General features: G+C 53.4%; 121 protein-coding genes, 2 riboswitches and 2 other annotated features (1 of these 125 running past the window's edge). Of the genes, 57 read left to right on the forward strand and 64 right to left on the reverse strand.

The window, feature by feature from the left end; all coding sequences use genetic code 11:
* Positions 1-34: 34 nt before the first annotated feature.
* Complete coding sequence (locus RT52_RS08515; protein WP_034816681.1) at positions 35-337, reverse strand: hypothetical protein; 303 nt, start codon at positions 335-337, stop codon at positions 35-37.
* 114 nt (positions 338-451) lie between these two features.
* On the opposite strand from RT52_RS08515, the gene RT52_RS08520 reads away from it, so the two are divergent.
* Positions 452-925, forward strand: coding sequence for a YwpF family protein (locus RT52_RS08520; RefSeq protein WP_034809058.1), 474 nt, complete (start codon positions 452-454; stop codon positions 923-925).
* A 75-nt stretch (positions 926-1000) separates the two neighbouring features.
* Here the strand turns inward: RT52_RS08520 and RT52_RS08525 are convergent, their stop codons facing one another.
* From RT52_RS08525 to RT52_RS08535, 3 genes are all read right to left on the reverse strand, one after another.
* Complete coding sequence (locus RT52_RS08525; protein ID WP_034809057.1) at positions 1001-1477, reverse strand: DUF456 domain-containing protein; 477 nt, start codon at positions 1475-1477, stop codon at positions 1001-1003.
* Positions 1478-1487: 10 nt separating this feature from the next.
* Positions 1488-2087, reverse strand: coding sequence for a histidine phosphatase family protein (locus RT52_RS08530; RefSeq protein WP_034816683.1), 600 nt, complete (start codon positions 2085-2087; stop codon positions 1488-1490).
* A gap of 67 nt (positions 2088-2154) precedes the next feature.
* Positions 2155-3090 (reverse strand): alpha/beta hydrolase, encoded by a 936-nt coding sequence (locus RT52_RS08535; protein WP_034816685.1) that lies wholly within the window; start codon positions 3088-3090, stop codon positions 2155-2157.
* Between the two features lie 171 nt (positions 3091-3261).
* Between RT52_RS08535 and RT52_RS08540 the strand changes: the two genes are divergently transcribed.
* Positions 3262-4308: a metal ABC transporter solute-binding protein, Zn/Mn family gene (locus tag RT52_RS08540; RefSeq protein ID WP_034816687.1), complete on the forward strand. Its 1047-nt coding sequence runs from the start codon at positions 3262-3264 to the stop codon at positions 4306-4308.
* A 40-nt stretch (positions 4309-4348) separates the two neighbouring features.
* On the opposite strand, the gene RT52_RS08545 is transcribed toward RT52_RS08540, so the two are convergent.
* The 5 genes from RT52_RS08545 to RT52_RS08565 all read right to left on the reverse strand — a co-directional run bounded on the left by RT52_RS08545 (position 4349) and on the right by RT52_RS08565 (position 9783).
* Positions 4349-4795, reverse strand: coding sequence for a hypothetical protein (locus tag RT52_RS08545; protein ID WP_034816690.1), 447 nt, complete (start codon positions 4793-4795; stop codon positions 4349-4351).
* Positions 4796-4841: 46 nt separating this feature from the next.
* Positions 4842-5297 (reverse strand): DUF1877 family protein, encoded by a 456-nt coding sequence (locus RT52_RS08550; protein WP_034816692.1) that lies wholly within the window; start codon positions 5295-5297, stop codon positions 4842-4844.
* Positions 5298-5381: 84 nt separating this feature from the next.
* Positions 5382-6827, reverse strand: coding sequence for an alanine/glycine:cation symporter family protein (locus RT52_RS08555; RefSeq protein WP_034816694.1), 1446 nt, complete (start codon positions 6825-6827; stop codon positions 5382-5384).
* Between the two features lie 182 nt (positions 6828-7009).
* Positions 7010-9481 carry a CoA-disulfide reductase gene (locus RT52_RS08560; RefSeq protein ID WP_034816695.1) on the reverse strand — a complete coding sequence of 824 codons (2472 nt, stop codon included), beginning with the start codon at positions 9479-9481 and terminating at the stop codon, positions 7010-7012.
* Positions 9478-9783, reverse strand: a complete 306-nt coding sequence (locus RT52_RS08565) for a rhodanese-like domain-containing protein (protein ID WP_034807533.1) — start codon at positions 9781-9783, stop codon at positions 9478-9480. The genes RT52_RS08560 and RT52_RS08565 overlap by 4 nt, the downstream gene beginning before the upstream one ends.
* A 284-nt stretch (positions 9784-10067) precedes the next feature.
* On the opposite strand from RT52_RS08565, the gene RT52_RS08570 reads away from it, so the two are divergent.
* The 3 genes from RT52_RS08570 (at position 10068) to RT52_RS08580 (ending at position 11868) form a co-directional block, all read left to right on the forward strand.
* Positions 10068-10334, forward strand: coding sequence for a metal-sensitive transcriptional regulator (locus tag RT52_RS08570; protein ID WP_021068154.1), 267 nt, complete (start codon positions 10068-10070; stop codon positions 10332-10334).
* A 66-nt stretch (positions 10335-10400) separates the two neighbouring features.
* The gene (locus RT52_RS08575) at positions 10401-10832 is read left to right on the forward strand and encodes a type III secretion system chaperone family protein (RefSeq protein WP_034807535.1); all 432 of its coding nucleotides are present in this window, start codon (positions 10401-10403) and stop codon (positions 10830-10832) included.
* Between the two features lie 88 nt (positions 10833-10920).
* On the forward strand, positions 10921-11868 hold the full coding sequence (locus RT52_RS08580; protein ID WP_034816698.1) for a DUF4003 family protein: 948 nt from the start codon (positions 10921-10923) through the stop codon (positions 11866-11868).
* Between the two features lie 20 nt (positions 11869-11888).
* Here RT52_RS08580 and RT52_RS08585 read toward each other — a convergent pair whose 3' ends face one another.
* Complete coding sequence (locus tag RT52_RS08585; RefSeq protein WP_034816701.1) at positions 11889-12611, reverse strand: YwiC-like family protein; 723 nt, start codon at positions 12609-12611, stop codon at positions 11889-11891.
* A gap of 300 nt (positions 12612-12911) precedes the next feature.
* Between RT52_RS08585 and RT52_RS16375 the strand changes: the two genes are divergently transcribed.
* A complete protein-coding gene (locus RT52_RS16375) occupies positions 12912-13178 on the forward strand; it encodes a hypothetical protein (protein WP_156028800.1) in 267 nt (88 codons plus the stop codon).
* Positions 13179-13197: 19 nt separating this feature from the next.
* Here the strand turns inward: RT52_RS16375 and RT52_RS08595 are convergent, their stop codons facing one another.
* From RT52_RS08595 to RT52_RS08605, 3 genes are all read right to left on the reverse strand, one after another.
* Positions 13198-13839: a YitT family protein gene (locus RT52_RS08595; RefSeq protein ID WP_034816706.1), complete on the reverse strand. Its 642-nt coding sequence runs from the start codon at positions 13837-13839 to the stop codon at positions 13198-13200.
* Between the two features lie 252 nt (positions 13840-14091).
* The gene (locus tag RT52_RS08600) at positions 14092-16215 is read right to left on the reverse strand and encodes an MMPL family transporter (protein WP_034816708.1); all 2124 of its coding nucleotides are present in this window, start codon (positions 16213-16215) and stop codon (positions 14092-14094) included.
* A gap of 103 nt (positions 16216-16318) precedes the next feature.
* On the reverse strand, positions 16319-17110 hold the full coding sequence (locus tag RT52_RS08605) for a hypothetical protein (RefSeq protein ID WP_034816711.1): 792 nt from the start codon (positions 17108-17110) through the stop codon (positions 16319-16321).
* A 139-nt stretch (positions 17111-17249) separates the two neighbouring features.
* On the opposite strand from RT52_RS08605, the gene RT52_RS16200 reads away from it, so the two are divergent.
* Positions 17250-17414, forward strand: coding sequence for a YycC family protein (locus tag RT52_RS16200; protein WP_081825796.1), 165 nt, complete (start codon positions 17250-17252; stop codon positions 17412-17414).
* An 18-nt stretch (positions 17415-17432) separates the two neighbouring features.
* Here the strand turns inward: RT52_RS16200 and pulA are convergent, their stop codons facing one another.
* The gene (gene pulA / locus RT52_RS08610; RefSeq protein WP_034816713.1) at positions 17433-19427 is read right to left on the reverse strand and encodes a type I pullulanase; all 1995 of its coding nucleotides are present in this window, start codon (positions 19425-19427) and stop codon (positions 17433-17435) included.
* Between the two features lie 69 nt (positions 19428-19496).
* Here pulA and RT52_RS08615 point away from each other — a divergent pair, with 69 nt between their 5' ends.
* A complete protein-coding gene (locus RT52_RS08615) occupies positions 19497-19988 on the forward strand; it encodes a YajQ family cyclic di-GMP-binding protein (RefSeq protein WP_034804297.1) in 492 nt (163 codons plus the stop codon).
* Complete coding sequence (locus RT52_RS08620) at positions 19985-20563, forward strand: metallophosphoesterase family protein (protein WP_034816716.1); 579 nt, start codon at positions 19985-19987, stop codon at positions 20561-20563. Before RT52_RS08615 ends, RT52_RS08620 begins: the two co-directional genes overlap by 4 nt.
* A 38-nt stretch (positions 20564-20601) precedes the next feature.
* Here the strand turns inward: RT52_RS08620 and argS are convergent, their stop codons facing one another.
* A complete protein-coding gene (argS, locus tag RT52_RS08625; RefSeq protein ID WP_034816719.1) occupies positions 20602-22284 on the reverse strand; it encodes an arginine--tRNA ligase in 1683 nt (560 codons plus the stop codon).
* Between the two features lie 56 nt (positions 22285-22340).
* Positions 22341-22554: a binding site (T-box leader), on the reverse strand.
* A gap of 149 nt (positions 22555-22703) precedes the next feature.
* On the opposite strand from argS, the gene RT52_RS08630 reads away from it, so the two are divergent.
* Both RT52_RS08630 and RT52_RS08635 read left to right on the forward strand, forming a co-directional pair.
* Complete coding sequence (locus RT52_RS08630) at positions 22704-24383, forward strand: GGDEF domain-containing protein (protein ID WP_034816722.1); 1680 nt, start codon at positions 22704-22706, stop codon at positions 24381-24383.
* Between the two features lie 96 nt (positions 24384-24479).
* Positions 24480-24574: riboswitch (SAM riboswitch) on the forward strand.
* 72 nt (positions 24575-24646) lie between these two features.
* Positions 24647-25933, forward strand: a complete 1287-nt coding sequence (locus tag RT52_RS08635; RefSeq protein ID WP_260577603.1) for a Na+/H+ antiporter NhaC family protein — start codon at positions 24647-24649, stop codon at positions 25931-25933.
* Between the two features lie 28 nt (positions 25934-25961).
* Here the strand turns inward: RT52_RS08635 and RT52_RS08640 are convergent, their stop codons facing one another.
* Positions 25962-26603 carry a TVP38/TMEM64 family protein gene (locus RT52_RS08640; RefSeq protein ID WP_034816727.1) on the reverse strand — a complete coding sequence of 214 codons (642 nt, stop codon included), beginning with the start codon at positions 26601-26603 and terminating at the stop codon, positions 25962-25964.
* Between the two features lie 224 nt (positions 26604-26827).
* On the opposite strand from RT52_RS08640, the gene trhO reads away from it, so the two are divergent.
* The 4 genes from trhO to ald all read left to right on the forward strand — a co-directional run bounded on the left by trhO (position 26828) and on the right by ald (position 30888).
* Entirely contained in the window at positions 26828-27769 is a 942-nt protein-coding gene (gene trhO / locus RT52_RS08645) for an oxygen-dependent tRNA uridine(34) hydroxylase TrhO (protein ID WP_034816729.1), read from the forward strand.
* A gap of 118 nt (positions 27770-27887) precedes the next feature.
* Positions 27888-28313 carry a divergent PAP2 family protein gene (locus tag RT52_RS08650; protein WP_029333791.1) on the forward strand — a complete coding sequence of 142 codons (426 nt, stop codon included), beginning with the start codon at positions 27888-27890 and terminating at the stop codon, positions 28311-28313.
* A gap of 89 nt (positions 28314-28402) precedes the next feature.
* Entirely contained in the window at positions 28403-29617 is a 1215-nt protein-coding gene (locus tag RT52_RS08655) for a PucR family transcriptional regulator (RefSeq protein ID WP_034816731.1), read from the forward strand.
* Positions 29618-29757: 140 nt separating this feature from the next.
* The gene (ald, locus tag RT52_RS08660) at positions 29758-30888 is read left to right on the forward strand and encodes an alanine dehydrogenase (protein WP_034816734.1); all 1131 of its coding nucleotides are present in this window, start codon (positions 29758-29760) and stop codon (positions 30886-30888) included.
* Between the two features lie 40 nt (positions 30889-30928).
* Here ald and murB read toward each other — a convergent pair whose 3' ends face one another.
* Together murB and RT52_RS08670 are read right to left on the reverse strand one after the other, a co-directional pair.
* Positions 30929-31849, reverse strand: coding sequence for a UDP-N-acetylmuramate dehydrogenase (gene murB, locus RT52_RS08665; RefSeq protein WP_034816737.1), 921 nt, complete (start codon positions 31847-31849; stop codon positions 30929-30931).
* 152 nt (positions 31850-32001) lie between these two features.
* Positions 32002-32652 carry a diacylglycerol/polyprenol kinase family protein gene (locus tag RT52_RS08670; RefSeq protein ID WP_034816739.1) on the reverse strand — a complete coding sequence of 217 codons (651 nt, stop codon included), beginning with the start codon at positions 32650-32652 and terminating at the stop codon, positions 32002-32004.
* Between the two features lie 148 nt (positions 32653-32800).
* On the opposite strand from RT52_RS08670, the gene RT52_RS08675 reads away from it, so the two are divergent.
* Entirely contained in the window at positions 32801-33424 is a 624-nt protein-coding gene (locus tag RT52_RS08675) for a DUF1836 domain-containing protein (protein ID WP_034816742.1), read from the forward strand.
* Positions 33425-33484: 60 nt separating this feature from the next.
* On the opposite strand, the gene RT52_RS08680 is transcribed toward RT52_RS08675, so the two are convergent.
* Positions 33485-33964: an LURP-one-related family protein gene (locus tag RT52_RS08680; RefSeq protein ID WP_034816745.1), complete on the reverse strand. Its 480-nt coding sequence runs from the start codon at positions 33962-33964 to the stop codon at positions 33485-33487.
* A gap of 217 nt (positions 33965-34181) precedes the next feature.
* Positions 34182-34682: a restriction endonuclease gene (locus RT52_RS08685; protein ID WP_245175507.1), complete on the reverse strand. Its 501-nt coding sequence runs from the start codon at positions 34680-34682 to the stop codon at positions 34182-34184.
* Positions 34683-34803: 121 nt separating this feature from the next.
* On the opposite strand from RT52_RS08685, the gene RT52_RS08690 reads away from it, so the two are divergent.
* Complete coding sequence (locus tag RT52_RS08690) at positions 34804-36978, forward strand: PAS domain-containing sensor histidine kinase (RefSeq protein WP_034816747.1); 2175 nt, start codon at positions 34804-34806, stop codon at positions 36976-36978.
* A complete protein-coding gene (locus tag RT52_RS08695) occupies positions 36975-38045 on the forward strand; it encodes an SDR family oxidoreductase (protein ID WP_034816750.1) in 1071 nt (356 codons plus the stop codon). The genes RT52_RS08690 and RT52_RS08695 overlap by 4 nt, the downstream gene beginning before the upstream one ends.
* 12 nt (positions 38046-38057) lie before the next feature.
* Here the strand turns inward: RT52_RS08695 and RT52_RS08700 are convergent, their stop codons facing one another.
* Positions 38058-39437 carry a TrkH family potassium uptake protein gene (locus RT52_RS08700; protein WP_051690315.1) on the reverse strand — a complete coding sequence of 460 codons (1380 nt, stop codon included), beginning with the start codon at positions 39435-39437 and terminating at the stop codon, positions 38058-38060.
* A 136-nt stretch (positions 39438-39573) separates the two neighbouring features.
* On the opposite strand from RT52_RS08700, the gene RT52_RS08705 reads away from it, so the two are divergent.
* The 3 genes from RT52_RS08705 (at position 39574) to RT52_RS08715 (ending at position 41447) form a co-directional block, all read left to right on the forward strand.
* Positions 39574-39825 carry a hypothetical protein gene (locus tag RT52_RS08705; protein WP_245175510.1) on the forward strand — a complete coding sequence of 84 codons (252 nt, stop codon included), beginning with the start codon at positions 39574-39576 and terminating at the stop codon, positions 39823-39825.
* Between the two features lie 82 nt (positions 39826-39907).
* Complete coding sequence (gene motA, locus RT52_RS08710) at positions 39908-40690, forward strand: flagellar motor stator protein MotA (RefSeq protein WP_034807231.1); 783 nt, start codon at positions 39908-39910, stop codon at positions 40688-40690.
* Positions 40668-41447: a flagellar motor protein MotB gene (locus tag RT52_RS08715; protein WP_034816756.1), complete on the forward strand. Its 780-nt coding sequence runs from the start codon at positions 40668-40670 to the stop codon at positions 41445-41447. The genes motA and RT52_RS08715 overlap by 23 nt, the downstream gene beginning before the upstream one ends.
* 24 nt (positions 41448-41471) lie before the next feature.
* Here RT52_RS08715 and RT52_RS08720 read toward each other — a convergent pair whose 3' ends face one another.
* The 4 genes from RT52_RS08720 to RT52_RS08735 all read right to left on the reverse strand — a co-directional run bounded on the left by RT52_RS08720 (position 41472) and on the right by RT52_RS08735 (position 45391).
* On the reverse strand, positions 41472-42896 hold the full coding sequence (locus RT52_RS08720; protein ID WP_034816759.1) for a dihydrolipoyl dehydrogenase family protein: 1425 nt from the start codon (positions 42894-42896) through the stop codon (positions 41472-41474).
* Entirely contained in the window at positions 42893-43258 is a 366-nt protein-coding gene (locus tag RT52_RS08725) for a DUF1499 domain-containing protein (protein WP_034816761.1), read from the reverse strand. The genes RT52_RS08720 and RT52_RS08725 overlap by 4 nt, the downstream gene beginning before the upstream one ends.
* 64 nt (positions 43259-43322) lie before the next feature.
* A complete protein-coding gene (locus RT52_RS08730) occupies positions 43323-44702 on the reverse strand; it encodes a sensor histidine kinase (RefSeq protein ID WP_034816763.1) in 1380 nt (459 codons plus the stop codon).
* Positions 44699-45391 carry a response regulator transcription factor gene (locus RT52_RS08735; RefSeq protein ID WP_034808752.1) on the reverse strand — a complete coding sequence of 231 codons (693 nt, stop codon included), beginning with the start codon at positions 45389-45391 and terminating at the stop codon, positions 44699-44701. Before RT52_RS08735 ends, RT52_RS08730 begins: the two co-directional genes overlap by 4 nt.
* Positions 45392-45515: 124 nt before the next feature.
* Here RT52_RS08735 and RT52_RS08740 point away from each other — a divergent pair, with 124 nt between their 5' ends.
* Together RT52_RS08740 and RT52_RS08745 are read left to right on the forward strand one after the other, a co-directional pair.
* The gene (locus RT52_RS08740) at positions 45516-46337 is read left to right on the forward strand and encodes a Cof-type HAD-IIB family hydrolase (protein WP_034816765.1); all 822 of its coding nucleotides are present in this window, start codon (positions 45516-45518) and stop codon (positions 46335-46337) included.
* Positions 46338-46372: 35 nt separating this feature from the next.
* A complete protein-coding gene (locus RT52_RS08745; protein ID WP_034816767.1) occupies positions 46373-47365 on the forward strand; it encodes an alpha/beta hydrolase in 993 nt (330 codons plus the stop codon).
* 67 nt (positions 47366-47432) lie between these two features.
* Here RT52_RS08745 and RT52_RS08750 read toward each other — a convergent pair whose 3' ends face one another.
* The 4 genes from RT52_RS08750 to RT52_RS08765 all read right to left on the reverse strand — a co-directional run bounded on the left by RT52_RS08750 (position 47433) and on the right by RT52_RS08765 (position 51323).
* Entirely contained in the window at positions 47433-48998 is a 1566-nt protein-coding gene (locus RT52_RS08750) for an aromatic amino acid hydroxylase (RefSeq protein WP_051690316.1), read from the reverse strand.
* 53 nt (positions 48999-49051) lie between these two features.
* Positions 49052-49249, reverse strand: a binding site (T-box leader).
* 121 nt (positions 49250-49370) lie between these two features.
* A complete protein-coding gene (locus RT52_RS08755) occupies positions 49371-50048 on the reverse strand; it encodes a uracil-DNA glycosylase (RefSeq protein ID WP_034816769.1) in 678 nt (225 codons plus the stop codon).
* Between the two features lie 82 nt (positions 50049-50130).
* Positions 50131-50766 (reverse strand): FMN-dependent NADH-azoreductase, encoded by a 636-nt coding sequence (locus RT52_RS08760; RefSeq protein ID WP_034816771.1) that lies wholly within the window; start codon positions 50764-50766, stop codon positions 50131-50133.
* Positions 50767-50891: 125 nt separating this feature from the next.
* Entirely contained in the window at positions 50892-51323 is a 432-nt protein-coding gene (locus tag RT52_RS08765) for a MarR family winged helix-turn-helix transcriptional regulator (protein ID WP_034816773.1), read from the reverse strand.
* A 159-nt stretch (positions 51324-51482) separates the two neighbouring features.
* Between RT52_RS08765 and RT52_RS08770 the strand changes: the two genes are divergently transcribed.
* The 3 genes from RT52_RS08770 to RT52_RS08780 all read left to right on the forward strand — a co-directional run bounded on the left by RT52_RS08770 (position 51483) and on the right by RT52_RS08780 (position 53419).
* Entirely contained in the window at positions 51483-51857 is a 375-nt protein-coding gene (locus RT52_RS08770) for a hypothetical protein (protein WP_034808627.1), read from the forward strand.
* A 90-nt stretch (positions 51858-51947) separates the two neighbouring features.
* Complete coding sequence (locus RT52_RS08775; protein WP_034808629.1) at positions 51948-52835, forward strand: diacylglycerol/lipid kinase family protein; 888 nt, start codon at positions 51948-51950, stop codon at positions 52833-52835.
* Between the two features lie 59 nt (positions 52836-52894).
* Positions 52895-53419, forward strand: coding sequence for a GNAT family N-acetyltransferase (locus RT52_RS08780; RefSeq protein WP_034816774.1), 525 nt, complete (start codon positions 52895-52897; stop codon positions 53417-53419).
* A gap of 33 nt (positions 53420-53452) precedes the next feature.
* Here RT52_RS08780 and cbpA read toward each other — a convergent pair whose 3' ends face one another.
* The gene (gene cbpA / locus RT52_RS08785) at positions 53453-54088 is read right to left on the reverse strand and encodes a cyclic di-AMP binding protein CbpA (RefSeq protein ID WP_034805156.1); all 636 of its coding nucleotides are present in this window, start codon (positions 54086-54088) and stop codon (positions 53453-53455) included.
* Positions 54089-54275: 187 nt separating this feature from the next.
* Here cbpA and pdxK point away from each other — a divergent pair, with 187 nt between their 5' ends.
* From pdxK to bshB2, 3 genes are read left to right on the forward strand one after another with little or no spacing between them, the layout of a single operon-like run.
* The gene (gene pdxK / locus RT52_RS08790) at positions 54276-55100 is read left to right on the forward strand and encodes a pyridoxine/pyridoxal/pyridoxamine kinase (protein ID WP_034816775.1); all 825 of its coding nucleotides are present in this window, start codon (positions 54276-54278) and stop codon (positions 55098-55100) included.
* Positions 55101-55155: 55 nt separating this feature from the next.
* Positions 55156-55527, forward strand: coding sequence for a YojF family protein (locus RT52_RS08795; protein WP_034816776.1), 372 nt, complete (start codon positions 55156-55158; stop codon positions 55525-55527).
* Complete coding sequence (gene bshB2 / locus RT52_RS08800; RefSeq protein WP_034816777.1) at positions 55524-56177, forward strand: bacillithiol biosynthesis deacetylase BshB2; 654 nt, start codon at positions 55524-55526, stop codon at positions 56175-56177. The genes RT52_RS08795 and bshB2 overlap by 4 nt, the downstream gene beginning before the upstream one ends.
* Positions 56178-56341: 164 nt before the next feature.
* Here bshB2 and RT52_RS08805 read toward each other — a convergent pair whose 3' ends face one another.
* The 5 genes from RT52_RS08805 to nhaC form a co-directional block, all read right to left on the reverse strand.
* A complete protein-coding gene (locus RT52_RS08805) occupies positions 56342-57172 on the reverse strand; it encodes an undecaprenyl-diphosphate phosphatase (protein ID WP_034816778.1) in 831 nt (276 codons plus the stop codon).
* Positions 57173-57308: 136 nt separating this feature from the next.
* Positions 57309-58421: an MFS transporter gene (locus RT52_RS16015; RefSeq protein WP_051690317.1), complete on the reverse strand. Its 1113-nt coding sequence runs from the start codon at positions 58419-58421 to the stop codon at positions 57309-57311.
* 133 nt (positions 58422-58554) lie between these two features.
* Positions 58555-59067: a type 1 glutamine amidotransferase domain-containing protein gene (locus RT52_RS08815; RefSeq protein WP_034816779.1), complete on the reverse strand. Its 513-nt coding sequence runs from the start codon at positions 59065-59067 to the stop codon at positions 58555-58557.
* A 70-nt stretch (positions 59068-59137) separates the two neighbouring features.
* Positions 59138-59728 (reverse strand): DNA-3-methyladenine glycosylase, encoded by a 591-nt coding sequence (locus tag RT52_RS08820; RefSeq protein ID WP_034816780.1) that lies wholly within the window; start codon positions 59726-59728, stop codon positions 59138-59140.
* Between the two features lie 258 nt (positions 59729-59986).
* Entirely contained in the window at positions 59987-61363 is a 1377-nt protein-coding gene (gene nhaC, locus RT52_RS08825) for a Na+/H+ antiporter NhaC (protein WP_034816781.1), read from the reverse strand.
* Between the two features lie 211 nt (positions 61364-61574).
* On the opposite strand from nhaC, the gene queC reads away from it, so the two are divergent.
* The 4 genes from queC to queF are packed head-to-tail and all read left to right on the forward strand — an operon-like array spanning position 61575 to position 63866.
* On the forward strand, positions 61575-62219 hold the full coding sequence (queC, locus tag RT52_RS08830; RefSeq protein ID WP_034805173.1) for a 7-cyano-7-deazaguanine synthase QueC: 645 nt from the start codon (positions 61575-61577) through the stop codon (positions 62217-62219).
* Positions 62216-62671 carry a 6-carboxytetrahydropterin synthase QueD gene (gene queD / locus RT52_RS08835; RefSeq protein ID WP_029333810.1) on the forward strand — a complete coding sequence of 152 codons (456 nt, stop codon included), beginning with the start codon at positions 62216-62218 and terminating at the stop codon, positions 62669-62671. The genes queC and queD overlap by 4 nt, the downstream gene beginning before the upstream one ends.
* Positions 62671-63366 carry a 7-carboxy-7-deazaguanine synthase QueE gene (queE, locus tag RT52_RS08840; RefSeq protein ID WP_200871097.1) on the forward strand — a complete coding sequence of 232 codons (696 nt, stop codon included), beginning with the start codon at positions 62671-62673 and terminating at the stop codon, positions 63364-63366. Before queD ends, queE begins: the two co-directional genes overlap by 1 nt.
* A gap of 11 nt (positions 63367-63377) precedes the next feature.
* The gene (gene queF / locus RT52_RS08845; protein ID WP_029333812.1) at positions 63378-63866 is read left to right on the forward strand and encodes a preQ(1) synthase; all 489 of its coding nucleotides are present in this window, start codon (positions 63378-63380) and stop codon (positions 63864-63866) included.
* Between the two features lie 26 nt (positions 63867-63892).
* Here the strand turns inward: queF and RT52_RS08850 are convergent, their stop codons facing one another.
* The gene (locus tag RT52_RS08850) at positions 63893-64549 is read right to left on the reverse strand and encodes a TVP38/TMEM64 family protein (protein ID WP_051690318.1); all 657 of its coding nucleotides are present in this window, start codon (positions 64547-64549) and stop codon (positions 63893-63895) included.
* 116 nt (positions 64550-64665) lie between these two features.
* Here RT52_RS08850 and RT52_RS08855 point away from each other — a divergent pair, with 116 nt between their 5' ends.
* Positions 64666-65175, forward strand: coding sequence for a hypothetical protein (locus tag RT52_RS08855; protein WP_034816783.1), 510 nt, complete (start codon positions 64666-64668; stop codon positions 65173-65175).
* 188 nt (positions 65176-65363) lie between these two features.
* Here RT52_RS08855 and RT52_RS08860 read toward each other — a convergent pair whose 3' ends face one another.
* From RT52_RS08860 to RT52_RS08870, 3 genes are all read right to left on the reverse strand, one after another.
* Positions 65364-65861 carry a hypothetical protein gene (locus RT52_RS08860; RefSeq protein WP_034816784.1) on the reverse strand — a complete coding sequence of 166 codons (498 nt, stop codon included), beginning with the start codon at positions 65859-65861 and terminating at the stop codon, positions 65364-65366.
* 89 nt (positions 65862-65950) lie between these two features.
* A complete protein-coding gene (locus tag RT52_RS08865; protein WP_051690319.1) occupies positions 65951-66409 on the reverse strand; it encodes a GNAT family N-acetyltransferase in 459 nt (152 codons plus the stop codon).
* A 56-nt stretch (positions 66410-66465) separates the two neighbouring features.
* Entirely contained in the window at positions 66466-67230 is a 765-nt protein-coding gene (locus RT52_RS08870; RefSeq protein WP_034816786.1) for a TrmH family RNA methyltransferase, read from the reverse strand.
* Positions 67231-67450: 220 nt separating this feature from the next.
* Between RT52_RS08870 and RT52_RS08875 the strand changes: the two genes are divergently transcribed.
* The 3 genes from RT52_RS08875 to RT52_RS08885 all read left to right on the forward strand — a co-directional run bounded on the left by RT52_RS08875 (position 67451) and on the right by RT52_RS08885 (position 71219).
* Positions 67451-69079, forward strand: coding sequence for a PTS transporter subunit IIBC (locus RT52_RS08875; protein ID WP_034805186.1), 1629 nt, complete (start codon positions 67451-67453; stop codon positions 69077-69079).
* 52 nt (positions 69080-69131) lie between these two features.
* Entirely contained in the window at positions 69132-69923 is a 792-nt protein-coding gene (locus tag RT52_RS08880) for an endonuclease/exonuclease/phosphatase family protein (RefSeq protein ID WP_034805189.1), read from the forward strand.
* A 114-nt stretch (positions 69924-70037) separates the two neighbouring features.
* Positions 70038-71219 carry an MFS transporter gene (locus RT52_RS08885; protein ID WP_034805191.1) on the forward strand — a complete coding sequence of 394 codons (1182 nt, stop codon included), beginning with the start codon at positions 70038-70040 and terminating at the stop codon, positions 71217-71219.
* A gap of 30 nt (positions 71220-71249) precedes the next feature.
* Here the strand turns inward: RT52_RS08885 and RT52_RS08890 are convergent, their stop codons facing one another.
* Positions 71250-71954 (reverse strand): alpha/beta hydrolase, encoded by a 705-nt coding sequence (locus RT52_RS08890; protein ID WP_034816788.1) that lies wholly within the window; start codon positions 71952-71954, stop codon positions 71250-71252.
* Positions 71955-72030: 76 nt separating this feature from the next.
* On the opposite strand from RT52_RS08890, the gene RT52_RS08895 reads away from it, so the two are divergent.
* The gene (locus tag RT52_RS08895; protein ID WP_034816790.1) at positions 72031-73296 is read left to right on the forward strand and encodes a purine/pyrimidine permease; all 1266 of its coding nucleotides are present in this window, start codon (positions 72031-72033) and stop codon (positions 73294-73296) included.
* 22 nt (positions 73297-73318) lie between these two features.
* Here RT52_RS08895 and RT52_RS08900 read toward each other — a convergent pair whose 3' ends face one another.
* From RT52_RS08900 to RT52_RS08915, 4 genes are read right to left on the reverse strand one after another with little or no spacing between them, the layout of a single operon-like run.
* Positions 73319-73711: an RDD family protein gene (locus tag RT52_RS08900; RefSeq protein WP_034805198.1), complete on the reverse strand. Its 393-nt coding sequence runs from the start codon at positions 73709-73711 to the stop codon at positions 73319-73321.
* A complete protein-coding gene (locus tag RT52_RS08905; RefSeq protein ID WP_034816792.1) occupies positions 73708-74355 on the reverse strand; it encodes an NAD(P)H-binding protein in 648 nt (215 codons plus the stop codon). The genes RT52_RS08900 and RT52_RS08905 overlap by 4 nt, the downstream gene beginning before the upstream one ends.
* Before the next feature lie 34 nt (positions 74356-74389).
* The gene (locus RT52_RS08910) at positions 74390-75694 is read right to left on the reverse strand and encodes a nucleobase:cation symporter-2 family protein (RefSeq protein WP_034816793.1); all 1305 of its coding nucleotides are present in this window, start codon (positions 75692-75694) and stop codon (positions 74390-74392) included.
* Complete coding sequence (locus RT52_RS08915) at positions 75691-76272, reverse strand: xanthine phosphoribosyltransferase (protein WP_034816795.1); 582 nt, start codon at positions 76270-76272, stop codon at positions 75691-75693. Before RT52_RS08915 ends, RT52_RS08910 begins: the two co-directional genes overlap by 4 nt.
* A 78-nt stretch (positions 76273-76350) precedes the next feature.
* A riboswitch (purine riboswitch) is annotated at positions 76351-76452 on the reverse strand.
* Positions 76453-76580: 128 nt separating this feature from the next.
* On the opposite strand from RT52_RS08915, the gene RT52_RS08920 reads away from it, so the two are divergent.
* Genes RT52_RS08920 through RT52_RS08930 form a run of 3 tightly spaced genes read left to right on the forward strand, consistent with a single transcriptional unit; the run spans position 76581 to position 79947 of the window.
* On the forward strand, positions 76581-77189 hold the full coding sequence (locus RT52_RS08920; RefSeq protein WP_034816796.1) for an NAD(P)-dependent oxidoreductase: 609 nt from the start codon (positions 76581-76583) through the stop codon (positions 77187-77189).
* Between the two features lie 60 nt (positions 77190-77249).
* Positions 77250-78803, forward strand: a complete 1554-nt coding sequence (locus tag RT52_RS08925; protein WP_034805204.1) for an ABC-F family ATP-binding cassette domain-containing protein — start codon at positions 77250-77252, stop codon at positions 78801-78803.
* A 19-nt stretch (positions 78804-78822) separates the two neighbouring features.
* On the forward strand, positions 78823-79947 hold the full coding sequence (locus tag RT52_RS08930) for a DUF418 domain-containing protein (protein ID WP_034816797.1): 1125 nt from the start codon (positions 78823-78825) through the stop codon (positions 79945-79947).
* A 46-nt stretch (positions 79948-79993) separates the two neighbouring features.
* On the opposite strand, the gene RT52_RS08935 is transcribed toward RT52_RS08930, so the two are convergent.
* The 6 genes from RT52_RS08935 to RT52_RS08955 form a co-directional block, all read right to left on the reverse strand.
* Complete coding sequence (locus RT52_RS08935; RefSeq protein WP_034816798.1) at positions 79994-80485, reverse strand: hypothetical protein; 492 nt, start codon at positions 80483-80485, stop codon at positions 79994-79996.
* A gap of 119 nt (positions 80486-80604) precedes the next feature.
* Positions 80605-81534, reverse strand: coding sequence for a manganese-dependent inorganic pyrophosphatase (locus tag RT52_RS08940; RefSeq protein ID WP_034816799.1), 930 nt, complete (start codon positions 81532-81534; stop codon positions 80605-80607).
* A 93-nt stretch (positions 81535-81627) separates the two neighbouring features.
* On the reverse strand, positions 81628-81762 hold the full coding sequence (locus RT52_RS17125) for a hypothetical protein (RefSeq protein WP_255344253.1): 135 nt from the start codon (positions 81760-81762) through the stop codon (positions 81628-81630).
* 95 nt (positions 81763-81857) lie between these two features.
* Positions 81858-82139 carry a HesB/YadR/YfhF family protein gene (locus RT52_RS08945; RefSeq protein WP_029333828.1) on the reverse strand — a complete coding sequence of 94 codons (282 nt, stop codon included), beginning with the start codon at positions 82137-82139 and terminating at the stop codon, positions 81858-81860.
* A gap of 67 nt (positions 82140-82206) precedes the next feature.
* Positions 82207-83166 carry a LacI family DNA-binding transcriptional regulator gene (locus RT52_RS08950; RefSeq protein ID WP_034816800.1) on the reverse strand — a complete coding sequence of 320 codons (960 nt, stop codon included), beginning with the start codon at positions 83164-83166 and terminating at the stop codon, positions 82207-82209.
* A gap of 11 nt (positions 83167-83177) precedes the next feature.
* Entirely contained in the window at positions 83178-83411 is a 234-nt protein-coding gene (locus tag RT52_RS08955) for a hypothetical protein (RefSeq protein ID WP_034816801.1), read from the reverse strand.
* 238 nt (positions 83412-83649) lie between these two features.
* On the opposite strand from RT52_RS08955, the gene RT52_RS08960 reads away from it, so the two are divergent.
* The 4 genes from RT52_RS08960 (at position 83650) to RT52_RS08975 (ending at position 88009) form a co-directional block, all read left to right on the forward strand.
* The gene (locus RT52_RS08960) at positions 83650-84939 is read left to right on the forward strand and encodes an NCS2 family permease (RefSeq protein ID WP_034805220.1); all 1290 of its coding nucleotides are present in this window, start codon (positions 83650-83652) and stop codon (positions 84937-84939) included.
* Positions 84940-85173: 234 nt separating this feature from the next.
* Complete coding sequence (locus RT52_RS08965; RefSeq protein WP_034816803.1) at positions 85174-85911, forward strand: (Fe-S)-binding protein; 738 nt, start codon at positions 85174-85176, stop codon at positions 85909-85911.
* A gap of 2 nt (positions 85912-85913) precedes the next feature.
* The gene (locus RT52_RS08970) at positions 85914-87317 is read left to right on the forward strand and encodes a LutB/LldF family L-lactate oxidation iron-sulfur protein (protein WP_156028802.1); all 1404 of its coding nucleotides are present in this window, start codon (positions 85914-85916) and stop codon (positions 87315-87317) included.
* Complete coding sequence (locus RT52_RS08975) at positions 87314-88009, forward strand: LutC/YkgG family protein (RefSeq protein ID WP_034816808.1); 696 nt, start codon at positions 87314-87316, stop codon at positions 88007-88009. Before RT52_RS08970 ends, RT52_RS08975 begins: the two co-directional genes overlap by 4 nt.
* 42 nt (positions 88010-88051) lie before the next feature.
* On the opposite strand, the gene RT52_RS08980 is transcribed toward RT52_RS08975, so the two are convergent.
* Both RT52_RS08980 and RT52_RS08985 read right to left on the reverse strand, forming a co-directional pair.
* Positions 88052-89086, reverse strand: coding sequence for a DUF4097 family beta strand repeat-containing protein (locus RT52_RS08980; RefSeq protein ID WP_034805232.1), 1035 nt, complete (start codon positions 89084-89086; stop codon positions 88052-88054).
* Positions 89083-89403 (reverse strand): PadR family transcriptional regulator, encoded by a 321-nt coding sequence (locus RT52_RS08985; RefSeq protein ID WP_034805234.1) that lies wholly within the window; start codon positions 89401-89403, stop codon positions 89083-89085. Before RT52_RS08985 ends, RT52_RS08980 begins: the two co-directional genes overlap by 4 nt.
* 190 nt (positions 89404-89593) lie before the next feature.
* Between RT52_RS08985 and RT52_RS08990 the strand changes: the two genes are divergently transcribed.
* A complete protein-coding gene (locus tag RT52_RS08990; protein ID WP_034816810.1) occupies positions 89594-91546 on the forward strand; it encodes an ATP-binding protein in 1953 nt (650 codons plus the stop codon).
* A 39-nt stretch (positions 91547-91585) separates the two neighbouring features.
* On the opposite strand, the gene RT52_RS08995 is transcribed toward RT52_RS08990, so the two are convergent.
* On the reverse strand, positions 91586-92383 hold the full coding sequence (locus RT52_RS08995) for a glucose 1-dehydrogenase (RefSeq protein WP_034816812.1): 798 nt from the start codon (positions 92381-92383) through the stop codon (positions 91586-91588).
* Between the two features lie 189 nt (positions 92384-92572).
* Here RT52_RS08995 and RT52_RS09000 point away from each other — a divergent pair, with 189 nt between their 5' ends.
* Both RT52_RS09000 and RT52_RS09005 read left to right on the forward strand, forming a co-directional pair.
* Positions 92573-93895 (forward strand): hemolysin family protein, encoded by a 1323-nt coding sequence (locus RT52_RS09000; protein WP_034816814.1) that lies wholly within the window; start codon positions 92573-92575, stop codon positions 93893-93895.
* 192 nt (positions 93896-94087) lie between these two features.
* A complete protein-coding gene (locus RT52_RS09005) occupies positions 94088-95080 on the forward strand; it encodes a 5'-3' exonuclease (RefSeq protein ID WP_034805239.1) in 993 nt (330 codons plus the stop codon).
* Between the two features lie 12 nt (positions 95081-95092).
* Here RT52_RS09005 and RT52_RS09010 read toward each other — a convergent pair whose 3' ends face one another.
* Positions 95093-95893, reverse strand: a complete 801-nt coding sequence (locus RT52_RS09010; protein ID WP_034816815.1) for a VOC family protein — start codon at positions 95891-95893, stop codon at positions 95093-95095.
* A 104-nt stretch (positions 95894-95997) separates the two neighbouring features.
* On the opposite strand from RT52_RS09010, the gene RT52_RS09015 reads away from it, so the two are divergent.
* Together RT52_RS09015 and RT52_RS09020 are read left to right on the forward strand one after the other, a co-directional pair.
* Positions 95998-96324, forward strand: a complete 327-nt coding sequence (locus tag RT52_RS09015) for a winged helix-turn-helix transcriptional regulator (RefSeq protein WP_034805242.1) — start codon at positions 95998-96000, stop codon at positions 96322-96324.
* Between the two features lie 64 nt (positions 96325-96388).
* Positions 96389-97396: a S66 family peptidase gene (locus tag RT52_RS09020; RefSeq protein WP_034816817.1), complete on the forward strand. Its 1008-nt coding sequence runs from the start codon at positions 96389-96391 to the stop codon at positions 97394-97396.
* A 4-nt stretch (positions 97397-97400) separates the two neighbouring features.
* Here RT52_RS09020 and RT52_RS09025 read toward each other — a convergent pair whose 3' ends face one another.
* Positions 97401-98213 carry a hypothetical protein gene (locus tag RT52_RS09025; protein WP_162174542.1) on the reverse strand — a complete coding sequence of 271 codons (813 nt, stop codon included), beginning with the start codon at positions 98211-98213 and terminating at the stop codon, positions 97401-97403.
* 17 nt (positions 98214-98230) lie between these two features.
* On the opposite strand from RT52_RS09025, the gene RT52_RS09030 reads away from it, so the two are divergent.
* Positions 98231-98476 carry a hypothetical protein gene (locus tag RT52_RS09030; protein WP_051690322.1) on the forward strand — a complete coding sequence of 82 codons (246 nt, stop codon included), beginning with the start codon at positions 98231-98233 and terminating at the stop codon, positions 98474-98476.
* Positions 98477-98498: 22 nt separating this feature from the next.
* Here RT52_RS09030 and RT52_RS09035 read toward each other — a convergent pair whose 3' ends face one another.
* From RT52_RS09035 to RT52_RS09050, 4 genes are all read right to left on the reverse strand, one after another.
* The gene (locus RT52_RS09035; RefSeq protein ID WP_034816822.1) at positions 98499-98795 is read right to left on the reverse strand and encodes a DUF3817 domain-containing protein; all 297 of its coding nucleotides are present in this window, start codon (positions 98793-98795) and stop codon (positions 98499-98501) included.
* A gap of 82 nt (positions 98796-98877) precedes the next feature.
* Positions 98878-99381 carry a DoxX family membrane protein gene (locus RT52_RS09040; protein WP_034816823.1) on the reverse strand — a complete coding sequence of 168 codons (504 nt, stop codon included), beginning with the start codon at positions 99379-99381 and terminating at the stop codon, positions 98878-98880.
* Positions 99382-99567: 186 nt separating this feature from the next.
* Positions 99568-99981: a pyridoxamine 5'-phosphate oxidase family protein gene (locus RT52_RS09045; RefSeq protein ID WP_034805259.1), complete on the reverse strand. Its 414-nt coding sequence runs from the start codon at positions 99979-99981 to the stop codon at positions 99568-99570.
* A gap of 120 nt (positions 99982-100101) precedes the next feature.
* Positions 100102-100302, reverse strand: coding sequence for a cold-shock protein (locus RT52_RS09050; RefSeq protein WP_016507985.1), 201 nt, complete (start codon positions 100300-100302; stop codon positions 100102-100104).
* Between the two features lie 267 nt (positions 100303-100569).
* On the opposite strand from RT52_RS09050, the gene RT52_RS09055 reads away from it, so the two are divergent.
* Positions 100570-102165, forward strand: coding sequence for a glycoside hydrolase family 55 protein (locus RT52_RS09055; protein WP_034816825.1), 1596 nt, complete (start codon positions 100570-100572; stop codon positions 102163-102165).
* On the opposite strand, the gene RT52_RS09060 is transcribed toward RT52_RS09055, so the two are convergent.
* Positions 102129-102635, reverse strand: coding sequence for a flavodoxin domain-containing protein (locus tag RT52_RS09060; protein ID WP_034816827.1), 507 nt, complete (start codon positions 102633-102635; stop codon positions 102129-102131). The genes RT52_RS09055 and RT52_RS09060 overlap by 37 nt on opposite strands.
* 101 nt (positions 102636-102736) lie before the next feature.
* Positions 102737-104386, reverse strand: coding sequence for a glycoside hydrolase family 13 protein (locus RT52_RS09065; protein ID WP_034816829.1), 1650 nt, complete (start codon positions 104384-104386; stop codon positions 102737-102739).
* A 113-nt stretch (positions 104387-104499) separates the two neighbouring features.
* Between RT52_RS09065 and RT52_RS09070 the strand changes: the two genes are divergently transcribed.
* The 3 genes from RT52_RS09070 (at position 104500) to RT52_RS09080 (ending at position 107624) form a co-directional block, all read left to right on the forward strand.
* Positions 104500-105279 (forward strand): AraC family transcriptional regulator, encoded by a 780-nt coding sequence (locus RT52_RS09070; protein WP_034816831.1) that lies wholly within the window; start codon positions 104500-104502, stop codon positions 105277-105279.
* Between the two features lie 83 nt (positions 105280-105362).
* Positions 105363-106703 carry a globin family protein gene (locus RT52_RS09075; protein WP_034816833.1) on the forward strand — a complete coding sequence of 447 codons (1341 nt, stop codon included), beginning with the start codon at positions 105363-105365 and terminating at the stop codon, positions 106701-106703.
* An 18-nt stretch (positions 106704-106721) separates the two neighbouring features.
* Positions 106722-107624, forward strand: a complete 903-nt coding sequence (locus RT52_RS09080) for a class F sortase (RefSeq protein ID WP_034816834.1) — start codon at positions 106722-106724, stop codon at positions 107622-107624.
* A 46-nt stretch (positions 107625-107670) separates the two neighbouring features.
* Here RT52_RS09080 and RT52_RS09085 read toward each other — a convergent pair whose 3' ends face one another.
* The 3 genes from RT52_RS09085 to RT52_RS09095 form a co-directional block, all read right to left on the reverse strand.
* Complete coding sequence (locus tag RT52_RS09085; RefSeq protein WP_034805278.1) at positions 107671-108378, reverse strand: ABC transporter ATP-binding protein; 708 nt, start codon at positions 108376-108378, stop codon at positions 107671-107673.
* The gene (locus tag RT52_RS09090; protein ID WP_034816836.1) at positions 108378-110015 is read right to left on the reverse strand and encodes an ABC transporter permease; all 1638 of its coding nucleotides are present in this window, start codon (positions 110013-110015) and stop codon (positions 108378-108380) included. Before RT52_RS09090 ends, RT52_RS09085 begins: the two co-directional genes overlap by 1 nt.
* A 134-nt stretch (positions 110016-110149) precedes the next feature.
* Positions 110150-111220: a Fe(3+) ABC transporter substrate-binding protein gene (locus RT52_RS09095; RefSeq protein ID WP_034816838.1), complete on the reverse strand. Its 1071-nt coding sequence runs from the start codon at positions 111218-111220 to the stop codon at positions 110150-110152.
* A gap of 227 nt (positions 111221-111447) precedes the next feature.
* Here RT52_RS09095 and RT52_RS09100 point away from each other — a divergent pair, with 227 nt between their 5' ends.
* On the forward strand, positions 111448-112011 hold the full coding sequence (locus tag RT52_RS09100) for a TetR/AcrR family transcriptional regulator (protein ID WP_051622525.1): 564 nt from the start codon (positions 111448-111450) through the stop codon (positions 112009-112011).
* Positions 112012-112041: 30 nt separating this feature from the next.
* A protein-coding gene (locus tag RT52_RS09105) for an efflux RND transporter permease subunit (RefSeq protein ID WP_034805287.1) crosses the window boundary here: on the forward strand, positions 112042-115004 show its 5' portion. It continues 187 nt past the right edge of the window; the window shows 2963 of its 3150 coding nt (coding positions 1-2963); its start codon is at positions 112042-112044; the stop codon falls past the right edge of the window.

The raw sequence follows: 115004 nt of genomic DNA on the forward strand, positions 1-115004 counted from the left end.
TAAATCTACTGAGTTATGTCCCAGCCTCTTCTTTTTACGCGGTCGTCATCTCGCGCGCATGGTGTTGATCTTCTTTTCTCCGAAAGTAAAGCGCCACAGAAAGAGAAATCAAAATCAAGATGAAATAGACGGTCCGTTGCCAAAACGTCGCCTCCGTATCCCCTTGGAACAAAGCGATAATATAGTCACTTCCGCTCAACAGGAACAGCCCTGCTAGCAAGAGGAAGATGCGATAGCCGGCCCGACTACGTTGTTGTTTTACTTTGAAGAAAAGGACACCATAATAGACGATGGCCAGTATCGCGAAATATCCGATAACCCCTACAACCCAACTCATTCTGATGCCTCCTCCTTTACTCACGAACCTTGTTACTCCCACGTTATCATAACACATCTTCACAGGCGGACTATGTTAAGATGTTCTAAAGAAACCGTGGAAGGGATTGATTCGATGAAAACGTTTCGCCTCGTCCAAGTCCGCCTCGTCCAAGACGAATACGGCAACGAGTTGAACCTCCCGATTGAGCTCGTCGACGGACTGATCATCTCGAAAGAACACGATAACGAATGGTTGCTCGAGATGCTCGTCCCGACCGAGTTCGCCGTGACGCTCCATCACTATTTAAACAAGCGGATGTTGCTCCTCGCCGAGGCAGTCATCACATCCCCTGCGAACCGCCCGGCGGCCATCGCGTTGACGTTCACAAGTGAACGCTCGCTCTCGAACCACCATACGTTCGTCGCGGAAGGCTTGATGTTACTACCGAAACAAGACCCGACGAAGCAAGTGCTCGATTCGCTCATCGCCGACGGGGTGACAGGCAGCGACTTGAAGCCTTCTTTCTTCGAGAAACAAGTCGAGCATCAGCAAACATTCAGCCGCTCCGCCTTCAATCAGCTCGTCAAGACAGGGTCGTTCGAATAATCGGACGGTCCTGCTTTTCTTTCCCCGTTTTATTTACATCCTCAACCCAAAAAGACGAAGAAAATCTCTTCGTCTTCAAATGTAGATGAAAAACAAGATGACCATCATCGTCATCCCGACGACTTTCAAAAGCGTACTGCCTAAAAAGGCGAGGACGGTCCCGACGCCGATGCTCCAAGCTTCCCGCGTCGACTTGCCAAGCGTGAGTTCGGCCAGGAACGCGAAGATGAACGGGAAGATAAGTACACCGACGAGCGGAAAGATGAACGGGCCGGCAATCAGCCCGATCGTCGCCCCCCATTTCGCCCGCTCGGAACCGCCCCGTTTATCGACTGTCGCTCGCGTGACGATATAATCGACGGCGAACAAGAAGACGAGGAAGACGATTTGCCATAGCCAAAACGTCCATGTGAGCGGCTCGAACGAGAACCCGAACCCGTAAATCAAGTATCCGATGAACAAGAACAATACGCTCGGGATGACCGGATAAATCAGCCCTATGAACGCAACGACGAATGATGCGATGATGAATATCCAGAGCAGTGTCGACATATGCCTCTCCTCACTTCACAGCGATTTCGTTGGAAATATGGTCGGCCACGTTCACCGCTTTGACGATGAAGCGTCCGTCCTTGTGTTCGATATAGTTCGAGCAAGCGTTACGCATCGCATGACGGAACGTATACGTCTCGTCGATGGCCGACAGCGCCGCCTTGATGGCATGGGAATGACAGACGACGATGACACGTTTCCCTTCATACGTCTTGACGAGATGTTCCATCCCCTCAAGCACACGGGACCGCATCTCATCTTCTGATTCAAGACCGGGCACACGCGTCTGGTCGTCCGCTTGTACCGCTTCATAGATACCCGGTACCGGTTGCCCCGAAGCCGCTCCGAATTCACGTTCGATGAATCGTGCGTCCGTGATGATTTCGGCCGGGTCAAAGCCGCACGCCTCGGCGATATATTGGGCCGTGTCGACGGCGCGGACTAATGGACTCGCGACGATGACGTCCCATGCTTCTTGACTTAAAAAGGCCGCGCTCTCTTCGGCTTGCCGATGCCCGAGCGCGTTGAGCGGGATATCTTCCCGTCCTTGAATGATTTCATTAAAATTCCAATCGGTCTGACCATGTCGGACCAAACAAAGCTCTGTCACGCCAGTCACTCCTTTTTGTTCTCTAAAACCATGTCCCATCGTACCATCTTTTCAGAAAAGTGCAACGTCACGTGAGCGCGTCGTCGATGAAGCGATCGATGCGGTTCATCAGTTTCTCTTCTTTGATCGGATTGTCGGATTGGAGAAAGCTCGCTAAGGAGTGGGTACCGTTCGGGAATGAGATGAGCTGGACGTTCGCGCCGACTTCGCTCGCATGTTCGACGAAATGAAGCGCTTGTCCGAACGGGACGATTGGGTCTTTTTTGCCGTGCAACAGTAAAATCGGTGGCGCGTCATCGTAAAGATGTGTCACCGGGGAACATTTCACCATCAACTCGCGCCACTCTTCTCGGCTACCTTCATAGAACTTCAGGTGGGCGATCCACGTCTGGATGAACTTGAACAACAGGAAGTTCGTCGGCGGATAGAGCGCGATCACGCCTTTGACCGGCGGGACGTCGGCGCCGAGGTCCCCGATAAACTGCTTCTCCCGATCGAGTGCCGTCGCAAGCATCAATGCGGCCCCGGCCGAGTCGCCCCAGACAATCAATTTGTCGACATCGAGGTTGAGCAGGCTATCGTGTTGCTTCAAATAATTGAGCGCGTCCGACACGTCGACGATGTTGTCCGGAAAATACACCCCGTCTTCAAACAGACGATAATCGATACTGACGACAGCGAAGCCTTTCGTTAAAAAATGATCGAGCAACGGATGGAACAACGTCACCATCCCACGGTTGCCACGAACGAACGCCCCTCCGTGTGCGTAGACGGCGACAGGGAACGGACCATCCCCCGTCGGATAATATACGTCAAATTGGAGCGGGCGGTCATCGATGATTTTATACGTGTGTGTTCGCCGCTTGCGGGTCGAGGCCCAAACTGGAAGTTCGGGTTCTTGCCAACGCACGAGGGAACCGTACTGATTCCACACGGTGGCACCGGCCGCAGTCGCCGCCGCGAGGGCGGCCCCGCCGACGAACCAGGCGGTCTCCTTTCTCATATACATCCACTCCTCGTTCTTTTTTTAATCATATTCCCTTTTTATCAAAAATCCATCCATCGGAAGTCGGACTTGACGTGCATGAATCTGCCACCTATAATATAAGGCGCAATCACAGAACGTAACCGTTACGGTTTAATGGTTCAATAGAGAGGACAGGTGGAGAATCACATGAATAAAAAGTTACTTAGTGTCGCCGCTGCCGGGACACTGTTTTTAGGCGGATGTGCCAATAATGGAGACAGCAACGCAGCGGAGGAAGCGAACAATCAGTTGACCGTTTACGCATCGACGTTCGCCTTGAAGTCGATCGCAGAAGAAATCGGTGGCGACCGTGTCCGTGTCGAGATGGTCATCCCGCCTGGCGCAGACCCACACACGTACGAACCGACGTCACGTCAAATGACACAAATCGCCGAAGCGGACTTGTTCTTGACGGTCGGACACGACCTCGAGCCTTACGTCGAGTCGATGGAGAAGAGCCTCGCGAACGAGAACGTCACGTTCGTCAAAACAGCCGAAGACGTCTCGTTACTTGATGCTGACAAGACGGTCCACGTTCACGGCGAAGACGAACATGCTCATGAAGAGGATGAGCACGGCCACGAGGAAGATGAACATGCGCATGAAGAGGACGAGCACGGCCACGAGGAAGATGAGCATGGACATGAAGCAGAAGATGCACACGGGCATAGTTACGGTCAATACGACCCACACGTCTGGCTCGACCCGATGAACGCCGTCTCGATGGCAGAAGCGGTCGAGGCTTCATTCGCCGATCAGGCACCAGACTATAAGGACGAGTTCGCCGACCGGTTGAGCGCCTTCAAAGCAGAAGCAGAGACGCTCGATGCCGAGTTACAAGCAGCCGTCGACGCCGGATCGAAGAAGCAACTTCTCGTCACACATGCGGCCTACGGCTATCTTGCGGAGCGTTATGGCTTCGAGCAACTCCCGATCGCCGGATTGACCCCGTCTGAAGAGCCGTCTCAACAAGCGTTGAAGCGCGTCATCGAAGAAGCGCGTGCCCACGACTTGACGCATATCGCCTTCGAAGACACAGTGACGCCGAAAGTCGCGGAAGTCGTGAAAAACGAGATTGGCGCCGAAGCGGTGACGATTTACAACTTGGAGTCTGTCACGAAAGAACAGATGGAACAAAGCTATTTCGACTTGATGCGTGAAAACGTCAAAGCACTCGAAATCGCGTTGAAGTAACACGAAAGAACGCTCGGTGCCTGAGGCTCCGAGCGTTCTTTTATGCTTCTGGCTGTTGATCGAGCTGTTTTAGATGAAGCAACAACACCCCGGTCACGAACAGTGTCACGGTCGGAACGGTTGCTCCGATTATCGTTTCCCACCATTCCCCATGTAAATCGAAATAATAAGCGGTCAATAGGCATCCGAGAAAGATCAGGCTGACCGTACCGACTACTTTGACGACCGAGGCGCGCGGATGCCGGTCGTGGATAAACATCGAACTGTTGATGATAGCGAATAACAAGTTTAGAAAGAATAAGCCGAACATGGCCGCGACCAACCACGTATTGTACATAACGAACCCATGCACGGATAAAAAGCTGACCACGAACACTAGCAACGTCAACATGTTGACGCGACCGAGCCATTTCTGTCCCGTCCGATAGGCAAAAATCGGGCTAATCAATGAAAAAAAGAACGCTGTCGTGATGAAGAAGTCCCCCACCGTGTATCACCATCCATTTTTTCAATATTATACCACCTGATCGACTTCATTCATAGTAAATCAAGACGAGTTCGTCCCGCTCGGCTGCGGCCTCACAATACCGTCGAAGCGACGTCCACTTCAACCAAATCTCGTCGAGTCCGTCATGGTCGACGAACGCCATGTCGGCGACGTCTTCTTTTGTGAACGCACCGAGTGCGTCTCTGACAATGTGCAGCAATTGCGGCGTCAAGATGCCGACGACGACCGCCTGCTCCTCGTTGACGATCAATTCCTCACCGATGACGGCCATCTCTAAATTGTACGTATCGTCTCCATCGAGATACACCTCGATTTGACCGAGCACTTTTTGGAAGCGTCCGATGTTTGGGAGCGTCAACGTGTCATACGTCTCTCGACCTTGCGCGTGGACGTGAAGAAGCCAATCCATGATCATGTCCGGGTCTTGTGCGAACGAGACCCAGACTTCTGGGGAAATGCGTATATAATGTGTCGTCTCCATGAATGAACGCCCCCCTTTTCTATCGTTTTCCCCTCTTTCCGGAGCAAAAAAACCGTCTACGCACGTTCGTAGACGGTTCTTTCGTTATGAGCGGATCGTACCGGTTTTGACTTCTTCCGATTCCGTTTTCCACGCTTCGAGGTACTCACGACCTGGAAGGTCTTCAATCGAATCGGCATAGAATACCGGGTCTTCGCCTTGGCGGCGTTGCTCCAAATAATCGTCAAGCACGAGGCGCGCCACTTTCGCAAGGCGGAAGATGGCATACAAGTTGACGAGCGCCATGAGACCCATGAACACATCGGCAATCGACCAGACGAGACCGGCCGAACGGATTGCCCCGAAGAGGACCATACCAACGACACCGATGCGGTAGAGCGTCACATAAATCTTCTTCTCCGAGATGAACTGGATGTTCGTCTCTCCGTAGTAGTAGTTTCCGAGAATCGAGCTGAACGCGAACAAGAAGATCGCAACCGTCAAGAACGATGTCGCAATCGGACCGACTTCGGCCGTGAGCGCGGCTTGTGTCAACTCGACACCAGCAAACGATTCTGAACCAGCTACGCCAGACAACAAGATAATCATCGCCGTCGACGTACAGATGATGAGCGTATCGACGAAGACGCTAAACGATTGAATCAAGCCTTGTTTGACCGGGTGCGATACTTCTGCTGTCGCGGCCGCGTTCGGGGCCGAACCCATCCCCGCCTCGTTTGAGAAGAGCCCACGACGGATTCCTTGAAGCACCATTGCTCCAATCGCTCCGCCGAACAGTTGCTGAATCCCGAGCACACCTTCTGAGAAGATGAGGCCAAAGACGCTTGGCAATAATGAAGCGTTCGAAATCATAATCCACATCGCGAGCAAGATGTATCCACCTGCCATGACCGGGACGATGATACTCGATAAGATGGCGATCGATTGAACCCCACCGAAGATGACCGCAGCTGTCACGATTGCCAAGATGACCCCGACCGTCGTCGTGCTGACGCCGAACTGGTTACTCATCGAGAGCGAGATCGTGTTCGACTGAACCGAGTTAAACGCGAAGCCGAACGAGAACGTGATGAGGATCGCGAACAAAATCCCGAGCCAACGCTGGCCGAGGGCGCGTTCCATATAGTAAGCCGGTCCCCCGCGCCATGTGCGTCCGTCGCGGATTTTATATACTTGCGCGAGCGTGCTCTCTACGAAAGCCGACGCCGAACCGATGAGGGCGATGAGCCACATCCAGAAGACGGCTCCTGGACCACCGAGGGCGATCGCCGTCGCGACACCCGCGATGTTCCCTGTACCGACACGTGCTGCCGTACCGATGGCGAATGCCTGGAACGACGAGACTTGGCCTTTCTCACGTTTCATCCCTTCTTTGAACAAGAGACGGAACATCTCCGGAAGCATCCGGAACTGGACGAAGCCCATCCGGATCGTAAAGTAAAGGCCTAAGGCGACAAGGACGACGATGAGCACCGACGACCAGAGCAGGTCGTTCGCTTGCCCAACAAACTTTTCAATCATATTCTCCATTGCTTAATCCTCCATAAGTATGAATAGTCATAAGTAAAAGTTATGTCAACTTTCTTAACATGTTTAGAATTATAGGAAAAATATTTGAAAATTGCAATCCTTTTCAACAATCTCATCGTTTGACGCGACCGTAAAAAAGGACGACCGGTCACATAACCGGTCGTCCTTCCGTAAAGATTTGATTAGATAAAGAGGTTCAAGTTGCCGCCTTCAGCTGCCCCGAGGTATGCTGCCACACCACCGAGGTCGATGCCATCGATCAACTCTTCTTCTTTGATGCCCATGACGTCCATCGACATCGTGCAAGCGACCATTTTGACGCCTGCCTCTTGGGCTGACTTAATCATTTCGTCGAGTGATGGGACGTTCTTGTCACTCATGACTTTCTTCATCATCTTCTGTCCGACGCCACCGAAGTTCATGTTCGAGAGCGGGAGTTCGCCTGCGTGTGACGGCATCATCATGCCGAACATCTTCTCGAGACCTTGTTTCTTCACTTCCGGTGCGTCCGGTTTACGGATGACGTTGAGACCCCAGAACGTGAAGAACATCGTCACGTCTTTACCCATCGCCGCCGCACCCTGGGCGATGATGAATGAAGCGAGGGCACGGTCAAGGTCACCGCTGAAGACGACCATCGATGCGCCGTCAGCTGCTGGTGCACCTGCTTGGACGGCCGCAGGGCCATTTCCTTTTTGAAGAATCGCTTCAACTCGACCGTTGACGAACTGTTTCGAAACGAGTTTGTTGCCCGTCTTTTTCGCCCACGCCTCGATGTCAGCGAAGAAGCCTGGATCGCTTGCGAGGACACGAAGTGTCTCGCCTTCGCCTAGTTCAGCGACTTTTTTGTTTACTTCTAAGATCGGTCCCGGGCATTGCAGACCGCACGTATCTAGGAAAATCGGTTCCCCGATTGGTTGATTCATCATTGCTTGTGGTGCCTCCTTCGTAGCTGTCGCGGCTGTTTCGTCCGCCGCAGTCTTCGTGCCTTCCTCAATCGCATCGAAATCACGCTTCACTTGTGACCATGTTTTGTAGCCACCGCTCAAGTTCTTCACTTTGAAGCCGTTTTGACGCAAGATGCGGGCAGCAAGGTATCCGCGAAGACCGACTTGGCATGTCACGTAAATCGTTTCGTCTTTGCTGTAGTTGTCCAAGTTGTCACGAAGCGAGTTGACCGGGACGTTAATCGATCCCGGGATTTTCCCAAGTTCGTGTTCCGACTCGTCACGGACGTCGAGCAATGTCGCGCCGTTTTTGACCAAGCCTTCAATCTCATCCCAGTGGACGACTTCGTTGTCGCCGAGGACGACGTTCGAGGCGACGTAGCCGATCATGTTGACCGGGTCTTTCGCCGAACTGAACGGCGGTGCGTAGCTGAGTTCAAGGTCTGGGAGGTCGAGGACCGTCAATCCGCCTTTCATCGCTGTCGCAATCACGTCGATTCGTTTGTCGACACCGTTCATGCCGACACCTTGCGCGCCGTAAATCTCACCGGTTGTCGGGTGGAATAAGAGCTTGAGTGACACCGGTGTCGATCCCGGGTAATAACCTGCGTGCGAACCCGGGTGTACGTGGACGGCTTCGAACGCTTTACCGGCCGCTTTCAAACGCTTCTCGTTCCAACCTGTCGACGCGACGGTCATATCGAAGACTTTAGCGATCCCCGTTCCCATCGTCCCGTTGTATTTCACATCGCGACCGTTAATGATATCCGCGACGAGGCGGCCCTGACGGTTGGCCGGCCATGCAAGTGGAACGACCGTCGGCTCTTTGAAGACATAGTCGAGCACCTCGACGGCGTCCCCGATCGCGTAGATGTTCGAATCTGACGTGAGCATCTTCTCGTTGACGCGGATCGCGCCACGAATGCCTGTCTCGAGTCCCGCTTCCGTCGCAATCGACGATTCTGGCGCGACACCGATTGACAAGACAACCATGTCCGTCTCGATGACACGACCGCTCTTCAAGTGGACGCGCTTCCCTTGATTAGAGAACGAGTCGACGCCGTCAGAAAGTTGTAAGTCGACGCCGTGAAGACGCATATGTTCATGCACCGGCGACACCATCTCACGGTCAAGCGGCGTCATGACTTGATCGGCCATCTCGACGAGCGTCACGTCGACGCCACGTTCCCGTAAGTTTTCAGCCATCTCGATGCCGATGAACCCGCCACCGATGACCGTCGCATGTTTCGGCGCTTTCTCATCGACATAGCTGCGGATTTGATCCGTATCTGGGATGTTGCGGAGCGTGAAGATGTCTTCCGCTTCTTCAATCCCCGGGATGTTCGGGCGAATCGGTTTCGCACCCGGCGACAAGATGAGCACATCGTAAGACTCGTCATACGTCTCGCCCGTTTGAACGTGTTTGACCGTGACCGTTTTCTCAGCACGGTTGATTTTCGTCACTTCCGTCAAATTGCGGATATCGAGCTGGAACCGCTTGTTCATTCCCTCGACCGTTTGGACGAGCAGCTTTTGACGGTCTTGAATGACGTCACCGATATAATATGGAAGACCACAGTTCGCGAATGAGATATACTCCCCCCGGTCGAACATGACGATTTGGTTCTCTTCATTTAAGCGACGAAGGCGTGCGGCTGCTGAAGCGCCACCGGCGACTCCACCGACGATTACGATTTTTTTACTCATTGCTCATTTCCTCCTTTGACGACTTCACCTGGCCAACTCATCAAGCCATCTTCTATATTGACCACTTTATAGCCTTTCGCCTCCATTTGCCAAGTCGCCTGCGTGCTGCGTGCGCCTGAACGACAGAGAACGATATATTCTTGATCCGGGTCGAGCGTGTCAATCCAATCCGCCATCTCTGAAAGCGGATAGTTGTTCGCACCGGCAATATGCGCTTCTTGAAACTCGTCGCGTTCACGGACGTCAACGATGTTCACAGGTACTTCAAAATCCATTTGTCGTTTCAAAGCTGATGCTTTCATCGGTTATAACTCCATCCTTTTCTTGTGTAATGAGGTGTTCTTACTCTTCATTTGGTTGCGGGCGTCCAACTCAAGTTTGTGATTCGTTGCACAATTCGCTTCCACGTCATTAATATACCCCCTGTGGTATTTGATTGCAAGGAATATGTTTGACGAAATGGTAAACGTTCAAAAATTCTTCCCATCAAACGTTGTCACTCGACACATACTCCCCTACGTATTAAGATGAGACTACACAAGAAATAGTTGGGTTACTGAACGATTTTTATATAGAGGTGAATCGAATGGAACAGTATCAATACGATGCGAAAGTGTTGAATCGGATGAAGCGTGTCGAAGGTCAAATCCGGGCCATTATTCGCATGATGGAAGAAGGGAAAGAGTGTCGCGACGTCGTCACCCAGTTGAGCGCGGCCCGTTCGGCGCTCGACCGCGCCTCGACGATTATCGTCGCGAAGAATTTAGAGCAATGCATCATCACGGCGCAACAAGATGGCGAAGATACGTCGGAAACGGTCGAAGAGGCCATCAAAATGTTGATGAAACGCTAGTTCCCCTTGCTTTCCCTAGCCAAATGGGCGAAAGTTAGAGTAACGACTTTTAAGGGGGACTTCTTTGTGAACTTCGAAGAAAAAGTGGAATCATTCAAAGCGCTCGTCGCTGAACGCAACATGACGTTCAAAGAGAGCGAGACAGATACGCACGTAACGTTTTTGACGCGTGAAACGACTAAATCTGGGGCTCAGCCCGTTATGATTATCGCCTTCAACAAAAAGACGACGGACGCCGAGCTCTACGCCGCGACCGTGACGCACGTACCGGATTACGTCGAAGACTTGCCGATTTTGAACGCCTTGAACGAGTTCAACCAAGAGTTCAAATACTTCCGTTGCGTCCTCGACAGCGATCGTGACGTCACACTCGCATCGACGCTCGACCTCGACCTCGGCTTCTCACCAGAGATCATCTTGCAACACTCGTTCATGATGTTCCAAGCAGCCGATGAAGTGAACGAGTATATGCAGAAGCTCTACACACAAGTCCAATGACGACAAACCGCCACGGAAAAATCCCGTGGCGGTTTTTTGAATCATTTTTCGTGGTGGTCCGTATACGTATAAAAAGGGGGAATGTACGATGACGACGCGTTACACCCGTTACGTTGAGACACTCGATGCAATCAAACAAGCCACCAAATGGTCGCTCACCGATGACTTCCGGAGGTTGATGGCCATCCATTATGCCATTCACGATGCCCCGTTCGACCCATCCAGGTTTGAACAAGCGCAGGCCGCCTTAAAACAAAGGACAGGCATGTTCTCAAAGTTCCGCGGAACGAACAGTCTCGTCTGGCTCTCATTCCTTGACGCCAAATATGAAGACGTCGCCCCGGCAATCGACGAGGCACTACGCCTCGATCAATTACTCGACCGGAAACATTTCCGTTACAGCACGTTGCGTCCGTTCATCGCGAGTCAACTGCTGAACGTCGACGACCCGGAACGCCGACTCGACGAGGCGACGGCCCTCTATCAAACGTTCAAACAACATCATCCGTGGCTGACGAGCGAAGAAGATTTATTGTCCGCCCTCGTCCTCGTCCAAGCGTTTGACGACCATAGCACTTTGAATGAACGCATCGAGGCGTACTACGAGGCACTGAAGGTCCACGTCTCCCGCTCGAACGAACTCCAGCTCGTTTCGCACTTGCTCACCTTCAGTGAACTCGACCCGACCGATGCCGTCACACGCTTCCTCGATTGGCGGGAGCGGCTCCAACGGCAAAAGATCACCGTCCGAAACGAACATCTGCCACCGCTCGCCCTGCTCACAATCGTCACCGAACCGACCGACGAAACGGTCCAGACCGTTGTCGACATCGTCGTAGCTGAAACCGAGAAGCAGCGTTGGTTCAACACGCATGCGTTAACCATCGCCTTGCAGCTCATCGCCGCCGACACCATTACCGAAGAGGCGAACGAACTGCTACTTCATGGAACGTTCGCCCATCTGCTCGCGATGCAACAAGCGGCCACGGCCGCCGCGACAGTGGCCGTCATCTCGAGTACGTCGTCGAGCGACTAAAAAAAGAAGGGTCTCCCCTTCTATACATATAAATAGGCGCTCAGACAGATTAGGACGAACACAGAATTCGCGATTTCAATGATGCCAATGCGCATAATCGGGACTTGTTTCCCGTAAAAACCAATCGCTCGGATGAGACTCGGTGCATAGGCCAACGCAAGTAACGGATTACCGAGCACGATGAAAGCCATGACGAGCAAGACGTGGTAGCCCCACGACACGTTTCGATACGTTTGGCTCTTTTTCTCTCGAATCATCGTCTTCACGTAAAAGATGCTGCCAAGAAAGTAGAAGTACGGTAAGACGAATAGCCACACCATCGTCCCGTCCACGACGCGCGCCCCGAGATAATAGCTGGCCACCCCGCCGATACAAAACGAGGTGACGGCACTGACGTCGTTCCAAACGTTGCGCTCGTCCTTCATTTTAGCGAAATAAGCGTTGACGAGACCGAACGGGAGCATCGCAAAGACGAACCATATGAGACGCCATTCGGTCAGGAAGACAGGGAGCGCGGCGATGGTTGCAATTAAGAGATAGAGGGTGACTGTACGAAGCAGTTCTTGCGACTTTTTCCGTTGCTTCACGTATTGGAACAAGAAAAACGTACCCATGTAGACGAACAGCCAGGCGATGGCGAACGGGATGTGTGCGAGCGTCCAGCCGCCGACGTTGCCACCAAGTAAAAACGGTAAAATCAGCATCGACCAGGCGCCGTGCTGTTTTGGAATCATCCATTTCATTGTGCTTCACTCCTTCTATGTCGAGTGTAAAGCACGTTGCGATGAAAAAGCTGTGACATTTGTTACTGAGGAACGCAGATTCAATCAATTGTTCAAAAGGAGTAGCTTTGTATGTTTCCATCAAATGAACGAAGAAAAAATAGACGTGTCTTTCTTTATCTGTTCGGATTCGCCTTCATACTGCTACTCATCGGTCGCAGTTCAGTCCCTCTTCCTATCGCTTTCACGACCGCTTTTATTCCGTTTGAAGTTTCGGAGCCGACCTATCTCCCTCTAAAATCGACGGATACATACGGCAACGTGATTCAATTAAATCAGGCTCGTCTCGTCTATAAAAACGACACGGAACAGTTGACCGTCTGGGCGACGACAGACCTCGGTTGGAACCATGTCGCGACGTGGGACGAACCTGTCACATTAGGGGATGGGTCAAACGCTTATTTCAATGACGTGGACGACACTCAAATGGTGAGCTGGCAAGATGGAGGCGTCGAATATGCGATTGATTACAAGGGGCATCGCCTGTCTAAAGACGATTTATTACGAATCGCAAGTTCAATTCAATGATTTCAAACAAAAAACGATCTCACGCGAGATCGTTTTTTGGTGCAAGCTTCGGTTTCATGACTGCCGGCGCAGGCTGTTCAATCACATCGTCCGTCATCATCTTCGTGACGACACGTCCCGCGATCGAGACGGCGACGAGCGTATACAGTGCATTCGACAGCGGCAAATAGATGAGCGAAATCGCCAAGACGATCACATCGAAGGCGATGAGGATCGTTCCGACCGAAATTCCGGTCCACTTCGACAAGCCGAGGGCGAACAAATCGTCCCCTCCCGTCGCTCCGCCTGACTTTAAGACGAGCCCGAGACCGTAACCGGTCACGATACCGCTCGCGATGGCGGCAAAGAGCGTTGCCGGCCACACTTGTACGTCAAACGTGAGCAAGTCGAGCCGATCCCACATCGCATAGCTGAGCGAAAGTGACGCCGCCGCAAGCACGGCTTGCCCGACGAAACGCCAGCCTTTCCACCACAATGCGACTAAAAAGAACGGGATGTCGAGTACGATCATCGAGATTGCCGGATCGATATCAAATAAATAGCGGCCGAGTAACGATAACCCGACGAAGCCCCCTTCTGCCAAACCAAACTGTTCATTCAAATAATAATAACCGAACGCCATAATCAGCGTTCCGAGCACTATGGTAGCAACTCGTTTCATTCCGATTGTCCTCCCCGTTTTCAACGGAGAGGAGGATCCTCAGTCGTAGCTGCGGTTCCATCTGTTCCATCTCCGATCTTCCGTTTGTTGATTTTTACATGAATTCAGCTGTAAAAACTCAACGCTAGAAGTCCGGCAGTTGGAACAGAGGCCACGTCCTCTCGGTATCCATAAAACCCTTCCTTTCTAAAATTGCGCGTAATAATAGAAACAGTTTACCACAATTTCAGTATTCTTTCATTAACTGTACATTTAGTGTAAGTTACGTTTCGGTAAATTCTTCTTGCCGAACCACCACCAGTTCCAGTCCCCGAACAGCTTCATCAAGGATGGGACAAGCAATATCCGGATGATTGTCGCATCAATAAAGATAGCGAGCGCAATCCCGACCCCGAGTTGCTTGATCGGACTGACACCGGTGAAGGCGAACGCGCCGGTGACGACGATCATGATGATTGCAGCGGACGTGATGATTTTACTCGTCTTCGCGAGTCCCATCTCCGTCGCGTAATCGTTGTCCCCGGTCTCCCGGTAATATTCTTCAATCCGTGAGACGAGGAACACCTCGTAATCCATCGACAGGCCGAACACGAGCGAGAAGATGAACACCGGCGTCAAAATACTGATCGTCTCGGCGTCATAGACGTAACCCGATTCGAAGATGATGACGAGGAGTCCAAACGTCGCGCCGAGACCGAGCACGTTCATGATGATCGCTTTAATTGGAATCAAGATGGAACGGAACGCCCACATGAGGATGACGAACGTCGCCAAGATGACGGTGATGACGGCATACGGGATGCTGTCATAGATTTCCTCGTAAATCTCTTCGTTGAACGCAGCCGGGCCCCCGACCTCGAACCCCTTCTCGCGCCAATCGCGGACGAACGCCTGCGCTTCTTTATCGCTCGGCGGCACGTCGAAGCTGACGTTGACGAGGGCGAGGTCCGTATTGCCGTCAAGCGTGACGAGCCGGTCGAACGCCTCAAGTTGTTCCGGAGCAACTTCGGCGAGCTGTTGGAACGCTTCCGGTTCGAGCCCGGATGCCGTCAAGAACGTCGTGACGTTATCGACGATCGGTTCTTCGTTCAATTCGTCGGTCAACGCGACCAGCTCGTCCAAAATCATCGAGTCGGTCAAATCGTTCGTCTCGAACAAGAGGACTGCATCCGTCGCGGTCGTGCCAAACACATCATCCCAGCGTTCTAAGGCGGCACGTGACTCATACGATGTCGGCAACGCATCGGCGGCCGGAATGTTCAGCTCTAAATCGCGAACGAACCAAAGGCTTGGCAACAAGAGGAGAAGCGCAACGAGCGTCATCACGACCGGACGTTTCATCACGAAACGGGCGAGCTGTTGCCAGCGCACTTCAGAACGGACCTCGTTCGTCTTGATGAGACGTCCTTTGTTGATCGCATCGCCGACGATGTAAAGTGCTGACGGCAACAGTGTGAGCGCCGATAGGACGGCACCGGCGACGGCGATGAGCGCGCCGAGCGCGATGGCTTGGAAGACGTCCACTTGAATGAACAACAACCCGGCCAAACCGACGAACACACAAAGCCCTGAGAAAAGAATCGAACGTCCCGCCGTTGCGACCGTCCGAACGATTGCCGCTTCCCGCGACTTCCCTTTTGCCAACTCTTCACGATAACGGTTGACGAGCAGGAGCGAGAAATCGATACCGAGCGCGATGGCAATCATGGCGACCGCGTTCAATACGAAAATCGAAAGCTCCATCGATTGGGCGAAGAAAAAGAGCGCCCCGGCGGCCACGATGAACGTGATCACCCCGACAAAGAGTGGCATGAACGCCGCGAGCGGTGTCCCGAAAACGAGCAAGAGAACGACGAGCGCGACCGGAATCCCAATCAGCTCGGCCCGAATCAAGTCGTTCTTCGATGCCTCGTTCAAGTCATCGGCAAACACCGGCTCACCGGTCAAGCGTACGTCTGTATCCGTATTGGTGATCAACGCGTCCCGGACGGCCTCGATTGACGCCTCGGCCGTCTCGTAGTCGTCAAACTCGAGGAGCAAATACGCGACGTCTCCGGACCGCGCGTCCGGATTCTCATTCGGTGTGATGACACCTTCGACACCGTTCACCGTTTCGAGTTGATCGCGCTGTGCGTCGAGCACCGCGTCGAGGTCCCCGCCTTCAAGTAAGACGATCATCGACGCCCCGGCCCGGTCGAACCGGTCATTCAATTGATCTTCCACTTGGGCGAAGCGACCGTCTTGAATCGCAAACCCGTTCCCCCTCAACTCACCAGGGAGCTGTAGCCCGAAATAAACCGATACCGCCAATAGTACGGTCCAAATCGCGACAACTATGTAGCGCCAGCGGACCAAATGCTGTCCTAATCGTTCCATTCTTGTCCTCTCCTCTCCATCTCACAAGACTCTTCCCGTTTTGACGGTCTTTCATCAGAGTCTTCACAAAAAATTCCTGAACCTTGAATGAGGTTCAGGAACGTCAACGCTCGAACACTTGAATCCAGCTGTGACAAAACCGGCGTGGCGTTGACAAGACGACGAGCCGGTCACCCAACTCGTCTAACAACATGACTTTCAATAAGGCGTTCTCGGCACACACGTCAGAAGAGAAGCGTTCGTGCTCGCGGTCAAACAACTGGAACGACGTCGTCGACGTGATGGCGGTCGTCGTTCCGATTTGGTCGACGATGACCGTATCTCGCTCCCCGCCGTACGGGATGACCCACCGTTCCTTCGCCGCGACATCTTCGACGAGAAAACGTCGATTCAATTCATCATACAACGTGACAAGCCCCGGTGCCGTGAAACGTTCAAAATCATAGTCCGGTTGATACGCCAAGTCGATGACGGCACCGAACGTAGGGACTTCCTCGTAACGACTGTAGCGGAACGTCTTGTCGCGCACGTTCAAGGCGACGAGATCGGACTCTGCCGAGTACAAGTATAAATCGTCCCCGTCCCAATGCGATAAGTTACTGAACCAATCCTCTTGAAACGCGCGTGGTATCGGATGAGACTCCATCGTCCCTGTTTTGAGGTCGAGGACTCCGTATGTTTGCAAGTCGCGGAACATCGCGACCGCTTTCTTTCCATGTGGCTCTATATAAAGTGCGCACGGCGTCCATTCCCACGCGAGTTTCCATTGGATTTGAAACGTCTCGTCAAAAAATAGAAAACCGGTTTGCGCCAAATACAACATCCATCCTCCACCGACACGCTCTAACCATTCGACTGTCTGATGAAATTGATAGTCTGCGACTTGTTTGTACATTTGATCACTTCCTAGCTTAAGCTTAGCAACGACCGAACCGTTTGACGATTTTCAATGTGTTCCGCGAACACATTCTCATTCCATCCCGTTTTACTGTATACTGACGGTAATGAATGAATGGAACGAAAGGAGGGAGCGAATGCGCCCACTTCAACTATCACCCGAGACCGCGGTCGAACTTGCCAAGAAATTAAACGTACCACTCGAGGAACTGATGCATATGCCAAGACACATCCTCGTTCAAAAAATGATGCAACTTGAAGCAAGCGAAGCCGAGGCACCAGACGAAAAGGAGACGGAATGACGTCTCCTTTTCTTGTGCTCACTTTTGCTTGTTCTTGCGTTTTTTCGTGACGTACCAGAGACCGAGGAGCGCGAGCGCGGCCCCACCGGCGACAGCGTACTTGCTGTAATCCGGACGACGTTCCGTCACGACGAGCGTCGATAATGGCGCAATCGTCATATGACGGTCTTCGATGAGACGCGGTGCCGTCAAATTGACCGTATGATCTTCGACGTTCACTTCAAACTTCCCGGACGGCAACTTCACGTCGACCGCCTCTTCAAGGCCGTTATGGTAAACGAGATGACGTTCCACGTATCCTTCGACGTGGCGATGTAGCTCATACGCAATCACGCCTTCCTCCTCGTCGAAGAAACGTAAGTGTTTCCGAATCTGCTCCGCATTCTCGAGACGGAACAACGGATACTGCTTGCGTAAACTAATCAATCCTTTGACATACTCGACGCTCGGCGTCTCAAGCTCGGCCCGGCTCCAGTCCAAGCGGTTGATCACTTCACCAGAGTTGAAACTGTTCTCGTCTCCGTCTTTTGTCCGGAAGAACTCTTGGCCGCTATGGAGGAACGGAATCCCTTGCCCGAGCAACACGATGGACGTCGCGAGTCGATGGCGACGACGGCGCGTCGTCTCGTCATCGTCCGGATTCGTCACGGCGAGCTTGTCCCAAAGCGTCAAGTTGTCATGGCACTCCACGTAGTTGACGACTTGGTTTGGCTCATCGGCAAAGCTTTGACTCGTGACCGCACCGGCGATGCCGCGTTTCACGTCGGCCGTCATGTCGAGATTGCCGCTCACCCAGCCCGGCAAGTCTTCGATGAACACGTCACCGCGCACACCGTCGCGGATGGCGTCATTGAATTGGGCGATGCGCGGCATCTTGCGGGCGTTATGTTGGTTCGCTTTCTTGCGTACCGATAGCGGCGTATCGAGATCCCAGCCTTCCCCGATGACGAGGATGGACGGGTCGACCCGGTCGAGCGCTTTGCGGACTTGGTTCATCGTCTTGACGTCATGCAGCCCCATTAAATCGAAACGGAAGCCGTCAATCATGAACTCTTTCGCCCAGTATGTCACACATTCGACGATCAGCTTACGCATCATCGCTCGCTCCGACGCCGTATCGTTGCCGCACCTAGACCCGTCAGCGAGCGTACCGTCCTCGTTCAACCGATAATAATAGTCCGGCACGAACTGACCGAGCGGCGTCGTCAACGCATCATACGTGTGATTGAAGACGACGTCCATGATGACACGGATCCCGCGGTCATGGAGCGCTTGAATCAATGCCTTCAACTCGATGATACGGGCGGCCGGATCGTCCGCTGACGAGGCGTACGAGCCTTCGACCGCAAAATAGTGGACCGGATCATAACCCCAGTTGTAATTGTCTTCACTTTCTTTCGCCTCATTGACCGAGCCGTAGTCAAAGAACGGCATGAGTTGCAAATGCGTGATGCCGAGCGAGGTGATGTAGTCGAGTCCGGTCGGATAACCGTTCGGCGTCTTCGTGCCGACCTCGGTCATGCCGAGGAATTTACCACGATGCATGACGCCGCTGTCCGGATGGCTCGTCAAGTCGCGGACATGTGCCTCATAGATGACCGCTTCTTGCGAAGAGTGGAAGAGCGGTCGTTCTTTCACCCAATGGTCCGGTTGTAGCGACGACGGGTCGAGCAGACAGCCTCGTTTGCCGTTGACACCGACGACTTTCGCATACGGGTCGAGCGATTCGACACGTTTGCCGGCGACGACCGCCTCGAACACGTAAAACTGTCCTTCGAACGTTTCCCGGTCGAGTTCGATGACCCAAGTCCCTTTCTCGGCGCGCTCAAGCTCCATCCGCTCGAACTTACGGGCTTTTGCCGTCCGGAAAAGCTTGACGGTCATGCCGTCGGCGACGGGCGACCAAACACGCAACCGGATGATGTCGTCTTTAAACGTCACCCCGAGGTCTTTCCCGTGATATGCCATATGGTCTAAATCTACATTTGTCTGTTGATCGATAGTACGTTCCATTCTTTCACTCCTTCACTACTTCAAATCTGCTATCATTATAACAAAACCCTCATAAAGGATGGATGAAACATGGCAAAAGACAATTCTTTTGATATCGTGTCAGAAATGAACCTCGAAGAAGTGAAAAACGCGATTCAAATTGCGGAGAAAGAAATTTTGAACCGCTACGACTTCAAAGGGTCAAAGAGTGAGATGTCACTCGAAAACGGTGACCTCGTCCTCGTCTCCGATGATGACTACAAACTCGAGCAATTAAAAGACGTCCTCATCACGAAGATGATTAAACGTGGCGTCCCGACGAAAAACCTCGACTACCAAAAAGTTGAACGCGCCCTCGGTGGTACGGTCCGTCAACGCGTCAAGTTGAAGAGCGGCATCGACAAGGATGACGCAAAGAAAATCAACAACGCCATTAAAGAATCGAAACTGAAAGTGAAGTCACAAATTCAAGACGACCAAATCCGCGTCACGGGCAAGTCGCGCGATGACCTGCAGGCCGTCATGCAACTCGTTCGCGACCTCGAGTTGTCGGTCGACGCCCAATTCACAAACTACCGATGAAACTCGCCATCATCAGTGACCCACACGGTTCGTTCGCTGATTTGAAAGCTGTGCTCGAGTCGGTCCGGCGCGAGACGGAACACATTCTCTGTCTCGGCGACTTATACGAGTGCCATATCGGCAAAAAGCGGCGCAATGAACGGTTCCATGACGTGACAGACGTCGTCACGTACGACCCGGACTATGAGGCACTCCTCACGTTCCCGAGCCTGCGCGGCAATCAAGAGGAGCGAATCGACGAGGTGCTTGTCGTGTCTCACCCGATCAAGACGCGCATCGCGCTCTTGCCGGAACAGACGACGCTCGATGAGGCATTGTTTTTGCATGGCCATCAAGTGAAGTGGAACGAGGACTGGGAACCCATCATCGCCAAAGGCAAGTACCCGCTCGTCTTTATCGGGCACAGTCATATCCCCGGCATTTACCGAAAAGGTCGCTCGTTGCCTTGGGAGATTGGGACGCCGTTCAAATTGAAAAAGAAACGCTACGTGATCAACGTCGGCGCAATCATTTTCGATCGGGAATGGTGTTTGTACGATACCGAAGCACGAACCGTGACACGGATGAAGGCATAAGAAAAGGGACCTTTAAAAACAGGTCCCTTTTGTCGTGCTTACATTTCTTTTGGTGCTTGAACGCCAATCAAACGGAGTCCTTCTGTCAATACGATTGTCACCGCTTTAACGAGGGCGAGACGCGACTGTTTGCCGGCGTCTTCTTCCAAGACACGGACGTGGCCGTAGTACTTGTTGAACGCTTGGGCCAAGTCAAGGACGTAACGGCTGATGATTGACGGCTCACGACGCTCGTGGGCGCGTGTGATCACGTGTGGGAAGGCGTTAAGCATCGTCACGACACCCCATGTGTAATCGTCGTCCGCACCGGTGAAAGCCGATCCGTCGTAATTCCCTTTACGAAGAAGCGAGTTCGCGCGTGCGTTCGTGTACTGCACGTACGGACCTGTCTCCCCTTCAAACTTGAGCATGCTGTCGAGGTCGAACTCGATGTTGTTGATGCGCTCGTTCTTCAAGTCATGGAAGATGACCGCGCCGACACCGACCATGCGCGCCACGTCGTCCGCGTTTGCAAGTTCCGGGTTCTTCTGGGCGATGTTCGCTTGCGCTTTCTCGATCGCTTCTTTCAACACTTCCTCGAGGAGGACGATGCGGCCTTTACGCGTCGACATCTTCTTTCCTTCTTGCAAAATCAAGCCGAACGGGACGTGGTGCATGCCGTCAACGAAGTCATAACCGAGTTTACGAAGCACAGAGAACAGTTGCTTGAAGTGAAGCGCCTGCTCGCCGCCGACGACGTAGTTCGCCTGGACGAAGTTATACGTCTCATGACGATATACTGCTGCCGCCAAGTCACGCGTCGCGTAAAGCGTCGCGCCGTCTTTCTTCTTGATCAAGCACGGCGGCAAGTTCTCGTCCTCGAGTGAGACGACCATCGCCCCTTCACTCTCGACGAGGAGGTTCTTCTCTTCGAGCATGCCGACGATGCGGTCCATCTTGTCGTTATAGAACGCCTCGCCGTTGAAGCTGTCGAACTCGACACCAAGAAGGTCGTACACTTTTTGGAACTCTTTGAGCGACTCGTCACGGAACCATTGCCAAAGCTCGGTCGCTTCTTCGTTTCCGTCCTCGAGCTTCTTGAACCAAGCGCGACCTTCGTCTTCGAGCTCCGGTTGCGTCTTCGCTTCCTCATGGAAGTGGACGTACAACTTCAAAAGCTCTGCAATCGGGTTGGCGCGCACGGCTGCCTCGTCGCCCCATTTCTTATACGCGACCATGAGCTTTCCGAACTGGGTTCCCCAGTCGCCGAGGTGGTTGATGCCGACGACGTCGTAGCCGTTCTTACGCGCGATTTGGTTAATCGCATTTCCGATCACGGTCGAGCGCAAGTGGCCCATCGAGAACGGTTTGGCGATGTTCGGTGACGAGAAGTCCGTTACGATTGTTTCGTTACGAGTCGCGTGCGTCGCGTAGTCCGTCTTTTCGTCGAGCACCGTGTTGATGATTTCTTGCGAGACGACGTCACGGCTCAAGAAGACGTTGACGTATGGGCCGGCCGCCTCGACTTTCGTGAACAAGTCGTCGTTCAAGTCGTTCGCGATATCTGTCGCGATCATGACCGGGGCCTTGCGATACGCTTTCGCGAGTTGGAAACACGGGAAGGCGAGATCCCCGTGTGCTTCATGTTTTGGTTTTTCGATCAAGTCCTCAATCTGGTCGACCGTCAGTTCGTCGCCGATGACACGGGACAGTGCTTCTGCATACTTGCGTTCATAACTCATTTCATTTCCTCCTTGTCCTCATTCACAACATAAAAAAAACGCCCTTTGCACAGATGCAAAGAGACGGGATGGCCCGCGGTACCACTCTTCTTGCCTGCATGACGCAGACCGCTTTATCGGTGATAACGGGGGTCCCCCGGCTACGCCTACTCAAGGTTCGGGTAGCATCTCAAAAGTGCGTTTCGCGACGTCTGTCAGCCTAGGCTCTCACCAATCCCTAGGTCGCTTTGTTGACTCGACAATCGTTACTCTCTTTTTCATCGACTTTCGTCTATGTGGTTGAAAAGCAATTTCATTATAGAGGATAATTCCTGTAGACTCAATGCTAGAATTCCGCCATCATGAGGATTAGGCAGGACTGTCGCCGCATCATGCCGAATTTTACGATACACCATCGATTTCCCACAGTAGGAGGGGCCATGAACCATTTCCGCAAGATGTCTGCCCTCGGTTGGGGTGTTTGGAGTTTATTTCTTCTGCTGACCGTCACCTTGTTCGCGACAGGCGTATTGAACGCACCGGCGATCGAGCCGCTGCCGTTCATCTTGATCGCGTTACTCGTCATCATCTTCCAAATGGACTCAATCGAGCGTAAAGGCGTTTATTTCACGTTTTCAGAAAGCATCGTCCTCATCATCTTTTTATTCTTCGATTTTGAGACAGCGTTATTCGTCAACCAAATCGGATTGCTCGTCTTCCAATTCGTCAACTTGAAGCCGCGCGTCGCGCTCAGGCGTTTCCGCTTCACGTACCCGTGGAATGCGATCACGTCTTTCTTAGAACTCGCCATCCCGGCAAGCGTCTATTTGACGCTCGGCGGACAGACCGGTCTTGGGTTTTATACGCAAGACTCGTTCCTCCCGCTCGCCGGACTGATTCTCGCCATCATCGTGAACACCGTCATTCAAAAGTATCAAGTCGGTTGGTGGTTCCGTGTCGATGTGCCCGTCCGTGATTTTTTAAGCATCGCGTTTTACACGTATATCGTCAGCCTCGTCTTCATTTTGGCCGCTTCCTTTTTCCGCGAGACGAACTTGCTCGTCGTCAGCAGCATCGCCGCCGCGCTCACGTTTTTCATCAAGCGGCTGTTGATTCAAAAAGGACGGCAAGACGCGTTCAAATCGCTCATCGAGCAGTATGACGAGGCAAAAGAGGCCGTCTCCTTGTCGCAAAGCGAGGCCCAAGCGATTGAAGTATTTTTAAGCCAATGTGAACGGCTGAATCAATATGACGCCGGCTTCGTCGAGTTCGCCTTGTTCGACCGCTCGCTCTACTTCGACTTGAAGACGCGTCAACCAGTCGAAAGACCCCGCGTGTTCGACTTACTCGAAACGTCGCATCCTCTCGAAACGTCGGTCGAGTATGAGATGCGGTTTGAATGGGACGCTCCATTATCCGAAGAGTTCCATGACGACTATCATAGTTTTATCTCGGTCCGGTCCGAGGAGATCGAAGGCATTCGCACATGGCTCATCATGACAGGCGAACACGCTTACGGTTACCCGCTCATCATTCAGCGCGAAATCGTCAAGCTGCTCAAATCGTTCAATCGGACGATTAGCCGCTGCCATGAGCGAGACCGCTTGTATACCGAGAGCCGGACGGATAGTCTGACGCTCCTCGCCAACGCGCGGGCGTTTTACGAATATGGAATTCAACAAATTTCAGACGGATCGATGTACCCCATCTCCGTCGCCATGCTCGATATCGATTTCTTCAAGAAAATCAATGACACGCATGGTCACCAAGTCGGGGATGGCGTTCTCCAAGAGTTCGGCCGACGGATTCGCCAGGCGCTTCGGACCGAGGACTTTGCGGCGCGCTACGGAGGCGAGGAGTTCATTCTGCTCTTGAACCATTGCGACACCGACCAGGCCGTCGAAATCGCCGAGCGTATCCGGCAAAAAATCGAAGCGACGCCGTTCCGTGTCGACGGCATCGACATCCAAGTGACCGCCTCAATCGGGGTCGATACGATTCAAGCGTTCGGTGATCAACGACTCGACGACACGATTCGAAACGCCGACCGGGCGCTTTACGTCGGCGGCAAATACGCCGGGCGCAACCGGGTCGCCCATTTTCAATATTTGACGACCTGACTCATCCCTATGCGAAGCGCATAGGGATTTTCTATTGACAAACCGGTTCGAAACAGATAGGTTAGGGAACGTGTCTTATAACTAAATCATCCGACTTTTTTATCAAGAGAGACCGAGGGACTGGCCCTGCGACGTCTCGGCAGCGGGGAACCTGTGCCAAATCCAGCAAGCACGTGCTTGAAAGATGAAAAAGGCGCTTCTTACATGGAGAGAGCCTTTTTCGAAGGGCTCTCTTTTTTATTTCTATGAATGAGGTGAAACGATTGGAACAACCAACTGCAAACAAATGGGCACTCTTGCCTTTACTCGTCTTCCTTGCCTTCTTTATCGGGGCCGGGGTTTACTATGGTGACTTTTATAAATTCCCGGTACTCATCGCGGCACTCATCGCCTTGATCGTCGCGGCTACGATGACGAAAGGCAGCGTCACCCAAACGGTGGAACGGATTGCCCAAGGTGCCGGCAATCCGGGCATTTTGATTATGATTTTCATCTTTCTCCTCGCCGGTGCGTTCTCGAACGTCGCGGGCGAGATTGGGGCGATTGACGCGACCGTCAACGCGGCGCTCACATTGCTCCCGCCTTCGCTCCTGTTAAGTGGACTGTTCGTCATCGCCGCCTTCATCTCGATGGCGATGGGGACATCGACCGGTACGATTGCCGCCCTCGCCCCAATCGCGCTCGGTATCCACGAAGAGAGCGGCGTCAATCTCGCCATCGCCGCGGCAGCCGTCGTCGGTGGCGCCATGTTCGGAGACAACTTGTCGTTCATCTCTGACACGACGATTGCCGCCGTGCGAACGCAGCGGACGAACATGCGTGACAAATTCCGGACGAACTTTTGGATCGTCTTGCCGGCCGCGATTATCACGACGGTTCTCCTTGCCGTCCTATCGAGCGGCACGGTCTCTTCTGTCGAGATCGCTTCGTTTGAATGGTACAAGCTCATCCCGTACCTCGCCGTCATCGTCCTCGCCTTGACCGGGTTGAACGTCATCCTCGTTCTGCTCGGTGGCATCGTGTTGACCGGAATCATCGGTCTACTTGACGGGACCTTGTCAGTGACCGCGTTCGTTACGGCGGTCGCGGACGGGATGATTGGAATGGCAGAGATTTCGATTTTGACGCTCTTCATGGGCGGACTCGTCGGACTCATCTCCCATAACGGCGGCCTTACCTACTTGCGTGACGCTCTCACCTCGCGGATTCAGCGACGGGCCGGCGCCGAGTGGAGCATCGCCGGACTCGTCAGTGCGACGAACGTCGCCACGGCCAACAACACGATTTCCATTCTCGTGGCAGGTCCGCTCGCAGCGAACATCGCTGACACGTATGAGATTGAGCGGAAAAAATCAGCCAGCGTGCTCGACATCTTCTCGTGCGGTGTCCAAGGACTATTGCCTTACGGTGCACAGCTCCTCATCGCTGCCGAATTGACGAACACCGCGTCCCCCGCGCTCGTCCCGTTCATGTTTTATCCGTTCCTCTTGTTCATCTGCGGTGGACTTGCCATTGCATTCAACTTCCCGCGCTTCAAGAAAAAAGCCTGACAAAAACGACCCTTTGAATCTAATCCGTTCAAAGGGTCGTTCGTTTTGCGTCGAGCTCACGTTTAAGTTGTTCGTTCCGTTTTTTGAACGCGCGCCGCTTGAGCAGTTCCTCGAGGCCACGGCTAATCGCCCATAGGACGAACAGTAATAACCCGAGCATCGACAAACGGAACGGGCTTTGGATGAACTCTTCCCACTGGTCGCCGATGACCGAGAAAATCAACACGACGAGCAATTTACCAAATCCGGCCGCCATAATGAACGTGCGGAGCGGCATTTGAATCAGGGCGAGTAAGTACGTGATCAAACTGACGGGGATGAACGGAAGTGAATAGAGAAACCCGAGCGAGATTGGACTCATATGATTAATCCGTTCAAGCCAATAGACCCCTTGTTTATGTTTCTCGAGCCAACGCGTCATCGGTTTTCGGAAGACGTAGCGGACGGCCGTGAAGACGAGGATTGTGCCGAGCAAACTGCCGACCCAAGACAGTAACGTCCCGAGTAGGAACCCATATGTTGCCGCGTTCGCCGAAATGATGAGGACGAGCGGGAGAAACGGAAAAATCGCTTCTAAGAACGGGGCCCCGAGTCCGGCCCACGGACCGCCCGGAAGCTCTTGTAGCCATTCAATCAATTGGATGATCCACTGTTCAAGTGATGTGAGCATATCGATTTCCACCTTTGGCTTTCATTACTATTTTGTACCCGAATTCGCGTCTGAGGACACGTCCCCCTGCTCGGCTTAAAAAAAATTAAAAAGTATTTGCGAAAATTAGCTGTGATATCTATCATATAATAATGGACTTGTGGTTGCAGGCAAGCCCATTCGTCGAACGACACAACCCAACGTTCGTTTTCCTGCAAAAAACTGAACACAGGGGAGTAACACAAATGGAAACAAAACCAATGCGCGTGTTGTTGTACTATAAGTACGTCAACATCGAAGACCCAGAAGCGCTCACACAAGAGCACTTGAAGTACTGTAAAGACCTCGGCATCAAAGGACGCATCTTGATTTCTTCCGAAGGAATCAACGGGACGTGCTCTGGTACGTGGGAACAGACCGAGCAGTACATGAACGACTTGAAAGCGAACCCGTACTTTAGCGACATCGAGTTCAAAATCGATGAAGTCGAGGAGCACGCGTTCTCGAAAATTTTTGTCCGTCACAAAAAGGAACTCGTGACGTGGCGCTTTGATGGCGAGTTTGACGTGCCGAAACAGCACGGTGCATACCTCGAACCGGCAGAATGGAAAGAGATGATGCATCGCGATGATGTCGTCATCCTCGACGTTCGTAACAACTACGAGTACGACCTTGGTCACTTTAAAAATGCGATCAAGATCGACGTAGAGGCTTCTCGTTACATGCCAGAATGGCTCGAAGAGAACAAGGACCTCTATGAAGGGAAAACGCTTCTCACGTATTGCACCGGCGGCGTCCGTTGCGAGAAATTTACCGCATATATGCGTGACCAAGGTCACGACAACATCTTCCACTTAAAAGGTGGGGTCGCCATGTACGGAAAAGACGAGGCGACAAAAGGCGAGGATTGGGAAGGTGAGCTGTACGTCTTTGACGAGCGCATCAACGTCCCGGTCAACACGGTCAACCCGTCCATCGTCTCCGAGTGCATGCACTGCGGCACGAAGACGGTCCGGTACGTTAATTGTGCCAACCCGGTGTGTAATGCCCAGCACTTCTGTTGTGAAGAATGTGAGCCGAAACAGATGCGCTCATGTTCAAAAGAGTGCCAAGAGCATCCACGCAACCGCTATATCATCGAGAATATCGCGGACAAACTTCAGGAAACTGAAGGCGTCGTCGGGTAACAAAAATCGACCAGAAAGCGTCAGCTGGCTTCCGCCACTGGCGCTTTTTTTGACGAAATCTTTACGTCTACGGTGACGTTATATCGGGTATAGTGAAGATACCATTGTCAGACAGGAAGTGAATCGATTGCTGTTTAACGAACCCTTACTCGCCGCCCTCCTCGCATGGTTTATCGCGCAGGCGGCCAAACTTGTGACAGAACTCATTAAAACGAGAGACTTCGAACTGCAAATCATGTTCGCCTCAGGCGGCATGCCGAGCTCCCACTCTTCGACCGTCGTCGCCCTCGCGACCGTGATCGGACGGATGGAGGGACTCGACTCTAGCATGTTTGCCCTCGCCTTGATTTTCGCGACGATCGTCATGTACGATGCGACCGGCGTCCGCCAAGCGGTCGGATTCCAGGCGCGGCTTTTGAACGATTATTTCAAAGGAATCAAGCACGAGACGCCAATTTTGAACGAACTCGTCGGCCATACACCGTTCCAAGTCATCGTCGGTGCCTTGCTCGGTCTCGTCGTCGGTCTCTTCTTCCCAATTTAATCGAATCGGGCATGTCCATTCCCACTCCCCCATCTTTTTGTGAAGTTTCACAAGAGAGACGGTATACTCAAAGGAGAGGAGGAATCGACATGCCTTTTTTGCAGAAGTCCTATGAATCACTCGACACGCTCGCCGAAGCGATTGGCCAAGCGATTCGCGCACCGATCACGATCGAGAACCGCCATCATCAACTGCTCGCCTACAGCACCCATCCCGACTCGACCGATCCGGCTCGCATCGCCACGATTATCGGTCGTCGTGTCCCGGAGACGGTCATTGAGGACTTATGGGAAAGTGGGATGTTACAGTACGTCATCGATAGCGACGATCCCGTCGCCATCCCGGCGCGGCTCGCCGTCGGACTCGGCGAACGGGCGGCCGTCGTCATCAAACAGCATGATGATGTGCTCGGGTATATTTGGAGCTTGGCCCGCCCGACCCCTTTCTCGGAACAAGAGCTGACCGTCTTAAAAGAAGGGGCTTCCATCGCCAAGAAATTGCTCATGACGATCGCGATGCACGAACGCCGCATCGATGCCGAGCTCGAACGGTTCTTCTTAGATGTGTTAGCGACCCCGGCTCTCAGCCCGACTAACCAGCAGCGCTTGAACGAACTCGCGCCGATTGCCGTGGCGAGTCGATTGACGGTCATCGACTGTCTGCAACCGATCACCCCGCAGTTCGCCGAGCGACTCTTTTATGTACTGGCGACCCAACAGTCGATTGAGGTCGTCCTCCAAGCGATTGACGGACAACAATTACTCGTCTGGCATTACATGAAAACGGAATTGGCTGAAGAAGAGACGATGCTACTTGACTGGGCTGAGCGGTTCGAGACGCTTCTTCAGGATAAGTTCCCCGAGGCGAATCCGACGCTTGGCATCAGCCGTCGCTTTTTCGAGAGCGAGACGCTCTATCATGCCGCGGAGGAAGCGCGCCGTGTCACTTCGCTACGACGAAAGTTCCCGCTTGAATTGGTGAACGCCCGCACGTTCGAACAAATTGGGATCTATCAACTCGTACCCGACCTCGCCCGTCGCATCAACCTCCGCCTCGAGACACACCCGACGCTCGAACGGCTGAAAGCGTACGACCAGACCCATCAAACCGAACTCGTGACGACGCTCGAGTGGTACTTTTACTTCGATGGCAACGTGAAACAAGTTGCCGCCCATCTCCATATCCATCCGAACACGGTATTGTATCGGGTGCGACGGATTGAAGAATTGACCCAAATCACGCGGGCCTCGCTCCCAGAACGGGCCACGATTTACTTGGCGATTAAAGCCGACCAATACCGTTGAGACACCAGACCTTCACCTTGTGATTTTTCACAAAGTGAGGGTCTTCATTTTTAGAATGTGGGATAAAGACAGCTTTTTCGGAACGGTCTATACTAGAAGTGTGAACAAATTGTGTCAAGGAATTGAAAGGGGAACGGATCATGAAAATCGGGGTATTGAAAGAGATTAAAAACAACGAAAACCGTGTCGCACTGACGCCGATGGGGGCAGCCGTATTGACAGAGCTCGGGCATGACGTGCTCGTTGAAACGGAAGCAGGCGTAGGGAGCGGCTTCACGAACATGGAATATGTTGACGCTGGTGCGACAATCGTCGACACGGCAGCAGACGTATGGAACCACGTCGAGCTCGCGCTCAAAGTAAAAGAGCCACAACCGTCGGAATATCGCTACTTCCGTCGCGATTTGACGCTCTTCACGTACCTTCACTTGGCGGCCGAGCCGGAACTGACGAAAGCACTCGTCGATTCGGGCATGACCGCAATCGCTTACGAGACTGTGGAAATCGATCGGACGCTCCCGCTCCTCACACCGATGAGTGAAGTCGCAGGACGCATGGCCGCTCAAATCGGGGCACAGATTTTAGAGAAGCCGCACGGCGGAAAAGGGATCCTCTTATCAGGTCTCCCAGGCGTCCCGCGTGCGAACGTGACCGTCATCGGCGGCGGGGTCGTCGGGACGAATGCGGCCCGCATCGCCATCGGCCTCGGTGCGAACGTGACGCTCATGGACATCAGTCCAGCCCGTCTTCGTCAAATCGACGACCAGTTCGGCAACACGATCAACACGCTCATCTCAAACAGCTATAACATCGCCAAACAAGTCGCCGAAAGCGACCTCGTCATCGGTGCGGTGTTGATCCCTGGTGCGAAAGCTCCGAAGCTCGTGACGAAAGATATGGTGCAACAGATGTCACCGGGCTCGGTCATCGTCGACGTCGCCATCGACCAAGGCGGGATTTGTGAGACGATTGATCACATCACGACACACGACGCACCGACGTACGAGCGCTTCGGTGTTCAACATTACGCGGTTGCGAACATGCCAGGCGCCGTCCCACGCACGTCGACGCTCGGCCTGACGAATGCGACGATGCCGTACATTATCGAGTGCGCGCAAAAAGGCATCTTCACAGCGCTTCGGGAGAATGCCGCCCTCCTCAAAGGATTGAACGTCATCGACGGTACGGTCACGTATGAGGCTGTCGCCCGTGACCTCGACTATCCGTTCATCCCGGCGTCAGAAGCCATCACGAAACAGCTCCAAGCCTAAACGAAAGACGCTTGAACGAATTATCGTTCAAGCGTCTTTTTTATGCGTTTTCGACGGCGATATCTTCACCGATGATTTTCACTTCTGGCTCCAAGTCGATTTCGAACTTCTCTTTCACCGTCGCTTGGACGTGACGGATGAGCGAGATGTACTCGGTCGCTGTCGCGTCGGCGATGTTGACGATGAAGCCGGCGTGCTTCAGTGACACTTCGGCGCCGCCGATGCGTTTCCCTTGCAGGCCGCAGTCTTGAATCAACTTGCCGGCGAAGTAGCCCGGTGGTCGTTTGAAGACGCTGCCACATGACGGGTACTCGAGCGGTTGCTTCGACTCGCGCTTGTACGTCAAGTCATCCATCACTTCTTTGATGGCCTCGTACGCGAGCGGCTCGAGTGCGAACGTCGCTTCAAGCACGATGAGCCCCTCTTTGGCGATTCGGCTCGTCCGATAGTCGAGGTCGAGCTCGTCTTTCGTGAGCGTGAGCAGTTCGCCTTCGGGCGTCAAGACGACCGTGCTGACGATCACATCTTTCGTCTCACCGCCGTAGGCACCGGCGTTCATGTAGACGGCACCGCCGACCGTTCCCGGGATACCGCAGGCAAACTCGAGACCTGACAGCTCTTCTGTGAGCGCTTGGCGCGACACGTCGATGATGGCAGCCCCTGCTTGCGCGATGACGTGATTGCCTTCACGACGAATCGTCTTCAGTTCGTTCAAGTTCAAGACGATGCCGCGGAGTCCTCCGTCCCGGACGATCAAGTTCGAACCGAACCCGAGAATCATGAACGGCATGCTCTCGCGATGTGCGAGTTCAAGCACGGCCTGAACTTCTTCATACGTATGCGGTGCCACGAAATAGTCCGCGTTCCCGCCAAGCTTTGTATACGTGTGCGCCGACAAAGGCTCGTCTTGTTTGACGCGATCGGCTGGGAGTATCGTTAATAATTGGTTTAAAAAGCTCATGCGTTCACTCAATCCTTTACGTTCTATTTTTATCTGATGAATGCATCGAATGGCTTCGACGCACGTCGCTGAATGGTTTCAGTACGAATCACAGTATACAAATGTTTGCCGGGAGTGACAAGCAACGTTTTCTTTACAATCGAGCAAATGATTTACAACAATAACGATGTGGCGACAGCCACTACAATCGGAATTGTAAAGTTATCCCAATCTCGATACGAAATTGCTTCTGTCAGCGTCGCGACAACGGAAATGATGAACCCATATGTTACCACTTGCCAAAGGGGAACATCATCCCACAAAAACAATAAAAAGAGAACGGCATATGAACTGAGGAACATGGCCATACTGCCTTGGAACGAACGCTTTTGACCGTATAAGTCGTACGTCACCGTGCCATACTTGCGACCGATGAGTGCGGCCAAGCCGTCCCCCCACGCCAACACGAGCGAACCGGCCAAGAAGGCGAGCGGCTCGGATTCAAAGAAGAAATATAAGATGACGAGCAGTGCGATTGGGTAATAGACGGTGCCGAATGATTTCCGTTCGGTTTGATGCACCGGCGACGGACTTTTATAAAGAAGGAACGCGTTCGCGAACGTGAAGAACACGAGCGGGATTGCCGCGACGTACCATGTCTCCATGAGCCAGACGGCGAGGAGCGACCAATGTCCGACCGCGATATGTACACTTTTACGAATTGTTTCGTCCGTCCAACCTAGACGCTTGCCGACTTGTTCGAGTCCGACGAGGAATACGAGGACGATGACGATCGATAAGATAGAGCTGACCCATTCATTCATCGATAGACCACCTTTAGCTACAGTTTTTCTACGTTTACATTATACCTTAATCGGGTCTGAACCTAGCTTCCTTTTCAAACATTTGGTAGAATGAGGTCAAATGACTGTATAGACGGCGAACGAAGCCGGCTATAGAAAGGGTGGCTTTATGCGCGACGCAACTTCAATTCAAACTTTGGCGGACTGCCTTCACTATATGCAAGTTGGCGACGTCGATCGGGCCATCGCCTTGTTCCCGGAAGAAGTCCGTGACCACTTTCCGAAAGAGCTCCGTAAAATCCATTTGTTTCATATTGAAAAGAACGGACTGTCCATCAATCAAATCGTCGCTCTCGCCAACACGTTGACCGGCGAGCATTTATCGGCGACGACGATTCAAAACTGGACGAAGCGCGAGGTGCGTAAAATTATCGGCGTCCCGCGTGTCGGAAAGAAATATTCCTTGCAACAGGCGGCAATCATCTATTTGCTCGACGACTTGAAGCACTTGTTCTCGCTTGAAGAGACGAGCTCGCTGCTTGCGCTCATCTTTAACAACCCGGACCGTGATGAGGACGACTTCATCTCGCCGATCGATTTTTATCGGTTATATGCCGAATATGCCAAGTCGACGAGTCCAATCGACTTGCTCGACACCCGGGCAAAACGCTCGGTCGAGAAAATGGGACACTCCCATCCGAACATCATCCACGTCTTGAAGCTCTGTTTGTACGCCCACCGCGTCACAACACTCGAGCTCGAGGCAAAACAATACTTGGGCCGCTTCATGTGATGAAGCGGTTTTTTGCATACAGAAAAGCACCAACCCGAAGGCTGGTGCTTGTCGTTACGTTCAGACAGAAACCGCAAGCGGCATCCGTGATTTGACGCTCAGCGTCTTCAAGACCGACAATAGTTCAAACATCGAGAGCTGGTCGGCTTCTTTCGTCAGACAGAAGCTGTCGTCCTCGTGCTTGCGAAGCTCGGCGACTAACTTGCCCGCCTTGTCGCGTACACTGAACTTGTAGCGCTCGACGTCGTATTGAATCGTATAGAGCCCGCGTTCATAGACGTTGTACTCACACTTTTTCCCGAATAACGAGAATTTGTCTTTCAATTGACCAATCGCTTGCCCGTCGTGGTTCATCACGACCCATTTCTGACAGTTCGGGATATATTTCCCGAGAGCGATTTGTCGGCCAGACAAATTGTGCACTTGGACACTGCCTTCCGCGTCGCGGTGAACAGATCCGATCGCATCATTTGTCTCGTCATAAATGGTTGCCTCGCCTTGCGTAAAGACGCAACCTTTTACATAAATTAATTTGCGCACCGCTTTTCCTCCTAATACGTTCCAACCACGAATTTTCTATTTGTCCGGTTGGTCATTCTGTGAAACCCCAATGTTGTTTCGTGTAGCCGAATCTCTCTGTTCAACTACTACATATTTCATATGACGAAGATGATTATTGCACCGTTTGAACAAAAAGACAACCCCTTTTTCTTCGACACAATCCGTCATCTTGACAAACATGTGAAAACCGCCTGCCCTAGCGCTTAAACCCTGCTTCTTTCAACAGTTGCTCGAGCTCTGATCTTGCAATCAGACGAACTTGATTTGGTGCCGCCAATTCATAGGCACTTTCCGTATAAGACGAGTTCGTCACGACCCATCCCTCATCCACCCCATAGTATGGAACGGCCGCCGCCACTTGTTGGACCGCCTCGAGCCCGACGACTTTCTCGTAGCGCTTTGCCTGGACGGCGATTGACCAGCCGTCCGGTGTCTCGAGCAACAAGTCGGCGCCAAAGTCACGAGACGCCGGTGTGACGGTCACCTTGTAGCCGAGCGCGTGGAACACGTCCTCTAAAAACAACTCGAACTCACGTCCGTCCATGCGGTCGATTCGGTCAATCGTCGATAGGCGCTTCCGCCAGATGAGCCAGACGAGACCAAGTATGATTACCGTGACGATCGCCCAAACCGGGGCGTCCATCCACCAAAGCACAAGCGCGAGTATGAGACTCAAGCCCATTCCTTTCACGTTCATCGTCCTCTCCATCGTTCGTTCACTATTACTTTACCGTCTCTAGGCAGGAAAACAAAGGCACAGGTGTCGAATGGTATGAAGATGTACCCGTTTGATTTATAGAAGGAGGGATTACCCGTTGATGGAGAAAAGAGTGCATCTCCAGAACGACCTGTTGCATGCTTTGCCTTACGGTGTCGCCTTAATTCAAACAGACGGCACGATCGTGCAAGCGAACCGACCGTTCTTAAAACAATTTCCTGAAGATTTACAGACGCGTTCAAACATCTTTCATATGGTCAATCAATCCCCGATTACGATGGAGCTGTCGCGCCGGATGGAACAAGGACTCCCTTGGATGTACGAGATGCCGACCATCCGCATCCACGCCATCCCGAACGGAGACGTCTATATTCTCTCAATCGAACCGCTCCCGCTCGATACGCGGGTGACGGTCCAACATAACGCCTTCGAAGCGATGATGCATACGGAGCTCGACATGGCGATGATCATGACCGATGCGAACTTGCTCATCAACCGATTCAATAAAGGGGCGACCGAGCTGTTCGGCTATGCCCCCCATGAAGTCTTATACGAGATGACCCCATTCGCCCTCTTCGAGTCCCGCGAATTGAGCGAGAAACGGACGCATTACCAGGACGAGACCGAACGCTTGCTATCGTTCGAACAGATGCTCCGCGTCGCACTCGATCGTGGCGACCGCGAATGGAAGTTTCAACGGAAAGACCGGACCCACTTCGTCGGGAAGCTGTTCATGCATCCCGTCTACGAGCAAGCCCGCGTCATCGGCTTCTTCTTCTTCGTCTTCGACGTCAGCCCGGAGATTGCGTTAAAAGGCGAGTTGCTCCATAAAGAACAGCGCTATCGGATGTTCGCTGAGTCGGTCATCGAAGCCGTTTTGTTCCATGAGGACGGGACGATTCTCGACGCCAACAAGGCGGCCGAGACGATTTTCCGCATCCCCGCTGAAGACATGGTCGGTCGCCAGACAATCGAGTTCATCGCCGAAGGCTACCGGGCCGACGTCTTGCGACGTATCCGCAACCATATCCAGACGCCGTACGAAGTCATCGGTCGACGCGAGGACGGCACGTTCCTCGAGATGGAAGTGTACCCGAAAGAGGTGACGTATCAAGGCCAGACGCTCCGCGTCGCCGTCATGCGTGACATTAGCGACCGTAAGAAAGTCGAACGGATGCTCGAGCGCGAGAAGAACGCCATCGCCCGCCAGCGCGATATCATCCAGTCGATTTTACAAGCGTCGAACGAGGCGTTCGTCTTGACCGAATCGAACGGCAGCGTCCTGTTCATGAACGTGCACGCCCGCCGTCTGCTCGACTTGCCCGGCATCGCCCCGAATAAGATGCAAGAGCGCATCCCGCTCTTGACGACGTTCCGACAACGAGACCGGACGGAGATGTTGAAAAAAGTCGACCTCCTGCTCGACGGCTCGGCCCACGAGGTATCGATGCGCTTCTCGATTCCGCAACCGAACGACCGGGATGAACAGTACTACGAGATGTACGCGACCGGTATGGACGCGAAGCGTCAAGTCGGCGTCGACAGTGGTTTCTTGTTCGTCTTCCGAAATCGAACCGAGGAAGAGCGGATGGACCAAATCAAGAACGAGCTCGTCAGCACGGTCTCCCATGAACTGCGGACTCCGCTCTCTTCCTTATCCGGCTATATCGAGCTCATGCAAAGTCGAGAGCTGACGCCGGAGAAACGAGAGCGTTTCTTGAAGACGATGGCTAAAGAAGCGAAACGGTTGACGGACTTGTTGAACGACTTCCTCGACATTCAGCGCATGGAGGACGGCAATCAGGAGTATAAAAAGGACCGTTTCATCTTGAACGAGCTCGTTCGTGACGTCGTCGAACGGTTCCGTGAGACGAGCAACCATTCCATCCATTTTGACGACGCCGATGAAGCACTGCCTCTCATCGCCGATCAAGCGCGTATCGAGCAAGTGCTCATCAATCTGTTGTCGAACGCAATCAAGTATTCGCCGCAACACCACGAAGTTGAGGTCCGAATCCGAGCCGAGCATGGACAAGCGTTCGTCTCGATTCAAGATTTCGGCATCGGCATCCCCGAGCACGCGTTCGAAGAGCTATTCAAGAAATTCTATCGCGTCGACAACTCCGATACGCGCCAAATCGGGGGGACGGGGCTCGGGTTGTCCATCTGTAAGGAAATCATCGAGTCGCACGGCGGTAGCATCGAAGTCGAATCGACGGTCGGCGTCGGCTCGACGTTCACGTTCACGCTCGACTTAGCGGAGGAGACACTATGAACCATTACGCCTTTACGGGGTTCCCTGGTTTTTTGGCCGGGAAGCTGATCACCCATCTCGCGTCGGTACCGAACCAAATCGGCACGATTTATGCGCTCCATTTGCCCCATCAAAAAGAAGAAGCCATCGTCTTGAAAGACGAGCTGCTCGAGGCGACGACGTTAGAGGAAACACAACTCGTTCTCGTCGAAGCCGACATCACGCTCCCCGAAGTGATTCTTGACCCAATCACGCGTTCGGTCATCGAACGGGACGTCCATTACGTGTTCCACCTCGCTGCTGCTTACGACTTGAGTATCCCGTATGACGTCGGCTATCGGATCAATATGCTCGGGACGAAACATATGACCGCGTTCGCGAAGCGTGCCGCTCATCTCAAACGATACGTCTACTTCAGCACCGCTTACGTCTCCGGTCGGCGCCAAGGCACCGTATATGAGAATGAATTATGGCACCGCCTGCCGTTCAAAAATCATTATGAGGCGACGAAGTATGAGGCGGAAGCAATCGTCTCGCGCGAGTTCGGTTCGATGCCGATCACGATTATCCGCCCCGGCATCGTCATCGGCCATAGCGTGACCGGGGAGACGAAGAAGTTCGACGGCGTCTATTTCGTCTTGAAACTGATGGACCAGTTGCGCCAGGCGGCCCCGCTTCCTTACATCGGACGTCAAAATGTCGAAGTGAACCTCGTCCCGTACGACTATGTCGTCGAGGCGACAGCCTATCTCGCGCATGCCCCGGCCGGACTTGGCCGGACGTTCCATTTGACGGACCCGTTCCCGCACGGCGTCCGTGAAGTGTACCGGATGATTCACGAGACGATGTTTGCACGTGCCCCGCGCGGCACCATCCCCCATATCGCCGCCGAGGCTGGGTTTTCCGCACTCAAGCTTCAAGAGCGGTACGGCGTCCCGCGCGAACTGCTCGACTATTTCAAGCATCAAGTCCGGTTCGATACGACACAGACGATGCGCGCATTGAGCGGGACCGGGATCGTCTGCCCGGACTTGAAAGATTATTTGCCGCAAGTCGTCACCTATTACGAGACACACAAAAAGCCCTAATAGGGCTTTTTGTCATCCAATCAATAGTTTTTCTTTCGGATAGCGAATCTTACGGTCGAGCTGCTGTGCCACGGTGAAGAGGATCGTGAGCGAGCCGACGCGACCGAGTAGCATCATGAACATGATGAGTTCTTTCCCGCTGTTGTTTAACTCGGCCGTGATCCCGAGCGACAAGCCGACCGTCCCGAACGCGGAGACGACTTCAAACAATACGGCCGTCGCTGGCAAGTGACCGTTCGTCAAAACCGTCAAGGTCGTAATAAATACTATAAAGAAGAAGCTCGTAATCGCGACCATGTACGCTTTTTTGATTTGAAACGTGTCGATTGTCCGTTCCATGATGACCGTCTCCTTCTTCCCAAGCAGAAACGCCCACATGTCGGCCAAAATGACCACTACAGTCGTCACTTTAATCCCTGATCCTGTCGAGGCGGCCCCTGCCCCGATATACATGAGGATGAGGATGAGACCGATTGAGACCGGCGCCATCGTCGCGATATCCATCGTATTGAAGCCGGCCGTCCGTGTCGTGATCGCTTGGAAAAACGTCGCGTGAAGCGCTTCGTCGAGTGGGCGTCCGTAAAGCGCCCCTTCTCTCGACACCCACTCGAACAGCATGAGGCCGAACCAGGCGATTCCATTGATGACGAGTAGTGAGCCGATCATGATTTTCGAGTGGAGCGCCAAGCGCTTCCAGCCCTTCACTTCGGTCACATCAGCAATCGTCGTGAAGCCGAGGCCGCCAATCATGATAAGAATGGAAATCGTGATGACGATGGACGTGTTCTGTTCAAACTGCATGAGGCTATCTGGCCATAGGGCAAACCCGGCGTTATTGAACGCCGAGACGGCGTGGAAGAAGCCGTAGTACAAGGCGTCACCGAACGAGTAGTCGCCTGTGCCGTACAGTTCTGCTGTCAAAAAGCAGAGACCGATCACTTGAACGATGATCGTCGTGAAGACGATGTTTCGAACGAGCCTTACCGTCCCGCCCGGTCCTGACAAGTTGAGGGACTCTTGGAGTAAGATGCGTTGTTTCAAACCGATTTTACGTCCGAGCACGCTGAGGAGCATGAGGGCGACGGTCATAAAACCGAGCCCCCCGATTTGAATCAACGCCATGATGACAACCTCACCAAACGTCGTAAACGACGTCCCGATGTCGACTGTGGAAAGCCCTGTCACCGTAGCGGCCGACGTCGCGATGAAGAGACAGTCAATCCACGCGACGGGTTCACTTTGCGCGAACGGCATATAAAGGAGCGTCACCCCGATCAAAATCACGAGCAAAAAGCCACTGGCAATAAAACGGGCCGGTTTCTCGAATACGATTCGGTATAACGCCTCGATTCGCTTCAGCCGCCGTTCCCGTATCGATAATGGATGTCGCATCCGCATATCCCCTTCACTCTTTCTAAGCCACATATTACGCCTTGCCGACAAAATTGCCAACTAGGAAAATGTCACGCTAACCCTTTCTTCGATTTTTTGGTAATATGAGAGATAGACTTTATAAACGTTGAGGAGGTTGAATGAAACCGTGGACCCTAGTACGGTAGATCATTCGCTAAAGGATGTCTCGCGAAGTTTGGAGCGCCAGTCACAGTACATGCCCGCCCATCTTTATTTCCAGCTTGAAGAATTGTTAAATTGGTCACTCGATCAAGAAGTTGTGAATCAATTGTACGCATTGTTAAAAAAATACGACGTATTAACCGATATAGAGCGTGAAGAACGAAATGTCAGCATCCAATTGCTGATTGACGAAAACGGCGCTTAACCATCGGGAACGCATTATGCGGGAGACGAGTGGCGTCTCTCGCTTTTTTATGTCCTGGATTAGAAAGGTGGAAAACATAGACATGGATGTCGTCACGTTAGTAGGGCTTATACTCGGCTTTTTCACATTGATTGGTGGAATGCTTCTAAAAGGTGCAGGCGTAGCCCCCCTGATTAACCCGGCCGCATTGGTCATCATTTTTGTCGGGACGGCCGCTGCGGTCAGTATCGCCGTCTCGAAAGAACAGCTGCAAACCGTTCCAAAACTTTTTAAAATTCTATTCACGAAACAAACGCTCCCAAGTAAGACCGGCATGTTGACGCAATTCGTCGATTTATCGACACAAGCACGAAAAGAAGGGCTTCTCTCTCTTGAGACAGCGCTCGAACAAGTCGATGAACCGTTTTTGAAGCAAGGCATGATGATGGTCATCGATGGACAACCGTCCGAATATATCGCCGAAGTCATGTCACGTGATATCGAAAACATGGAAATCCGCCATAAGGCGAACGCTGACGTCTTCACACAAGCCGGTACATACGCCCCGACACTCGGCGTACTCGGAGCCGTCATCGGGCTTGTCGCTGCCTTAAAAGACTTATCCGACATCGAAAAACTTGGCTACGCCATCTCAGCCGCTTTCGTTGCGACGCTATTCGGAATTTTCTCAGGGTATGTGCTCTGGTTCCCGTTCGCGAATAAACTGAAGCAATACTCGAAGAGCGAAGTGCTCATCAAAGAGATGATGATTGAAGGGATCCTCTCGATTCAAGGCGGCGAATCGCCGAAGACGTTAGAAGATAAGCTGTCTGTGTATTTGTCTCCAAAGGAGCGAGCCGACTATGAAGCGCAAAAAGAAGCATGATCATGAAGAACATATTTCAGAAGGCTGGCTCATCCCCTACGCCGACCTATTGACGCTCCTCCTCGCGCTCTTCATCGTCTTGTTCGCGTCGAGTAACGTCGACCAGACAAAACTCGAGAAGATGTCACGGTCGTTCAACCAAGTCTTCTCTGGCGGGACGAGCGTATTCCAAGCATCGACCGCCTCAAACAGCGACATCAACCGGACGAACAACACGGACACGACGGCGAACCCGCGAACGTACGAACTCGCGAAACTCGACGAACTGAAAGAACAAGTGAACGAGTACATCAAACAGAACGGGCTACAAGACGAGATTGAAGCGACCATCAATTCAAGCGGTCTCGTCTTGACGATTCAAGACCGTGCGCTCTTCAGCATGGGGGAAGCGACGTTAGACGCCGAGGCTCGAGCCGTCGCCCGCTCCATCAGCGGCATCCTCGAGCAAGCCGGTAACCGGGAAATCGTCGTCTCGGGCCATACGGACAACGTCCCCATCAACACGGCCCGCTTCCCATCGAACTGGGAACTCAGTTCGGCCCGGGCGACTGCCTTTATGCGTGGCTTATTGACGAACGACACACTGAATCCGAGCCAATTCACACTCGCGAGCTATGGGGAATATAAGCCGATTGCGACGAACAGCACGCCGGAAGGACGGGCCAAGAATCGTCGCGTCGAAGTGTTGATTAAACCACTCGTCGACCTATCCGAAGGTGCACCAAAAATGATTGAGACGATTATTTTGCCACAGTAAAAGCCCACTCGCGTGGGCTTTTTGTCATCTTGTCCATTCAAAATATTTACGAGCGAGGTCAGTGAGCGGGCTGTTGAAGAGACGTTTGCGCCAGTAGAGGTCGGCCGCCTTCTTCACGGCCTCGCTCCGTGATGGATACGGATAAATCATACGGGACAGCTTTCCAATCTTATCCCCGCGCTGCATCGCGTAGACGACGATTTGCATCCAATCGCCGGCCGTCATTCCGACCGCGTGACCGCCAATGATTTTACCGTTCTTCCGCGTGATGATTTTGACGAAACCGGTCTCTTGACGGTCGGCGACGAAACGGTCGACCTCGGACAGCTTCGCTTCAAAGATGTCGACGTCTTCCCCGTACTGTTCTCGTGCCTCGGCCTCGGTCAAACCGACGTGGAACACTTCCGGGTCCGTGAACGTGATCCACGGCATCTTCTTATAATCGACTTTGTTCCATAGACCGAACAAGGCGTTCGCGACGACGGCTTTCCCTTCTTCGCCCGCAGCGTGCGTGAACGGGAGCGTATTGATCGTGTCGCCGATTGCAAAGATGTGCGGTTGTGACGTCCGATACGTCGATGAGACGTCAACGTATCCGTCTTTGACGTGGACGTGGGCCCGGTCGAGGCGAAGCGCCTCGAGCCGTGGCTTTCGCCCCGTCGCCATGAGCAGCTTGTCCGCTTCGTAATGCACGGTCTCCCCGTAGATTTCCGCTTCGACACGAATCTTGCCGTCCACTTCTGAGATGTGTTTGACGTCCACGCCAATCTTCAAACGCATCGCCATCTCAAGTTGAGATTTAAGTAGCGTCCGCACCGACTCATCTTCTTTCGGCAAAAACGTATCGAGCGCCTCGAGCACCGTCACTTGACTGCCTAGCCGAGCGAATGACTGAGCGAGCTCGAGCCCAATCGTGCCGGCTCCGATGACGATGATGCTCTCTGGTAGCGTCTCCTCGTGGAAGACGTCTTCGTTCGTTAAGTACGGTACCGTATCAAGTCCGTCAATCGGTGGGACGGTCGGTTGCGATCCGGTTGCGATGACGAATTTCTTCCCAATCAAAAGATCGTCCCCGACTTTTAACTCGTACGGGCTTTGGAACGACGCTTCGCCGATATAAACGTCAACGCCTAACTTCGTAAAACGTTCCGTCCCGTCATGCTCTTGAATGATTTCGCGGGCACGATCGACACGGGCTTTCGTTGACTGGTAATGGTCTCGTCCATCGAACTCGGTGCCGAGCACGCGGGCTGCTTGCATCATCGAACTCGCTTCTTTCGAGGCGGCGATGAGCGCCTTTGACGGGATACATCCGACGTGGAGACAGTCGCCCCCGAGGTGCTTCTTCTTCTCGACGAGCGCGACTTTCGCGCCTAGGTTGGCCGCACCTGCGGCGACCGTCATCCCGGCGGCGCCACCTCCGATTACAATCAATTGGTAATCCTTCATTTGATCAACCTCCGATATCGTTCACTCACGTCTTCCATCCGTCTCCGGTTGACCCCAAAGTCGTATTGACCGACCCGTGCAGCCGAACGAAATTCAATTTGTCGTGTCTCGTCGTCGAATAAAAACTCGACGTCATCTTTAAACTTCATCACTTTCGTCGCGACGACGTAATGGAGTGACTCTTCGGTCTCGTCGATGAGCTCGGTCCGCGGCAATTGCCCCATGACCATCTTAATCGCTCCGACCGTCTCGGCCCGGTCGCGCCCGTACGGAAGCGGCTCCATCTTGAGCGCCTCGTTCGACGTCTGTGTCGATACGGCGTTCGGTGTCCCTTTAATTGGTTTCAATGATTTCGTGGCCACGCGAAAAACCTCCCTTATTCTACATACAATTACATGTATCCTGAATCGGGGAGGTTTAACCCTATTAATGTAACTCGCTCGGGTCGAGCGGCAAGAGGACGGTCACGGTCGTACCCTGCCCGACCTCGCTCTCGATGACGAGTTTTCCTTCATGCGCTTCAATCAACTCTTTGGCGATGGCAAGGCCGAGGCCGCTACTGCCTTCGGTCACTTGCGCCTGATAGAACATCTCGGTGATGCGTTGTAAATGTTCTTTTGAGATGCCCGGTCCTTCATCGATAATCGAGATGAAGGCGACCCGTTCCGACTGAACGAACCGAACCGTCAACGTCCCGCCTTCCGGCGAGAATCGAATCGCGTTGTCGAGCAAGTTCAAAAACACTTGCTTCAGTCGATTCTCATCGAATAGACCCGTCGATTTTTGTGGATACCGCTCGATGAGGGTAATCTGTTTATCCTCAAGCGACTGTTTTAGTTGCACGGACACTTTACGCAACAACGTGACGAGGTCGAGTTCCTGACGATACAAGACGAGGCGGCTCTCTTCGATCTTCGTGTAATCGAGGAGCTGCTCGACGAGGCCGATCATCCGCTCGGTCTCAGAATGGATGATGCTGAGGCCGAGCTCGGTCTCTTCGGACAACTTCTCGTTGCCGCCGCGAATCGTCTCGGTCCATCCTTTGATTGACGTGAGCGGTGTCCGCAGTTCATGGGACACGTTCGATAAAAATTCGTTCCGTGTCGACTGATGCTGCTGCACTTTCGCCCCTAAGTACGTCAACGTCCGCGCGAGCGCCCCAAGCTCATGTTTCTCATTCGAGTAGACTTCGAGATCGAAATCTCCTTGTGCCATCTCATCGGCCGTCTCGATGATTTCTCGAATCGGACGGACGAACCGGTCCGCGATGCGAATGACCGCGTAGAGGGCGATGAGCCAGATGAAGACGCCAATCATGACGACCGCCATCCAAATCTCTCGGATGAGCGTGTCGAGGTCTTCGAGCGGGCGGGTGAAGCTGATGGCGAGTTCGCTCGTTTCCCCGGTCATAATCGGGCTCGTTACCGATAAGAAGTGTTCGTCCCCGACATCGTAATCTTGAACGACCGATTCCCCTCGGGCCAAGCGGTCGAGTTGCGACTCGGTGAACAGCGCCTGTTGATCTCGTTGTCCGGTCGTCTTGATGATGTCGCCGCTTCGGTCGACAATCGTCAAATCCGTTCCCGGGTAACCGAACGTCCGTACGAGCACCGAGAAGGCACTCGGCGTCTCGAAGCCGACTTGCGCTTGCGGATACAGATAGGCACTCGTCGTGGCGTGACTGAGGAGCGCCTCGGACTCATACTCATAGTAATAGCGATACGTACCGTAAGAGAGGACGCTCACGAGCAGGACGAGGACGAGTGTGACGACAATCATAATGCGAAGGACAAGCTGTTGCTTCATCCGTCATGTCTCCGCCACTTGTACCCATGCCCCCACAGCGTCTCAATGAACGCCGGATGGCTCGGATCATCTTCAATCTTTTGCCGCAGTCGCCGAATGTTCACGTCTACGGTCTTCCGGTCCCCGAAGTAATTGATGCCCCAAACCGCGTCGAGCAAGGCGTCGCGCGACAAGACGACTTCCTCGTTTTGGACGAGATGGCAAATCAAGTCGTATTCGGTCGGTGTCAAGTCAATCGGTTGCCCGTACTTCGTCACTTGCTTGGCTGCAAGGTCGATGGCGAACGGTCCCGACTTCAACCGTTTCTTCTCTTTACGCTTCACTTTCTCGACCCGGCGAAGGAGCGCCTGAATCCGGGCGACGAGTTCGCCTGGACTGAACGGTTTGGCGATGTAGTCGTCCGCACCTTTCCCGAGCCCTTCAATCTTATCCTCTTCAAGCGTCCGTGCCGTCAACATGATGATCCCGACGTTCTCGTCTAAGTCGCGAATCGCCGCGCATGCTTCGAATCCGTCCATTTCTGGCATCATGACATCGAGCAAGACGATATCGAACGGCTGGCGGTCAAACGCCGTTACCGCCTCACGTCCGTTCGTCGCCTCAAACACATCAAACCCGGCTCGCTTTAAATTTACGATGATGAAGCTGCGAATCGCATGCTCATCCTCGGCTACTAATATCCGATTCATATATCCACCTCTTCTGAAGTTCACTTCTCTACATTATAGTTACGTTTTTGCGACAAGGTTGTCAATTGACCTCAAATCGTATTAGGATGGAGTCATTAGATTCCGAAGGAGGACTCATCCCGATATGAGTTATAAAATGATTGTGTTAGATATGGACGATACGTTGCTCACGAGTGACCATACGATTTCCCCGAAAACGAAAGCCGCGCTCCTCGACGCCCAAGAGCGTGGACATAAAGTCGTCCTCGCGAGCGGCCGTCCGACATACGCGATGTGGGATGCCGCCCGTGAGCTCGAGCTCGCGAAATACGGCAGCTTCATCTTGTCGTTTAACGGTGCGTCCATCATCAACTGTGCGACGAACGAAGAAATCTTCTCGAGCACGCTCACACCTGAAACGGTCGCATACCTCCATGATATCAGTGTACGCGAGGAAATCGCGATTCATACGTACATCGGTAACGAAATCGTAACCGATCAACCAAACCCGTACACCGACATCGAAGGAGATTTGACGGGAATGCCCGTCATCCATGTCGACGATTTCAAACAGACAGTGACGACACCGGTCGTCAAATGTCTCATGCTCGCGGACGGGGATACGCTCGCACCGATCGAGACGAAGCTCCAAATCGAACTCGAAGGTGAACTCGCCGTCGCCCGTTCGAAGCCGTTCTTCCTCGAATTCACGGAAGCCGGTGTCACAAAAGGAACGAGCCTTGCCTTCTTGTCCGAGCATGTCGGCATCGAGCAAAGCCATGTCATCGCCTGCGGTGACGGGAATAACGACTTGACGATGATTGAATGGGCCGGTCTTGGCGTCGCCATGGGCAACGCCAATGCAACGGTCAAAGGCAAAGCCGATTTCATCACGAAATCAAACGACGAAGACGGCATCGCTCACGTCATCGAGACGTTCATGAGCAGTGTCCTCGTCGATCAGTAAATCGTGAAGCAACGCTTCATAAAGGAGGAAGTATGATGAATAAAGGATTGAAACGAGCAGGACTCGGACTAGTCGGGACGGCCGTCGCCGGAGCCGCGTACGTATTCTTGTCCCCGAAACCGACGTCCCGCCTCGTCAAAACCTCATTTTCCGGTGGCAACGAAGTCGCAATGAAAGGATTTGACGAAGTCGTTCAAAAGACGTCGGTCCGAAAAGATATCGACTATCATTCGTCTTACGAGAACGGGACGTTTGATTTGATTCGTTATGAAGGCGACAAGCAAGTCCCGACCATCTTTTGGGTGCACGGCGGTTCGTTCGTCGGCGGTGACAAGGCCGACGTCTTCAAATATGCGACGTCCATCGCGAGTAACGGCTACAACGTCGTCAGCATCAACTATGCGCTCGCGCCGGACGTAACGTATCCCGTGCCGCTCCAACAAATCGAGGAAGCGTACGCCTATATCGTCGAGAACAACGACCGCTTCCGGCTCGACCTCGACCGCGTCTTTTTCGCCGGCGATTCAAACGGCGCGCAACTCGTCGCTCAGTTCGTCGGTATTCAATTGAACGACGGCTACGCCCCATCAGCCGAAGTGAAGCAAGTCGTACCGAAACAATCGATTCTCGGGACGATTTTGATGTCTGGCCCGTACGACTTGAAGCGGACGATGCTCGAGTCGTCAAAAGCGGTCAACCGCTTCCTGTTCAAACGGATCGGGTGGGCGTACTTCGGGACGTATAACTGGGAGAACCTCCCCGTCGTTACGGAAGCGTCCCCGCTCGTCAACATTCCAGCGACGTTCGTCCCGACGTTTATCACGGACGGCAACACGGGCTCGTTCGAGGCGCAGGCAAAAGAGTTCGCCACCATCCTCGCCGGTCGCACCGATGTGACGAGCGTGTTCTATGACGAAGGAGAACTTGGTCACGCGTATCACTTCGAGATGGACAAACCGGCCGCGAGTTCGACGTATCGCCGCCTCATCACGTTCTTGCGCGATACGACAACGTCAGTCAATCCGTGACCATCGTCGTTCCGCAAAAATGACCGCCTACTCTTGCGAGTGGGCGGTCATTTTTTTCTCGTCTTGTTCAAATGTGTAGCAAATCAAACGCCCGGCCAATCAGTTCGTTCCGTGAAGCGGATGTCGCACGTAACTGTTGGAGCCGTTCAATGAGCGCCTGCTTTAGCGTCTCGGATTCGACGAGTTCGAGACACTCGATTTGAAGCAACCAGGCGTCCGCGTGGTCTTCGAGGATCGTCGGGACGATCTCATCGATAGATGCTCCTTGTTCGCGCAAGTTACGGACACGGTTGAACATCGGATCGTCGTTCGTCCAAACGCGCGCATCTCGTTCGACGATGACCGGTTTTTCGATGAGGACGAGCTCCTCGACGTCGGTCCCCGGAAAGACCGACGGAATCGAATCTTGGCGAATTTCAAGTGTCGCCAGTTCGATTCGGCGCCCTTCCAGCTCAATGACGACATTTTCTAAACGCAACTCGTCTGCCGTCTCGTTGACGACCTGTCCATCGAGTCGAATCGCTGCCGTCGCCAACACGTCTTGAATCGGCCCGTCGAGAATGAGCAAACCGTGGTTCTCGAGGTTCGTTAATTGTCCGTTGTCTACTTTCACACAATCGTTCCATTGGATGAGGACGTGCCCATCGTGCTTCGTCATGTGGCGGACCACGCCGACTCGGTCCGTCCCGTCTTCGAGGCGGACGGTCGCCTGACTGCCCGAGGCGAGCGCCTTCTCGATTGAGGCGATGCCGCCCTGATGAACGGCCATTCGGCGCTCGAGCTCGTCAAGCGCATCGGTCAAAGCGTCAAAGTCCCGGATGACGAACAGCTCACGTTGCATATTCGTCACGTCTTGTTTCGTCTCGAGGGCGTGTTCGAGGTCGAACGGATGCTTCGTGACGGTGTCTGTCAAACAGTGACGACTCTCGCCTACTGAAGACAAGAGGCCTGCCCCGTAGATAAGCGGGTTGTCAACGTCACCGATTAAGCCGAACTCGACCGTCCACCAAAAGATGCGCGCGACTTGTTGCGCTTCAGAGAATCCGGTCACTTGCGCTTTCGCCGCATGGACCGCCGCCTCTGCCGCTGCAATCTCTTCATCCGTCGAGTTGGCGTTCTCCTTCACGACAGTCAACCGTTTCAAAGCCGCGAACGAGGCATGCTCTTCCCGGTTCATGAACGCCTTGGCACCAAGTTGACCGAACCGTTTAACGATATTTGAAAAATCGGGGTCCATCAGCATCGGGGCATGGCCAGCCGCTTCATGAATGATGTCCGGCGCCGGGCTGTATAAGATGTTTTCGACTTTTCGGATATCGGTCGCGACCGGAAGCATCCCGTTCCCTTGGAAGTCGAAGAAGGCGACACCAGGGATGAGTCCATCGACGGCGACCGTCGACCATCCGGCCGAACGCATCTCTTCGGTCATCGCCTCGACGTTTGGCAACCGTTCCGGCCCCATCCCGGTCTTCTTCAATCCCTCGATGTAAAACGGGTGGGCTTTCCCTTCGAGCGTATGCAAGTTGAGCCGTAAGACGAACCGCCAAACAGCGTGATCGGTCGGCGTGTACTCATCGTAGAATTGTGGAGAGATATGTGGCGCCAAGTGGCGTGGGATCAGTTGTGTCAACATGTTGGTTCCTCCTTTTGTGTATGAAACGTCAAAAAGTCCCTATCGAATCACTCGATAGGGACGACGGTTGCCGCGGTACCACCCTGATTACTAGACAGACGTCTAGTCACTTCATTCCGGTAACGGGGGACCGCTCAATCGTTGAGAGCTCGCAAACTGTAATTCGATTCATCTTTTGGGCGTGTTCGCAGCACCACACGCTCTCTGGGCCAGGGAAGATGTCTCTACTTCGGTTTGGTCATCACTTTTACTGTTATACAGTTATGCTTTTATGCACATTCGCTTTTAAGCACTAAAGCATCTTGTTGGTAGTAACGATACCAGACCTTTTTTCTGACGTCAACCAAAAAAACAGTCCGCATGCGCGAACTGTCATAAACACCAATCGATTTCTTCGACGCCCCATTCACTGAGCTTCGCATTCACTTGCGAGAATGGCTTTGAACCAAAGAAGCCGCGGTGGGCCGAGAGCGGGCTCGGATGGACCGATGTCAAAATTAAGTGCTGCTCACCGATGAGCGTCTGTTTTTTCTTGGCATCGTTACCCCAAAGAATAAAAACGATTGGTTGCTCTCGATTGCCAAGCTCTCGGATGATCGTGTCGGTGAACGTTTCCCATCCTTGACCCCGGTGTGAACCGGCTTTGCCCGCCTCGACTGTGAGCGCCGTATTGAGGAGCAATACGCCCTGGCGCGCCCACTTCTCAAGGTTCCCACTCTTCGGTGGTGTACAACCGATGTCATCGGCCAGCTCTTGGAAGATGTTTCGAAGCGATGGTGGGAAACGAACGCCGTCCTGTACCGAAAAGCTGAGGCCGTGCGCCTGATTCGGGCCATGATACGGATCTTGTCCGAGAATGACGCACTTGACGTCCTTGAACTTCGTGTAGACGAACGCGTTCCAAATGTCTTGGCGCGCCGGATAGACCGTCGTCGTGTTATACGCCTCGTCGACGAACGTCTTCAACGCTTGAAAATATGTCTCCTCCATCTCGGATTCAATCAAATGTGACCAGTCCCCGAGCAGGCGGTCTGATAATTGTTCTCCCATAGGTGTCCTCCCCTTTCCGTTCTATCATACCCAAATGTAGCGCAAGCAAAAAGGCGAGCCCGCATGGACTCGCCTTCAATCATTATACGGTTACCGCACCAGCAACTTCTTTCGCGAGTGTCTCGGCTTTCGCTTTCGCGTCAGCGACGATTTCTTCAATCTTGTCTGGGAATTGGTTCATTCCTTCAACCGCAAGCGTCGTCACGTCTGTCACGCCAACGAACGCGAGCGCTTGACGAAGGTATGCGTCAGCGAAGTTAAGGTCAGTGCCCGTGTAGACGCCGCCTGTCCCTTGAATGTGGATCGCTTGTTTGTTCTCGAGAAGACCGACCGGGCCTTGCTCTGTGTAACGGAACGTCTTACCAGCCGAAAGAACGCTGTCGAGGAACATTTTCATGCGGGCCGGGAAGAAGAAGTTCCACATTGGTGTCGCGAAGACGTAAACGTCCGCTTCCATGAACTTCTCGAGCATGCCGTTCATCGTCGCGACTTTCTTCGCTTCTACGTCCGTGAGCGCTTCGCCTGAAGCGAATTTTCCCCATGCGCTGAGGACGTCGCCGTCGATTTCTTGAACGTCTACGTCGTAAAGTTCGATCGCCTCGATGTCGAGCGATGCGTTCTCTTCTTTGAGTGTCGTCATGAACGTCTCAGCGACTTGCTTGCTATATGACAATTCCGTCGGTTTCGGGTTAGCAGATACGTAAAGTACTTTTTTCATAATGGCTTCCTCCATCTATTCAAATCTCTATTTTTTATAACAACAGTTAGAACTATACCAGCTGTATATCTCATCGTCAATTATTTTGATTTCAAGATAAAAGTGCATAAAAAACACAGCAGGCTTCATTTGCCTGCCGCGTTATAGCCGACGCGCTTCAACAATTCGATGAGCGTCTCGGTCTCCGACTCACTGAGCGGACCGTAAATGTCTTTGAAAATCTCGATATGCTCGGGGTAGACAACATCCATCAAGTGCTTGCCTGTCTCTGTCAACGAAGCGTATGTCACACGCCGGTCAGACGGGCAGGCGACGCGCTCGATGAGCCCTCGTTTCTCGAGCTTGTCAATTACATACGTGACGCTTCCGCTCGTAATCAAAATTTGATCACCAATTTGTTGTAACGGAGTGTCTCCTCGTTTATACAGGACCGACAGCACACCGAACTCTGTTGAATTCAATTGGTGGCGTCTCAAATCATCTTTCACACGGTCACTGATTGCGTCCATCGTCCGTGCCAAGACGACCCACGCCTTTAACTCAAGGGATTCAATCATGTCGGTTTCACCTCAATTCGTTCTTCGTTTATCTTTAGTATAGCAGGACATGAGCAGTATACGGGCAGGAAAACGCTTCGTCAAGAAACTTCTTCATTGTCCCCTTCTGACGAAACGTTTAGAATGGAGGTATTGTGATTTTTAGAAAGGGTGGACGGTATGCGTGAGTATTACGAGATTTCATTGACGATCAAACAAGATTACTTGGGTTCGGTCATCGAGTTGTTGAATCGGGAAGGCATCGCCCCGGATTATGCGCTTCGAAAAGAAGGTGCGGTCTTTTTGCTGTTCAATCACTTGCCTTGGTCGAACGTCACACGTGAACCGCATGCGGTCGAGCGCTTCTTGCTCACGCTCCCGCGCACGGACTACTTGTTCGTCAAAACGAAACGTAAATCGCCCGTCCCTGACCATGAGCCGGTCGCCTGCATGGGGGCGTTCGATTCTCCGTTTCATGAGCATTTGAAGATTGAGCTCGCCGTCGATGAGTCGGATGCGAGCCATCTCGATATGTCGGCGTTTCGCCACTACTGAGCAACGGGAAACCGTTGCTTTTTTTATGACTAGCTTTTCCGACAGACGGGAATATAGCACAGTATCTAAACGTAAAAGGGGAATGTCTGAATGGAACCTGTCATGTTAATCGTCAATCCGTCATCTGGAAAAGAGTTAGGAAAAGAACATGCGCCGCATGCCGAGGCAGTGCTGAAAGAGCGATACGGCAACGTCGACGTCCGCTTCACAGAAAAAGCGGATGACGCCACCCACTTCGCACGTGAAGCGGCACAACGCGGTTATCGCGCCGTCATCGCCATGGGCGGGGACGGGACGCTAAACGAGACGGTCACTGGACTCGCCGAAGCCCCGCACCGGCCGGACTTCGGGATTATCCCGCTCGGTACGGTGAACGATTTGGCTCGCGCCCTCGGTGTACCGAGCGATCCGGAAGACGCGATCGAGGCGCTCAAGACGGCTGAACCGACCCCGATGGATATCGGAAAATACGAGAACGGTTATTTCATGAACGTCATCGCCATCGGTCTCATCGCCGAAGCGGTCGATGAGGTGAGTGTCGAGGAGAAGACGAAATGGGGACCGTTCGCCTACCTTATCGAAGGCGTGAAGGCGTTCCGCGAGCACAGCCCGTATTCCCTTTCCGTTCAAGCGGACGAGAAGACGTTTGACGGGGACGCGTACCTTGTCGTCGTCGCCCTCACGAACTCGGTCGGCGGGTTTGAGAACTTTGAGCCCGACGCCGAGGTGAATGACGGCTTGTTGCACGTCTATTTGTTCGAAAGCCTCGGCTTCAAAGATGCGCTCCAACTTGCCCCGGCCCTGTTCACGGGCAAGTTGAAAGAGACGGACAGCGTCACCTCGTTCAAGACGAAACGAGTCCATGTCGACTCGCCTGAGTCGCTCCCGGTCAACGCGGACGGCGACACGGGTGGAACACTCCCGCTCACGTTCGAAGTGTTACCAAGTCATCTAAACGTCTTAAAACCGTTGACGTGATGACAGGAGTTTACCGTTCTATCTAGAAGCAAATGGGGTACGAGAAAGGAGTGGATGGGATGACAATCTCGCTCGTTCCTTTGAAAGAATCGTCACAGGACATCGTCAAGACGTTCAACCGCTGGAACAACGATCCCGAAATCGTTCATTTGATTCGACCGGCCCGCTCGGAAGAAGAACTCACCGTCGAGCACAACTTGACGGTCGAGTCGTTAGCAGAACGACTCCAGACACACGATATCTTTTTGATTTACGCGGACGACCGCCTCGTCGGTGAAGTGAACGTGATGTATGACGCCGCCCACCTTTACAGCCAAGAGCCTGGAAGCGCCTGGCTCGGACTCGTCATCGGCGAAATGGTCGGCCGTGGCAAAGGCGTAGGGACATATGCGCTCACCCTCTTAGAAGCACGGCTCAGGTCCCAAGGCACCCCGCGCATCGAGCTCGGTGTATTTGCGTTCAATGAAGCGGCCCGGCACCTCTATGAAAAGCTCGGCTACGTCGAGATTGCCCGAATCAAAGGATTCACGTATTGGAACGGAACGTTTCACGACGACATCCGAATGGAAAAACGACTGACATGAACAAGACCTCCTTCGCGTGAAGGAGGTCTTGTCTCAGTTGTTTAAATTCTCGACTTCGACGACACGGAACCCTTTTTGTTCGAGTTTCGCGACAATCTTATCTTTCGTCGGCTCCTCGACGTCCGGTGGTAACGTGATCAACACGCGGCGAAGCACTTTGCTCTTCGCGTCGAGTGTCATCAAGCTCGCAATGGACGAGTACTTGCTGACGATTTTCGTAATCTTCTCAAGCGCTCCGGCTTGTTCGCTGAGTGCGATCGTGACGACGTAACTCCCCGTATCACGGCTCCACGCTTCTTCGAGCATCCCGAGCATCTTCCCGTGCGGCAAGATGCCGTAAAACTCGTTGCTCTCGTCTTTCAACACCGCGATGTACGGCAGTTCTTTGATGGAGAAGAACACCTTGAAGAACCCGTCCGACTCGTGGACATATTTTTGCGTATTTTTGATGAGCGTCAAGACATTATCGTCTAGGCTCCCCTCGTTCATGCCGTGACGATAAATGTGCATTTTATAAATGTTACCGCGGAAAAACGTTCCCGTCTCATCCAGGACAGGTACGCAGCGATACCCCGTTTTCTCGAGCGTGTCGAGCGCTTCCCGTAATGTCGCCGTTTCACTGATGGTGACGACATCTTTTTTCGGAATGCATAAGCTGTGCACTAACATGCGATTTTCCTCCTACCCAATTGAAAGTGGTCTACACCCTATTCATTACTATTCCCCAAATATGATTGAAATCCTCCTCTCGTTTTTTGGAAAGTTGGTCCGTCACTTTCTAAACATGGGATTTGTCGTAACGTCAAAAAGTCGTTATAGTGAAACTATCCAAACAGACAAAGGGGATTGAACGACTATGACGATGAAAAAAGCTTTAACGATCGCCGGTTCGGACACGAGCGGCGGTGCAGGGATTCAAGCGGATTTGAAGACGATGGAAGAGCTCGGTGTGTACGGTATGACGGCGCTCACGGTCATCGTGGCCCAAGACCCGCATAACGCCTGGCACCACGAGGTGTTCCCAATCGACACGACGTTGATTGAGAAGCAAATCGACACCGTCCTCGCCGGAATCGGGGTCGATGCGGTCAAGACAGGCATGTTGCCGACGCCTGAGATTATCGAACTCGCGTCACGTAAAATCAAAGAGTACGGCATCGAAAACGCCGTCGTCGACCCGGTCATGGCATGTAAAGGTGCCGATGAAATCTTGAACCCGGACGTCGCCATCGCTATGCGCGAGCATCTCGTCCCGGTCGCCAAAATCATCACACCGAACTTGTTTGAGGCACGCATGCTCGCTGGTCTCGACAAGACACCTTCGACGATGGAAGAAATCAAAGAAGCGGCTCGTTTGATTCATGAGCTCGGCGCTGAGATCGTCATCGTCAAAGTCGGTGGCAAGCTCGGTTTCGATACGGCGTTCGATGTGCTCTATGACGGCAATGAATACCGTCTCCTCGAGAGCGAGAAAATCGAACCCGCCTTCACGCACGGCGGCGGTTGCACATTCTCGTCTGCCATCGCGGCGTCACTCGCAAACGGCCATTCGGTCGACGAGGCCATCGAAATCGGCAAAGCGTTCATCACAGAGGCGGTCCGTCATTCATTCCGACTCAATCAGTACGTCGGACCGACGAACCACACGGGCTACCGTAAAAAACTAGCAACACAATCCTGAACGGGTGACCCGGGGCGCATGCTTCGGGTCATCGTTTCCATTGGAGGAGAGAAGTGTGAACACGATTCAACCTGAGGTGATTCAAGCTTATTTAAACAAACACGTGACGACTCCGCTCTACGCGCACGTCGAGACGACGAACGGCGCTTACGCCACTCATAACGACCCTGATTTCCATAACGCCGGCATGTTCATCCGAAATGTCGTCATCGAATATAGCATCGGACAAATCAAAGGCCATGGACCTTACCGCGTCGGATTAAAGCTCGACCACGGCTGGCTCTATGTAGAAGGTCTGACCGACTTCGAGTTGCATGGGGATCAACTACTGCTCGCCGGACACGACCGCCTCGGCCGTCTCGCCTGCGCGCTGCATCTCGACCCGAAACCGCTCCCACAAGGAGCCACGGAGGTGGAAGACCAATGACCGGACCGTTACTCGTCATTTTCCCGCATCCCGACGACGAAGCGTTCAGCTCCGCCGGGACGATTATCCAACATCAAAAGCAAGGATTTCCTGTCACGTACGTCTGCTTGACGCTCGGTGAGATGGGACGAAACATGGGCTCCCCGATTTTCACGACGCGTGAAGAGCTTCCAAAAATCCGCAAACACGAACTTGAGGAGGCCTGTGCCGTCATGGGCATCTCGGACCTTCAAATGTGGGGACTCCGGGACAAGACTGTCGAATTCGAGGACGAGGCCGAGCTCGCCGCCCGGTTCCGCGCCTTGATTGATAACGTGAAGCCGGCACGGGTCATCTCGTTTTATCCGGGATATGCCGTCCATCCGGACCACGAGGCAACGGCACGCGCCGTCGTGTGTGCCCTCCAAGAGATGGACGCGTCCGTGCGACCTGAATTTTTAGGCGTCGCGTTCGACCATCGTACCGAAGCCGATCTCGGAAAGCCACACGTCATCATCGAGGTCGGCGATGAGAGCGCGGCGAAGCGAGAAGCACTCTTCGCCCACCGCTCGCAGACAGAAGGTCTCCTGCGTGCCATCGATCACGCAGAAAACGCCCACGTCATGGAGTTACTCCAACGTGAGCGCTTTTATCACTATCCGTTCTCATGATTCATATGCGAGACGCGTCACGTACAGCAATGTACCGACCGTCCCAAGACCAATCAACGTTCCTAATACGACAACGATATGTTCCATGTTCTCACCTCTACTTGGTTTTACGAACTGTCTGAACAATAGGTTTCAACGACGCGTGCAGCTTGCACGCGTTTTTTTTAGAAATACAAGAAATAAATGACAGCCGCCAACACGATCCGATAAATCGCGAACGGTGTCAGTTTCACTTTATTGATTAACTTCAAGAAAAATTGAATCGACAACAGCGCGAACAAGAAAGCGCTGACGAAGCCGACAAGGAATACCGGTAACGTCTCCATCGTGAAGTAGTTCCACTTGCTGTAAAGCGATAGCGCACTCGCCCCGAACATGATCGGCACGGCCATGATGAACGTGAAATCCGCTGCTGCGCGGTGACTCATCCCGAGGAGGACACCACCTGAAATCGTCGAGCCCGACCGTGAAAAACCTGGCCAAAGTGAAAAGCATTGAATCAATCCGACACCGAGCGCTTGTTTGTACGAAATTTCATCGAGCGTCGCCGTCGTCTGACGCTTCACGCCCGACAAATCAGCCGCAATCATGAAGAACGCCCCGATGACGAGCCCGATCAATACCGTCTTGACCGAAAAGAGATGCGTATCGATATAGTCTTCAAACAGTAGGCCGAGCACCGCTGCCGGCAACAGGCCAATCAAGATATGTAGCAGATTCAACTTGTCGGTCTGACCGCGTCGGAACGAGACCAGCTCCTTCGGATTCAATAACTGTTTAAACCGATTCCGAAACACGACGATGACCGCTAAAATCGAGCCAAGTTGAATCACAATCTTGAACGTGTTCGCGACTTCCTGTCCTAAAAATGCGCTCGAATTGAGCCACAGGTCATCGACGACAATCATATGTCCCGTAGACGACACCGGTGCGAACTCGGTCAACCCTTCGACGACACCTAACAAAAAACCGATGAACAACTCATACCATGACATAATGTTTCTCCTGCTTCTGTATTGGGTCTAATCATACATCGGGATGAGTCGTCCCGCCCTCGGTCTTAAGACGTAAAAAAGAGGGCGTTACGCCCCCTTTCCCCTTGTTTTAAAAAAACAAGCGGTTCAATGTGCTTCATCGATTTACATTTTTTTTTGCGTGGTAGAGACACACGACAGCACCGATCATCAGAAATGCGCTAAATAAAGTACGTTCAGCTCCCACGACAAACAATAGACCGAGTGCAATGATGCTTCCATGCAACAAGACCGAAACCGACGATTCGGTCGTCGCACGGATGGCAGAAGGGACGCGGTGATGTAGCACCCCTAAATAAATTGGCTCAATCACGCCTGCGAAGCATGCCATTATGGTCATCCATATGAGACCGAATGGGCTTGGAACACTGCCGAGTAGGAGAAAGCCAATCCCGATTCCCCACCCGATGATACGATGCCAACGCTCGGCCGAGGCGACTCGTAGTAGATGCGGGGCGAGCAGTTGTCCCGGGATTTGGATGAGCAACAAGCCAGTCGAGATGGCCCCGAACCAATAGATTGGGACGCGAACGTCTCGTGCATACAGTTGCCAAAACTCTTCGACAAAGTTGAACGCACCGAGGACGAGGACAAACGATACGGTCAACGTGAGAAGCAATCGGTCGCTCCATAGAAAATAGAAACCGGCCCGTAGCTGACGCCATGTCATCACCTCGTCGTGTGTGGTCCGAGTCGGTTCAACGAGCAACAAACTACAGCTCGTGGCAAAGAAAAGGCTACCAATCGACACGATATAATTCAACTCAAACGAGAACATTGCCGCAAGTAGACTTCCGCTAAAGGCTGCCACGACAGCAGCAACTAGTCCGATTGCGTTTAAGCGGCCAACCCATCGTTCGAACGTGGATTCCATTCCGCCTTGTTCGAGTGTTTCATACAAAAGTGCATGTTCCGTCCCACTCCGACAGACCGCACCGACCGCGGACAAACTGATGGCAATCGCGAAACCAAGAAATGAAAACGACCATAGCAACACGACAAACGAGCACCATTCCAGTGCGATTCCGAGTTGAAGCAGACGACGACGTTCCATATGATCGGCTAACACACCGGCCGGAACTTCAAGCAACACCACGATGATGGCGTAAAGGATCTCGATATAGACGACTTCTTGAATCGTAATGCCACGAGATTCCCAAAACAGCCGTTCAATCGTATAGGCCGGAATCAACGCTTCAAACCAACGCATCCCACTGAGTAACCCGATATTTCGACGAACTTAACTAGGTGATCGTGCTCTTCGCTTCATATCTCATCTCCTCCTTAGTTCTCTATTCCCGATTTCACGAAAAAAGCCACGGAACGTGTCCGTGGCTGAGCGATTATTTTAACAGATTGAGCATCTCGCGATTGAACGCCGGGATGTCATCCGGTTGACGGCTCGTGACGAGCTGTTCTTGGCAAACGACGACTTCCTTGTCGGCGTACTTCGCACCGGCGTACTCCATGTCGACTTTAATCGACTTGTAGCCCGTTGCGTCGCGTCCTTCTAATGTTTTCGCCGTAATCAACAACTGTGGTCCGTGACAAATCGCGAACACCGGTTTTTTCGCATCCATGAACGCTTTCGCGAATTGGACGAAACGGTCGTCTTCACGAAGCAAGTCTGGCGAGAAGCCGCCCGGTAAGAGCAGGGCATCGAAATCCTCTGGCGAGACGTCATCGATCGCTTTATCGATCGTCACTTTTGCTTCGCCTTGCTTCCCTTCAATCGTGTTCCCTGCCGATTTTTCAATCGTGACGACTTCGTGGCCCGCTTCCACCAATGCGTCGCGTGGCTCTGTAAACTCTACGTCCTCAAACATATCTGTAATTAGCGTTGCTACTTTTGCCATGTTGAAACACTCCCTCAATTTGTTTTTTCACACATAGGGAGTGTTCCACTCGACCTTCTCCGTTAAACCTTCAGCGATACTTTGAGACGTACGGGTTCGTCCGTTCGAAGAATCGGTACGGGTAGTCTCGCGCCTCCCCGGTGTTCGGGATACCGACGCGAGGCCCGGCCTCGACATCCGTCACGGCTTCCCCTTCGACAATGAAGAGCGGCTCGTGTTGAAGCGAATGTCCGTATAAGTCCATCGTGATACCGAGCGCTTTCGTCAACTTACCCGGCCCGTTCGTCTGGTCGACCGGCTTCAAACCGGGACGGTGCTGGTCAATCAACGCCTGACCTTGTATCGGTTCGACCGCGCGAATCAAGACGGCCTCCGGTGTCCCGACCGGTCCGCTGACGACGTTCAAGAGCGTATGCGTGTGCATCTGATACGTGTAGACGTGACCCGGCAGGCCGAACATCACCTCGGTTCGATTCGTCCGTCTGCCGCCAAAGCTATGCGCCGCCCGATCGATAGCACCGAGATACGCCTCGGTCTCGACAATCTTGGCGATGATTTCGCCTGTCGGATGCTGATGGACGAGATAGTGCCCGAGTAGCGAACGGGCGAGTTCGAGTGTCGGTTGTTCGTAAAAGTCTTTAGGCAGTCGTTTCATCCTCATCCCTCCTCACTTTAGTTTCTCAAATGACGACGGGGCGCACAAAGAAGATGCCCGTTTCACAATCCGGTCGCGATGCGCAGGTTTTTCATGAGCAAGCGAGAAACTGTATTGTAGTAGAAGGTGAGGCGAACGCGCTCCTCGAACAGTTCGGAGATACGTTGTGGGAACTTGAGAGCTCTTATAAGCCGATTACCTAAACGACACGATGAAACGTAAAACGATCCAGGACCTCGATTGGTCCTGGATCGTTTTGTGTACTTACGATGCGAGCTTCATCGCATCACGTTGCTTTCCCAACTTCACGTAGCCGAGAATGACCGAGAAAATCGGGCTGAGCCAGAGGAAGAACGCGAACGGTGCGTATTCGAGCACCGGTACGCCGAGTGTCGCGGCGAAGAACGCACCCGACACGCCCCATGGAATGAGCGGGTTGATGACCGTCCCGCCGTCTTCGAGCGCACGCGACAAGTAACGCGGATCGATGCCACGGTCGACGAACCCTTGTTTGAACGCTTGCCCTGGGAGCAAGATCGACAAGTACTGTTCGCCGGCGAGCAAGTTGACGCCAATCGAGCTCAAGACGACCGACAACACCGAGCTACCCGGTGACTTCAAGCGTCGGAGCAACGCATCGACGATTGCTTGGAACACACCGAGTTCTCGGAGCAAGCCACCGAACGCGAGCGCGATCAAGACAAGGCTGACCGACCAGAGCATCGACTCGAGACCGCCGCGGTCGAGCACGGCCGCAATCGTTTCGTTTTCAACACCTGACTGGAAACCGCCTTGCATGACACCGAACCAGTTCGAGATGTTCCAGTTACCTTGTACGAATCCAGCCGTCAACACACCTGCAAACATCCCGACGAGCATCGTCGGCAACACCGGCATGCGGCGGAACGCGAGCACGGCGACGAGAATCGGCGCGAGCAGCGTCAACCAAGACAAGTTGAACCGTCCGGCAAGTGCCGCCTGCGCTTCCGCGATTTGGGCCGTGTCCGCGGCTTGACCGCTCCGACCGAGAATCGTGAACAAGACGAGTGTAATTAAAAAGGCTGGCACCGTCGTCCCCATCATGAAGCGGATGTGGTCGAACAGTTTGACACCAGCGACAGCCGGCGCAAAGTTCGTCGTATCCGACAGCGGGCTCATCTTGTCTCCAAAGAGTGCACCCGAGACGATGGCCCCGGCGGCGAGCGCCGGTGAGATGCCAAGCGCCATCCCGATTCCGAACAAGGCGACCCCGACGGTACCGACCGTCGTGAACGCGCTCCCTGTGAACGTCGAGACGATCATCGTGATGAGCAAGACGCTCGGTAAGAACCATTGTGCTGAAATTGTATCTAAACCGATGGAGAGGATCGTCGCCACCGTGCCGGACATCTGCCATACGCCAATCAGCATCCCAATCAATAATAAGATCATAACCGGCATGATCGCTTCGCGAATCCCGTTGATCATCGCCGTCTCGATTGTCTTGAAGTCACGCGTGCGATAGTACGCGTACACCCCTACTAGTACCATTGTGCCAAAGATCGCCATATGTGGCGTCGCTTTGGCCAAAAACATCAGTGCGAGCAAGGAAATCCCGCTCAACAGCACGACGAATACAGCCTCTTTTCCTTTCATCTGCATCGACGTCCCCTCCTTTCAGTTCCATCTTTTTATTTTGCCTAACCGCTTAAACGCTTTTATGCACGAAAGCATGTCAGTGATGTTCTTTACTATACCTGCTTCTCTTTACCCTGTCAAACAACTTTTTATGGTAAAGTAAACGCTCGAGGGTGACCTCCGGAGTTCGTAACCTCCTCCGACATCAAAACTAGCGAAAAAGGAAGTGTGCATCATGCAACACGAAAAAGCATTGGTCGTCTTCAGTGGCGGTCAAGATTCAACCACTTGCCTATTTTGGGCAAAACAACAATTCTCTCACGTGGAAGCTGTGACGTTCGCCTATGGGCAACGCCACGACGCGGAAATCGAGGTCGCAAAAGAGATCGCGGCCGAACTCGATGTGCCGCACCACATCCTCGACTTGTCCTTACTCGGGCAACTCACATCGAACGCGCTCACGCGACACGATCTCGACATCGATAATGCGGACGTCCCAAATACGTTCGTCGATGGACGCAATCATCTCTTCTTGTCGTTTGCAGCCGTCATGGCGAAACAGCTCGGTATGCACCACATCGTGACCGGTGTGTGCGAAACTGACTTTTCAGGCTATCCGGACTGCCGCGACCAATTCATCAAATCACTCAACGTGACACTCAACTTAGCGATGGACTATCCGTTCGTCATCGATACGCCACTCATGTGGCTCGATAAGAAACAGACGTGGGAACTTGCCGACCGTCTCGGTGCGTTCGACTACGTCAAAGAGCGGACGCTCACGTGCTACAACGGCATCCTTGGCTCAGGCTGCGGCGAGTGCCCAGCGTGTGTGCTTCGTCAAAACGGCCTTGACGCGTACGAGGGGGTGCGTGTATGAAGAACGCCCCGTTCCTCGCCCCGACGAGCGTCGAAGCCAAACAAGACGGCTCGCTCATCTACTGTAAACACCGCGTCCAAATCGTCAAAGAAGTGACGTTTGACGCCGCCCACCACTTGTTCGATTACGACGGCAAGTGCCGTGCGCTCCATGGCCATACTTATAAACTGCAAATGGGCATCAGCGGCTTTTTAGACAACCGCGGGATGACGCTCGACTTCGGTGACTTGAAAGCCATCTTCAAAGAAGAGCTCGAACCGTATCTCGACCATCGCTATTTGAACGAATCGTTGCCATATATGAACACGACGGCCGAAAACATGTGCTATTGGATTTTCGAGCAGCTCGCCAAACACTTGCCTGACGAGCGCGACGTCCGTGTCGAGTTCGTCAAACTGTACGAGACGCCGACGTCATACGCCGAGTTCCGCCGCGAATGGTTGGTGGACTGATGAAAATCCCGGTCCTCGAAGTATTCGGCCCGACGTTCCAAGGGGAAGGCCGCGCCATCGGACAGAAGACGATGTTCGTCCGGACCGCCGGTTGCGATTATCGCTGTTCGTGGTGTGACTCCGCCTTCACATGGGACGGCTCGGAAAAACCAGACATGCTGTCGGCCGACGCCATCATCGAACGACTTGACGCACTCGGTATGTACGACTACGTCACCATCTCTGGCGGCAACCCGCTCCTCATCGCCGGCATGAAAGACTTGGTCGAGAAGTTGAAGGCACGTGGCGTCAAGCTCGCCGTCGAGACGCAAGGGAGCCGCTATCAAGACTGGCTCACGCAAATCGACGACGTGACACTCAGCCCAAAACCGCCCTCGTCCGGCATGTCGACCGATTGGGAGAAACTCGACGCCATCGTCGAGCGACTCCGTCCGGAACAGACGACGTTCAAAGTCGCCGTGTTCGATGAAGTCGATCTCGCCTACGCAAAACAAGTCCAGACGCGCTATACGCCGGACGTCATGTACTTGTCGGCCGGCAACCCAGAGCCTGGTGCGGACGGTGACATCACCGACGCCCAGCTCCGTCGCCTGAAACAATTATGGGAAGACGTCGCGCGCGACCCGTCGTGGCAAAGCGTCCGTGTCTTGCCGCAGCTACACACATTACTGTACGCCAACGAACGTGGCGTCTAAGGAGAATGAATATGAGACCAGAAGACTTACAAGACTTGTCGCTCCTCGGACAGAAGAGCGTCCCATACATTTTTGAATACGCACCGGACGTCCTCGAGGCGTTCCCGAACCGTCACCCGGAGAACGATTACTTCGTGAAGTTCAACGCCCCGGAGTTCACGTCGCTCTGCCCGATCACGAACCAACCGGACTTCGCGACGATTTACATCTCGTACATCCCGGACGAGAAGCTCGTCGAGTCGAAATCGCTCAAACTCTATTTGTTCAGCTTCCGTAACCACGGAGACTTCCACGAGAACTGCATCAACGTCATCGGGAAGGACCTCGTCAAGTTAATGGAGCCGCGCTACCTCGAAGTGTGGGGCAAGTTCACACCACGCGGCGGCATCTCGATCGACCCGTACTACAACTATGGGAAGCCGGGCACGAAATACGAGAAAATGGCGGAACATCGCCTCTTCAACCACGACCTCTATCCAGAGACGGTCGATAACCGCTAAACGAAAAGTAGGTGCCCACGGGGCGCCTACTTTTTTTGGTAGCGATGGATTTTTCGTTTAATCGGCTCGCGAAACACGGTCGCGACGAGCGTCAAGACGGCGAAGACGATTAACGCGAGGACAATCATCTTGAAGTCCCCGGTCGCAATGCTGCTGCCGAGAAAGTTGTTCGCGAACGCGCCCGGGATCATGCCGACGACGGTCGCGAGGACGAACGCTGGCAGCTTCACTTTCGCAAGGCCCGAGACGTAGCTCACCAAGTCGAAGTTGACGAGCGGGATGAGCCGTAAGATGAGGACGTAGAAGAAACCGTCCTCCTCGATTTTTTGTTGTAGTTTTTTATAATCGGTCGATTCAAAGTGGTTCAAGAAGCGTTCCCCGAACCGGGTCGCCACGTAAAAGGCGACGAGCGCACTGAGCGTCGCCCCGATAATCGTGTATAACATACCCGGCAACGTCCCGAACGCGAGCCCCCCTGCAATCGACAGGACGGACGCGGGGAAGAGGATGAGCGGACGGAACGTATAGAGGAGGATGAATACGACCGGTGCCATCCAGCCGAACGCTACGATATAGTCCCTAATCACGCCCGGGTTCAAGTCAATCCATTGATAAAGGAGCGTCGCCGTCCCAAAGATGAGCAACACGATGGCGATGACCCACTGCGTCTTCCACTTTTTCACCGAAACGACCTCCTCTCTTTCTTCCATCATATCGTCTCGCCCCAAAAAAGTAACGTCTTCCTTTTTTCGGCAATCCCGTTATGGTACGGTAAGAAAAAGCAGAAGGAGGACTCCCTATGTACTTGGCAGATGCCATCAAACTGAAGAGCCTGCTCCATAAGCAGATTGATAAGCTGTTAGAAGAAGTCGAGCGCGTCGCGTTCATCGAGCTCGAAAAAGATGAACCGCTCCCGACGATCCAGTCGCGTTCGCTTGAAGACATCGAAGTCGAACTCGAGTCGATTCGGCGTGATATGCGCCGTCTCGACCGCCTCGTCTATGAAGCGAACTTGAAGACGGTGATTGAGACGCACGACGGCCCGCTCCCGCTCGTCGAGGCGATTGAGTTCGCCATCCAATTGCGTGCTCAGGCCCGCATGTATCAAGAACTATCCGAGCGACCGAAGCGCGAGTTTCAATACGGTTTTGGTGAAGGGACGGCTGTCATCAAGCATGCGCTCTATGACCCGGAGCTATATCGCTTGAAGGCGATTGACGTCGAGAAACGGGCGAATCGCATCTCGAACGCCATCAACGCGGCCAACTATCGGACGGAGATCGACTTTGACCCGAGTCGATACATGTGACCTTGGCCCGGTGAGACTCCGGGTCAAGGATTGGCGCCAAACTTTCTCCAATGCGACTGGATGCGAACACGGCCATGGACCAACCAATCACCGATGACCGATGACACGTTCACCTGTCACTCGTTCCTAACCAGACACCATTCAAGTGCGCCGAAAACGCGCCGGGGAACACTCCCTGGCGCGTTTTTTCACGTGTGGTGATGATGGTCGTTGTGATGGTGATGGTGGTGCGAACTCGAACTACGTCGCGGTGCCGGCTCGTCGGCAAACTTTTCCCCGTCCAAGATGCCGAGCCGCTTGTATTGGCGGTCGACCCGCTCCTTCGTCTCGTCGTGCACGTGCGGTGACTCCATGACCAATTGATAGCTACCGAGCGCGACCCGGAACGGTTCCATCTGCGTCCGTTCGACCGGGAACGAAGTCACGTCACGCAAATAGTCAGCAAGCCGGTTCGCCGCTTCCTCACTCGGATTGTCAGCCAAGTCGGAAGCGAACTGTTGCATGTCTTTCAAGAGACCGTTCGTCTTCACTTGCTTACCGACACCTGTAACAACGGCGAACACAATCAGTGCGATGAACCCAATCATAAAAATCGGAAAGATACTGAACATTCCCGTGAACAACGAATCCCCCATCCCCGTCGAATCAATGTATACTTCTTCCCCGAACGCGAATGTATTGAACATGTCCTCTCCCCCTTTTCTATCTATACGGACGATGTTGTCTTTCGTTTCATCTTCCACCAAAAAAACCGCGGGATGCACCCGCGGCTGACTCAGTCATGTAATTGTTTCTCCATCATGATGCGCGGCGCCCCGTCTTCTGTGTACGCCCCCATGATGTCGTAGCCACATAACAGGTTCAAGATGATGACACCTTTGTTCGTGTTGCGTGCTTTCGTCCGAATCGAATGGAAGCCTTGCGCTTTCACCCATTCGAGTTGCGTATCCATCAACTTGCGGCCGATCCCATGTTTTTGGAACTCCGGATGCACGCCACCGGCCCAGCTGTAATACCGGTACGGCTCCGCCTCATATCCAATCTTGAATCCGACGAGCCGCTCTTCTGAGAAAGCGAGCAATACGAGCGGATTGGCATGTCGATACAGTCTCTCCTTAAAGCGCAGTTGATCGATGTCGCCGTACAGGCTGCGGTACAGATTAAAGAACTCCTCTTCAAATTCGTTAAAGTGCGTCGTGACATCTTTCACGATAAATGAACTGGTCGTACTCATCGTTCCATCCCCTTTCAACGTGTGAACAGTGCTCGTACGTCTGTACACTTCGCCGTTTACTCGGATTTTCCTGTTTCGCGTTCAAATGCGGATAGACCTTTTTGTTTATACACGCCGAGCGAACGCTTCGGCAAGCTCTTGACCATCCAATTCTTCAAGATGCGCTGTTTGTCTTCTACCTTCAATCCATAGCCTTCCGTCACGACATGGCGCGCCCGTGTCGTCACGTCGTATAACGAGATCGCCGCGGCGACCGAGATGTTCAAACTTTGGACGTACCCTTGCATCGGAATCATGTAATTGCCGTCCGCTTTGGCGAGCGCTTGATCCGATACACCGTGATGCTCATTCCCGAACAAGAGCACGGTCGGTTTCGATACGTCGATGTCTTCAAGCGGGACCGCTTCCTCGCTCAGTGCCGTCGCGAGCACTTGATAGCCATCCGCCTTCAATCGATCAATTGCATCTTCAATAGAAGGATGTTCGACCACGTCGACCCAACGATCTGCGCTCTTCGCGATAATCGAGTTCGGTTTAAACTTGGCCCGACCTTCGACGACGTGAAGCGTCTGCACACCGAACGCATCCGCTGAGCGAAGCACCGCCGACTGGTTGTGCGGGTCATCGACCCCTTCCGTCAAAATCGTGATATGGTTCGTCCGTAACGCCAATACCTCCTGCATCCGTTTGACACGGTCAGGCATCAACATACTATACAGTAGTCGATCCTCTTCTAATAGAAGTCCCGACTGCAATAACTCCTCAAGCAATGCCGCTTGCTCTTCTTTTGATAATGCCGATGTCGTCTGTCTCCAACCCATGATTCTCGCCCCTTTCAACCTCTAGTATTGTAGCGGGATTCGATTGTGCTGACAAGTTAACGTCGCATCCCGCTGTTTCAGTCATTTTATGAAAATAAATGAAAATTAGGAAACCGGTTGCACAAACTTATGCAATCGATTACAATCATTTATGCAAGCGATTGCATTGACAGTCGCCATAGACAGATAAAAAGTTCCGTACAGGAAGGAAGCGTATTATATGAAACAACTTATCTCGTTCGATTTTTGGCAGAAGCTCGGGAAGGCCTTAATGGTCGTCATCGCCGTCATGCCTGCTGCAGGTCTTATGATTTCAATCGGTAAACTCATCGGCATGTCAGCCGGCGACGTCGGGATTTTACTGACGACGGCTCGCATCATCGAAGACCTTGGTTGGGGCATCATCGTCAACCTACATATCTTGTTCGCAGTCGCCATCGGTGGCTCATGGGCAAAAGATAAAGCAGGCGGCGCTTTCGCAGCCCTGATCGCTTTCATCTTAATCAACCGCGTCACCGGCGCGATCTTCAACGTCAACGGTGCCATGCTCCAAGATTCAGAAGCGACCGTGAAGTCGCTCTTCGGTGCCGATCTCGTCGTCGCCGACTACTTCACCTCTGTCCTCGGTTCGCCAGCCCTCAACATGGGCGTGTTCGTCGGGATTATCGCCGGTTTCCTCGGTGGTGCTCTCTACAATAAGTTCTACAACTTCAACAAATTGCCGAACGCCCTCTCGTTCTTCAACGGGAAGCGTTTCGTCCCATTCGTCGTCATCCTCGGTTCAGTCGTCGCGGCCATCGCGCTCTCGATTGTCTGGCCGACGATTCAAGGGGCACTCAACAGCTTCGGTGAGTGGATCGCCACGTCACGCAACACGGCGCCTGTCCTTGCACCGTTCATCTACGGGGCACTCGAGCGTTTGCTCTTGCCGTTTGGTCTCCACCACATGCTCACCGTCCCGATGAACTATACGGAGCTCGGTGGCACGTATACGATTTTGACAGGTGCGACAGCTGGTTCGGTCGTCGCCGGACAAGACCCGCTCTGGTTGGCATGGGTGACGGACCTCGTCAACCTCCGTGCTGCTGGTGATACGGCTGCCTACAACGCGCTCCTCGCGGACGTCGTCCCTGCCCGTTTCAAAGTCGGACAAGTGCTCTTGTCGTTCGCAGCGCTCATCGGTGCCGCTTACGCCATGTACCGTAACGTCGATGCGGACAAGAAAGCACAATACAAACCAATGTTCTTATCTGCTGGTCTCGCGGTCTTCTTGACAGGAGTCACAGAACCGATCGAGTTCATGTTCATGTTTGTCGCACCAGTCCTTTATGTCGTCTACGCACTCATGGCAGGTGCCGCCTTCGCCTTGGCGGACATCATCGACCTTCGTGTTCACGCATTCGGTGCGATCGAGTTGCTCACACGCATCCCGATGATTGTCAAAGCGGGTCTCCTTCAAGACTTGATTAACTTCTTCCTCGTCGCCATCGCGTTCTTCTTCATCAACTTCGGTGTGTTCAATTTCTTCATCAAGAAGATGAACTTGCCGACGCCTGGACGTAACGGAAACTACATGGAAGAAACGACCGAGAAATCGACTGTGACAGGCAACGAGCAGGTCATGGGGATTATCGCCCTTCTCGGTGGGGAAGAAAATATTGAAGATGTCGATGCGTGCATGACACGTCTACGCGTCACGGTTAAAGATATGTCGCTCGTCTCGGAAGAGAGCGAATGGAAAAAGAACGGCGCCATGGGTCTCATCTTGAAAGACCGCGGTGTCCAAGCAATCTACGGCCCGAAAGCCGACGTATTGAAGTCAGACATTCAAGACGTCATCGGAGCATAATCAACAGGCCAGCTCGCTCGAGTTGGCCTGTTTTTTCTAAAGGAGGACTATCGTGAATATTTTGACGCTCAACTGCCACGCCTGGTTAGAGGACCGCCAACAAGAAAAAATCGACTTCATCGTCGAACGGATCGCGAGCGAGGATTATGACATCATCGCGCTCCAAGAAGTGAATCAACACAAAGAGGCCCCGATCGTCGAGGGGTTGATCCGGGAGAACAACTTCGCCTACGTGCTCGTCGAACGATTGAAGGAGCTCGGGGTCACGTATCACATGACGTGGGACTTCGCCCATTACGGCTATGACGTCTACGAAGAAGGTGTAGCCATTTTGTCGCGTACCCCGTTTTTATCGACCGAGTCGTTCTTCGTCTCGAAGACGACGGACCCGAACAACTACAAGTCCCGAAAGATCGTCAAGGCGATCGTCGACGGCGTCGATGCGCCGACGGCCGTTTACTCGTGCCATCTCGGTTGGTGGCATGACGAGGAAGAACCGGTCCGCCATCAGCTTGATGAGTTGCTGCGCCGTGCCGAAGAGGATGATCGTGCCCTTCTCCTCGGTGACTTCAACAACGACGCCTTTCTCCGCGGGGAAGGGTATGATTACTTGATCGATCACGGTCTCCAAGACTTGTTTCATTTGGCGACCGAACGTGAAGGCGATGCGACCGTCCAAGGCAAAATCGCCGGCTGGGACGAGAACAAGAAAGCGCTCCGAATCGATTTGATGCTGACGAACGCACCGATTCACGTGTCACGCCACGCCGTCGTCTTTGACGGTGAGAACGGACCGATCGTCTCCGACCACGCTGGCGTCGAAGCGACCGCCTTTTGGCGCTAAGGAATCCTTTTCTTTCACGATTGTGAGAGAAAAGGGTTTTTCTTTCGTCGTAAATTCGGTATGGTTGGAGACGACTGAAGTCTAACAACTTTGAACGAAAGAAGTGATTTTATTTTGACGACTACCCCATCGCTCAGCCGTACCGACTGGACGCTCATCTTATCGCTCGCCCTGCTGACATTCGTGCTCGGGACGAGCGAGTTCGTCATTGTCGGCATCTTGCCTGACATCGCCGACGGGCTCTCCATCTCAATCGCGACGGCCGGAACACTCGTATCCGCCTTCGCCATCACGTTCGCCATCGGGACCCCGCTCACGATGTCATTCACGAGCCATTTGCCGAAACGTAAGCTCATGCTCACGCTGACCGCTCTCTTTATCCTATTTAACTTATTCAGTAGCCTCGCGCCGACGTATGGCATCTTGCTCGTCCTTCGCATGTTGACCGCCGTCGTGACCGGGGTTCTCATCTCGCTCGCCATGCTCGTCGCAAGTGAATCGGTACCGACGGGAAAACGTGGCATCGCCATCTCGTTCATCTTCGGCGGGTTCACGATGGCGAACGTGTTCGGGGTCCCACTTGGTACGTTCATCGGGCAACGAAGCGGCTGGGAAACGACGTTCATCTTGACGACCGTCTTAGGTGTCGTCGCATTTCTCGCTGTGTACCGCGTCGTCCCGAGTCAGTTGACGAGTGTGCGGACGTCGATTGCCGACCAGTTGCGCCTGTTGACGAACCCACGTATTTTAATCGCCTTCTTCATCCCGGCGTTCGGTTTCGGCGCGACGTACGTCGTCTACACGTATCTCGTCCCGATTTTAAAAGGTGTGCTCGGTGTGCCGGTCGCTTGGGTCAGTCCGATTCTTTTGGCGTACGGATTCATCTCGATTTTCAGCAACATGGCGGCCGGGAAAATCGCGAGTCACAATCCGATCGGCCGACTGCGTTTCGTCTTTCTCATCCAGGCGTTCGTCTTGGCCGCCTTGTACGTGACGACGTCGAACGTGACGCTCGGCCTCCTCAATATCGCGCTCATGTCGTTCATGGCGATCTTGCTCACGACGTCGACGCAACTGTATTTAATCGACTTGGCCGAGAAGTTCAATCCGGACGCCAAAGGGCTCGCCTCATCGCTCATGCCTGTCGCGAGCAACGTCGGGATTGGCTTCGGGTCTGCGCTCGGTGGACTCGTCTACGCGAACACACCCGTCATGACGCTCGCCCTCGTCGGAGGCGCCGTCGCGCTCTTGACGGCTTTACTCACCACGGTCAGCTATACGCTCGACCGACGCTAAAACAGCGTGCCCACCTCGGGCACGCTGTTTTCATAACCAATTTAAAATCTGTTCAATCGTCTCGTCGAGCTGCTCTTTCGCACTGAGCGGACTGTCGTTATCGCCGTCTTGCGGTCCGTACATGCCGAAGTTGGCATGGTTGCCGTCTACAATCTCATAAAAGACGGCATCGTCCGGGACGTTTTCTCGGCTCGCCTCGATGTCAGTTTGCGTCGCGAGCCCATCGACTTCTCCAGAGATGGACAAGACACGTAGCTCGCTCTCCACCATCGAGCTGATCGGGTATGAAGCGAGGAAGATGACCCCTTCGACTCGGCTCTCGTTCTCGAGCGCAAAACCGGACGCGGCCGAACCGCCGAGCGAGTGTCCGCCGACGATCCAACGTTGGATGCCTGGATGAGCGGCGATAATCGTCTCCGCCGCATCGATATCTGCGATGCCGAGATTCAAGCGCAGCGACGGGATGGCGACAAAGACTCCTTCTTCCGCGAGTCTTGAGCCGTAGTAGGCGTATGCTTCTTTCTCGACTTTCGCACCCGGATAGAGGATGATTCCAACCTCGCTATCCGGATCACCAAATTCGAGACGATTGTCCACTTCCGTCGCCTCGGCCGCGTAACCGAGCGCTTCATCCGTCGGCCCATACGTCAGTTGCGTCCACACGAGGAAGCCGATGACGGCGACCAAAATGAGGCCAACTAGACCAAGGCCGATCCACTTCAACTTTTTCTTCATTATAAGACCTCCATTTGCATCCGTTTCAAGGTCACGGTACACTAGTAGTAAAAAAGGGAAATACCAGGGGGACACCATGACCAAGAGTACTGTAACCACGACGATTCAGTGGTTCATTTTTATTTTAGCTACAAATATTGTACCACCGCTTTCGATCGCTGCCTTATTCGAACTGTCGCCGGCCGATACGATGACGTTCATCTCACGTTCGCTGTTCGTCTTCGCGCTGTTTAGCATCATCCAGACGCTGCTCGGCCACCGTTTGCCGATTTTAGAAGGACCGGCCGGCATTTGGTGGGGCGTGTTCACGCTTTATGCGTCCATCGGTCCTGCGCTATACGGAAGCGGCCAAGAGACACTCCAAGCGCTCGGATTCATGTTGTTCTTGAGCGGTGTGCTCGGTGTGCTCATGACCGTCACCGGGATTTTACGTCGGATGCTGTCGCTCTTTACACCGCAAGTGCTTGGCGTCTATATGATTCTCCTCGTCCTCCAGTTGTCAGGCGCCGTCATCAAAGGCGGATTCGGCGTGAGCGAGAGCGGTATCAATACGATTCAGGCTGTCGCGACGGCCGGTCTCGTCTTGTTCGCCCTCACGCTCGAACGGAGCCGCTTCAAACAGTACGGTCTTGTCATGACGCTCCTTGTCGGATTCGGGCTGTTCAATCTGCTCGGGCTCGGCAATCCAATCGTCCGTTCGGAGTCGTTCTTCCTCGTCCCTGAGTTGTTCCCGTTCGGGGCTTGGGTATGGGATTGGAACTTGCTGCCGACCGCGTTCGTCATCACGCTCCTCCTTATGACGAACGTGCTCGCCAACATCAAACTGATTGAACGGATTGTCAGTTCGCGGACGAAGCAACAAGTCGAAGGCAACGTCCCGGCGTCAGGCATCGTCAGCGGCTTCAGCCAAATCGTGGCCGGATTGTTCGGTACACCTGGCCCGGTCGCGATTTCAGGAACGGCCGGCTTCTTGTCTTCGACCGAGAGCGTGCACCGGGCACCGCACCTCGTCGCCCATACGCTCATGATGGTGCTCGCCTTGGTCGGTCCGTTCGTCTCGCTCATCGCGAGCATTCCAGCCGCGGTCGGCTATGCCATCGTCACCCCGCTCATCGCGACGATGATCATCATCGGGATTAACGAGGCGGCGTTCGAGTTGAATCAGAAGACGGCCTCGCTCACCGTCGGCCTCCCGCTCGTCATCGGGGCCGGAGCGATGCTGCTCCCGCCTGGGGCGATGAACGATTTGCCGCCGCTCCTTGCGACCGTATTCTCGAACGGACTCGTCCTTGGGACAATCGTTGCGTTGACGACGGCCATCCTGAGCCGCATCAAAGACTAAAAGAACTGACCTCGGCGCGAGGTCAGTTCTTTTTCGTGACGTGCATATGGAATGCCCTGTCGTGCGGCAAGACGGCACCGTCTTCAAGCTCGAAATGGGTACGGTCTTTGACATAGGTTGCAATCGAGCGCGTGTCACGGTGAAGCGCGCGTCTGAACGCCTGCTCGGCCGTGACCGGGCTCCCATCGTCGTTTCGTAACTCGAGCCCCATCAGTTTATACCCGAGCGTCTGGCCGCCACGGCTCATTTGGCACGCCTCGAGCGCATAGGCGACAAGCGTCGGGGTGATGACCGTATGGACGAACTCGCTCTTCACTTTCTTCCGGACGATTTGCTCAACACCGTAACTGACGAGTCCGGCGATGACGCTGTCGATCAACACCGCTTGCGTCCGTTTTTTCGTCAACGGTCTCATCGGCTCATCCTCTGCATCATGCCTGACGTCAACACTTCCGTGCCCTGTCCTTCTTCGGCGGCCATAATCAAGGCGCGCGCCACATGGAGCGCTTGAATCGGCGCGGCGTCCGGTAACTTATCGAGTAAAAACGGTTGCAGCGGACGGCTGACGATCTCGGCCGCTTTCTCGCCGAGACGGAACTCCTTCCGATCCCCGAGCAATAGCGACGGACGAGCGATAATTAAATGGTCGAACCCGAACACTTTCAGGCCGTTCTCGAGTTCCCCTTTGACTCGGTTGTAGAAGAACGGTGAGCGGAGCGACGCCCCTTGCGCCGAGACGACAGCGTAACGTGTCGCGCCATGTTGTTTGGCGATGCGCGCCGTCTCGAGCGGCAAGTCGAGGTCGACGTGTTTGAACGCATCTTGCGAACCAGCGACAGCAATCGTCGTCCCGAGCGCACAGTAAACGTCATCGACGTGAGGTAACGCCACGTCCATCCCTTCAAATCCGACGACTTCATGTAATTTCGGATGCTGCCAACGGGTCGAGCGGCGGACTACCATCCATACCGCATCATATCGTTCCTCTTCAAGCAACTGCTCGACGAGCTCGCGTCCGATTAAGCCGGTCGCGCCGACCACAAGTGCTGTTTTCCCCATCCTCGTTCCCCCTTGATTCGTAGTTGCTTTCAGTCTAGCTGACTTGCCGTTCCTCGGCAACGACTTCGACCGGACGGAAGCGGTCGACGAGACGGAAGAATCCGTTCAAGAACAAGGCGGTGAACGAACCAGCGACGATCGCACTATCAGTGAACAATTGAATCGGTTCCGGCATGTTGGCCACGATCCCTGGGTTGGCCGTGATGCCGAGCCCGATGCCAATCGAGAGCGCGATTGTAACGAGGTTCTCGTTCTTCGAGAAATCGACTTGGCTCAAGATACGAATCCCGGATGCGGCGACCGTCCCGAACATGACGAGCATCGCCCCGCCGAGCACCGGCTTCGGGATGAGTGTCGTGAACGTCGCCACTTTCGGTAAGAAACCGAGTAAAATCAAGAGCCCACTCGTCCAAAAGATGACACGACGGGATTTGACGCCCGACAGTTGCACGAGTCCGACGTTCTGACTGAACGTCGTGTACGGGAAGCTGTTGAAGATGCCACCGAGAATCGTCGCGACCCCTTCAGCCCGGTAGCCTTTCGTCAATTCGTTCGAGCCAATCGGTTTTTTCGTGATGTCACTGAGTGCGAAAAACACGCCTGTCGATTCAATCATAGAAATGATGGCAACGAGCGTCATGACGAGGATAGCAGAGACGTTGAACGTCGGCATCCCGAAATAAAACGGTTGCACCATCTGGAACCAGCTCGCCTCTCGGACAGGGCTGAAGTCGACGAGTCTGAGCATGGCGGCCACACCGGTCCCAATCAAGACGGCAAACAAAACCGCTGCCGCACGGGTGAATACCGTCCCGACCCGATTCAAGACGATGATGAGACCGATTGTGAGTCCCCCGAGCGCCAAGTTTTGCATCGAGGCGAATCCAGGCTCCCCTGCCGCGCCACCGCCGATATCGTTGATGGCGACCGGGATGAGCGACAAGCCGATGACCGTCACGACCGAACCGAGCACGACCGGCGGGAAGAAACGGGCCAGTTTTCCGACGAAACCAGAAATCAGAATGACGATGATACCGCTCGCGATGAGTGCGCCGTAAATAGCGGTGATGCCGCTCGAGCTCCCGATCGCAATCATCGGGCCGACCGCGGTGAACGTACAGCCGAGCACGACCGGGAGACCGACACCGGTGAAACGGGTCGTCCATACTTGTAACAGCGTCGCGACGCCGCACATGAATAAATCAATCGCGACGAGGTATGCGAGTTCCGTCGGACCGAGCCCGATGGCACCGCCGACGATGAGCGGGACGATGGCCGCGCCCGTGTACATCGCAAGTAAATGTTGGAAACCGAGACTGGCCGTCTTGAACGTATTCATCGCACAGCCTCCACAAACGAGATGTGTCCCGCTTCAAGTTTACTGATTCGTGCGAGCGACTCGACACGATAACCGCGTGCGAGTAACTTCTCGCGTCCTGGTTGGAACGACTTCTCGATGACGATGCCGATACCGGCGACCGTCGCCCCAGCTGACTCGACGAGTTCAGTCAACCCGAGTGCCGCTTCCCCGTTCGCGAGAAAGTCGTCGATGACGAGTATGCGTTCTCCGGGTTTTACGAAGCGTCGGCTCAAACTGATGCGGTTCGTCTCTTGCTTCGTGAACGAGTAGACGTCCGCTTCGACGAGGTCGTCTTGGAGCGTCAGTGACTTACGTTTTCGGGCGAAGACGAACGGGACATTCATCTCGAGTGCCGTCATCATCGCCGGTGCGATTCCGCTCGACTCGAGCGTGACGATGCGGTCGATGTCGAGATCGGCGAACCGCTCAGCGAACGCTTTCCCGATGTCTTGCATCAAGACCGGGTCGACTTGATGGTTTAAGAACGCATCGACTTTCAATACGTGTTCGGACAAAGCTTGTCCTTCTTCTCTAATCTTGTCTTCTAATCGTTTCATCTTATTCCCTCCAACAAAAAAATGCGATTCGTCACCCCAACTCGGGAGGCAACGAACCGCATGGAGACATGACGAATACACACGACTAGCGCCACCCGTAGTCGAACCATTTACGGTGGTTCGGTAGAGACTTGTGAGCCATATTCTCACGGATATACGAGTGCGAATCTATTTATTTATAAGATAGAACTTATTGTAGACGATATCTTTAGAAAAGCAACACTTTCTGAACGGATAGCTAAAAGTTCGATTTTTCTGAAACTGCTGTATACTGAACGTATACGAATCAGGATGGGAGCGATTATGCGATGAAGCTATTTGTATTAGGCGCGACCGGCCGGACCGGTCACCAGTTCGTCGACCAAGCGACCGAACATGGCCATCACGTCACGGCTTTCGTGCGGGAACAGAAAAAATTGATCCCGACGCCACAACTTGAAATCATCGAGGGCGACGTGACGGACGTGTCTGCATTGACGGACGCGATGAATGGTCATGACGCGGTCGTCAGCTGTCTCGGGACCGACCTTTCGGATGAGGATTTCCTCGCCCGCGTGACCGACGCGCTTGTCCCGGCGATGAAAGCGAACGGCGTGACGCGCATCATCTATCTCGCCTCGGCCGGCATCGACCAAGAGATTCCCGGGCTAGCCGGAAAAGTCGTCACGTTCATGCTTCGAAAGCCGCTCCGCGATCACCGGGCCGCGGTCGATTTGTGGCGCAACTCGTCGTTCGATTATACGATTGTCCGGCCGATGCAACTGACGGACGGTCCCCGGACGTCGGTGTATCGCGTGTCCGTCGATGGCATTCCAGAGAACGGGAAACAAATCTCCCGGGCCGACGTCGCCCAGTTCATGTTGAATGCCGCTGAAGACCAGCTGTTCATCCGCCAATCGATTGGACTGGCGTACTAATTTTTTTCAATTCATGCTACAATATCGGATAGTCAAATTTGAAAGGAACGAATACAACACATGAGTATATTATCGGTACAAAACTTGAGCCACGGCTTCGGTGACCGCGCTATTTTAAACGACGTCTCTTTCCGCCTTTTGAAAGGCGAACACATCGGCCTCGTCGGGGCGAACGGTGAAGGAAAATCGACGTTCATGAACATCATCACGCGTAAATTGCAACCGGATGAAGGAAAAATCGAATGGGCGAAAAACGTCCGTGTCGGCTACCTCGACCAGCACGCGGTCCTCGAGCGCGGCATGACCATCCGGGACGTCTTAAAGAGCGCGTTCCAATACTTGATCGACATGGAGACACGCATCGGCGAACTCTACATGGAGATGGGTGACGCGACACCGGAGCAAATGGAAGACATGCTCGCAGAAGTCGGTGAGCTCCAAGAGACGCTCGACTCGAACGACTTTTACATCATCGATGCGAAAGTCGAGGAAGTCGCGCGTGGTCTCGGTATTCTAGACGTCGGGCTCGACCGTGACGTCACGGACCTCTCCGGTGGGCAACGGACAAAGGTGTTGCTCGCGAAGTTGCTTCTCGAGAAGCCGGACATCCTCCTCCTCGATGAGCCGACGAACTATTTGGACGAGGTCCACATCGAGTGGTTGAAGCGTTATCTTCAAAACTACGACAACGCGTTCATTTTGATCTCCCACGATATCCCGTTCTTGAATAGCGTCATCAACTTGGTCTACCACATGGAAAACCAAGACTTGTCGCGCTACGTCGGCGACTACGATAAGTTCATGGAAGTGTACGAGATGAAGCGCTCGCAGCTCGAGTCGGCCTACAAACGCCAGCAGGCGGAAATCGCCGACTTGAAAGACTTTGTCGCCCGGAACAAGGCACGCGTCTCGACTCGGAACATGGCGATGTCACGTCAGAAAAAACTCGACAAGATGGACGTCATCGAACTGAGTGCGGAACGTCCGAAGCCAGAGTTCCGCTTCCTTCAGGCCCGCACGTCAGGCCGTCTCATCTTCGACGCCAAAGGCCTCGTCATCGGGTACGACGAGCCGCTTTCACGTCCGCTCGACCTGCAAATGGAACGCGGTCAGAAAATCGCGCTCGTCGGAGCGAACGGAATCGGGAAGACGACGCTGTTGAAGAGTCTTCTCGGGTTGATCAATCCGCTCGAAGGCACGGTCGAACGCGGTGAGTTCTTGGAGATTGGTTACTTCGAACAAGAAGCGGCCGTCAGCAACAACACGTGTATCGAAGAAATTTGGAGCGAGTTCCCATCGCTCAACCAACAACAAGTCCGGGCCATGCTCGCGAAATGTGGGCTCATGACGAAGCATATCGAGAGTAAAATCGCGGTGCTCAGTGGTGGCGAGAAGGCGAAAGTCCGCCTCTGTAAGCTTCAAAACAACGAGTCGAACCTTCTCCTCCTCGATGAGCCGACGAACCACTTGGACGTCGATGCGAAGGAAGAGTTGAAGCGTGCGTTGAAAGAATATAAAGGCAGTATCCTACTCATCAGTCACGAACCAGAGTTCTATCAAGACATCGTTACAGACGTCTGGAACTGTGAGTCGTGGACGACGAAAGTATTCTAACTTGTAGAGGAAGTGTCGCATGACTGGCCCAATCCAATTGAACGAACGGATCGTTCTTTACGACATCATTCGAGGATTTGCCTTATGCGGCATTTTTCTCGTCAATATCCCGAGCATGCTCGGGAGCGACTGGATGTTCGGTCGCCCCGACTACACCGGAAGTGACTTGCTCGTCCGGACGCTGTTCGACATGTTCGTCCAGACGAAGTTTTACACGATTTTCTCGCTGTTGTTCGGCATCGGCTTCTCGATTTTCCTCGAGCGTTCGTACGCTCGGGGCGAGTCGGCGAGCCGCTACGTCCGACGTATCGTCATTCTATTTTTGTTCGGACTCGCTCACCTGGCCATCTGGTCGGGTGACATCTTACATACGTATGCGATGTGGGGCTTACTGCTTCCCTTGTTTTATCGCTTGAGTAATCGGGCCATCTTGACGTGGGCGTGGAGTTTATTGCTCGGAAGTTTCTTCTTGCTTTACGTCTCATCCGCGCTCGTGGAATGGACCAACGGCGGATCGTTCAACTCCGGTGTTCCGTTCCCGACCGTCTTCAATGACGGGTTCAGCGTTTGGTTCGATTATCGTCTGAACGTCGAAATCTTTGCTGCTATCTCAAACTCCCTTCTCGTCGGGATTGAAATTTTAAGTATCTTCTTGTTCGGCCTCTATATCGGACGGGAGCGAAAGCTACTCACGTGGACCATTCAAGGACTGACACGGACGGCCATCGTCTGCGCCGTGCTCGCCTTGCCGTTTTTCGGTGTCATCTTGTGGCACCATTACGGTGGCGGCGACGCCTATTACTGGGTGAACTTGATTGCCGTCCTCGTCTCTGGGAAGTTACTCGCGACGACGTACGTCTGTCTATTCACGATCGCCGTCCGCAACGGGCGCGCATTCCGCCCGCTCCAAGCGCTCGGTCGGATGGCGCTGACGAACTATTTGACGCACACCCTCGTCGTCGTTTTGCCCGTTATCGCCCTCGGCTACTACGGTCGCCTGTCGTTGACGGAAGGTTTGTTCTTGAGCATCGCGATTTTGATTGCCCAAGCGTTCTTCTCGATGTGGTGGCTGAAGTCACACCGTTACGGACCGTTCGAGAAGTTGTGGCGCATCGGGACGTATGGGTTGCAACGAAAATCTTAACAAGCATCATAAAGGCTCGAAGCAGACGCTTCGAGCCTTGTTTACGTTAACGGTCCGGTTTTGCCTTCGTGTTCAACAACATCAGGGCGATTCCGATCCACAGTGTCAACCCGACGTACATGAAGAACGTATTGACGTTGAACAGTTGATTGTTCATGTAGATGGAAAAGACGTCGCTCGTGATACTATTTGCGTAGTCTAAGCCTCCACGTCCCTCCTGATTTAAGACGATATCCGTCACGTACGTCCGGTATCGGTCGAATGCATTCATCTGACAGCGATACCCCGCAACGAGCAACATCGGGATAAAGACGAAGCCGTACCATAACAAACGTGGGCGCACGTTCGCCATCAGTTCCATCCAGCCGAGCATAAAAAACAGGATGAAAAAGAAAAGGAGAAACAGGCCGATGAGCGCCGGATTCCCGTTTCCGGATATCTTCTCCGGTTGAACGGTCATCACGTTACCTAGATAGAAAATTCCGATACACACCCCAAACCCGAGTCCCATCATCCAACCGATTCGCTTCTTGTTCATCTGTGCCCCCCGTTCATCGTTCGATTTATCATAAACTCTTCCTCGTTCAGTATAAGGCTACTTTTCCCAATTCCCCATAAAAAAATGAACATCCCGTCTCCAGGATGTTCATTCATACGTCAGTTCGTCGCCGTCTCTGTTAACACAGGTACGATCTGTTTTTTCCGTGACACGACGCCAGGAAGTGTCGCCAACCCTTCTTGAAGTTCAACGTTGAACGCCTTCTCGAACAAGTCCTTTTTCTCACCGACGACGAGCGCTTCTGAGTCGTTCGTCAAAATGTTCGTGATGGCAAGAACGAACAGGTCGAGCTCTTTGTCCAACAACTTCACCGCCATCGCTGCTTCGACGTCCGCTTTACGGTTCAATACGTCGTTCGCGTCGACCGTGTTCACTTGTGCGATTTCCACACGGTAGTCGCCCATCGCGAACTCTTTCGAGTCGAGCGTGATCAGTTCAGGCACCGTCTTTTGGCTCAAGTCAGCACCGGCTTTCAACATCTCAAGACCGTACGTCTCGACGTCTGTCCCAGAGATCTCGGCAAGCTCTTTCGCCGCTTTGACGTCCTCGTCCGTGCACGTCGGTGATTTGAAGAGGAGCGAGTCCGAGATGATGGCCGAGAGCATCAAACCAGCCATGTCCGGAGCGATCTCAATCCCGTGCTCTTTGTAGAGTTTAAGCAAAATCGTCGCCGTGCAACCGACCGGCTCGGCCCGGTAATAGAGCGGGTCTGCCGTTTGGAAGTTCGCGATGCGGTGGTGGTCGATGACTTCGAGGATGCGCACGTCTTCGATGTCGACGGCACTCTGTTGGAACTCGTTATGGTCGACCAAGATGACCGCGTTCGCTTCGTCTGAGACGCGTTCGACAAGACGTGGCGCTTTGACGCGGAAGTGGTCGAGTGCGTATTGTGTCTCGTTGCTCACTTCACCGAGACGGACAGCCTCTGCGTCCATCCCTAATTTCTTCTTCAGCTCCGCGTAGGCGATCGCTGAACAAATCGTGTCCGTATCCGGATTTTTGTGTCCGAAGACAAGTACTGTACTCATAGTTCATTCTCCTCACTGAATAGTTTTCCCTCATCCATTATAACGTCTATGCCCGTTCTTTCAATTGCAAAACAAAAAGAGCCCGCGGGCTCTTTATGCTTGTTCGTCTTCGTCCGTCTCTTCGAGGTCCGAATGATCCCCTTTTGAGTCTTCCTCGTGCGAGATGTCGGGCTGATCGCGTTTCAACTTCTCACGTTCTTCTTGTTCGCGTTTGTCTTTGTCTGACATGCGTCTTCACCCTTTCGGTTTTGTCATGTCGTAGACTGTTCCCCGCGGATGTTTGATTCAAACAGATGTCACCCATCTGTTAACGAATTGTGATGTTACGCTTGCACGAACACGACTTCGTCGCCGCGAATCTCGACGTTGACGTCCTGCCCTTGGAATAACCACTCGTCTTGTTCGGCTACGACGAAGCGAATCCCGTCCGCCTCAGTCTCAACCGCCGCGTTATCGATGTCTTCTGTGATGACGCCGACCGAGAAACCGTGCGTCAAGTCCGTCGAACCCCCATACTTAGCAAACAAGCGCACCGTCTGGCCTGACTTCACTTCCATCTCGTCTTTAAAGAATTGTAATGCTTCTTCTGTCACGTTGATTTTCATCTGACATCCTCCTCTCGACTTCTGTCTTCATTCTAATCGTTTCGAAATAGTCGAGCGAGGAAGTTGCCTAGAGGGTCGTCCCTGACAAGTACGTGACCGTCAAACTTTCCTGGACGACCGGCGCGCCCGTCATTTCCTGGAACGTGGCCTCAAACAAGGCGCGCCCGATGTCTTCGTTCGGGGAGCGCATCGTCGATAAACCGAACGCCTGGCCAATCGGATGGCCGTCAAAACCGAGCACAGCGATGTCATGCGGCACCTGAAGGCCGCTACGGGTCGCTTCCCCTAAAAAACCGAGCGCGACATAGTCAGACGAGAAAAAGAGCGCACGGGGGCGCTCCTGTTCAGAGAGGAAAGCCGAGACCAACCGCTTCCCGTCCTCACTCGTCAAGTATCCGCTATAGACCCATCGCTCACGCGCGGACGCCACTTCATCGAAGTATGCCTGCTGACGCACGATGGAGCTTGGACTGTCCGGCCTCGATAAGACGATGCCGACGTCTTCATAGCCTGCCTCTGTCAAGACACGAAGGCCGGTTTGGAATGCGGTGTAATGATCGACATGAACAGACGAAATCGTCTCCGGTGCACCGACCGTCGCGACGGAAATCGGACCATAGGCTCGATACGTCTCCATCTCCTCGAACGTCATCGTATGCGACAACACGATCGCACCGTCAACTTCCCGATGCTTCAACAAGTCGAGCGCTTGGCGTTCTTGATCGAGCCGATATTCGGTCTGCCACATGACGAGCCGGTAGTCTTTCCCGAGCGCGGCTTTCGCCAACCCGTTGACGAACAGGCCATAGTACGGATGGTCCATATACGGCAAGACGACGACGAACCGCTGTGTCCGACCGGTCGAGAGCGTCAACGCTTGCTGATTCCGTAAATAGCCGAGCTCTTTCATCGCGCGCTGCACCCGCTCCCGTTTCTCATCTGACACGTACGGATGCGCATTGATGACGCGCGATACCGTCGTCACGGACACGTCTGCATGTTTCGCGATATCTCGAATGTTCGCCAACTCGTCTCACCTCAGTTTGTCAGTCTTTGCATATAGTGTACCCAGTTTGCATCCGGACTGCCACCCTTGTCGATCACCTGCACACGAATCGCTTGCACGAGACGGAACCGTTCCTCGATTGGCAACTGAAGGAACTCATCTTGGAAATGGCTACACAACATTCTTCCGAACGGTGTGTACAACTGATTGATTACCAGTTCATAGACGATTCCGCTACAAAACATCTTCCATGTCGATCCATTCATCGGATTTCCCCTCCTTTGGTTCAAGCGTACAAGCTGAAACGCGTTTCAGAGCAAGCACTATTTTCATTTCATCGATTTCCGAACGATTAACGCTTTCATTTGAATTTTTATAGGTTTTTCACTCGAAGTTATTGACGATACCTTATTCATTTTGTATAGTCATCAAGTTGATAACGTGCGTTTAAGCTTATTCGAGTAATTATTGTTCGGAAATTCATTGATACAAGGAGTCTTATTCATGAACTTATTTCATTTGAAACAACATGGGACGAACGTTAAACAAGAAGTGACCGCTGGTGTCACAACGTTCGTCACGATGGCGTATATCTCGGTCGTTAACCCGGCCATCCTGTCTGATGCCGGCATCCCGTTCGCGCAGGCGTTCACGGCGACCATCATCGCCATCTTGATCGGGACGGGACTTATGGCGTTTTATGCGAACCTGCCAATCGCCGTCGCACCCGGGATGGGACTGAACGCCTTCTTCGCCTATACGCTCGTCGCCCAGCAACAAATCGCGCCGTCGACCGCGCTCGGCGTCGTCTTCGTCTCGTCTGTCTTCTTTTTGATTTTATCGCTGTCCCCGATTCGGACGAAGTTGATTCAAGCGATTCCGGCGTCATTGAAGCATGCCATCACGACCGGCATCGGATTGTTCATCGCTTCGCTCGGTTTGAAACTGTCGGGTCTCATCGTGTCAGACGAGGCGAACCTCGTCCGTCTCGGCGACTTGTCGTCTCCGAGCGTCCTCCTCGTGCTCGGCGGGCTCGTCGTGTCGGCACTCCTTTTCTCACGGAACATCCCGGGGTCACTCCTCATCGGGATGATTCTCACCGGGATTGCGGCCTACTTTATGGACCTCTTAAAAATTGACGGGGTGACAGCGATGCCGACGTTGCCGGAAGGACTGATGGTAAACCCGGTCACCGCATTCACCGATGTCATTCAATACGGCCTGTTTGGCGCCGTCTTGTCATTCTTCCTCGTCACGCTCTTTGACACGACCGGCACACTCGTCGGGGTCGGAAAGCAGGCAGGGTTGTTGAAACAAGATGGCACGATCGAGAACGGGCACCGCGCCTTGTTCGCTGACTCGCTCGCAACGATGGGCGGCTCGCTCGTCGGAACGAGCCCGTCGACGGCGTATATCGAATCGGCTGCCGGTGTCGCTCAAGGCGGCCGGACCGGCCTGACGACGGCTGTCGTCGCGGGATTGTTCGGGCTCACGCTCTTCTTTAGCCCGCTCATCGGCGCCATCTCCGGTGTCGCGGCCATCACGGCGCCCGCACTGATTATCGTCGGGGCGCTCATGCTGACGAACGTCCGCTATATCGATTGGTCGGACTTTAGCGAATACTTCCCGGCCTTTATGACGATCCTTATCATGCCGCTCTCAGGTAGCATCGAGCGCGGGATTGCCTTCGGGTTCATCCTCTATCCGATCTTTAAAGCGATGAACAAAGAGACGGTCCACCCGCTCATCTACTTGTTCGGCGCACTCTTTATCTTGGAAATGTTTTTCTTATAAGTTAGATTCGTGCCCTCGTCCTCGACGAGGGTTTTTCTGTATCGAAGCAAGGGAATGCTGTTTTATAGCAGGATATGCCTGAATTCCAATTCATTCTCATCCCCTTCTCAATTAGACAGGATTTTACAGTTTTTTATGCGATTCATCCCATTTTCCTTTATTGTTGTCGTTCCGTTATGAAATAATGACGGTGAAATCGTTTACGAAAACCACCTGAAGAAAGAAGGAATGGACATGCCTAAAGTGGCGCTATTCGTCACTTGCCTTTCCGATACGCTCTTCCCATCGGTAGGTCAAGCGACGGTCGAACTATTGGAACACCTCGGCTGTGACGTCAGCTTTCCGTTCGAGCAGACGTGTTGCGGTCAGCCGGCCTATAACAGCGGCTATCACGAAGAGACGAAAAAGATTGCGAAGCATATGATCGAGACGTTCGAGAAGGCGGACGCCGATTACATCGTCGGCCCTTCCGGCTCGTGCGTCATGATGATGCGCGATTACGCACATTTGTTCAAGGATGACCCGGCTTGGAAAACGCGCGCCGAGGCCCATGCGGCGAAGACGTTCGAATTGACGCAATTCATCGTCGACGTGCTCGAGGTGAAAGACGTCGGGGCGAAGTTCCCTGCCAAAGCGACGTATCACGCCTCGTGCCATATGACGCGCCTCCTCGGAATCGAGGCGGCACCCGGGCAACTGCTCAAACATGTCGACGGCTTGACGATGGTCCCGCTCGACGGTGTCCATAACTGCTGTGGGTTTGGTGGCACGTTCTCCGTCAAGATGCCGGACGTGTCGGTGCAGATGGTCGACGAGAAGGTCGCGTCCATCTTGAATTCTGGAGCCGACGTCTTAATCGGGGCGGACGCCTCGTGTCTGATGAATATCGGGGGACGCCTACATAAACAAGGCCATCCAATCAAAGTGATGCATATCGCCGAAGTGTTGAATGAAGGGGTGAAACAGGCATGAGCATGGGGATTCGATTAGATGAGAAGTTTCAAGCGCGTCGCAAAGACGGGATTGACAACCCGTTCATGCGGGAAGCCGTCAGTTCGGCCCAAGACCGTCTTCGTGGCGTCAGGCTGTACGCGGCTGAGGAACTAGGCGACTGGGAAGCGTTCCGTGACCATTCGGAAGAGATTCGTCAGCACGTACTCGAACACCTCGACTACTATTTGTATCAATTGAGCGAAAACATCTCAAAACGCGGCGGCCACGTCTTCTTCGCCGAGACGCCGGCAGAAGCGAACCGGTATATCCGGGAAGTCGTCCGGTCGAAGGACGCGAAACATATCGTCAAAGCCAAGTCGATGGTGACAGAAGAAATCGGCCTGAACGAGGCGTTAAAAGAAGAAGGGTGTACGGTCGTCGAGTCAGACCTCGGGGAATGGATTCTTCAACTCGATAACGATCCGCCGTCGCACATCATCGCCCCGGCACTTCATAAAGACCGGAACGCCGTCCATAAGACGTTCACCGCGAACGGGTACGAGGGGACAAATGACCCGACCGAGCTCGGTCGTTATGCTCGTCGGGAGCTACGGAAAGATTTTTTGAAAGCGGAAGTCGGCATCACCGGCTGTAACTTCGCCATCGCCGAGAGCGGTGCCGTCGGGCTCGTCACGAATGAAGGAAACGGACGGATGGTCACGTCCCTTCCGGACACGGTCATCTCTGTCATGGGGATGGAGCGGCTCGTGCCGTCGTACGAAGAGTTCGAAGTGCTCGTCAACATGCTCTGCCGAAGCGCCGTCGGGCAACGACTCACCTCATACATCACGACGTTCGCCGGGACAAGGGCTGTCGGCGAGGTCGATGGTCCTGAAGAATTCCATCTCGTCATCGTCGACAACAAGCGCTCCGGGATTCTCGGTACCCAATTCCAATCGGTGCTGCAATGTATCCGCTGTGCGTCTTGCATCAATGTCTGTCCGGTGTATCGTCATATCGGCGGCCACGCCTACGGCTCGATTTATTCCGGTCCAATCGGCGCTGTGCTCGCCCCGCTCCTTGACGGATACGAGAATTATAAGGAACTGCCTTACGCATCGAGCTTATGCGGTGCTTGTACGGAAGCGTGTCCGGTCAAGATCCCGCTCCACGAACTGTTGATTGAGCATCGCCGCGTCATCGTCGAAGAGAAGAAGCAGTCGCCGTTCGTCGAACGGATTGCCATGAAAGGCTTCGCCGTCACGTCCTCGAGCCCGCTTTTGTTCGGCGCGGCCGAGCAGATGGCACCGTTCGCCACGTCTCCGTTCACGAAGGCGGGACAAATCGAGAAAGGGCTACCGGCATGGACGGACTCGAAAGACTTGCCGCAACCGAGTAAACAGACCGTACGGGACTGGTTCAAGAAACGGGGGAATGCAGAGTGAATCCAGGTACAATCACGAACCGTGAAGACTTTTTGAAACGCATCGCCAACCAACTCGGACGCGACATCGACTTGACCCCGCCCAAACGTGTGTACAAGCACCGTCCGCAAGATGACGTGTTGAAGGACGCGTCTGAAGAGGAGCTCCTCGAGACGTTTCGGATGGTTGCGACACGTATCCACACAGACGTCATCGAATGCGAGTCGGCTCATCTCGACGAGACACTTCGCCTTTTGATTGAGCAGTACGGGGGACAGGCAATCATCGCCGAGCATGACGAGCGCATCAAGTCGTGGGCGCCAAAAACGAGCGCATCGTTCGACTGGTGGGACGCCACGCGTCCGGATGAGAGTCGGGCGTTGGCCGTCAAAGCCGATATCGGCATCACAATCGCCGACGCGGCGTTCGCCGAGAGCGCGACAATCGTCCAATACGCAAAACCGGGAAAATCACGGACGATAAGTCTGTTGCCGCACGACCATATCGCCATTATCCCGAAATCGGTCCTTGTCCCTCGGATGACACAAACCGCCAAGCAGCTCAGTGCATTAGACAAGGACGGAGACCTCGCGTCACCGAAAGGCGTCAACTTTATCTCCGGCCCATCGAACTCGGCCGATATCGAGATGAACTTGATTGTCGGGGTACACGGTCCGGTCCGTGTCGCCTATGTGCTCGTGCACGATTTATAAATAGCAAGACTCGCGCGTGAAGGGCTCACGCGCGAGTCTTTTTCATGCTTGTTCAACGGTAATGCTTCCGTTCGAGCTCGTCAGTCTAAGTTCAACCGTCCCATCCCCATACGTCCGCTCATTCGCCCGATCGCCGAACAGCTCGACTTTGCCGTTGTTCGTTTTCGCACGGATGACGGCGTCACGCGGCTCACGTTTCAACCGAACATCGATGCGCCCATTATTCGTCTTCAGGCGGACCGGGTGCTCGAACACATCCATCGCATAGTCGATGCGTCCGTTCGAGGTCTTCGCCTCGACCGCTCCTTTTACGTCGTGGATATCGAGACGCCCGTTCGAGGAATGGACCTCTAATCGATCGACGTTCGAGGCAGCGACTTCCACGCGTCCGTTCGAGGAATGGGCATGTAACGCCTGACCGCTCATCGCCGTGAGACTGACTTTCCCGTTCGAGGAACGGAAAGAGCCACGCTTCGCATTCACCGTGTGCACCGTGATGCTACCGTTCTCGCTCTCGACTTCGACCGATGCCGCATCTAGGTTTCGCACGTCGCACGAGCCGTGACGATTCTTCAAGACGACTTGTTCATACGCATGACGCGGCAGCTCGATATGGAGCACCGGGGCCTTCGTCACCGCCCAGGCAAACAAATTCGATAGACCGAAACGACGCTCGGACTCGATTCGGATTTCCAAGGTGTCCCCGACGATATTCATCGTCACCCCGTGGTCCCGTTCCGTCTCGAGCGTGGCGTAGGCAAAACCGTCATGCGACGGAACGACGCGGACGTGTGCTTGCAGGACGTCGATGGAGACGTTATGGAACGCCACGTTCTGACTTTTGACGACGGTCGGCTCTTTACGACTGACTTCAGAAGAGGACTCAGTCGACCCAAGCAGCTCACCGGCTAACGTCTCTGGCCGCCCAAGCTCCTCAATCATCGCTGCGTCCGTCTTCCCGTCTGCCCGTCCGTTCGCAAAGTACTCGGACACGTCACGCAACATATCGACTCGTTCGATGACGCTCACCCCGGCAAGTAATCGTTCGAGCTCTCCCAAATACTGTTCTTCTGTCATACGTCGTCTCCCCCTTTAATCAATTCGTTAACGCCTGTTGTGAACAATTCCCACTCGTTTCGTAACGCCTCTAAATGCATCTTCCCTTGGTCCGTGATCGTGTAATACTTTCGCGGCGGTCCTTCAGCCGACTCTTTCAAGTACGTCGTGAAGTAGCCTTCGGACGTTAGCCGCCGAAGGAGCGGATAGACCGCACCTTCCGAGATGGATACTTTCGCCGAAATGGCTTGGACGAGCTCATAGCCGTAACGGTCGCCTTGTTCGACGAGCGCGAGCACACATAAGTTGAGCACGCCCTTCTTAAATTGAGGATTCATCATCCCGCCTCCTCTACTATATATTAAACAATAGCCCATCGTTCACTATTGGTCAATGAATAATAGTGAACTTCCGAGAATTTCTTGATTGGTGGCAACGGCTGGTTGAAATCTGTACAATGAAGGAACGAACCAGACAGGATTTTGTCACAGATGGAATGCACGTAGTTCCAGGAAGGAACGGTCTATTATGAAAGCATGGATTGACCAGCGGATCGGAAGACAGTTTTTATTCGTCTTCTATTTATTCATCGGACTGATCCTCCTTACCTCACTTGCCGTGTACGTCTATACGGAAAATCGAATTGAACAGACGACGACCTCGCTCGAGAATGTCAGCGAACGCAGAACGAATGCGACTGAGTTATTCGAGACGTGGCAGTCCATGCAATATGAGATGCGCGGCTACGTCATCCTCGGTGACGAGGAGATGCTCACCCGCGTCAAAGATAAACAAGCGTTGATTGAGACGCAGACCGCGTGGTTTGAAGCGAACGCGGTCACTGAAAAAGAGAAAGTGTATGCGAGCGACGCTCGGACGCTCTTCTCGGCATATCAGGAACGTGTCATGCCGAGCCTAGAGCGCTATGTCGTAGCGAAACGTACCGGTACGGTCACCGAGCCGTTTTTGCAGATGCCGACACTCGGCAAGGTGACGCCGCAAGCGGAACCACCGGCAGACCGGAAGTTTAAAATCAATTCGAAGAGCGCCGCGGATATGAGCGCGAGCATCGTCGACATGGAGTCCGTGTTCACGGAATATCGAAACTCATTGAACGATGAGGAGAACATGCTTCGTGAGCAACTTGCGACACATACGAAGTGGGCGCAAGTGCTCTGGTTGTTATCCCTCCTCGCCGTCCTCCTCGTCCTCTTCATCGCCGCCCGTCCGTACGTTCAGCGGTTGACCGGTCAGCTCCAAGACTTGATCGTCAACAGCGGTCGACTCGCGGATGAACAAATCGTGCCGATGCAGTGGGCCTCGTCTCGAAATGAGGTCGGCCAATTGACCGACTCGTTTCGTCAAATGGCCTCTTCGCTCGCGATGCAGCGTCATCAAGTCGAAGAGGAACGTGAAAAGACGGCCCGTCTGCTTCACTCGATTCGTGATGCCGTCATTTATGTCGAACATACGACGAACGAGAAGATGGCGAACCAGGCGCTATTCGTCATGTTCAATCAAGCCATCACAAAACGAAATGAGATGGACTTATATCGACTCGACGCCGATTTAGAAGCGCTCGGACTTCAAGTCGACCAAAAAAACGCGTTCTTCTCGTTCATGCGCCATGCGTTCGAGGGTGAGGGCATGGAAGAGAGCGTGACGTTCTCGATGAACCAAGAAGCACGCTTCATTCAAATGTATGCCGAGAAGATTCATTTACGGGGCACGCGACACGGCACGATGCTCGTCTTCCGTGACGTGACACAAGAGACCGAAGTCGACCGTCTGAAGACCGAGCTCGTCTCGACGGTGTCCCACGAGTTGCGGACACCGCTCACGAGCATCATCGGCTTCACGGAACTGTTGCGCTATCGGAGCTTACAGCCAGATCGCGTCGATCAGTATTTAGGGATGATTCATCAAGAGACGCTTCGCCTCGAGGACTTGATTTCGAATCTGCTCGACGTCCAGCGTATGGAGTCTGGTCAACAGGCGTACGAGTACCAACCCGAACGCCTGCATGACATTTTGTCCGAAACGATTGCGCTACATCAAGGCGCGAGCCAACACCACGCGCTCACGCTCGAATGTGATACGAATCTTCTCGTTTATGGGGACCGGAATCGGTTGAGTCAACTGTTCACGAACTTGCTGCACAACGCGATTAAATATTCGCCGGACGGGGGGAAGGTTGCCGTCTGCGTCACGCATGATCAAGCGGACACGATTGAGATTTCGGTTCAAGACAAAGGCATCGGGATACCTGAATCGGCGATTTCCAAACTGTTCGATAAATTCTATCGTGTCGACAACTCGGCCAGCCGTAAAATCGGCGGCACCGGTCTCGGTCTTGCAATCTGTAAAGAGATTGCGGAAGGTCATGGCGGATCGATTCATGTCGATTCAAGTGTCGGGGATGGATCGACCTTCACCATCACCTTACCGAAATATGTAGCCGAAGATAAGATGAGTAGTTAACAAAAGAGAAGGGGTCCGCATTGCGCGAACCCCTCTTTTTCATTGGACTTTGTTTTCAGGGCCAAACGACGGATAAAGCGAAAGGCCACCGTCGGCGAAAATCGTCGTACCAGTCACGTAGGATGACTCGTCTGACGCGAGCCATGCGGCGACCGCCGAAATTTGTTCCGGACGACCAATCTCATGCGTCGGGATGAGCGCCTCGAGCCCTTTCTTCTCTTCCGGGTCTTGCATCGTCTCTTCGTTGATAGGTGTATCGATCGCACCTGGTGCGATGGCGTTCACGCGAATCTTGTTCGGTGCGTATTCGAGCGCGACCGATTTTGTGAACATCTTGACGCCACCCTTACTCGCCGCATAGTGCGTATAACCTGGGCGGGGGATGACTTCATGCACCGACGACATGTTGATGATATTTCCTTGAATCTCGTGTTCGACGAAATATTTCAACGCGGCACGCACACCGAGGAACGTGCCCGTCAAGTTCGTATCGATAATCTTCTTCCAATTGTCGAGCTCCATCTCGTGCGTCTTCGCTTCGACTTGGACACCGGCGTTGTTGACGAAGATATCCATCTTCCCAAACTCAGAGACAGCTTTCTCGATCATCTTCTCGGCGAGCCCTTCTTCCGCGACGTCCCCTTTTACCGCGACCGCTTTCCCGCCACTCGCCTCGATGCCACGAATAACTTCGTTCATCTCGTCTTCGCTACTCCGATAGTTCAAGACGACATGGACGCCTTCTTTCGCATAGCGCTCGGCGACGGCACGCCCAATCCCTTTCGAACTCCCCGTGATGACCGCGACTTTCCCTTTTAACTCTGGATAGTTTGCCATACTGTTCCCTCCTTCAGCTTCTCGCTTTGTAGTTCCCTCATTCCCCTCTTGTCGAAACCTCCCGACCTTGATTTTGAATATTTAAAGTAAATCCACTATACTGAAACAAACTACTCGTTTTCAGGAATTGCCTGAAAGACGTACAATCTTACTTCAATGGAGGTGACTCCCCGATTTTTGGGGGAATTTTTGGACAGTCCCACGTTACTCAGTTTAATCATCGTTGCCTTGCTCATCTTCTTGACCGCGTTCTTTGTCGCTGCCGAATTTTCAATCGTCAAAGTGCGGGGCGCACGACTCGACCAACTCGTTCTTGAAGGAAACAAGCGCGCCATCGTCGCAAAAAAAGTGATTGAGAATCTCGATGATTCCCTTTCCGCGTCTCAGTTCGGCATCACCTTGTCCGCGCTCGGCCTTGGGTGGATCGGCGCCGATCAAATCGAAGGGATGATGGAACCGCTCGTCAACGTCTTCAACGTCTCAGCGACCACTTCGACGTTCTTGTCATTTTTAATCGCCTTCTTGTTGATCGCCTTCTTACATGTAGTTATCGGTGAACTCGTCCCGAAGACGCTCGCTGTTCACGAGGCCGAGAAGTTGACGCTCCTCGTCGCACGTCCGCTTTACTGGTTCACGAAGATTATGTATCCGTTCATCCGTGTGTTGAACAGTTTGGCCCGGCTCACGCTTCGCTTGTTCGGTGTCCAGACGACCGCTCAAGAGACGGCGCATTCCGAGGAAGAACTGAAGATTATCATGACGGAGAGCTTCAAGAGCGGGGAGATTAACGAGAACGAGCTCGCCTACGTGCAAAACATCTTCTCGTTCGACGAGCGCGTCGCGAAAGACGCGATGGTGCCGCGCATGAACATGGTCACGATTGACGAGGAAGATTCGATGGACTCGATTATCGCCACCGTCCAAGAGCACCAATATACGCGCTATCCGGTCACACGCGACGGCGACCGGGACGACGTGCTCGGCTTTGTGAACGCGAAGCAGTTGTTCACGGCCCAACTCGCGAACAGTGATGCCCCGTTCGCGACGTTCATCCATCAACTGCCGCTCGTGACCGAGTTCACCCCGCTCCAAGAAGCGATGGTGAAGATGCAAAACGCACGGACGATGATGTGTCTCGTCATCGATGAATACGGCGGCACGGCCGGCCTACTCACGATTGAGGACATCTTAGAAGAAATCGTCGGCGAGATTCGTGACGAGTTCGACCGCGACGAACAGGCCGAAATCACGGAAGTCACCCCGGGGCACTATCGCCTGTCCGGCCTCGTCCTCACACAGGAAGTCGAGGAACGGTTCGGGATCGAGATTGAAGACGACGTCGACACGGTCGGCGGGTTCGTCTTGTCACAAAAAGCGAACGCCCGAGCCGGCGAACGCTTCGTCCTGCCCGGTGATCACGAATTAATCGTCCGTGAAGTCGATAACCACCGCATCGTCTTCGTCGACTTGATTCTCGCCCACAGAGACGAGATTCAAGCTGAAATCGATTGACGCTTCCACTTGCCTTCCCACTCCACGTCGGGAAGGCTTTTCTTATGCGCTCAGAACTGTCGCTATATTTTCATGTCCTGTCGTGCTATACTGCACATATGTTGCTTATTTGAGTGCACGCCACTCATTGACACAACATCACCGAGTTATTCACGATTGCTCGGTCCAACAACTACAGAAAGAAGGTTACGCATGGAACGTAAACTATTTTTAATTGACGGTAACTCCATGCTGGCCAGTGCCTACTATGGTGCCGCCGCGAGCCGAACGAAAAAAGGACGCGAGGTATCAAAAAACGATCGGAGCGCCGTCATCGGAATGACCGGCCTCATCCGGACGATTCTACGCAGACATCGTCCGACCCATTTTGTCGTCGTTTGGGACGTATCACGTGAAACATTGTGGCGTCGGGAACTTTATCCCGGTTATAAACGCCGCCGTCGCCAAACACCGCCCGAATTGAAGGCTCAAATGGAACTCATGCGCCAACTCCTTGAAGAGAGCGGCATCCCGCAATATCAAGTCGAAGGCTATGAAGGAGAAGATTTGATCGCCCACATCGCGCGGAAGTTCAGCTGTAGCGCACCTGTCGTCATCATGACGAAGGATAAAGATTTGCTTCAGCTCGTGAGCCCACGCATCACGGTTTGGCTTCAAACTCAAGAACTGCAACAGATGCAGGCGCGTTGCGACATTAAAGACAACCGCCCGCTCCCGCTCAAGCGACATCTCGAGATTCGCCCTGAGGAGATTGCAGCACTCTATGAAGGCTTGAAGCCGAAACAACTCTCAGCCGTCAAGGCGTTGACAGGAGACCGTTCTGACGGGATTCCTCCTGTGGCCGGACTTGACGAGAGCCAGTCGGTAAAATTGATTAAGCGATTCGGTTCGCTCGAAAAATTGTATACGGCACTGAGCGTCAAAGGCGACAAACGACAACAAATCAACGAAACGATCGCGGCACTGACGTCAGAGGAAGTGCCCCGTAACTTGAGACGCACCCGTAAGAAAGCCGAGCGCAACATGGAGCTCGTCCGTCTCGATGTCACGGTGCCACAGCTTGAACATTTGAAGCTCGCTCATCTCGAGCTTAGCATCAACCCAAAACGAGTCGAGCAAGCGTATAAAAAACGCGGGCTTCGCCTCTCGTTCGATTCAGGCCAGAAAAAAATGACAGCACGTTAAAAAGCGCGGACATCAGTCCACGCTTTTTATATTGACCGTAATGCCGTCTGAATCGGTGAGCGACCATTCGCTCGTCGTCCCACCGAGCGCTTCGTTCGTCGCCGCATCGACGAGCAGTGTCCACGCCTCGATGCCGGCCTCTTCGCCCATCGGCATGCTCGGTCGCGCCCAAACGTTCGTGCCGACATGATGATGATAGCCGTCGGCCGCCAAGAATAAGGCACCCGGATAAGAGTCCGTCGTCACCGTGAAACCGAGGCGATCCGCATAAAATGAACGCGCCGTCTCGAGAGAACGAACTTTGAAATGCACGTGGCCCATCGTCGTCCCGGACGGCAGTCCCGTGAACGGGCGATCGGCCGCCGCTTCGAGCATCGATTGATAGTCGACAGGATCCGTCGACATCTTCACGTGCCCGTTCGGTTCATACGACCATTGATCCCGGGGACGGTCGGCGTACAGTTCGATGCCGTTCCCTTCTGGATCGCTCAAATAGAACGCCTCGCTCACCAAATGGTCCCCTTGCCCGACCTCGATGTGACGACTGATTAAATGATGGAGCACTCGGCCGAGCTCGATTCGGTCCGGTAGAAGGATGGCGAAATGGAACAGGCCAGCCGCTTGACGATTTGGTCGCGCGTCTTTCACTTCATGCAAGATGACGAGCGGCGTCATTTCCGTGCCGAGCGTCACGTACCCGTCTCTCGTGTCGAGAACGTCCATCCCGATGATTTCTTTATAAAAAGCTTGCATCGTGTTCAAGTCGCTGACGCGCAACGTGATAGCACCTAATTTGATATTTGTTAGTTTCATGTTCTTCACCTCTCTTTTGAGTATACCCGCTAAGTGAAATCGACAGAAGACGGCACAAAAAGGTGGTATAGTTACGTAAAGGATACTATGAAGGAGAGAACGTTGTGACGAAAATCTCAAGTTGTGAAGTCGATACGGCGCTCGAACTGATTACGGGCAAATGGAAGCCGTCGATTTTACTCGCCCTCATTAACGGAGGCACACTCCGGTTCAGTGAACTGAAACGCGCGCTTCCGAACATCAGTCAAAAAATCCTGACGGCCCAACTCCGTGATTTAGAAGAGCACGACATCATCATCCGGACCGTCTATCCGGAAGTGCCGCCGCGCGTCGACTATCGATTAAGCGAATACGGACGGACGCTCATCCCGGTGCTCGAGACGATGAACGCGTGGGGCATCCGTCATGCGGAGCATATGCGTCAAAAGTGACTTGTCCACATGTGGATAATCCGATTCTACACTTCATTCCACTACTTATCCACAGGAGGCCTTTATGATTCGTTATCCCCAACTGACCGGCAGAACGGTCGGTGTCACGGCGCCCTCATCCGGCATCCCGACCGAACTTCACCATCTACTCCATGAAGCGGAGAAGACGTTCAACCGTCATGGTTTCACGTTACGCTTCCAGCCGTCGAGTTGGACGCAGTCAAACGCCAAGTCGGCGCCTGCCGACGTCCGCGCGAGTGAGCTGACGTCGTTGTTTCAAGACGAGACGATCGATTTGATTATCCCGCCGTGGGGCGGGACGCTATTGATTGAAATTCTAGACCGTATCGCTTGGGACGCGCTACCGGCGAAATGGATGCTCGGTTATTCCGACGTCAGCTTATTTCTATTCGTCTATACGTTAAAAACCGGCATCGCCTCAGCGCATGGGACGAACCTCGTCGACCTTCGCGGCGAGGAGTGGGACGAGACGAGTTCACGCTGGCTCGATGTCGTCTCGGCAAAAGAAGGCGAGACCGTCATTCAACGCGCTTCGGAGCATTATCAAAAGGAATGGCAACACGGGAACCCGACTCCGCACATCTATCATTTGACCGAGACGACCGAATGGAAAGCGATGGGTGGCACCGAGGCGACAGGGCGACTGCTCGGCGGTTGCATCGACGTCTTGTTGCATACAATCGGCACGCCATACGGCGACATCCACACGTTCCAACGCGAGCATTTGAACGGGGAGCCGATTCTTTGGTACTTTGAGAACGCTGAGTTCGACGTCCCTGCACTCAAACGGACCCTCCTTCAAATGAAGTGGGCCGGTTGGTTCAATCACACGAGTGGGATTTTGTTTGGTCGCAGTGAAGCGCAACAGCCCGCTCAAGGGTATACGGCTGAAGACGTCTACGCCGAGCTTCAAGACATGCTCGACGTACCCGTCATCTATGACATCGACTGCGGGCACGTGCCGCCACAACTGACGCTCGTCAATGGCGCGCACGCCTCGATTCAAGTCGAGGATGGGAAAGGAACACTCATTCAAACGTTCAAGGGCTGAGTCATCAGCCCTTGATTTGTTGTAACAGGCCGGTCAAATGGGTTCGATAAAATCCTTGCGGGAACTTTTCGACAGCTTCCTGTATAGAAGGTACTAAGTTCATTCCACATCCATAGCTAGCTCCTATTAATACCCCTTCGAAATAGACGGCCTGATCGATTAAGCTATGCGACTTCCAACCGTCCATACCATTCCATAAAGAATCAAATGCCGCATCTCCATATTCTTTATTCCCTTTCATCGCATGATAGACCCCTTTAGACATTTCAATCGCAGCGACAAACGTGTAATCATCCGCTAATAATCGTTCCATCTCTTGAATGTGATTCTCTAGCTGCTCTAGACGCCGATAATGAATTGCATATAGCGCCTCTGATAATGCAAGGCGTACTCTCGCCACGTGCTCATCCGTGAACTGAATATACTGTCTCGTTTTCGCAAACGCTTCGAGTACCCGCTGCTCGTCTTTAAGATACAACGAGCAAAGTGCAATCGTTCGATAAACATCGTCTGCACGATAATACGTTCGTGTTTGATGCATATGTCTTAACGCACTGTCCAAGTGATGAATGGCTCCTGTTAGATTCCCATCATACGTCATTTCTTTCATGACGAGCAGCATCGAATACTCCATATGTGTTTTTGATGACATATTTCGAATATCCAATAACTCTACCTGTTCAATGTGCGCACTCGCTTCTTCAAATTGATTCCACAGGATGTAATAATACGCTTTCCCAATCAGCGCCATCACCAGCTCACTTTTTTCACCAAGCCGCTCAAATATTGAAATGGCCTGGTCGTAGTAAGACAGCAACTTGTCGCGATTCGAGTTTGCAGACGAATACGGAACCACGTTATCTCGGTCGGGTCATCGGTGTGCTCGAATCACTCGCGATGGGCATCACGCCGCTCGGTTTCATCTTGTTCGGCGCCTTGAGTGAATGGGTATCGGTCGCTTTCCTCTATACAGTCTGCATGGTCTGCCTGCTATCGATCACGCTGCTTGCGATGTATCGGATCCGTCACGACATCGCTGCCGAAAAAGCAGCTGTGTCAGCAGACGCGGAAAGTGCATGAACGCCAAAAGACATCGAACCGCTCAGTTCGATGTCTTCTCTGTTGAAGGTAAAATTCGTTTTTCGAGTAGGAACGGTCCGAACGGGATGACCGACGCCATGACCGCGAGGACGAGCACTTTGAAACTCCAGCGGAAGCGCCACGCCATGTAGACGGCAGCCGCGACGTACGCGACGAACAAGAATCCGTGCGCCGCACCGACGATGCTGACGGCGAGCGGCATACCCGCTAAATACTTGAGCGGCATCGCGATAAACAATAACAATAAGAACGACATGCCTTCCGTATATCCGAGCCATTTAAACTGTGTAGCGTTCATTTCTGTTCTCCTTTGCAATCCATGCTATGTTCATCGTAGCCGAACAACGAACGGTTTGTCACAGGAGAATGTCAGAAAGTCGTCACGCTATTTGACGATTTGGTGAACGATGCACGACTTTCGTTTCAACGAACTTGCGAAGGAACAACCCGTCGATCCCGATTTTCCCAGCGTTGTAACCGGCGACGAGGATAAGGACCGAAACGATGAGCATCGTCGGGTTCGTGCTGACCGTACCTGAGAGCAAGAACGCCATGTTCATGACGAGACCGAAGAAAGCGGCGCTACGAGTCAACGCTCCGAGCAAGAGGCCAAGACCGACCAAAAACTCACCATACGGGATCAAGATGTCAAACAACGCTGCGTTCGGAATCGCGAAGCCTTCGAGGAAGGCGGCCCACCAACCGGCCACCGCCGGATGGTCGCCCGTCGCGAGCGACGCTGCGTTTTGAAGATAGCCACCAGATGCGAAGTCGCCTGTGATTTTTCCCCACCCGGCCGTGAGCCAGTGATAACCGAGCCAAATCCGAAGTACGGTCAAGATGCCGGTCGCGATGTTGTGGTTTTGCCAAAACTTTGTGAACATGATAATTCCTCCTTGTTATGTGGAATGATGACTTATATGTGATTACATTCACAACATACCACTCATGTTCAGTTTTTCACATATGTTATGACAATCGTTCACCGTTCGTCCATATGTGTGTCACAAGTCAGTCACTTTTTGGAAATTCCACCTAAAAAGACGCCCGTATGGACGTCACATCGACCTTTATAACTGAACTTCTTGCGGTGGTTGCCCTTTCTTATTCATGACCCGCATCGATTGTGGCGTCACTTTCAAGATGACGAGTTTCGGATCATCCGGACCGTCGAACCAACCTTCGAGCTTCTCGTTCCACACTTTTTCTTTCATCGACTCGTCGTCCGACACGGTCGTCTCCCCTAAAATCTCTAAATACGTATCGCCGACACCGTCGCCATCGTAACCGATTAAAATATGTGTATACGGATTGTTTTTCAACTCGTCGACTTTATCTGTGTCTTTCGAGGTCGCGGTATAGAGCGTCAATTCATCGTGGAAAAATGTCATGTAGCGGCTATGCGGCTTTCCTTTATAGACAGTCGCCATCGTCCCTACGTTGCTGTGATTCAAAATATCTTTTGCCGTTTGCAATGCATCCATTTCGAATACCCTCCTTGTGATTGTCACTCGTATACTCTTCCCCGGAGGCACGCGATTAAACACAAAAAAACCTGCCCGCAGATGCGGACAGGTTGTAAAATTCCTTAAAGTTAAGGAAGATTAGATTTTTTCAACGTTAGAAGCTTGTGGTCCACGAGCTCCGTCAGTGATTTCGAAAGTTACTGCTTGGCCTTCTTCAAGTGTCTTGAAGCCGTCGCCTTGGATTGCTGAGAAGTGTACGAATACGTCGTCTCCGCCTTCCATTTCGATGAAGCCGTAACCTTTTTCTGAGTTAAACCATTTTACTTTACCTGTGTTCATAATGAACCCTCCTGAAATAAACGCTGAGCGTTATAGTAGTGCCTTACTAGAAAAAACTGACCAAAAAAAAGCACAAACCTCTGGGATTATCTTAAAACGAAAAATAATCCAAAGCGTTTGTGAATTATGTTTCCAGCTATTCTTAATTAAGCACATATGTAATATACCACGGACAAATGCTTCTGTCTACTAAATACTTCGGTTTGCTAAAAATACTTCGAAATCGGGTACAGTCAGAGGGAAGTCATCACGAGGAGGAGACAGACCATGGAGGCCATTAATCGATCGAATCCCCACGCCACGATTCGCGCCAACTCTGCTTATGCGGAGGAATCTTTATGGACGGATACGCTCGCTTGGCATGAAGCGACTCGCCGCGAGTCCTATCCGCATCAACATCATACCGAACCGTCACGTCTTCCATTGACCGAACGAATCGTACCGGTGACGAACGCCCTTCCCCTCGAAGTGGCAGACGATATGGTGCGTCCCGTTTGGATGAGACGACTGGACGCGGAATATTTGAATCTGACACAAGCAACGACACACCAAGTCGATGTGACCGAGTACGGGGCCGTCGGGGACGGGAGGACCGACTGCACGCTCGCCTTCCGGCTCGCCCTTCGTTCAAATCGGCGCGTCCACGTACCAGCCGGGACGTACGTCGTCCGAGGGATTCGAATGCCATCGAACTGCGTACTCGTAGGGGCCGGACAGGACAAGACCGTGATTAAGCTCGCCGACGGGGCCCCGAAACATCGACGTCTACTCCTGAATGCGACCCCGTTCCGTGGCAACCACCATATCGAAGTCGCCCATCTCACGCTCGATTGGAACGTCGATCGCCTCGGCGACGTCGAACGGACGTCGAGCGGCGATACGGCGTCGAGTGCGTTGACGTTCGCCCACGTCACGTTCGGCTGGATTCACCATGTGACGGCGAAGAATGCCGGCTTGCACGCGTTCGACATCACGGCGCCCCACTACCACTATCTCGGGGACGGCCTACGGGCGGCGAACGGGAGCCGTTACGTTTGGCTCGACCGATGCGAGGCGACCCATTACGGGGACGATGGGATCACGACCCATCACAGCGACGCCATCTATATCACGAACTGTTATTGCCACCACCCGCACGGTCGAACGCACACGGCCGGTTTTTCGAATTCGAACGGGATTGAGGTCGATGATGGCTCACGTCACGTCGTCCTCGTCAATAATTTGACCGAAGGCTGTTTCGGCGGGATCGAGGTGAAGGCGCACGCCACGTCCTCGGCCGCCCATGACGTCCACATTTTCGGGCACGTGTCGTATCACGACAACCGTTCGTATAACTTCCGCCACATCGGCCACCATTTGGCGGACGACCCGGACTCGAAGACGGCCCGGTTCCTCTCCGGGACGAACCTCGTCTCCATTGAACCCGTCCGGTCCGGCTTATACGAAAAGTCCTCGCCTCGCAGTCTCGTCATCTCCGCTTATCAAGATGTGTTCATCAACGGGTTCACCGCCCTCGGAGACACGGCCTACGACTACGAGGCCCAACCGGCACTCGCGATTCAATACAAATCGCGTAACGTGCGTTTGAAGCGGATCACGGCGAGCGGATTCACATCGGCCCGTGCCGACATCGAACTGTTCGGCGGGGCGAACCATACGGACCGTGTCTCGATTGAAGACGTGTCCTGCCGTCACTCGGCTCCGATCGCCATTAAAATCGGAGGACGGCTTTCGACGGTCTCGCTTCATCGAATCGAGGGCGAACAAAAAGGAGGAGATGCACTCATCTCCTCCCAAAGTCCACTCGACGCCCACGACGTGTTCGCTTACGGATTCTCAGAACGGGTGCGGAGCGACGCTTGAGCCGATTCGACGAGCTCGTCGAGCATCGCTTCGTCCAAATTGAGCGAACTTACTGTTTGTTTCGCCATCATCCGGACGATCGCCTTGTCGAGGAAGCCCATGCGTTCAAAGTCATACCCGCTGCCCACGACTTCGACGAAATAGGCATGCGCCCGTAACGCGTCCCGATAAGCCGCTTCAAGTTCCCGTTTGCGTTCCGCGGCGGTCGGGGTGCCGGCACACAAATAGAGTCCGAGCGGGCGTTTCAACAGTTCCGACTCGTTGATGTGAAGCCACGCGGTCATCTCGTCTTGGATTTTCCCCATTCGGATTGAGCTGCCGACGATGACGTGATCCACGCCCGCCCAGTCTACGTCAGGACGTTCGACCACATCCTGAACGTGGACGTCCCCCGGTAATCGGTCCGCCAATAGACGTGCGACCTTTTCGCTCGTCCCGTAGCGGCTTGAATAGGTGATCAATGTCTTCATCTCGTTTCCCCCTTTCGGTCAGATCATAGTATCCTATTCCCGAAAGAACGCGCGATACGTAGCAGCATCAAAAAAACTCGCCTCTAAAGGCGAGTTTTTTGTCACACTTTATACACTTGTGCCTCGTACGGGCGAAGCGTGAACGGGGACACGGGTTCCATGTTTCCGATGACGCGTTCGTTCACTTCAAACGGGAGTTCCCGCACTTGCTCCTCATCCGAGAAGTTACACAGGACGAGCCATGTCTCACCTTCGTACGTCCGCGTGAACGCATATACCGCCTCGTCGTCTGGTAAGAGCAGTTCATACTTCCCGTAGACGACGACCGGGTTCTGTTTCCGGAGCTGAATCAACTGGCGATAGTAGTGGAAGAGCGAGTCCGGGTCTTTCCGGGCCGCTTCCGCATTGATGTCGACGTAGTTCGGGTTGACGTCAATCCAAGGCGTCCCCGTCGTGAACCCTCCTTGCGCCTCAGCCGACCATTGGACCGGCGTCCGGGAGTTGTCGCGTCCACGCTCGTGGATGCCGCGAAAAATCTCTTCATGCGTGAGCAGTCCGTTCGACGTGTAATCGCGATAGGCGTTGAGCGTCTCGATGTCCCGATACTTGTCAATCGCATCGAAGGCGACGTTCGTCATCCCGAACTCTTCCCCTTGATAGATATACGGCGTCCCTTTCAACATGTGTAAGAGCGTCGCGAGCATCTTCCCAGACCGCACGCGATATTCTGCCGAATCGTTCCCGAAACGGGAGATGGCACGCGGTTGGTCATGGTTGCTCCAATAGAGGCTGTTCCAGCCTTCTTCGTCGAGCCCTTCTTGCCAACGGGAGAAAATCGTCTTCAAATCCGTCAGCTTCCAATCGGTCGGGTTCCACTTCCCGAAGCTCCCGTTGCCGACGTCAACGTGCTCAAAATGGAAAACCATGTTCAACTCGTTCCGGTCTTCTCCGGTATAAAGTTTCGCTTCCTCGACGCTGACGCCCGGCATCTCGCCGACCGTGATCGTGTCGTACTTCGACAACACTTCCTGGTTCATCTCCTGCATGAACTCATGAATGCGTGGCCCGTTAAAGAAGAACGGTGTCCCGTCGCCGTAACCCGTGCCCCGCGTCTCCCCGTCCGGATAGCTCTGGTCTTTCGAAATCATGTTGATCACGTCCATCCGGAACCCGTCGACCCCTTTATCGAGCCAATACGTCATCAAGTCGTACACTTCACGACGAAGCGTCTCCGATTCCCAGTTGAGGTCCGGTTGTTTCTTACTGAATAGATGCAAATAGTACTCATCCGTCGCCTCATCATACTTCCAGGCACTGCCGCCAAAGAACGCACCCCAGTTCGTCGGAGGCTGTCCGTCCTTGCCTTTCTTCCAAATGTAGTAGTCACGATACGGATTGTCTTTTGACGAGCGAGACTCCATGAACCAATGATGTTCGTCCGACGAGTGGTTGACGACGAGGTCCATCATGATTTTGATGCCATGACGGTGCGCTTCTTCTAACATCGCATCAAAGTCTGCCATCGTCCCGAACTCTTCCATGATGGCGCGATAGTCGCGAATGTCATACCCATTGTCGTCGTTCGGCGAGTCGTACACCGGTGAGAGCCAGATGACGTCGATGCCGAGCTCCGCCAAGTAAGACATCTTCTCGGTGATGCCCGGGATGTCCCCAATCCCGTCACCGTTCGAATCGTTAAAGCTGCGCGGATAAATTTGATAGACGACCGCTTCTTTCCACCATTGTTTCATATTCATCCTCCTCATACATTCTGTCGCCTCCATCGTACCGTCTCCTCGAACGCATGGCTATCCATGATATGATTGGGATATGAACGATTTTGCTATTAAGAAAGGAAGATTCGATGGAGATCGGCTTTTGTGGCTATTCTTATCACACTACATCCTATACTTTTCCGTTTCCAAATCAACTTGAGACGTATTTGATTCGGTTGCAGACGGAGGGGACGGCCCGCGTCGTCATCAACGGTGAGACGTATGCGGCACGCCCTGGGGACTTGTTGCTCGTCAGGCCGGGCGATGATTACGCGCTCCACGTCGACACCCCGGCGAGCGGCGACTATCACTTGTTTTGTTTAGGTGCCCCGCTCGATGCCTGGTGGGAAGAAGCGCCCCGTCAGACGATGACGTCCATTCCGATTGATGCACGCATGCTATCGCTTTGGCAACACATCACAGAAGAGGCGCGGCGTCCTGCAATCGACCAAGATGAGCGGATTATCGAGACGCTCGTCCAAGCGCTACTCTTCATGCTTGACCGGGCGATGCATGAGAATCGGATGAATACGCGGCCGCCCGTCGTCTCCCGCATGATGCGCTATATCGAAAGCCACGCGACGGACGACTTTAAAGTCGCGGACGTCGCCGACGCGGTCGGACTGAGTGTCTCGCGCACGGTGCATCTCTTTAAAGAAGCAACCGGTCTGACCATCATCGCCTACGCTCAGTCGATTCGCCTTCAACTCGCTGAAGAACAGATGCGTTACACACAACACTCACTTGAACAGATCGCCGAACAGTCCGGCTTTCATTCGTATCCCTATTTCCATCGAATCTTTAAACGAAAATATGGCGTCGCACCAGGGGTTTATCGCACACTTCAACAAAAAAACGAAAATAAATAAAAAAAGAGTGATCCATTTTTTGAACCGCTCCGTTAGATGGGTGTAAACAACGACAACACTCACAAAACAAAGGAGCGATTCACATGAAGAAGAAAACAATGAACAAGATTGTAGCACCGGCATTAGCGTTAGGCTTACTCGTCCCACTCAACGCCCAGGCGGCAGATCACGCACCGACAGCGAGCACACCGGCTGGTGACCTTCGTGCGACACTCGACCAGTTGCTATCTGAGCACTATGTCTTAGCGGTCACATCGATGATGAAAGCATACGACGGAGCAGCAGACGCTGAAGTGGCGATGAAAGCGCTCGACCAAAACGCACTCGACATGACACCTGCCATCGCATCGATTTACGGTGATGAAGGCGCGGCCCAATTCGAAGAAATCTTCGCCGGCCATAACGACTACTCGGCAGACTTCGTCGAAGCAGCGAAGTCAGAGGACCAAGAGCTCCGCGCTGAGGCAGAAGCAGAAGTCGACGAGTTTGTCGAAGAATTCTCGACATTCCTTGACGCCGCGACAGAAGGTAACCTTCCTAAAGATGCAGCGGCTGACGTCCTCGAACTTCATGAAGAACAAGTCCTCTCCGTATTCGACAACTACGTAGCAGGTGACTACGATTCGGCATACATGACGTATCGTGAAGGATACAAGCTCATGTTCGACATCAGTAAAGCCCTCTCAGGTGCGATCGTCACACAAATGCCTGACAAGTTTGATTCACCAGCCGACACACCGGCCGTCGAGCTCCGCTCAACGTTGAACAGCCTTGCAGGTGAGCACTTCGCTCTCGCCGCAATCGGCATGCAAAAAGGATACGACCAAGCAGAAGACTTCGACTACGTGAGCTGGGCGGAAGACCAGAACACACTCGACTTCAAAGCAGCCATCGCCTCTGTATACGGTGACGAAGGCGCAGCACAATTCGAGAAAGTATGGAACGGCAACCACATCACAGCCCAAGGTGACATCGTCGCTGCCACACTCGAAGGTGACGAAGCGAAAATCGAAGAAGCTCGTATGAAGCTTGACCAGTTCGCTGTCGACTTCAGCACATTCCTCGATGCAGCAACAGAAGGCAACTTGCCACAAGCTGCCGGTGAAGAAGCAATCAAACAACACGAAGCACTCGTGCTTCAAACGTTTGATCAATATGTAGCCGGTGATGCAGAAGCAGCTTGGATGTCATTCCGTGAAGGATACGCGTTCATGTTCGGTGTTGGTGAAACACTCGGTAACGCGATCGTGACACAAATGCCTGACAAGTTCCACGAAACAACAATGCCTGAAGAAATGCCTGAAACAGGTCTCGGTGGTGCACAAACACAATCGATGAACACACTCTACGCTGGCCTTGCTGTCCTTGGCGGAATCTTACTCGCCTTCGTCACACTTCGCAACCGTAAAGTATCTGAACAATAAGAAATAAGGAGGGAGCCCATGAACAAGCGCCATTTGTTTCTGGCGCTCTCTCTCTTTTGTTTTGGCTTCTGGACGTGGACGAGCGCCCAAGAATCGTCGTCACCACCTGTAGAAGAAAAACAAATAGAGGAGAGCCCAGATTTATCGGCTGAATTCTCACTTCTACAGGAAGAGGTGAAGAAACTTCGGCTCGCAGTGGAAGAAGAAAGTGCTAAGGCAGTGACCCCGGTCACCATCCAAATCCCAAAAATCAACGTCGATACCGCCATCGAACAGGTCGGCTTGCTCGAGAACGGTCAGATGGGTGTACCGGCTGACGAAGATCAAGTCGGCTGGTTCGAACCTGGCGTCAAGCCCGGAAGTAAAGGCAATGCTGTCATCGCCGGACACGTCGACAGCAAGACGGGGCCCGCCGTCTTCTATGAGCTCGACCAACTCGTTGCCGGTGATGAAATCGTCATCGTCGATGAGGCCGGAAACACGCTCCGGTTCGAGGTGACGAAGACCGAGCGCTATGAGACGGCGAATGCGCCCATCAAAGAAATTTTCGGCGCAACGGATAAACGGAACTTAAACTTGATTACGTGTTCCGGAACGTTCGGCAGTGCCGGTTATGATGAGCGATTTGTCGTCTATACCGAACTCGTCGATGCGGAAATCCCTCTTGCCGATGACGTTGTACTCGAGATACCGACGAACGTCGAACTTCGTGGTACATTCCTCACATGGCATGCTGTGCGTAACGACGCGGTCATCGGATACCGGATTTACCAAGTGATTGATGGGGAGAACGTGCACCTTGCGAGCGTTCCGTCCCATGCCCGAAAAAGCATTGAAGTGCCGGACGAAGCGGCCACCTATTACGTCACGGCAATCGACCGGCTCGGCAATGAATCGAGTCCTTCCGAAGCAACCGAATAACTACAGAAAACTCCCGCCGGACGGTCGTCCGGCGGGAGTTTTCTTGTTAGACGAAACATGGAATCTGCGGGTTGAACGTCTTGTTGTTCTCCGTCATGATTTGCTTCTTAATTTTGCCTTCTCCGAGATAGACGATGCGGTCGGCGAGCGCCTCAGCGTCCTCTTCGTCATGGGTGACGAAAATCGTCGTCGTCCCCGTCTGCTTCAAGAGTCGCCGCAAGTCGTCCCGAATCCGGTGTTGTAGCGACGTGTCCAAGTTACTAAACGGCTCGTCTAAGATGAGCAACGACGGTTTCGGCGCAAGCGCACGCGCGAGCGCGACACGCTGCTGTTGACCGCCGCTCAGTTCGTACGGGAACCGGTGACGGAAATCCGACAAGTTCACGAGCGCGAGCATCTCTTCGACGCGTTCGTTCCGTTCTTTCCGTCCAAGCTTATGGAGCCCGAACCGGATGTTCTTCTCAACGGTCATGTGCGGGAAGAGTGCATAGTCTTGGAACACCATGCCGACCCCACGCTGTTCCGGTGGCATGAATTGGCAGTCATCGCAACAGACGCAGTCGTTCACGACGACGACGCCTTGATTCGGCATCTCAAGACCGGCGATGAGACGTAAAATCGTACTCTTCCCTGACCCACTGTCACCGAGGAGCGATACAATCTCGCCTTTTGTGATTGAGAGCGAGAACCCTTTAATCGTCTCTTCATGCGCACCTTTATAGCTGAAGTGTAAGTCGTTGATTTGAACAAACATTAGTCGGCCTCCTTATCAAGCACCTTATGGAAAACAAAGATCAACAGTCCGCTCATGATGACGATGACAATCGAGGCGAGCGCGGCCTCATGAATCTTCTCGTCACTGACATACTTGAACGCCTGTGTGGCGAGCGTCGAGAAGTTGAACGGTTGTAAAAACAAGGTCAGCGGCAACTCTTTCATGATATCGATGAACACGAGGATGAACGCGCTCATAATCGCCCCTTTGATCATCGGGATGTCGACGCGGAAGAACGTCTGCACGGTCCCCCAACCGAGCATGCGTGATGCTTCCGTGAACGACTTACCGACTTTCTCGAACCCACTCTCGATCGAGTTGTACCCGATGGCGAGGAAGCGGATGACGTAAGCGAAGATGAGCATGATTAGCGTCGTCCGGAATACGAATGTCTGCCCGAGGTTGAGCGCGAGCGCGATGTTCAGCACCCATTCGTCAAGGATCAAGAACAGCGTGATGACAGCGATGGCGATGGCCGCACCCGGAATCGAATAACCGAGCGTCGTCACTTTCGAGATGATGCGCGTCATGTTCGATGGGAACAACCGCGTGTAGTTCGCGATGATGAGCGCGAACACGAGGATGATGACCGTCGCGATGAAGGCGACGCTCACCGTGTTCCAAACGAGACGGAAAAACGTCGCGGTGAACACTTGCTCGAACGTCAACATCGTCCAGGCGACGAGTTGGATGAACGGGATGGCAAACGCAATCCCGAACACCGTCGAGACGTAACCGAGGACGGCGTAACGATGCCATCCGTTGAGCGGTCTCGGCTTGAGCGGTTTCACTTTCGTCGTCGCATAGCTGAACTGCTTTCTTCCCCGGACGAGCCGCTCCATCGTCAAGATGGCGATGACGAGAATCATGAGTGTCCCGGCGAGCTTAAGCGCCGAGGACGTGTCTCTCATCCCAAACCAGGTGCTGAAGATGGCCGTACTGAACGTCTGGATGCCGAAATATTTGACGACTCCATAATCGTTCAACACTTCCATCAAGACGAGGCTGACCCCGCCGATGATGGCGACACGTGAGATTGGGATGACGACTGTGAAGAAGATATCCCACGAGCCGCGGCCGAGGATGCGGGCATTCTCAATCATCGAGGACGACTGGTTGTGTAGGAACGCCCGCGTAATCGTATAGATGTACGGATATAAAAAGAGCGTGAAGATGAAGATTGTTCCTTGAATCGTCATGATGTTGAAATACGACTGATTCACGGAAATCCCAAAGTCGTTTCGGAGCGTCGTCTGGATGATTCCGGTGTAATTCAAAATCCCGTGGTACGTATACGCCCCGATATACGGTGGGATGGCGAGCGGTAAGATGAGCGCCCATTTGAAGAATCGACGGAACGGGAAGTCGTAGACGGTGATGAACCAGGCGAGGCTCGTCCCGATCACCGTCGTCAGCACCCCGGTCGCCAGCATAATTATCAGCGTGTTCCGCACGTAACGCGGTAACAAATACTCACGGATGTGTTGCCAGTTGTCGTTCACCGGAGCGAACAACTCGACCAAGACGATGACGCCGGGCAAGACGATGAACACGAGCGCGATAAAGCTGAGGATGGCCCATCCATTCAGTTGTCGTTTCATCGCATACCAGTTCATGCCGTACAGCTCCCATTCTTTCGTTCAATCACTTCCTGTCCCATCATATCAGTTTCCGCGCTCGCGTTGTAGCGTCGGACTGCCGAGAAACCGAAAAATCTTCGGCCTGAACGATTGTTCAAGCCGAAGTCGTCTTATTTCCAGCCCGCTTCGTTAAAGAGACGGATGGCTTCTTGCTGATTCTCACCGAGTACAGACAAGTTGATGTCTTGCTCTTTGAAGTCACCCCATGACTTGAGGAGCTCGTTCGGCTCGACCGACTCGTTGACCGGGTATTCGTAGTTGGCGCTCGCGAACTGTTCTTGTGCTGACGGGTCAGACATGAACTCCATGAGCTTCTTCGCGTTCTCTGAGTTTTTCGATGCTTTCGTCATCGCGATCCCTGAGATGTTGACGTGCGTGCCCGTCGTGTCTTGGTTCGGGAAGAACACACCGAGCTCTTCAGCGACTTTCTTCTCTTCCGCATCTTCTGAGTTCAACATGAGACCCATGTAGTACGTGTTCATGATGGCGACATCACCTTCTCCGGCGACGACAGCTTTCGCTTGATCACGGTCGTTCCCTTGTGGGTCACGTGCGAAGTTGTTCACGAGGCCTTCTGCCCATTCTTTCGCCTGGTCGACGCCGTTCACTTCGATGAATGAAGCGAGCAATGAGATGTTGTACATGTTTTCTGATGGACGAACGAGCACTTTGCCGTTCCATTGCTCTTCCGTAAGCGCCTCATACGTCGACAAATCTTCCGGGTTCACACGGTCTTTCGCATAAACGATGACGCGGGCGCGCTTCGTGAGACCGAACCATTCGTTGTCCGTGTCACGATATTTCTCCGGGATGTTCGACTCAAGCACGTCGCTATCGACCGCTTGAAGGTGCCCGTTCTCTTTCGCTTGGTGCAAGTTTCCGGCGTCCGCCGTGATGAAGAGATCCGCTTCAGTGTTCGCTCCTTCTGTGTTCAGACGCTCAAGAAGCTCTTCGCCCTTCCCTTCGACGACGTTGACTTTCACGCCTGTTTCTTCTTCAAACTGCTTATAGAGCTCTTTGTCGACGTCGTAGTGACGGCTTGAGTAGACGTTGACGACTTTCGACTCTTCTGATGCCTCGTTATCGCCTGAAGTAGTCGGCTCTTCCGTGCTTGCGCAAGCTGCGAGGAGCGATGTCGTGAGTGCTGCGGTTAATCCGAGTGCCATGTACTTCTTGTTCATGTTTGTTCCCCCAATATGTGTCTCTGTAGTTGGTAATGATAATTACTCTCAATTACTATCATCACTGATAATCATTCTCACGTCAACACTTTTTTGAAATCGTTACCATTAGTTATATAACTATAAACAAACAGTTTTATATGTATCATTTCTTGACTTCAAAATGATATACACCCTATAGTTAAAAATGAACAAACCGTCTGGTCGGTACAGAAAGGAGAGATAAGATGACGAACCGATCGAATGTGACGAAACAAAAGTTGCTCGATGCCGCGACCGAAATCATCATGGACCACGGCGTCCATCAATTGACTTTAGATGAAGTCGCGAAGACGGCAGGCGTGTCAAAAGGCGGCCTGCTCTATCATTATCCATCGAAAGAAGCGTTACTCACCGCCATCGTCGAACGACTTCAAACCGAACAAAACGATTTGTACGAATCGTTGCAGCGAGACGGATACGGTCCCGTCGAGGCGTTCGTTCGTTTATTTGATGAGACAAGACTATATCCGGAACGTTCTCCGATTGAAATCGACGCCGAGAAGATGATCGCCTTCTTGACACTCTTCGCCGTTGACCAGGATTACGCCGAGCGCTGGAAACACGACCTCGATACGTTCTTCAACCAGTTTCAACAGACGAACGACCCCGTCGAGACGATGATTATCCGTTATGCGCTCGAAGGGATGATGATGTCTGAACATTTCAACGTCGGCGTCCCACCTACAGAATTGAAGCAACAAATCATCGCCCGTTTGATTGAACGGGCCCGCACCATCGACACCACCTAACAATTCGCACATAGAGGAGAATACACCACCATGCAAAAGATCACGTCCTTCTCCGTCAACAACAAGTTCGCAGTCTGGTTGATGACGATTATTTTGACGGCCGCCGGAATCTTCGCCGGCCTCACGATGAAGCTCGAGACGTTACCGGACATCACGACACCGACCGTCTCAGTGACGACGATTTATCCGGGCGCATCACCTGAGCAGGTACTCGACGAAGTGAGCACCGTGCTTGAAGACCGGCTAAAAAGCTTGAACGGGGTCGAACAAGTCCGCTCAAGCTCTTTCCAAAACGCATCGAATATTCAAATCGACTACGATTTCAGCACCGACATGGAAGCTGCCGAACAGCAAGTGAAAGACGCACTCAGTAACGTCGATTTGCCTGAAGCCGTCCAAGACCCGCAAGTGTCGCGGCTCAGTTTTGATGCGTTCCCGGTCATCGGGGCCGCGGTCTCGGATGAGAGCCTCGATTTGGCTGAATTGACGAAGCTCGTCGAAGACGAGTTGCAACCGGCTCTCGAAGGGGTCGAAGGCGCGCAGCTCGTCCAAATCGCCGGCCAAGAGATTCGTCGCGTTGAACTCGAGTTCGATGCAGAAGCACTCGCCGAATACAACTTGACGGAAGACACGGTCAAGCAGTTGATTCAAGCGAACGATGCCCGCATCGCCCTCGGTCTCTACGAGCTCGGCGACACGGAGCAAGCGGTTGTCATCGATGGGAAGTCTGAGACGCTTGAAGCGTTCCGCGACTTACAAATCCCGTACTCACCGGCCGAATCACCGCAGGCACCAGGCGCGCCAAGTGACCTTCCGACCGGGGAGACACCGCAACTGCCGGCTGACTTGCCGACAGACGTCCCGACGGATCTCCCGGCCAACGTACCGACGACGGTCCCGACGGTCGCCTTGAGCGAACTCGCGACCATCGAAGACCGCGGTATCGAAGAGTCGATTTCGCGCTCGAACGGGGAACGGTCGATCGGCGTCCAAGTGACGAAGACGCAAGACGCGAACACGGTCGACGTCGTCAACGCCGTCAAAGACATCCTCGATGATTTCGAGGCAGAATACGACACGGCCAACGTCTCCATCACGCTCGACCAAGGACAACCAATCGAAGAGTCGGTCGAGACGATGGTATCGAAAGCGTTACTCGGCGGATTGTTCGCCATCATCATCATTCTCGTGTTCCTCCGTAACGTCCGCTCGACGATTATCGCGGTCATCTCGATCCCGCTCTCGCTCCTCATGGCGCTCATCGTCTTGAAGCAACTCGACATAACGCTCAACATCATGACGCTCGGTGCGATGACGGTCGCCATCGGTCGTGTCGTCGATGACTCCATCGTCGTCATCGAGAACATCTATCGCCGCCTCACGCGTCCGAACGAGCCGTTACGCGGCAAAGAACTCATCATCGCCTCGACGAAAGAAGTGTTCATCCCGATCGCTTCGTCGACGATCGTAACGATTGCCGTCTTCTTGCCGCTCGGTTTCGTGACCGGCTTTGTCGGCGAGTTATTCTTGCCGTTCGCGTTGACCGTCGTCTTCGCCCTGCTCGCTTCACTCCTTGTCGCCATTACGGTCGTCCCGATGATGGCCGACTCGTTCTTCAAAAACCGTGACAAGTTGAAGCCAGAAGAAGGCCCAGGCAAACTCGCCGAATGGTACCGTAGCGTCCTCGACTGGTCACTCAACCATAAGCTCGTCGTCTTCGGACTCGCGACACTCCTCTTGGTCGGTAGCTTCGCGCTCGTTCCGGCCATCGGTGTCAACTTCTTGAACCAAGACTCGGAGAAGACATTGTTCGTCACGTTCGACCCAGAACCAGGCCAGACGCTTGACGATTCGATTGCCGCAGCCGAAGTTGCAGAAGCATATTTCATGGATGAACAGCCGAACGCGACCGACGTGCAGTTCACGGTCGGCGGCGAAAACCCGCTCAACCCGGGCAATAACAAGCAAGGGATTTTCATCGTACAATATGATCCGGCCACAGAAGATTTCGCTGATGTCAAACTTGCCGATATTGAACGTTTGAACGAACTCGCCCCGGCCGGTGAGTGGAAAGAGCAAGACTTCACAGGTGGCGGCGCGACGAGCGGGGTGACGTACAACGTCTATGCCAACTCGCTCGAAGACCTCGAGGCCATCGTCCCGACGTTCGTCGAGACGATTGAGCAAGAGACCGAATACGTCCGTCAAGCCACGTCAGACTTACGTGAATCGTATGTGCAATATACGTTCAACGTCGACCAGCAAGCTGCGGCTGAAGCCGGTGTCTCGACGTTCCAAATCGCGCAGACAATCGGTCAGTTCCAAGCTCAAGAAAGCCCGCTCGCCAGTGTGACGGTCGATGACAAACAACTCGACGTCATCATCCCGACCGAACAAGTCACGTATGACAGCATCGAAGATTTACAAGCGCAAGACATCACGACCCCGTTCGGTCCACGTCCAATCTCGGACTTCATTGAAGTCGAAGAAGGAACGACACCGGACACGCTCGTCCAACGCGACGGGAAACTGCTCGCACGTGTCAACGTCGAGCTCAGTACGGACAAAGCGACGGAAGCGTCGGCTGCCATCGAAGAACGGGTAGCGGACATCGATCTTCCAAGCGGTGTATCGTATGACGTCGGTGGGGTAACGGAACAGATTCAAGAGTCGTTCACGCAGCTCGGCCTCGCGATGCTCGCAGCCGTTGCCATCGTGTACTTGGTGCTCGTCATCACGTTCGGCGGCGCCGTCACACCGTTCGTGGTCTTGTTCTCGCTTCCGTACGCCATCATCGGAGGGCTGGTCGCGTTGCTCGTGACGGGTGAGACGATTTCCGTCTCGGCACTCATCGGTGCCCTCATGCTGATTGGAATCGTCGTCACGAACGCCATCGTCTTGATTGACCGCGTGCTTCACAAAGAAGCGGAAGGCTTGTCGACGCGTGAGGCGCTCCTTGAAGCGGCCGGCACACGTCTTCGTCCGATTCTCAT

Origin of the sequence: Exiguobacterium alkaliphilum 12/1 (assembly GCF_000714435.1) — a bacterium.
In the GTDB taxonomy this organism is placed as follows: Bacteria; Bacillota; Bacilli; order Exiguobacteriales; family Exiguobacteriaceae; genus Exiguobacterium; species Exiguobacterium alkaliphilum.

Coding starts and splice junctions, on each gene's coding strand:
- RT52_RS08735 (WP_034808752.1), bottom strand. CDS start 45,391: ATGAATCGGATATTAGTAGCCGAGGATGAGCATGCGATTCGCAGCTTC.
- RT52_RS08745 (WP_034816767.1), top strand. CDS start 46,373: ATGAATAAAGGATTGAAACGAGCAGGACTCGGACTAGTCGGGACGGCC.
- RT52_RS08570 (WP_021068154.1), top strand. CDS start 10,068: ATGGAACAGTATCAATACGATGCGAAAGTGTTGAATCGGATGAAGCGT.
- RT52_RS08620 (WP_034816716.1), top strand. CDS start 19,985: ATGAAACTCGCCATCATCAGTGACCCACACGGTTCGTTCGCTGATTTG.
- RT52_RS08960 (WP_034805220.1), top strand. CDS start 83,650: ATGAACTTATTTCATTTGAAACAACATGGGACGAACGTTAAACAAGAA.
- RT52_RS08925 (WP_034805204.1), top strand. CDS start 77,250: ATGAGTATATTATCGGTACAAAACTTGAGCCACGGCTTCGGTGACCGC.
- RT52_RS08675 (WP_034816742.1), top strand. CDS start 32,801: ATGCGCGACGCAACTTCAATTCAAACTTTGGCGGACTGCCTTCACTAT.
- RT52_RS09080 (WP_034816834.1), top strand. CDS start 106,722: ATGAACAAGCGCCATTTGTTTCTGGCGCTCTCTCTCTTTTGTTTTGGC.
- RT52_RS08525 (WP_034809057.1), bottom strand. CDS start 1,477: ATGTCGACACTGCTCTGGATATTCATCATCGCATCATTCGTCGTTGCG.
- nhaC (WP_034816781.1), bottom strand. CDS start 61,363: ATGCAGATGAAAGGAAAAGAGGCTGTATTCGTCGTGCTGTTGAGCGGG.
- RT52_RS08945 (WP_029333828.1), bottom strand. CDS start 82,139: ATGAAAATCAACGTGACAGAAGAAGCATTACAATTCTTTAAAGACGAG.
- RT52_RS08870 (WP_034816786.1), bottom strand. CDS start 67,230: ATGGGTTGGAGACAGACGACATCGGCATTATCAAAAGAAGAGCAAGCG.
- RT52_RS08965 (WP_034816803.1), top strand. CDS start 85,174: ATGCCTAAAGTGGCGCTATTCGTCACTTGCCTTTCCGATACGCTCTTC.
- RT52_RS08640 (WP_034816727.1), bottom strand. CDS start 26,603: ATGCTCACATCACTTGAACAGTGGATCATCCAATTGATTGAATGGCTA.
- RT52_RS08690 (WP_034816747.1), top strand. CDS start 34,804: ATGGAGAAAAGAGTGCATCTCCAGAACGACCTGTTGCATGCTTTGCCT.
- RT52_RS09035 (WP_034816822.1), bottom strand. CDS start 98,795: ATGAACGCTACACAGTTTAAATGGCTCGGATATACGGAAGGCATGTCG.
- RT52_RS09065 (WP_034816829.1), bottom strand. CDS start 104,386: ATGAAACAATGGTGGAAAGAAGCGGTCGTCTATCAAATTTATCCGCGC.
- RT52_RS08520 (WP_034809058.1), top strand. CDS start 452: ATGAAAACGTTTCGCCTCGTCCAAGTCCGCCTCGTCCAAGACGAATAC.
- RT52_RS08630 (WP_034816722.1), top strand. CDS start 22,704: ATGAACCATTTCCGCAAGATGTCTGCCCTCGGTTGGGGTGTTTGGAGT.
- RT52_RS08555 (WP_034816694.1), bottom strand. CDS start 6,827: ATGGAGAATATGATTGAAAAGTTTGTTGGGCAAGCGAACGACCTGCTC.
- RT52_RS09045 (WP_034805259.1), bottom strand. CDS start 99,981: ATGGATGCATTGCAAACGGCAAAAGATATTTTGAATCACAGCAACGTA.
- RT52_RS09020 (WP_034816817.1), top strand. CDS start 96,389: ATGATTCGTTATCCCCAACTGACCGGCAGAACGGTCGGTGTCACGGCG.
- RT52_RS09075 (WP_034816833.1), top strand. CDS start 105,363: ATGAAGAAGAAAACAATGAACAAGATTGTAGCACCGGCATTAGCGTTA.
- RT52_RS08605 (WP_034816711.1), bottom strand. CDS start 17,110: ATGTACAAACAAGTCGCAGACTATCAATTTCATCAGACAGTCGAATGG.
- RT52_RS08955 (WP_034816801.1), bottom strand. CDS start 83,411: ATGAATGGATCGACATGGAAGATGTTTTGTAGCGGAATCGTCTATGAA.
- RT52_RS17125 (WP_255344253.1), bottom strand. CDS start 81,762: ATGTCAGACAAAGACAAACGCGAACAAGAAGAACGTGAGAAGTTGAAA.
- RT52_RS08980 (WP_034805232.1), bottom strand. CDS start 89,086: ATGACAGAAGAACAGTATTTGGGAGAGCTCGAACGATTACTTGCCGGG.
- RT52_RS08695 (WP_034816750.1), top strand. CDS start 36,975: ATGAACCATTACGCCTTTACGGGGTTCCCTGGTTTTTTGGCCGGGAAG.
- RT52_RS16200 (WP_081825796.1), top strand. CDS start 17,250: ATGCGCCCACTTCAACTATCACCCGAGACCGCGGTCGAACTTGCCAAG.
- RT52_RS08775 (WP_034808629.1), top strand. CDS start 51,948: ATGGAACCTGTCATGTTAATCGTCAATCCGTCATCTGGAAAAGAGTTA.
- cbpA (WP_034805156.1), bottom strand. CDS start 54,088: ATGTTAGTGCACAGCTTATGCATTCCGAAAAAAGATGTCGTCACCATC.
- RT52_RS09095 (WP_034816838.1), bottom strand. CDS start 111,220: ATGAACAAGAAGTACATGGCACTCGGATTAACCGCAGCACTCACGACA.
- RT52_RS08560 (WP_034816695.1), bottom strand. CDS start 9,481: ATGAGTAAAAAAATCGTAATCGTCGGTGGAGTCGCCGGTGGCGCTTCA.
- RT52_RS08765 (WP_034816773.1), bottom strand. CDS start 51,323: ATGATTGAATCCCTTGAGTTAAAGGCGTGGGTCGTCTTGGCACGGACG.
- RT52_RS08750 (WP_051690316.1), bottom strand. CDS start 48,998: ATGTTGACACAACTGATCCCACGCCACTTGGCGCCACATATCTCTCCA.
- queF (WP_029333812.1), top strand. CDS start 63,378: ATGAGACCAGAAGACTTACAAGACTTGTCGCTCCTCGGACAGAAGAGC.
- RT52_RS08540 (WP_034816687.1), top strand. CDS start 3,262: ATGAATAAAAAGTTACTTAGTGTCGCCGCTGCCGGGACACTGTTTTTA.
- RT52_RS08655 (WP_034816731.1), top strand. CDS start 28,403: ATGCCTTTTTTGCAGAAGTCCTATGAATCACTCGACACGCTCGCCGAA.
- RT52_RS08515 (WP_034816681.1), bottom strand. CDS start 337: ATGAGTTGGGTTGTAGGGGTTATCGGATATTTCGCGATACTGGCCATC.
- RT52_RS09050 (WP_016507985.1), bottom strand. CDS start 100,302: ATGAACACAGGTAAAGTAAAATGGTTTAACTCAGAAAAAGGTTACGGC.
- RT52_RS08715 (WP_034816756.1), top strand. CDS start 40,668: ATGAAGCGCAAAAAGAAGCATGATCATGAAGAACATATTTCAGAAGGC.
- RT52_RS08740 (WP_034816765.1), top strand. CDS start 45,516: ATGAGTTATAAAATGATTGTGTTAGATATGGACGATACGTTGCTCACG.
- RT52_RS09040 (WP_034816823.1), bottom strand. CDS start 99,381: ATGTTCACAAAGTTTTGGCAAAACCACAACATCGCGACCGGCATCTTG.
- RT52_RS09070 (WP_034816831.1), top strand. CDS start 104,500: ATGGAGATCGGCTTTTGTGGCTATTCTTATCACACTACATCCTATACT.
- RT52_RS08580 (WP_034816698.1), top strand. CDS start 10,921: ATGACGACGCGTTACACCCGTTACGTTGAGACACTCGATGCAATCAAA.
- queD (WP_029333810.1), top strand. CDS start 62,216: ATGAAGAACGCCCCGTTCCTCGCCCCGACGAGCGTCGAAGCCAAACAA.
- RT52_RS08595 (WP_034816706.1), bottom strand. CDS start 13,839: ATGAAACGAGTTGCTACCATAGTGCTCGGAACGCTGATTATGGCGTTC.
- RT52_RS09060 (WP_034816827.1), bottom strand. CDS start 102,635: ATGAAGACATTGATCACCTATTCAAGCCGCTACGGGACGAGCGAAAAG.
- RT52_RS08700 (WP_051690315.1), bottom strand. CDS start 39,437: ATGCGACATCCATTATCGATACGGGAACGGCGGCTGAAGCGAATCGAG.
- RT52_RS08900 (WP_034805198.1), bottom strand. CDS start 73,711: ATGAGACCGTTGACGAAAAAACGGACGCAAGCGGTGTTGATCGACAGC.
- RT52_RS08910 (WP_034816793.1), bottom strand. CDS start 75,694: ATGAATACGTTCAAGACGGCCAGTCTCGGTTTCCAACATTTACTTGCG.
- RT52_RS09005 (WP_034805239.1), top strand. CDS start 94,088: ATGGAACGTAAACTATTTTTAATTGACGGTAACTCCATGCTGGCCAGT.
- RT52_RS08915 (WP_034816795.1), bottom strand. CDS start 76,272: ATGAAACGATTAGAAGACAAGATTAGAGAAGAAGGACAAGCTTTGTCC.
- RT52_RS08895 (WP_034816790.1), top strand. CDS start 72,031: ATGACCAAGAGTACTGTAACCACGACGATTCAGTGGTTCATTTTTATT.
- RT52_RS08890 (WP_034816788.1), bottom strand. CDS start 71,954: ATGAAGAAAAAGTTGAAGTGGATCGGCCTTGGTCTAGTTGGCCTCATT.
- RT52_RS08855 (WP_034816783.1), top strand. CDS start 64,666: ATGTACTTGGCAGATGCCATCAAACTGAAGAGCCTGCTCCATAAGCAG.
- RT52_RS08550 (WP_034816692.1), bottom strand. CDS start 5,297: ATGGAGACGACACATTATATACGCATTTCCCCAGAAGTCTGGGTCTCG.
- RT52_RS09085 (WP_034805278.1), bottom strand. CDS start 108,378: ATGTTTGTTCAAATCAACGACTTACACTTCAGCTATAAAGGTGCGCAT.
- RT52_RS08815 (WP_034816779.1), bottom strand. CDS start 59,067: ATGGCAAAAGTAGCAACGCTAATTACAGATATGTTTGAGGACGTAGAG.
- RT52_RS08860 (WP_034816784.1), bottom strand. CDS start 65,861: ATGTTCAATACATTCGCGTTCGGGGAAGAAGTATACATTGATTCGACG.
- RT52_RS08930 (WP_034816797.1), top strand. CDS start 78,823: ATGACTGGCCCAATCCAATTGAACGAACGGATCGTTCTTTACGACATC.
- RT52_RS08780 (WP_034816774.1), top strand. CDS start 52,895: ATGACAATCTCGCTCGTTCCTTTGAAAGAATCGTCACAGGACATCGTC.
- RT52_RS08970 (WP_156028802.1), top strand. CDS start 85,914: ATGGGGATTCGATTAGATGAGAAGTTTCAAGCGCGTCGCAAAGACGGG.
- RT52_RS08990 (WP_034816810.1), top strand. CDS start 89,594: ATGAAAGCATGGATTGACCAGCGGATCGGAAGACAGTTTTTATTCGTC.
- RT52_RS08820 (WP_034816780.1), bottom strand. CDS start 59,728: ATGAGGATGAAACGACTGCCTAAAGACTTTTACGAACAACCGACACTC.
- queE (WP_200871097.1), top strand. CDS start 62,671: ATGAAAATCCCGGTCCTCGAAGTATTCGGCCCGACGTTCCAAGGGGAA.
- RT52_RS09100 (WP_051622525.1), top strand. CDS start 111,448: ATGACGAACCGATCGAATGTGACGAAACAAAAGTTGCTCGATGCCGCG.
- RT52_RS08935 (WP_034816798.1), bottom strand. CDS start 80,485: ATGAACAAGAAGCGAATCGGTTGGATGATGGGACTCGGGTTTGGGGTG.
- RT52_RS08805 (WP_034816778.1), bottom strand. CDS start 57,172: ATGTCATGGTATGAGTTGTTCATCGGTTTTTTGTTAGGTGTCGTCGAA.
- RT52_RS09090 (WP_034816836.1), bottom strand. CDS start 110,015: ATGAACTGGTATGCGATGAAACGACAACTGAATGGATGGGCCATCCTC.
- RT52_RS08760 (WP_034816771.1), bottom strand. CDS start 50,766: ATGAAAAAAGTACTTTACGTATCTGCTAACCCGAAACCGACGGAATTG.
- argS (WP_034816719.1), bottom strand. CDS start 22,284: ATGAGTTATGAACGCAAGTATGCAGAAGCACTGTCCCGTGTCATCGGC.
- murB (WP_034816737.1), bottom strand. CDS start 31,849: ATGAGCTTTTTAAACCAATTATTAACGATACTCCCAGCCGATCGCGTC.
- RT52_RS16015 (WP_051690317.1), bottom strand. CDS start 58,421: ATGCGTTGGTTTGAAGCGTTGATTCCGGCCTATACGATTGAACGGCTG.
- RT52_RS08940 (WP_034816799.1), bottom strand. CDS start 81,534: ATGAGTACAGTACTTGTCTTCGGACACAAAAATCCGGATACGGACACG.
- RT52_RS08770 (WP_034808627.1), top strand. CDS start 51,483: ATGCGTGAGTATTACGAGATTTCATTGACGATCAAACAAGATTACTTG.
- pulA (WP_034816713.1), bottom strand. CDS start 19,427: ATGGAACGTACTATCGATCAACAGACAAATGTAGATTTAGACCATATG.
- RT52_RS08585 (WP_034816701.1), bottom strand. CDS start 12,611: ATGAAATGGATGATTCCAAAACAGCACGGCGCCTGGTCGATGCTGATT.
- RT52_RS08905 (WP_034816792.1), bottom strand. CDS start 74,355: ATGGGGAAAACAGCACTTGTGGTCGGCGCGACCGGCTTAATCGGACGC.
- RT52_RS08730 (WP_034816763.1), bottom strand. CDS start 44,702: ATGAAGCAACAGCTTGTCCTTCGCATTATGATTGTCGTCACACTCGTC.
- bshB2 (WP_034816777.1), top strand. CDS start 55,524: ATGACCGGACCGTTACTCGTCATTTTCCCGCATCCCGACGACGAAGCG.
- motA (WP_034807231.1), top strand. CDS start 39,908: ATGGATGTCGTCACGTTAGTAGGGCTTATACTCGGCTTTTTCACATTG.
- queC (WP_034805173.1), top strand. CDS start 61,575: ATGCAACACGAAAAAGCATTGGTCGTCTTCAGTGGCGGTCAAGATTCA.
- RT52_RS08670 (WP_034816739.1), bottom strand. CDS start 32,652: ATGAATGAATGGGTCAGCTCTATCTTATCGATCGTCATCGTCCTCGTA.
- RT52_RS08985 (WP_034805234.1), bottom strand. CDS start 89,403: ATGAATCCTCAATTTAAGAAGGGCGTGCTCAACTTATGTGTGCTCGCG.
- RT52_RS08615 (WP_034804297.1), top strand. CDS start 19,497: ATGGCAAAAGACAATTCTTTTGATATCGTGTCAGAAATGAACCTCGAA.
- RT52_RS08875 (WP_034805186.1), top strand. CDS start 67,451: ATGAAACAACTTATCTCGTTCGATTTTTGGCAGAAGCTCGGGAAGGCC.
- RT52_RS08720 (WP_034816759.1), bottom strand. CDS start 42,896: ATGAAGGATTACCAATTGATTGTAATCGGAGGTGGCGCCGCCGGGATG.
- pdxK (WP_034816775.1), top strand. CDS start 54,276: ATGACGATGAAAAAAGCTTTAACGATCGCCGGTTCGGACACGAGCGGC.
- RT52_RS08920 (WP_034816796.1), top strand. CDS start 76,581: ATGAAGCTATTTGTATTAGGCGCGACCGGCCGGACCGGTCACCAGTTC.
- RT52_RS08600 (WP_034816708.1), bottom strand. CDS start 16,215: ATGGAACGATTAGGACAGCATTTGGTCCGCTGGCGCTACATAGTTGTC.
- RT52_RS08685 (WP_245175507.1), bottom strand. CDS start 34,682: ATGAACGTGAAAGGAATGGGCTTGAGTCTCATACTCGCGCTTGTGCTT.
- RT52_RS09010 (WP_034816815.1), bottom strand. CDS start 95,893: ATGAAACTAACAAATATCAAATTAGGTGCTATCACGTTGCGCGTCAGC.
- RT52_RS08565 (WP_034807533.1), bottom strand. CDS start 9,783: ATGAAAGCATCAGCTTTGAAACGACAAATGGATTTTGAAGTACCTGTG.
- ald (WP_034816734.1), top strand. CDS start 29,758: ATGAAAATCGGGGTATTGAAAGAGATTAAAAACAACGAAAACCGTGTC.
- RT52_RS08865 (WP_051690319.1), bottom strand. CDS start 66,409: ATGAGTACGACCAGTTCATTTATCGTGAAAGATGTCACGACGCACTTT.
- RT52_RS08535 (WP_034816685.1), bottom strand. CDS start 3,090: ATGAGAAAGGAGACCGCCTGGTTCGTCGGCGGGGCCGCCCTCGCGGCG.
- RT52_RS08995 (WP_034816812.1), bottom strand. CDS start 92,383: ATGGCAAACTATCCAGAGTTAAAAGGGAAAGTCGCGGTCATCACGGGG.
- RT52_RS08755 (WP_034816769.1), bottom strand. CDS start 50,048: ATGGGAGAACAATTATCAGACCGCCTGCTCGGGGACTGGTCACATTTG.
- trhO (WP_034816729.1), top strand. CDS start 26,828: ATGGAAACAAAACCAATGCGCGTGTTGTTGTACTATAAGTACGTCAAC.
- RT52_RS09055 (WP_034816825.1), top strand. CDS start 100,570: ATGGAGGCCATTAATCGATCGAATCCCCACGCCACGATTCGCGCCAAC.